This window comes from Corynebacterium alimapuense, assembly GCF_003716585.1.
GTDB lineage: Bacteria > Actinomycetota > Actinomycetes > Mycobacteriales > Mycobacteriaceae > Corynebacterium > Corynebacterium alimapuense.
The window spans coordinates 115,344-230,686 of sequence record NZ_PTJO01000003.1 but is presented as its reverse complement, the minus strand read 5'-3'; the positions used below and the strand labels follow the sequence as shown (position 1 = coordinate 230,686).

95 protein-coding genes and 1 pseudogene (2 of these 96 cut by a window edge) are annotated in these 115,343 nt (G+C 57.8%); 67 read left to right on the top strand and 29 right to left on the bottom strand.

What is annotated here, in order from left to right; translation table 11 throughout:
* From secD to C5L39_RS02455, 6 genes are all read left to right on the top strand, one after another.
* On the top strand, positions 1 to 761 hold the 3' end of the coding sequence (gene secD, locus C5L39_RS02480; RefSeq protein ID WP_165857956.1) for a protein translocase subunit SecD. The gene continues 1,135 nt to the left of window position 1, outside the view; 761 of the gene's 1,896 nt are visible here — the last part of the coding sequence; its start codon lies off the left edge, out of view; its stop codon occupies positions 759 to 761.
* On the top strand, positions 762 to 1,913 hold the full coding sequence (gene secF / locus C5L39_RS02475; protein ID WP_123047306.1) for a protein translocase subunit SecF: 1,152 nt from the start codon (positions 762 to 764) through the stop codon (positions 1,911 to 1,913).
* A 113-nt stretch (positions 1,914 to 2,026) separates the two neighbouring features.
* Positions 2,027 to 3,628 carry an ABC transporter substrate-binding protein gene (locus C5L39_RS02470; protein ID WP_123047787.1) on the top strand — a complete coding sequence of 534 codons (1,602 nt, stop codon included), beginning with the start codon at positions 2,027 to 2,029 and terminating at the stop codon, positions 3,626 to 3,628.
* Positions 3,621 to 4,196 carry an adenine phosphoribosyltransferase gene (locus C5L39_RS02465; protein ID WP_123047305.1) on the top strand — a complete coding sequence of 192 codons (576 nt, stop codon included), beginning with the start codon at positions 3,621 to 3,623 and terminating at the stop codon, positions 4,194 to 4,196. Before C5L39_RS02470 ends, C5L39_RS02465 begins: the two co-directional genes overlap by 8 nt.
* 3 nt (positions 4,197 to 4,199) lie before the next feature.
* Positions 4,200 to 6,494, top strand: coding sequence for a RelA/SpoT family protein (locus C5L39_RS02460; protein ID WP_123047304.1), 2,295 nt, complete (start codon positions 4,200 to 4,202; stop codon positions 6,492 to 6,494).
* A 168-nt stretch (positions 6,495 to 6,662) separates the two neighbouring features.
* Positions 6,663 to 7,226 (top strand): DUF421 domain-containing protein, encoded by a 564-nt coding sequence (locus C5L39_RS02455; protein ID WP_425453843.1) that lies wholly within the window; start codon positions 6,663 to 6,665, stop codon positions 7,224 to 7,226.
* Between the two features lie 79 nt (positions 7,227 to 7,305).
* Here the strand turns inward: C5L39_RS02455 and C5L39_RS02450 are convergent, their stop codons facing one another.
* A complete protein-coding gene (locus tag C5L39_RS02450) occupies positions 7,306 to 7,617 on the bottom strand; it encodes a hypothetical protein (protein WP_123047302.1) in 312 nt (103 codons plus the stop codon).
* Between the two features lie 208 nt (positions 7,618 to 7,825).
* The gene (locus C5L39_RS02445) at positions 7,826 to 8,677 is read right to left on the bottom strand and encodes a peptidylprolyl isomerase (RefSeq protein ID WP_123047301.1); all 852 of its coding nucleotides are present in this window, start codon (positions 8,675 to 8,677) and stop codon (positions 7,826 to 7,828) included.
* A gap of 123 nt (positions 8,678 to 8,800) precedes the next feature.
* On the opposite strand from C5L39_RS02445, the gene tpx reads away from it, so the two are divergent.
* The 3 genes from tpx to hisS all read left to right on the top strand — a co-directional run bounded on the left by tpx (position 8,801) and on the right by hisS (position 11,377).
* A complete protein-coding gene (gene tpx, locus C5L39_RS02440; protein WP_123047300.1) occupies positions 8,801 to 9,298 on the top strand; it encodes a thiol peroxidase in 498 nt (165 codons plus the stop codon).
* Positions 9,299 to 9,430: 132 nt separating this feature from the next.
* Entirely contained in the window at positions 9,431 to 10,069 is a 639-nt protein-coding gene (locus tag C5L39_RS02435; RefSeq protein ID WP_123047299.1) for an MBL fold metallo-hydrolase, read from the top strand.
* A gap of 21 nt (positions 10,070 to 10,090) precedes the next feature.
* Positions 10,091 to 11,377: a histidine--tRNA ligase gene (gene hisS, locus C5L39_RS02430; protein WP_123047298.1), complete on the top strand. Its 1,287-nt coding sequence runs from the start codon at positions 10,091 to 10,093 to the stop codon at positions 11,375 to 11,377.
* A gap of 55 nt (positions 11,378 to 11,432) precedes the next feature.
* Here hisS and C5L39_RS02425 read toward each other — a convergent pair whose 3' ends face one another.
* The 4 genes from C5L39_RS02425 to C5L39_RS02415 form a co-directional block, all read right to left on the bottom strand.
* Positions 11,433 to 12,845 carry an L-serine ammonia-lyase gene (locus C5L39_RS02425; RefSeq protein ID WP_123047297.1) on the bottom strand — a complete coding sequence of 471 codons (1,413 nt, stop codon included), beginning with the start codon at positions 12,843 to 12,845 and terminating at the stop codon, positions 11,433 to 11,435.
* Between the two features lie 160 nt (positions 12,846 to 13,005).
* Positions 13,006 to 13,179: a hypothetical protein gene (locus C5L39_RS10685; protein WP_165857955.1), complete on the bottom strand. Its 174-nt coding sequence runs from the start codon at positions 13,177 to 13,179 to the stop codon at positions 13,006 to 13,008.
* Positions 13,180 to 13,306: 127 nt separating this feature from the next.
* Positions 13,307 to 14,419 (bottom strand): LLM class flavin-dependent oxidoreductase, encoded by a 1,113-nt coding sequence (locus C5L39_RS02420; RefSeq protein WP_123047296.1) that lies wholly within the window; start codon positions 14,417 to 14,419, stop codon positions 13,307 to 13,309.
* 81 nt (positions 14,420 to 14,500) lie between these two features.
* Positions 14,501 to 15,244 (bottom strand): CBS domain-containing protein, encoded by a 744-nt coding sequence (locus tag C5L39_RS02415; RefSeq protein ID WP_123047295.1) that lies wholly within the window; start codon positions 15,242 to 15,244, stop codon positions 14,501 to 14,503.
* A 265-nt stretch (positions 15,245 to 15,509) separates the two neighbouring features.
* Here C5L39_RS02415 and aspS point away from each other — a divergent pair, with 265 nt between their 5' ends.
* The 16 genes from aspS to abc-f all read left to right on the top strand — a co-directional run bounded on the left by aspS (position 15,510) and on the right by abc-f (position 33,750).
* The gene (aspS, locus tag C5L39_RS02410) at positions 15,510 to 17,348 is read left to right on the top strand and encodes an aspartate--tRNA ligase (RefSeq protein ID WP_123047294.1); all 1,839 of its coding nucleotides are present in this window, start codon (positions 15,510 to 15,512) and stop codon (positions 17,346 to 17,348) included.
* A gap of 29 nt (positions 17,349 to 17,377) precedes the next feature.
* Positions 17,378 to 18,601 carry a phosphotransferase family protein gene (locus C5L39_RS02405; RefSeq protein WP_123047786.1) on the top strand — a complete coding sequence of 408 codons (1,224 nt, stop codon included), beginning with the start codon at positions 17,378 to 17,380 and terminating at the stop codon, positions 18,599 to 18,601.
* A 44-nt stretch (positions 18,602 to 18,645) separates the two neighbouring features.
* On the top strand, positions 18,646 to 19,968 hold the full coding sequence (locus C5L39_RS02400) for a replication-associated recombination protein A (RefSeq protein WP_245974885.1): 1,323 nt from the start codon (positions 18,646 to 18,648) through the stop codon (positions 19,966 to 19,968).
* Positions 19,969 to 20,038: 70 nt separating this feature from the next.
* Entirely contained in the window at positions 20,039 to 22,708 is a 2,670-nt protein-coding gene (gene alaS, locus C5L39_RS02395; RefSeq protein ID WP_123047293.1) for an alanine--tRNA ligase, read from the top strand.
* Between the two features lie 144 nt (positions 22,709 to 22,852).
* Positions 22,853 to 23,374, top strand: a complete 522-nt coding sequence (gene ruvX / locus C5L39_RS02390) for a Holliday junction resolvase RuvX (protein ID WP_123047292.1) — start codon at positions 22,853 to 22,855, stop codon at positions 23,372 to 23,374.
* Positions 23,371 to 24,579: an endolytic transglycosylase MltG gene (gene mltG / locus C5L39_RS02385; RefSeq protein ID WP_123047291.1), complete on the top strand. Its 1,209-nt coding sequence runs from the start codon at positions 23,371 to 23,373 to the stop codon at positions 24,577 to 24,579. The genes ruvX and mltG overlap by 4 nt, the downstream gene beginning before the upstream one ends.
* Positions 24,576 to 25,448 carry a shikimate dehydrogenase gene (locus C5L39_RS02380; RefSeq protein WP_123047290.1) on the top strand — a complete coding sequence of 291 codons (873 nt, stop codon included), beginning with the start codon at positions 24,576 to 24,578 and terminating at the stop codon, positions 25,446 to 25,448. Before mltG ends, C5L39_RS02380 begins: the two co-directional genes overlap by 4 nt.
* Positions 25,449 to 25,458: 10 nt before the next feature.
* Positions 25,459 to 25,875, top strand: a complete 417-nt coding sequence (locus tag C5L39_RS02375; RefSeq protein WP_123047289.1) for a prepilin peptidase — start codon at positions 25,459 to 25,461, stop codon at positions 25,873 to 25,875.
* A gap of 70 nt (positions 25,876 to 25,945) precedes the next feature.
* Complete coding sequence (gene aroC, locus C5L39_RS02370; protein WP_123047288.1) at positions 25,946 to 27,157, top strand: chorismate synthase; 1,212 nt, start codon at positions 25,946 to 25,948, stop codon at positions 27,155 to 27,157.
* Positions 27,157 to 27,708, top strand: a complete 552-nt coding sequence (locus C5L39_RS02365; RefSeq protein ID WP_123047287.1) for a shikimate kinase — start codon at positions 27,157 to 27,159, stop codon at positions 27,706 to 27,708. Before aroC ends, C5L39_RS02365 begins: the two co-directional genes overlap by 1 nt.
* Before the next feature lie 9 nt (positions 27,709 to 27,717).
* The gene (aroB, locus tag C5L39_RS02360; protein WP_425453842.1) at positions 27,718 to 28,812 is read left to right on the top strand and encodes a 3-dehydroquinate synthase; all 1,095 of its coding nucleotides are present in this window, start codon (positions 27,718 to 27,720) and stop codon (positions 28,810 to 28,812) included.
* A 2-nt stretch (positions 28,813 to 28,814) separates the two neighbouring features.
* A complete protein-coding gene (aroQ, locus tag C5L39_RS02355; protein WP_123047286.1) occupies positions 28,815 to 29,252 on the top strand; it encodes a type II 3-dehydroquinate dehydratase in 438 nt (145 codons plus the stop codon).
* 343 nt (positions 29,253 to 29,595) lie between these two features.
* Positions 29,596 to 30,687, top strand: coding sequence for an aminopeptidase P family protein (locus tag C5L39_RS02350; RefSeq protein ID WP_123047285.1), 1,092 nt, complete (start codon positions 29,596 to 29,598; stop codon positions 30,685 to 30,687).
* A 51-nt stretch (positions 30,688 to 30,738) separates the two neighbouring features.
* Positions 30,739 to 31,302 carry an elongation factor P gene (gene efp, locus C5L39_RS02345; protein WP_123047284.1) on the top strand — a complete coding sequence of 188 codons (564 nt, stop codon included), beginning with the start codon at positions 30,739 to 30,741 and terminating at the stop codon, positions 31,300 to 31,302.
* A 25-nt stretch (positions 31,303 to 31,327) separates the two neighbouring features.
* The gene (gene nusB / locus C5L39_RS02340; protein WP_123047283.1) at positions 31,328 to 31,921 is read left to right on the top strand and encodes a transcription antitermination factor NusB; all 594 of its coding nucleotides are present in this window, start codon (positions 31,328 to 31,330) and stop codon (positions 31,919 to 31,921) included.
* Between the two features lie 167 nt (positions 31,922 to 32,088).
* Positions 32,089 to 33,750 (top strand): ribosomal protection-like ABC-F family protein, encoded by a 1,662-nt coding sequence (gene abc-f / locus C5L39_RS02335; protein ID WP_123047282.1) that lies wholly within the window; start codon positions 32,089 to 32,091, stop codon positions 33,748 to 33,750.
* Between the two features lie 18 nt (positions 33,751 to 33,768).
* On the opposite strand, the gene C5L39_RS02330 is transcribed toward abc-f, so the two are convergent.
* The gene (locus tag C5L39_RS02330; protein WP_123047281.1) at positions 33,769 to 34,260 is read right to left on the bottom strand and encodes a YbjN domain-containing protein; all 492 of its coding nucleotides are present in this window, start codon (positions 34,258 to 34,260) and stop codon (positions 33,769 to 33,771) included.
* Positions 34,250 to 34,756, bottom strand: a complete 507-nt coding sequence (locus tag C5L39_RS02325; RefSeq protein ID WP_245974850.1) for a YbjN domain-containing protein — start codon at positions 34,754 to 34,756, stop codon at positions 34,250 to 34,252. The genes C5L39_RS02330 and C5L39_RS02325 overlap by 11 nt, the downstream gene beginning before the upstream one ends.
* 1,029 nt (positions 34,757 to 35,785) lie before the next feature.
* Here C5L39_RS02325 and C5L39_RS02320 point away from each other — a divergent pair.
* On the top strand, positions 35,786 to 41,167 hold the full coding sequence (locus tag C5L39_RS02320; protein WP_126268717.1) for an AAA domain-containing protein: 5,382 nt from the start codon (positions 35,786 to 35,788) through the stop codon (positions 41,165 to 41,167).
* Between the two features lie 315 nt (positions 41,168 to 41,482).
* A pseudogene (locus tag C5L39_RS02310) lies at positions 41,483 to 42,311 on the top strand (IS256 family transposase); the annotation flags it as partial.
* Between the two features lie 580 nt (positions 42,312 to 42,891).
* Here the strand turns inward: C5L39_RS02310 and C5L39_RS02305 are convergent.
* The 5 genes from C5L39_RS02305 to C5L39_RS02285 all read right to left on the bottom strand — a co-directional run bounded on the left by C5L39_RS02305 (position 42,892) and on the right by C5L39_RS02285 (position 50,834).
* Positions 42,892 to 45,018, bottom strand: coding sequence for a DEAD/DEAH box helicase (locus C5L39_RS02305; RefSeq protein WP_197714706.1), 2,127 nt, complete (start codon positions 45,016 to 45,018; stop codon positions 42,892 to 42,894).
* Positions 45,015 to 46,301: a BREX system ATP-binding protein BrxD gene (gene brxD, locus C5L39_RS02300; protein ID WP_123047278.1), complete on the bottom strand. Its 1,287-nt coding sequence runs from the start codon at positions 46,299 to 46,301 to the stop codon at positions 45,015 to 45,017. The genes C5L39_RS02305 and brxD overlap by 4 nt, the downstream gene beginning before the upstream one ends.
* A gap of 4 nt (positions 46,302 to 46,305) precedes the next feature.
* Positions 46,306 to 48,990, bottom strand: a complete 2,685-nt coding sequence (pglZ, locus tag C5L39_RS02295) for a BREX-2 system phosphatase PglZ (protein ID WP_245974883.1) — start codon at positions 48,988 to 48,990, stop codon at positions 46,306 to 46,308.
* Positions 48,879 to 50,360: a protein kinase domain-containing protein gene (locus C5L39_RS02290; protein WP_123047276.1), complete on the bottom strand. Its 1,482-nt coding sequence runs from the start codon at positions 50,358 to 50,360 to the stop codon at positions 48,879 to 48,881. The genes pglZ and C5L39_RS02290 overlap by 112 nt, the downstream gene beginning before the upstream one ends.
* A gap of 276 nt (positions 50,361 to 50,636) precedes the next feature.
* On the bottom strand, positions 50,637 to 50,834 hold the full coding sequence (locus tag C5L39_RS02285) for a hypothetical protein (RefSeq protein WP_123047275.1): 198 nt from the start codon (positions 50,832 to 50,834) through the stop codon (positions 50,637 to 50,639).
* Between the two features lie 503 nt (positions 50,835 to 51,337).
* On the opposite strand from C5L39_RS02285, the gene C5L39_RS02280 reads away from it, so the two are divergent.
* Positions 51,338 to 52,069, top strand: a complete 732-nt coding sequence (locus tag C5L39_RS02280) for a CBS domain-containing protein (protein WP_123047274.1) — start codon at positions 51,338 to 51,340, stop codon at positions 52,067 to 52,069.
* A gap of 822 nt (positions 52,070 to 52,891) precedes the next feature.
* Here the strand turns inward: C5L39_RS02280 and C5L39_RS02275 are convergent.
* Complete coding sequence (locus C5L39_RS02275; protein WP_123047782.1) at positions 52,892 to 54,268, bottom strand: TIGR01777 family oxidoreductase; 1,377 nt, start codon at positions 54,266 to 54,268, stop codon at positions 52,892 to 52,894.
* A gap of 147 nt (positions 54,269 to 54,415) precedes the next feature.
* On the opposite strand from C5L39_RS02275, the gene pyrR reads away from it, so the two are divergent.
* The 12 genes from pyrR (at position 54,416) to C5L39_RS02215 (ending at position 68,979) form a co-directional block, all read left to right on the top strand.
* A complete protein-coding gene (gene pyrR / locus C5L39_RS02270) occupies positions 54,416 to 55,003 on the top strand; it encodes a bifunctional pyr operon transcriptional regulator/uracil phosphoribosyltransferase PyrR (RefSeq protein ID WP_123047273.1) in 588 nt (195 codons plus the stop codon).
* A complete protein-coding gene (locus tag C5L39_RS02265; RefSeq protein ID WP_123047272.1) occupies positions 55,000 to 55,962 on the top strand; it encodes an aspartate carbamoyltransferase catalytic subunit in 963 nt (320 codons plus the stop codon). The genes pyrR and C5L39_RS02265 overlap by 4 nt, the downstream gene beginning before the upstream one ends.
* Positions 55,959 to 57,314, top strand: coding sequence for a dihydroorotase (locus tag C5L39_RS02260; protein ID WP_123047271.1), 1,356 nt, complete (start codon positions 55,959 to 55,961; stop codon positions 57,312 to 57,314). The genes C5L39_RS02265 and C5L39_RS02260 overlap by 4 nt, the downstream gene beginning before the upstream one ends.
* A gap of 38 nt (positions 57,315 to 57,352) precedes the next feature.
* Positions 57,353 to 58,540, top strand: a complete 1,188-nt coding sequence (carA, locus tag C5L39_RS02255) for a glutamine-hydrolyzing carbamoyl-phosphate synthase small subunit (RefSeq protein ID WP_123047270.1) — start codon at positions 57,353 to 57,355, stop codon at positions 58,538 to 58,540.
* Positions 58,541 to 58,566: 26 nt separating this feature from the next.
* Positions 58,567 to 61,908 carry a carbamoyl-phosphate synthase large subunit gene (gene carB / locus C5L39_RS02250; protein ID WP_123047269.1) on the top strand — a complete coding sequence of 1,114 codons (3,342 nt, stop codon included), beginning with the start codon at positions 58,567 to 58,569 and terminating at the stop codon, positions 61,906 to 61,908.
* Between the two features lie 2 nt (positions 61,909 to 61,910).
* Positions 61,911 to 62,735, top strand: coding sequence for an orotidine-5'-phosphate decarboxylase (pyrF, locus tag C5L39_RS02245; protein ID WP_123047268.1), 825 nt, complete (start codon positions 61,911 to 61,913; stop codon positions 62,733 to 62,735).
* Positions 62,736 to 62,946: 211 nt separating this feature from the next.
* On the top strand, positions 62,947 to 63,270 hold the full coding sequence (gene mihF, locus C5L39_RS02240; RefSeq protein WP_123047267.1) for an integration host factor, actinobacterial type: 324 nt from the start codon (positions 62,947 to 62,949) through the stop codon (positions 63,268 to 63,270).
* 3 nt (positions 63,271 to 63,273) lie between these two features.
* The gene (gene gmk, locus C5L39_RS02235) at positions 63,274 to 63,855 is read left to right on the top strand and encodes a guanylate kinase (RefSeq protein WP_123047266.1); all 582 of its coding nucleotides are present in this window, start codon (positions 63,274 to 63,276) and stop codon (positions 63,853 to 63,855) included.
* An 80-nt stretch (positions 63,856 to 63,935) separates the two neighbouring features.
* The gene (gene rpoZ / locus C5L39_RS02230) at positions 63,936 to 64,220 is read left to right on the top strand and encodes a DNA-directed RNA polymerase subunit omega (RefSeq protein ID WP_123047265.1); all 285 of its coding nucleotides are present in this window, start codon (positions 63,936 to 63,938) and stop codon (positions 64,218 to 64,220) included.
* 145 nt (positions 64,221 to 64,365) lie between these two features.
* Positions 64,366 to 65,619 carry a bifunctional phosphopantothenoylcysteine decarboxylase/phosphopantothenate--cysteine ligase CoaBC gene (gene coaBC, locus C5L39_RS02225; RefSeq protein ID WP_123047264.1) on the top strand — a complete coding sequence of 418 codons (1,254 nt, stop codon included), beginning with the start codon at positions 64,366 to 64,368 and terminating at the stop codon, positions 65,617 to 65,619.
* A 121-nt stretch (positions 65,620 to 65,740) separates the two neighbouring features.
* Positions 65,741 to 66,943 carry a methionine adenosyltransferase gene (gene metK / locus C5L39_RS02220; protein ID WP_123047781.1) on the top strand — a complete coding sequence of 401 codons (1,203 nt, stop codon included), beginning with the start codon at positions 65,741 to 65,743 and terminating at the stop codon, positions 66,941 to 66,943.
* Between the two features lie 11 nt (positions 66,944 to 66,954).
* Positions 66,955 to 68,979 (top strand): primosomal protein N', encoded by a 2,025-nt coding sequence (locus C5L39_RS02215; RefSeq protein ID WP_123047263.1) that lies wholly within the window; start codon positions 66,955 to 66,957, stop codon positions 68,977 to 68,979.
* A gap of 488 nt (positions 68,980 to 69,467) precedes the next feature.
* Here C5L39_RS02215 and C5L39_RS10920 read toward each other — a convergent pair whose 3' ends face one another.
* Positions 69,468 to 69,599: a hypothetical protein gene (locus C5L39_RS10920; RefSeq protein WP_281270218.1), complete on the bottom strand. Its 132-nt coding sequence runs from the start codon at positions 69,597 to 69,599 to the stop codon at positions 69,468 to 69,470.
* Between the two features lie 310 nt (positions 69,600 to 69,909).
* Here C5L39_RS10920 and def point away from each other — a divergent pair, with 310 nt between their 5' ends.
* The 3 genes from def to C5L39_RS02200 are packed head-to-tail and all read left to right on the top strand — an operon-like array spanning position 69,910 to position 72,901.
* Complete coding sequence (gene def / locus C5L39_RS02210; RefSeq protein WP_206750001.1) at positions 69,910 to 70,425, top strand: peptide deformylase; 516 nt, start codon at positions 69,910 to 69,912, stop codon at positions 70,423 to 70,425.
* An 11-nt stretch (positions 70,426 to 70,436) separates the two neighbouring features.
* On the top strand, positions 70,437 to 71,396 hold the full coding sequence (gene fmt, locus C5L39_RS02205) for a methionyl-tRNA formyltransferase (RefSeq protein WP_123047261.1): 960 nt from the start codon (positions 70,437 to 70,439) through the stop codon (positions 71,394 to 71,396).
* Complete coding sequence (locus C5L39_RS02200; protein WP_123047260.1) at positions 71,393 to 72,901, top strand: RsmB/NOP family class I SAM-dependent RNA methyltransferase; 1,509 nt, start codon at positions 71,393 to 71,395, stop codon at positions 72,899 to 72,901. Before fmt ends, C5L39_RS02200 begins: the two co-directional genes overlap by 4 nt.
* 46 nt (positions 72,902 to 72,947) lie before the next feature.
* Here the strand turns inward: C5L39_RS02200 and C5L39_RS02195 are convergent, their stop codons facing one another.
* Positions 72,948 to 73,718: an enoyl-CoA hydratase gene (locus C5L39_RS02195; RefSeq protein WP_123047259.1), complete on the bottom strand. Its 771-nt coding sequence runs from the start codon at positions 73,716 to 73,718 to the stop codon at positions 72,948 to 72,950.
* A 218-nt stretch (positions 73,719 to 73,936) separates the two neighbouring features.
* On the opposite strand from C5L39_RS02195, the gene rpe reads away from it, so the two are divergent.
* The 15 genes from rpe (at position 73,937) to secG (ending at position 90,320) form a co-directional block, all read left to right on the top strand.
* Positions 73,937 to 74,593: a ribulose-phosphate 3-epimerase gene (rpe, locus tag C5L39_RS02190; protein WP_123047780.1), complete on the top strand. Its 657-nt coding sequence runs from the start codon at positions 73,937 to 73,939 to the stop codon at positions 74,591 to 74,593.
* 2 nt (positions 74,594 to 74,595) lie between these two features.
* The gene (gene ribD, locus C5L39_RS02185; protein ID WP_123047258.1) at positions 74,596 to 75,591 is read left to right on the top strand and encodes a bifunctional diaminohydroxyphosphoribosylaminopyrimidine deaminase/5-amino-6-(5-phosphoribosylamino)uracil reductase RibD; all 996 of its coding nucleotides are present in this window, start codon (positions 74,596 to 74,598) and stop codon (positions 75,589 to 75,591) included.
* An 8-nt stretch (positions 75,592 to 75,599) separates the two neighbouring features.
* A complete protein-coding gene (locus C5L39_RS02180) occupies positions 75,600 to 76,220 on the top strand; it encodes a riboflavin synthase (protein WP_123047257.1) in 621 nt (206 codons plus the stop codon).
* Positions 76,195 to 77,511, top strand: a complete 1,317-nt coding sequence (locus C5L39_RS02175) for a bifunctional 3,4-dihydroxy-2-butanone-4-phosphate synthase/GTP cyclohydrolase II (RefSeq protein WP_123047256.1) — start codon at positions 76,195 to 76,197, stop codon at positions 77,509 to 77,511. Before C5L39_RS02180 ends, C5L39_RS02175 begins: the two co-directional genes overlap by 26 nt.
* Entirely contained in the window at positions 77,508 to 77,990 is a 483-nt protein-coding gene (ribH, locus tag C5L39_RS02170) for a 6,7-dimethyl-8-ribityllumazine synthase (RefSeq protein WP_123047255.1), read from the top strand. Before C5L39_RS02175 ends, ribH begins: the two co-directional genes overlap by 4 nt.
* Positions 77,991 to 78,025: 35 nt before the next feature.
* A complete protein-coding gene (locus tag C5L39_RS02165) occupies positions 78,026 to 78,574 on the top strand; it encodes a PH domain-containing protein (protein WP_123047254.1) in 549 nt (182 codons plus the stop codon).
* Positions 78,575 to 78,577: 3 nt separating this feature from the next.
* Complete coding sequence (gene uvrC, locus C5L39_RS02160; protein WP_123047253.1) at positions 78,578 to 80,653, top strand: excinuclease ABC subunit UvrC; 2,076 nt, start codon at positions 78,578 to 78,580, stop codon at positions 80,651 to 80,653.
* 47 nt (positions 80,654 to 80,700) lie between these two features.
* The gene (gene rapZ / locus C5L39_RS02155) at positions 80,701 to 81,609 is read left to right on the top strand and encodes an RNase adapter RapZ (RefSeq protein WP_245974848.1); all 909 of its coding nucleotides are present in this window, start codon (positions 80,701 to 80,703) and stop codon (positions 81,607 to 81,609) included.
* The gene (locus tag C5L39_RS02150) at positions 81,578 to 82,597 is read left to right on the top strand and encodes a gluconeogenesis factor YvcK family protein (RefSeq protein ID WP_123047251.1); all 1,020 of its coding nucleotides are present in this window, start codon (positions 81,578 to 81,580) and stop codon (positions 82,595 to 82,597) included. Before rapZ ends, C5L39_RS02150 begins: the two co-directional genes overlap by 32 nt.
* 45 nt (positions 82,598 to 82,642) lie before the next feature.
* The gene (gene whiA / locus C5L39_RS02145; protein WP_123047250.1) at positions 82,643 to 83,626 is read left to right on the top strand and encodes a DNA-binding protein WhiA; all 984 of its coding nucleotides are present in this window, start codon (positions 82,643 to 82,645) and stop codon (positions 83,624 to 83,626) included.
* Positions 83,627 to 83,985: 359 nt separating this feature from the next.
* Complete coding sequence (gene gap / locus C5L39_RS02140; protein WP_123047249.1) at positions 83,986 to 84,990, top strand: type I glyceraldehyde-3-phosphate dehydrogenase; 1,005 nt, start codon at positions 83,986 to 83,988, stop codon at positions 84,988 to 84,990.
* Between the two features lie 184 nt (positions 84,991 to 85,174).
* Positions 85,175 to 86,392, top strand: a complete 1,218-nt coding sequence (pgk, locus tag C5L39_RS02135) for a phosphoglycerate kinase (RefSeq protein WP_123047248.1) — start codon at positions 85,175 to 85,177, stop codon at positions 86,390 to 86,392.
* Between the two features lie 47 nt (positions 86,393 to 86,439).
* Positions 86,440 to 87,222: a triose-phosphate isomerase gene (gene tpiA / locus C5L39_RS02130; RefSeq protein WP_123047247.1), complete on the top strand. Its 783-nt coding sequence runs from the start codon at positions 86,440 to 86,442 to the stop codon at positions 87,220 to 87,222.
* Between the two features lie 6 nt (positions 87,223 to 87,228).
* Entirely contained in the window at positions 87,229 to 89,994 is a 2,766-nt protein-coding gene (gene ppc / locus C5L39_RS02125) for a phosphoenolpyruvate carboxylase (RefSeq protein ID WP_123047246.1), read from the top strand.
* An 89-nt stretch (positions 89,995 to 90,083) separates the two neighbouring features.
* A complete protein-coding gene (gene secG, locus C5L39_RS02120) occupies positions 90,084 to 90,320 on the top strand; it encodes a preprotein translocase subunit SecG (RefSeq protein WP_123047245.1) in 237 nt (78 codons plus the stop codon).
* 86 nt (positions 90,321 to 90,406) lie between these two features.
* Here the strand turns inward: secG and pgl are convergent, their stop codons facing one another.
* The 5 genes from pgl to tkt are packed head-to-tail and all read right to left on the bottom strand — an operon-like array spanning position 90,407 to position 96,964.
* A complete protein-coding gene (pgl, locus tag C5L39_RS02115; RefSeq protein WP_123047244.1) occupies positions 90,407 to 91,141 on the bottom strand; it encodes a 6-phosphogluconolactonase in 735 nt (244 codons plus the stop codon).
* 3 nt (positions 91,142 to 91,144) lie between these two features.
* Complete coding sequence (locus C5L39_RS02110; RefSeq protein WP_123047243.1) at positions 91,145 to 92,107, bottom strand: glucose-6-phosphate dehydrogenase assembly protein OpcA; 963 nt, start codon at positions 92,105 to 92,107, stop codon at positions 91,145 to 91,147.
* A gap of 46 nt (positions 92,108 to 92,153) precedes the next feature.
* Positions 92,154 to 93,692: a glucose-6-phosphate dehydrogenase gene (zwf, locus tag C5L39_RS02105; protein WP_123047242.1), complete on the bottom strand. Its 1,539-nt coding sequence runs from the start codon at positions 93,690 to 93,692 to the stop codon at positions 92,154 to 92,156.
* Positions 93,693 to 93,735: 43 nt separating this feature from the next.
* Positions 93,736 to 94,815: a transaldolase gene (gene tal / locus C5L39_RS02100; protein WP_123047241.1), complete on the bottom strand. Its 1,080-nt coding sequence runs from the start codon at positions 94,813 to 94,815 to the stop codon at positions 93,736 to 93,738.
* A 49-nt stretch (positions 94,816 to 94,864) separates the two neighbouring features.
* Positions 94,865 to 96,964 (bottom strand): transketolase, encoded by a 2,100-nt coding sequence (tkt, locus tag C5L39_RS02095; protein WP_123047240.1) that lies wholly within the window; start codon positions 96,962 to 96,964, stop codon positions 94,865 to 94,867.
* Positions 96,965 to 97,360: 396 nt separating this feature from the next.
* Between tkt and C5L39_RS02090 the strand changes: the two genes are divergently transcribed.
* Positions 97,361 to 98,293, top strand: a complete 933-nt coding sequence (locus C5L39_RS02090) for a heme o synthase (protein WP_165857953.1) — start codon at positions 97,361 to 97,363, stop codon at positions 98,291 to 98,293.
* A gap of 34 nt (positions 98,294 to 98,327) precedes the next feature.
* Here the strand turns inward: C5L39_RS02090 and C5L39_RS02085 are convergent, their stop codons facing one another.
* The 5 genes from C5L39_RS02085 to mptB all read right to left on the bottom strand — a co-directional run bounded on the left by C5L39_RS02085 (position 98,328) and on the right by mptB (position 103,794).
* Positions 98,328 to 99,293, bottom strand: coding sequence for a quinone oxidoreductase family protein (locus C5L39_RS02085; RefSeq protein WP_123047238.1), 966 nt, complete (start codon positions 99,291 to 99,293; stop codon positions 98,328 to 98,330).
* Between the two features lie 14 nt (positions 99,294 to 99,307).
* Complete coding sequence (locus C5L39_RS02080; protein ID WP_425453833.1) at positions 99,308 to 100,279, bottom strand: COX15/CtaA family protein; 972 nt, start codon at positions 100,277 to 100,279, stop codon at positions 99,308 to 99,310.
* 69 nt (positions 100,280 to 100,348) lie between these two features.
* Complete coding sequence (locus C5L39_RS02075; protein WP_123047236.1) at positions 100,349 to 101,131, bottom strand: ABC-2 transporter permease; 783 nt, start codon at positions 101,129 to 101,131, stop codon at positions 100,349 to 100,351.
* 5 nt (positions 101,132 to 101,136) lie between these two features.
* Positions 101,137 to 102,105, bottom strand: a complete 969-nt coding sequence (locus tag C5L39_RS02070; protein ID WP_245974846.1) for an ABC transporter ATP-binding protein — start codon at positions 102,103 to 102,105, stop codon at positions 101,137 to 101,139.
* Positions 102,106 to 102,111: 6 nt separating this feature from the next.
* Entirely contained in the window at positions 102,112 to 103,794 is a 1,683-nt protein-coding gene (gene mptB, locus C5L39_RS02065) for a polyprenol phosphomannose-dependent alpha 1,6 mannosyltransferase MptB (protein ID WP_245974845.1), read from the bottom strand.
* A gap of 221 nt (positions 103,795 to 104,015) precedes the next feature.
* Here mptB and C5L39_RS02060 point away from each other — a divergent pair, with 221 nt between their 5' ends.
* Genes C5L39_RS02060 through C5L39_RS02030 form a run of 7 tightly spaced genes read left to right on the top strand, consistent with a single transcriptional unit; the run spans position 104,016 to position 110,340 of the window.
* The gene (locus tag C5L39_RS02060; RefSeq protein WP_123047777.1) at positions 104,016 to 104,726 is read left to right on the top strand and encodes a helix-turn-helix transcriptional regulator; all 711 of its coding nucleotides are present in this window, start codon (positions 104,016 to 104,018) and stop codon (positions 104,724 to 104,726) included.
* The gene (gene sufB / locus C5L39_RS02055) at positions 104,723 to 106,168 is read left to right on the top strand and encodes a Fe-S cluster assembly protein SufB (protein ID WP_123047235.1); all 1,446 of its coding nucleotides are present in this window, start codon (positions 104,723 to 104,725) and stop codon (positions 106,166 to 106,168) included. The genes C5L39_RS02060 and sufB overlap by 4 nt, the downstream gene beginning before the upstream one ends.
* A 4-nt stretch (positions 106,169 to 106,172) precedes the next feature.
* The gene (sufD, locus tag C5L39_RS02050) at positions 106,173 to 107,369 is read left to right on the top strand and encodes a Fe-S cluster assembly protein SufD (RefSeq protein WP_123047234.1); all 1,197 of its coding nucleotides are present in this window, start codon (positions 106,173 to 106,175) and stop codon (positions 107,367 to 107,369) included.
* A gap of 54 nt (positions 107,370 to 107,423) precedes the next feature.
* On the top strand, positions 107,424 to 108,182 hold the full coding sequence (gene sufC, locus C5L39_RS02045; RefSeq protein WP_123047233.1) for a Fe-S cluster assembly ATPase SufC: 759 nt from the start codon (positions 107,424 to 107,426) through the stop codon (positions 108,180 to 108,182).
* Complete coding sequence (locus tag C5L39_RS02040; protein ID WP_123047232.1) at positions 108,179 to 109,444, top strand: cysteine desulfurase; 1,266 nt, start codon at positions 108,179 to 108,181, stop codon at positions 109,442 to 109,444. The genes sufC and C5L39_RS02040 overlap by 4 nt, the downstream gene beginning before the upstream one ends.
* The gene (gene sufU, locus C5L39_RS02035) at positions 109,445 to 109,900 is read left to right on the top strand and encodes a Fe-S cluster assembly sulfur transfer protein SufU (protein WP_123047231.1); all 456 of its coding nucleotides are present in this window, start codon (positions 109,445 to 109,447) and stop codon (positions 109,898 to 109,900) included.
* Positions 109,897 to 110,340 (top strand): metal-sulfur cluster assembly factor, encoded by a 444-nt coding sequence (locus C5L39_RS02030; RefSeq protein WP_123047230.1) that lies wholly within the window; start codon positions 109,897 to 109,899, stop codon positions 110,338 to 110,340. The genes sufU and C5L39_RS02030 overlap by 4 nt, the downstream gene beginning before the upstream one ends.
* 66 nt (positions 110,341 to 110,406) lie before the next feature.
* Here C5L39_RS02030 and C5L39_RS02025 read toward each other — a convergent pair whose 3' ends face one another.
* Entirely contained in the window at positions 110,407 to 111,015 is a 609-nt protein-coding gene (locus tag C5L39_RS02025; RefSeq protein WP_123047229.1) for a hypothetical protein, read from the bottom strand.
* Positions 111,016 to 111,072: 57 nt separating this feature from the next.
* Between C5L39_RS02025 and C5L39_RS02020 the strand changes: the two genes are divergently transcribed.
* Positions 111,073 to 112,704: an ABC-F family ATP-binding cassette domain-containing protein gene (locus C5L39_RS02020; protein ID WP_123047776.1), complete on the top strand. Its 1,632-nt coding sequence runs from the start codon at positions 111,073 to 111,075 to the stop codon at positions 112,702 to 112,704.
* A gap of 14 nt (positions 112,705 to 112,718) precedes the next feature.
* On the opposite strand, the gene C5L39_RS02015 is transcribed toward C5L39_RS02020, so the two are convergent.
* Both C5L39_RS02015 and C5L39_RS02010 read right to left on the bottom strand, forming a co-directional pair.
* Positions 112,719 to 113,456 (bottom strand): glutamine amidotransferase, encoded by a 738-nt coding sequence (locus C5L39_RS02015; RefSeq protein ID WP_123047228.1) that lies wholly within the window; start codon positions 113,454 to 113,456, stop codon positions 112,719 to 112,721.
* 10 nt (positions 113,457 to 113,466) lie between these two features.
* Positions 113,467 to 115,343, bottom strand: partial view of a cation-transporting P-type ATPase gene (locus C5L39_RS02010; RefSeq protein WP_123047227.1) — the 3' portion only. 799 nt of this gene lie beyond the right edge of the window; only the last 1,877 of its 2,676 coding nucleotides appear in the window; its start codon lies off the right edge, out of view; the stop codon is at positions 113,467 to 113,469.

The following is a 115,343-nucleotide window of genomic DNA, read 5'->3' as shown; positions in this document are numbered from 1 at the left end:
CCTTTGCCGGTGAAGACGGCGAGCCAGGTGGCACCGCCCAGTCGGTTCCTGCCTCACTCGGCGCAGCTTCGCTGCAGGCTGGCCTGATTGCCGGTCTAGTCGGACTGGTGCTGGTAGCGATCTATGTCTTCGCCTACTACCGCATCTTCGGCTTCATTTCGTTGATCACCCTGGCATCCGCAGGTTTGCTGGTCTACGGTTCCCTGATTCTGCTTGGCCGTTGGATCGGTTATTCACTGGATCTTGCAGGCGTAGCCGGCTTGATCATCGGTATTGGTACCACCGCCGACTCCTTCGTCGTGCTCTATGAGCGAGTTAAAGACGAGGTCCGAGATGGTAGAACCTTCCGTTCAGCGACCCAACGAGGTTGGGACCGAGCCAAGCGCACCATCGTCACCGGCAACATGGTCACCCTCATTGGCGCGGTAGTCATTTACTTCCTCGCCATCGGTGAAGTGAAGGGCTTTGCCTTCACACTCGGATTGACCACAGTGTTCGACCTCGTGGTGACCTTCTTGGTTACCGCGCCGCTGATGCTGCTGGCCTCCCGCCGAGCCTTCTTTGCCAAGCCTTCCGTCAACGGTATGGGCAAGGTATTTGCCCTCGCTGAGCAACAGCGCCAAGAAGCACAGGCTGCAGCGCAGGCTGAGGCTGAGGCTGAGGCTGCAGCTGCGGCGCAGGCCGAAGCCACAGCGCAGGCTGAGTCTTCTGCCGAAAGCGACAACACCGAACCTGTTTCCGAAACCACCGAGGAGAAGTAGATGAGCACCCCCACCAAATCCCGTGGCGTGTTCAGCCGCCTCTACACCGGCGAGGGCGGCGTTGATTTCATCGGCCGTTCCAAGCTTTGGTACCGGATTGCCGCAGGTCTACTGGTGATCAGTATCGCCGCCATCGGTATCCGAGGATTCGATCTCAGCATCGACTTCGAGGGCGGCACCAAGATGAATATGCCTGCCGCTGAGCTCGTGGAAGAAGAAGTCGAGCAGACCTTTATTGACGCCACTGGCGTGACACCTGAGCTCACTCAGATCGTCGGTTCCGGTAATTCTCAGACTTTGGAGATTAACTCCGAACGATTGACCACTGAGCAGACCGATGCTGCCAGGTTGGCTATTTACGAGGAATTCGAGCCGCTCGATGCTTCGGGAGAGCCTTCACCCGATGCTATCGGTGACTCCACGGTCTCTGAATCTTGGGGATCGTCGATCACCCAGCGAATGATTATCGCAATGGGCGTGTTCCTAGCCCTGGTGTTCCTCTATATCTCAGTGCGCTTAGAAAAAGAGATGGCCGCAGCCGCCATCATCGCACTAGCCGTCGATGGCATCGTCATTTCCGGAATCTATGCCTTGCTAGGACTTGAGGTATCTCCGGCCACCGTTATCGGACTGCTTACCGTCTTGTCCTTCTCGCTCTATGACACGGTCATCGTCTTCGACAAAGTCAGGGAAAACACCGCTGGCTTCCGTGATTCCAAACGCAGTACTTATGGTGAGGAAGCCAACTTGGCAGTCAACCAGACTGTCATGCGATCGATTTCGACCTCGGTCATCTCGGCACTGCCGATCATCGCATTGATGGTAGTGGCGGTAGTACTGATGGGTGTGGGTACTCTCAAGGACCTGGCATTAATCCAGCTCATTGGTGTTATTGAGGGCGTATTCTCTTCCATCTTCTTGGCTACTCCGATCTTGGTTAGCCTGATGAATCGCCGCAAGGACGTCAAAGAACACAACGAACTGGTGGCAGACTATCGCGAGGGACGTGTACCTGAGCAAGCAGAAGAGGCTGAAGGGTCTGGGGCGGCCAAACGAACCGTGGAATCCGTCACTGATTCGGGTCAACACCCGGAGGAACAGACCATTTCGCCTCAGGGCCCGGGAACAAGCTGGCGTCCTGAGCGACGCTGACTTTCAACGGCCGGGTGCAGCGTATAGTTAAATCTCTCAATAGTTGGCACATCCGGGTGAAAAGAAAGTGGGCTGCGGTGGGCGCAGGAGAAAAATTGGTTCCCTCGCGAGTGATGATGGCTCTGGCAGCAGTCGGAAGTCTGCTGGCCATAGCAGCTTGCGGTGCAGGTTCCTCCGAAGACTCATCGGAGGGCAACGCCCAGTCGACAGATCATTTCGCTTACCTGGTTGATGCCCCTTTGGTGACCACTAACACCGGTAGTAACACCGGATCGTCTACCAACGCTGAAGTTCTCGCCGGTCGGCTTTATCCAGGAGTGTTTGTTCCCGGACCCTCGGGTCAACTGATTCCTAATACCGATCTAGTTCGTACTCAAGTACTGCCCGGGACAAATCGGCAGGTTATTTATACCCTTTCTGAGGATGCTCGATACTCTGATGACGTTCCGGTCACCTGCACTGATTTTCTCTTGAACGTCGTAGCAGGCCAGAACGAAGATCTATTTGGCTCGCATATTCCGTTGACCGATCAGATTCTGCAGGTTTCCTGCGAACCCGATCAGAAGCGCTTCACGGTGACTTTTGATGAGGACGGCGGCGATCGTTGGCAGTACCTATTCGGTCCAGGAATGGTCCTTCCTGCTCATAGCATCGCGCAGAAAGCTGGAATGACTACTGCTGAACTCAATCAGGTGTTGCACAACGATGATCCGGCAGCTTTGGAAGAGATAGCGGAGATCTGGCGTACCGGCTTCGATCTGGAGAGTTTCGATCCCCAGCTACAGGTCAGTTCTGGCCCGTTTGCCATAGATTCGGTAGGGGATGCTGGTGAGGTGCATCTGGTTCCCAACGAGTATTACTTTGGAGACGCGCCAGGATTGAAAAACCTCGTCCTGTGGCCACAAGGCAGCGATCCGGAACCGCTCTTGGACGCCGGCGTACTGCACATCGCGGATGTGCAAGGAACCCAGCCTGCCTGGCTCGACCGTGATGATCCCACCAATGATCTTGTCACGGAGACCCGGGTAGGAGATCTGACAGATTCGCTCATCTTGGGCGATGCTGGCGTATTTGCTACTGCTCAGGCACGCCAAGCATTTGCTGCTTGCATCGATCAGACTGCGGTGGCGGAAGCCTCCTCGACGGCTTCTGGAGTCGAGGCTCCAGCGGTAGCCCTGAATACGCTCGCGCATAATGATCCACTTTCCACCCAGCTCAAGGATCTGACTGATCCGCATCTGGGAGTTGACCTCGAGCTGGCACAGTCTTTGACTGGTTCTACCGTTCGAATTGGATATGTTGGGACAGATCCCCGGAAGGCGGCAATGGTTGCTGAGATCACCGAGTCTTGTGCGAGCGCGGGAATCACGGTGGTTGATGCTTCTGCAGAAGCTGGCACTCGCGCTGATCTGACTCGAGTGACCTCCGGATTGTGGGGTGAGACTTCGGTTTATGAAGGTCAGCTCGATGCCGTGCTCCAAGCAATTGACCCGATGACTGAAGTCGGACAGCTCACCGCCAGTGCCGTCAAACTTGAGCAGCTGCGTGCGGTGGAGCTCCAGATGTGGGAGCAATCGCAGACCATTCCTTTGGCTGCGCAACCCCGCCGATTCGTTATTGACCGGACTGTGGGTAACGTAGTCGTGTACACGGGACTGGCCGGCATCGGCTGGAACATGGATCGCTGGCAGGTGAATAAGGATGACGATGCTTGAGAAAAACCAGAAGCGAAGCAGTTCCTACAGTAGCGCCCGAGAGGCGTTGGCAGACCGGATCCGGTTGGTACCGGATTTTCCACATGAGGGAGTCCTCTTTGAGGACTTGACCCCCATGCTTGCCGACGCCGACGCTTTCAGCATTGTAGTCTCCGAGCTTTCGGATGCCTGCCGTGACATGGGAGCTGAACTCATCGGTGGTCTGGACGCCAGAGGCTTCCTTTTCGGATCTGCTGTCGCTTTTGACCTTGGTTTGGGAATCTTGGCTATTCGCAAGCGTGGAAAGCTACCTCCGCCGGTGCACACCCAGGAGTATCAACTGGAGTACGGCACTGCGGCATTAGAGATCCCGGCTGATGGCCAAGACCTCAAGGGAATGAAGGTTGTCCTCGTTGATGACGTGCTGGCTACCGGAGGCACGCTAGTGGCCGCTCGAAAGCTCGTGGAATCCTGCGGGGGTCAGGTAGTAGGTAACGTAGTGGTACTAGAAGTACCGGAGCTTGGTGGCCGAGAAAGGCTTGCCGGTTCTCCACTGGTTGTGATCAACAAAGCCGAAGATCGGAACTAGGACATGACTCAGGATCGCCCGCGTACCCGATCGACAGTAGGCGTGCGCAGCATGTCGGCTAGATTAGCCCGAAGTCTTACCGGCACATGGGCGAAGACGAACCCAGTGCTAGATCCACTGATGTCGATCCACCGGCAGTTTCATCCCAAGGCTGATGCTGAGGTTCTCTCCCATGCCTACGACACTGCCGAGCGTCTCCACGAGGGAGTGTTTCGCAAGTCCGGTGACCCTTACATCACGCATCCGCTCGCGGTGGCTACCATCGCGGCAGAGATCGGTATGGACACCACCACATTGGTGGCAGCGTTGCTCCATGACACCGTCGAAGATACTGATTACAGCCTGGAACAGCTCACCGAAGAATTTGGTGCAGAAGTCGCTCGCCTCGTTGATGGGGTGACCAAGCTCGATAAAGTGGCACTTGGTGCGGCAGCAGAAGCTGAGACGATCCGCAAAATGATTGTCGCCATGTCGGAAGACCCCCGAGTGTTGGTGATTAAAGTCGCTGACCGGCTCCACAACATGCGGACTATGCGCTTCCTCCCACCGGAAAAGCAGGCGAAGAAAGCCCGCCAGACTCTGGAAGTTATTGCGCCGCTGGCACACCGTTTAGGCATGGCTAACGTCAAGTGGGAATTGGAAGACTTATCTTTTGCAATCCTCTATCCGAAAAAATATGACGAGATCGTCCGGCTTGTCGCCGATCGCGCACCTTCCCGTGACCGGGCTTTAAAAGAAATCATCGATCAAGTCACTGCGGCTTTAGCCGAGAACAATATTGAAGCTGAAGTCGGAGGTCGACCAAAGCACTATTGGTCGATCTATCAAAAGATGATTGTCCGAGGCCGCGATTTCGATGAGATTTTTGACCTAGTCGGAATCCGCATCCTCGTGGACAACGTCAACAATTGTTACGCTGCCATCGGCGTAGTTCACTCGATTTACTCCGCATTGCCTGGTCGCTTCAAGGACTACATCTCGTCCCCACGCTTTGGCGTGTATAAATCACTGCACACTACAGTCATGGCCAACTCCGGCCGGCCACTTGAGGTGCAGGTAAGAACCCATGAGATGCACTACAACGCCGAGTTCGGTGTGGCTGCTCACTGGCGATACAAAGAGACTAAAGGCTCGCATAAGGGTGACCGTGATGAGGTAGACCAGATGGCGTGGATGCGCCAGCTGCTCGATTGGCAGAAAGAGGCCGCCGATCCCAACGAGTTCCTGGACTCGCTGCGCTTTGACTTAACGTCCCGCCAGATTTTTGCGTTCACTCCTAAGGGCGATGTCGTCAATCTTCCAGCAGATTCCACTCCGGTCGATTTTGCCTATGCCGTCCATACTGAGGTCGGCCATCGGTGTATCGGAGCCAAGGTCAACGGCAAGCTTGTCGCATTAGAATCGACGCTCAAATCGGGTGACCGAGTTGAGGTATTTACTTCTAAAGATCAAAACGCTGGACCGTCCCGCGATTGGCAGGATTTCGTCGTCTCGCCGCGGGCAAAATCCAAGATCCGCCAGTGGTTTGCCAAAGAACGCCGCGAAGAGCATCTTGATGCCGGACGCGATGCCTTGGCAGCAGAAGTACAGCGTGGCGGATTACCGATGCACCGACTGTTTACTGCTCAGTCGATGAAGACCGTAGTCACCCAGCTGCACTATTCGGATGTTGATGCGCTTTATACTGCCATTGGTTCTGGTGGCATTTCCGCACAGCACGTAGCTAATCAACTCATGGCCATTTTTGGTGACCGCGATGACGCTGTGGATGCACTGGCAGCGCGTGGACCGATTTCAGAGTTGGTGAGTTCGAAGGCTCAGGCGCAAACAGCGGATTCGGCCTCGGGCACTGGCATTTTGGTCGAAGGCAGCCCAGATGTCATGGCCAAGATGGCTAAATGCTGCCAGCCGGTTCCTGGCGATGAGATTTTCGGCTTTGTCACCCGTGGTGGAGGAGTCTCCATCCACCGTGCCGATTGCACCAATGCAGAAAAGCTCAAGACTGAGCCTGAACGGATGGTCAATGTTGCGTGGGCTACTCAAGGACTTCAAGGAGGAGCTTTCTCTGCGACGCTCCAATTGGAAGCTCTAGATCGGCCAGGGCTATTGTTCGAGATCACCAGAGTGTTTAGTGAGCAGAAACTGTCAGTGATGTCGATGTCTTCTCATGCCTCCGATGACAATATCGCCACCATCCGCTTGAGCTTTACTGTCTCTGATACCAAGCAGCTTGGTCAGATGTTGAGCACCTTGCGCAACACCGAAGGCGTCTTCGACGTCTATCGGGTCACTACCTAATCTTCTTCCCTTAGCGCGGGTAGGGGAAAGCAGACTTGATCTACTAGGCGGCAAGCTCCACGGACACTGCCTGGCTCGAGTGGATCCAAGTTAGCTGAACTGCTGGTGCCGATTGGCGGACTCGTATTGGTTAATGACTGTTCGGTGCTGGAGAGTAGATTAATCATGATGGACATGATTATTGATGATCTAGGAATTGAACTCTGGCGAATCCCAGTAGTCGTGATCTCCGCAATCGGGATCTATCTGGGCTTCATGCTCTTGGTCAAGATTTTCGGATCTCGAGTGCTCAGTTCGATGACTGCTTCGGATGCCGTGGTAGTGATTATGTTTGGCGCCGTCGGTGGGCGAGTCATCCTCGGTCATCCACCCACGCTAGCTACTGGTTTGATCGGCTTGCTTAGCCTCATGCTGCTGGAGGCCTCCTTTGGAAGCTTCCGCCGATTCACTGGCTGGGGGCGGCAGTTGGATCGGCAACCGGTTCTGGTGGTGGCTCATGGTCACATGCTCCGTGATCAGATGCGGCATAGCCATGTGAGCCGAACCGATGTTTTTAGCGCAATGCGCCGTGCCGGGATTGGTTCCTTGGAACAGATTCAGGCGATGGTGCTAGAGCCTACTGGCACGATGTCAGTAATTCGAGAAGGTCAGTTGCTTCAAGTGGAGGCATTCCGAGGGCTTCGTGGGTGTGAAGAACTTGGGCTTGAACAGTCTGATGCGTCTGAGAGCTAAGCACGCAAAAGGCCACCTCTTCAATCGGAGGTGGCCTTTTTAGTGTCAAAAAGACGCGCGTGCTGCGCGATCTGTTTTTCTACGCAGCGTCAGTGATGAACTTCTGGTAGAAAACGAACACGGTGGTGGCAGCACCGATGACGGCAGTGAAGACGCCGATCCAGTCGCTGATGACATCCGGATCCATGTCGCTGATGGAGCTTCCGCTTTCGGTCTCGGTCTCGGTCTCGTCAGCATCTTCGGCGGAAGAGCCGGAGGAAAGCTCGGAAGACATGGAGATAACCGAGTCGGAGCTGGAGTCTTCAGCGAAGGCGGGAGCCGTGGCGCCAGCGGTGGTCAGTGCAACGGTGGTAACAACAGCCGCGAGAGCCTTACGGGAGAAGAGCTTCATGGATTTATCCTTAACAATGAGGAAGTAGCACGATTACAGGTCACAGACTAACCGTTGTCTGAGATTCTGGCAACTGATTCATAAAAGTTTCATACTAGTTTTTTTATATGTGACGCAAGTCGATCAAAGTGAAAACCCGACTATCGGGCAGTGCCGAATTAGTCGGGTTGAAGGTGTGCTCGAGGGGGTAGATTTACCCCCCTCGGAGCTAGCTTAGAGTGGCGGTTTCGATGCGAACCTCTTCAGCGGGTGCACCATCAGCAGCACCATCTTCGACGCCGGTGGCGGCGATGGCGTCGAGAATAGCCAAACCGTCCTCGTCGATCTGGCCGAAGTAAGTGTAATCAGGGGCCAGGGGAGAGTCCTGGAAGTTGAGGAAGAACTGCGAGCCATTAGTGTCTTGACCAGCATTGGCCATCGCGATCGAGCCGCGCGGGTAGATCACTGAAGAAGTGGCATCGCCATCTAGTTCATCGGTGGGGTACTCATTGGCGAATTGGAATCCGGGTCCACCTGCGCCAGTTCCACTCGGATCGCCGCACTGCAGGACATAGATGCCGGAGGTGGTCAGGCGGTGGCAGACGGTGTCGTCATAAAAGCCCTCATCGACCATGTGCTCTACGGCATTAACCGTGCAGGGGGCGGTCGAGCGATCAAGTTCCATGCCGATATCGCCCTGATTGGTGCTGAGGGTGACATCAAGGGTGCCCACAGTGGAGACGTCTTCACTCGGCGGGAGATCTATCTCGCGGGAAGCTTCGCCACTTTCCGTGTATTCACAGGTAACGGTATCGGCGAGCGCGGTTGCTCGGGCCATTGCTAGCGGTTCCATCGAAGTAGCTTCGGCAGTGGTGGTCTCAGTGGTCTCGTCGGAGGCGGTGATGTCCTCGTCGGAAGAACCAGTAGCCAGAACCCAAATGCCGCCGACGACGGCCACAATGGTCACTGCTGCTGCCAGGCCGATCTTGATGGGCCGAGCTTTCTCTTTGCGGTCGCGGGCTTTTAGCTCCCGATCGAGCTTGGCGAGAGATTCTTCGCCGCGTTGTTGATTACTAGTCACCTTAAGAAACCTTCTTGGTTGAAGTACGTGAGACAGCGCCTGGGTGTGAAGACACTTTGGCAGATCATTTGGCAGTCAGTCTAGCGCCCTGCAGCGGGAGGAGAAGATCTCTACTGTGAAGGCATGGCTAATGTGACTTTCAAGCAGAACCAAACGACCACCGTCGGCGACCTTCCTCAGGTAGGCGAGAGCCTTCCGAGCTTCTCCCTTGTGGGCACCGACCTCAGCGAGATCACCCTGGCAGATTTCGCCGGCAAGCGTGTTGTCCTCAATATCTTCCCTTCCCTTGACACCGGCGTGTGCGCGCAGTCGGTCCGAGAGTTCAACTCCCGCTCAGCTTCACTCGATAACACCGTTGTCCTTTGCGTCTCCCACGACCTGCCTTTCGCCCATGGCCGCTTCTGCGCCGCCGAGGGAATCGAGAACGTGGTCAGCGGTTCAGCTTTCCGCTCCAGCTTTGGTGAAGATTTCGGTCTGACCCTTGAGGGTTCTCCGCTCCAAGGCCTACTCGCTCGCAGCGTGATCATCGCTGATGAAAATGGCCAGGTCACCTACACCGAACTCGTCGATGAGATCACCGATTCGCCGGACGTTGATGCTGCCGTCGCCGCTTTGAGCTAGCTTTCTTTCGCTATTTTCCACCCCTGCTTCCGGGAGTAATTGCCCAGCGGGGGTGGATTCTTGGTTCAAGCGCCTAGATAGGACGAGTAGATCGTGGGCCTTTGGCCATGATCGGCGCTAGACTGCGCTGCTATGAACCTTCTCGGATTTGCTGCAGGGCCCTATCAAACTAACTGCTATCTCTTGATTAATGAGGGGTCTGCGGTCGTTATCGACCCAGGTATGCATGCTGATGAGAAGATCAGTGAGCTGTTGGCTGAACAAGAGGCAACCGTAGAAGCGATCGTGCTTACCCACGGCCACATTGATCACACCCGGGATGCCGGAACGCTCGCCCGTAGGCTCGGCGTGCCCGTCTATATCCACCCAGATGATGCCTTTATGTTGGTTGCCGGTGAGGGCGTATCACCGCAATCTCAAGTGCTTTTCGACGCCGCGTCCATGACTCAGGTCGATGACCTGCGCGAGCTTGCAGACGGGCAGAGTCTGCAGCTGGCGGGCGTCGATACGCTCATTCGACATGCGCCAGGACATTCCCCGGGCTGTGTCCTTATTATTGCCGAGGAGTTTGCCTTTACCGGGGATGTGCTGTTTCAGGGATCAATTGGCCGGACCGACCTGCCCCATTCTGACCTCGCTGCGATGAACGCAAGCCTGCGTGGACCAGTGTGGGAGATGGCGGATACCTTGCAGCTTCTTCCCGGACATGGTCCGGTGACCTCGATGCGGGCAGAGCGCAACAGCAACCCCTTTCTCCGTGACCTGGGATAGCGGAAGGTAGTCTTGGAACCCGTGAGTGAGAAGAAGGAAGCCAAGTTCAAGGCACTGTCCGCACCCAAGGGTGTCCCGGATTATGTCCCGCCGGGCTCCCCGGTATTTTTAAAGGTCCGAGAGACCTTTATCCATCAGGCGCATCTGGCGGGTTTTCAGCACATCGAGCTGCCCATCTTTGAAGATACGACCCTGTTTGCACGCGGTGTGGGCGAGTCCACCGACGTAGTGAGCAAGGAAATGTATACCTTCGCTGACCGTGGCGGACGCTCGGTCACCCTGCGCCCTGAGGGTACTGCGGGAGTTATGCGTTCGGTCATCGAACACAGCCTGGACCGCGGTCAACTGCCGGTCAAACTCAATTACGCTGGTCCTTTCTTTCGCTATGAGCGCCCCCAAGCTGGCCGCTACCGCCAGCTCCAGCAAGTAGGCGTCGAGGCCATTGGCGTCGATGACCCGGCACTCGATGCCGAGATTATCGCCTTGGCTGATCGCAGCTTCCGGGCGATTGGCCTGAGCGGATTCCGGCTCGAACTAACCAGCCTGGGCGATCACACCTGCCGACCGGAGTACCGTGCCAAGCTCCAAGAGTTTCTGTTCGCCCTCCCGCTCGATGAGGAGACCCGTCGCCGCGCGGAGCTCAATCCGCTGCGCGTGCTAGATGATAAGCGTCAGGCAGTCCAAGAAATGACCGCCGATGCGCCGCTGATGCTCGACTACCTCTCGGATGAAGCACGCAATCACTTTGAGACGGTCACTGGTCTGCTCGATGACATGTCAGTTCCCTATGTGGTCAACCCGCGCATGGTCCGTGGGCTGGATTACTACACCAAGACCTGCTTCGAATTCGTCCATGATGGACTCGGTGCCCAGTCCGGCATCGGTGGCGGTGGCCGCTATGACGGTCTGATGTCACAGCTTGGCGGCCAGGATCTCTCCGGTATTGGCTATGGCCTCGGCGTCGATCGTGCTGTGCTGGCACTGGCCGCAGAGGGCGTCGAGTTGCCGGATGTTGCCCGCCGAGTCGAGGTATTCGGCGTGGCCCTGGGCACGGAAGCGAAAAAGGCCATGGCCACGCTGATCAATGACCTTCGGGTTGCCGGTATCTCTGCCGATATGTCCTATGGCGACCGCGGGCTCAAGGGTGCTATGAAGGGGGCCGATCGAGCAGGTGCCCGGTTCGCCCTCGTGCTCGGCGAGCAAGAATTGGCAGAAGGTCAAGTCCAGATCAAGGATTTGGCTGCCCATGAGCAAACCGGAGTAGCGCTCGAGGCCGTCGTCTCCGAGCTTGGCCAGCGCCTGAGTTGAGCCGACGCTTGAGCTAAATCAGCAAGCACCCACCGTCCTGGCTGAGCTGATTGGCTCAGCAGGCGGTGATATTGACCGGCAAACCGAGCGTGACTGCCAGCCCACCCATCGAAGTCTCTTTGTACTTGGTGAGCATGTCCCGGCCGGTCTCCGCCATGGTCTGGGTGACCTCATCCAAGGTGACCCGGTTAGTGCCAGAACCCATGCATGCCAGCCGTGCAGCGTTGATCGCTTTGACTGCGCCAATGGCATTGCGTTCGATGCAGGGAATCTGTACTAATCCGCCAACTGGATCGCAGGTCAACCCGAGGTTGTGCTCCAATGCAATTTCCGCTGCATTTTCCACCTGTCGGGGATTGCCACCAATGATCTCGCAAAAGCCAGCGGCTGCCATGGCGGCCGCTGAGCCTACCTCGCCCTGACAACCGACCTCTGCGCCGGAGATAGAGGCATTTTCTTTGATAATCACTCCGACCGCACCGGCGGTGAGGAGGAATTTTCGAGCCCGTTGGGCAGTGAACTCACCGTGAAAATCACGGGCATAGTGCATGACTGCGGGGATGATGCCGGCTGCACCGTTGGTCGGAGCGGTGACGACCCGCCCGCCAGCGGCATTTTCTTCATTGACCGCCAAAGCATAGAGGTTGACCCATTCCAAGGCATCGAGTCCGGTGCCACGGCCTTCTTCACGGGTATGGGTCAGCTGGGAGTACAGATTCGGGGCACGCCTGGTGACGCTCAACCCGCCGGGGAGTATGCCCGGGGTGGCAATTCCCGCGGTGACGCAGTGGCGCATGGTGGTCCATACCTGGTCCAAATGGGCATAGACCATTTCCAGCCCGCCATCTTGGGCATGCATGACCGCCTCGTTGGCGGCCATGATCGCGGAAAAGGGCAGTTGTTCACGCGAGCAATGAGCTAAGAGCTCGCGGCCGGTGGTGAAGGGATAGACCAGCTCTACTTCGGCTCCCGCGGTAGCTGCACCTGAAGGAAGTGCACCGTGGGCGGCTCGCTGTGCCTCCAGCTCGCTGCGGGTAGCAATGAAACCGCCACCGACGGAGAAATAGTCTACTTCTGTGGCCAAGGCGTGGCCTTGGTCATCAAAGGCACTGAAGCTGAGGCAATTGGGGTGCTCAGGCATCGGGTTGTGGTTGAAGAAGAGCTCATAGCTTAGAGAGCCGCTCGGACCTTCGATGCCACCTACTGGATCAATAGCATCGCCCAAGGCTGGTGCGAGGTCAGGTGGGACGGAGGTGGGATCCCAGCCGACTAATCCGAGCAAGACCGCTCGATCAGTGCCGTGGCCCCGGCCTGTTGAGGCCAGTGAGCCGTGCAGGGCGATATGAACGTGTGCAGGAAAGCGTGCCAATCCTGCGATGAAGGCACTGGCGGCATGCATCGGGCCGACGGTGTGGGAGGAAGATGGCCCGATGCCGATGCTGAACAGGTCGACGGCGCTGATGCTCATGCACCATGACTTTAACTGACATCGAGCACTTAGCCACCGATTCTGGGGGAAAATGTGGCCTAGCCAGCAGATTTACTACCGTAGTGAGGCTCGTTTCCTAGATTGCTGAAACTAAGAATCAACCCCTCGCGTTCAGCTGAAAATACACTTTTAGGGGTAGCTAGTTCGAGGTAGATTCACCCACTGCCAGTGGATCGCTAGCGAGGATTCGATTCTCCGCAAGGGTGAGCCCGGTGGTCTCGGCGCTGAAGTCTTTCGGTGCTGCGGGGCCACGGGACGTCGACCAGCATTGTCCCTGCCAGGTTGCAGGCTTCAGCGAGAATGAGGCCTCCATCTATGCCGACTCATCGAGTCTGCGAGCGTTCACTTATGTGCAGGGAGCATCCACCACTAGTGAGCACGCGACTTAGGGGGTAAACAGCCCTACGGGCAGGAGCCTCAAACTATGCATGGACCTAGCACTAGTTTTCCTGAACCGGGTGTACCTGAAAGTGTGGGGAAGCAGGGTTTTCTCGAAGGCTGGCATGGGTCGGTGGATTATCGGGGACACCGGCTGGTCGGCTGGCGTTCATCCGGCGACGCAGCTCTGGAACGACCTGGGTGCCCAAAATCTCGATCTGATCGAGCACGACCTCGAGTGGAAGCCCAGCATGGTCAATGAGGAATAGCTGGCGTTGATAGTGACCTGCCCAGTCGAGAAAGCTCATGGTTTTCTCGATGACTTGCTCGACGGTGCCCACCGTGAGCGGAGTCTGCGCGGTGAACTCTTCGAGAGAAGGCCCGTGCCCGTAGACCGGCGCATGATCGAAGTAGGGACGGAAGGTCTTTTTGGCTGCCTGTTCGGTCTCGCCAATAAAGACTTGTCCGCCGAGGCCAACGATGGCTTGAGCTGCCCGGCCGTGGCCGTAGTGTTCGAACCGAGCACGGTAGGTGTTGACCATCTTCGCTGTGTGCTCTTTGTTCCAAAAGATATTGTTGTGGAAGAAGCCATCTCCGTAGAAGGCTGCCTGCTCAGCGATCTCTGGGGAGCGAATGGAGCCGTGCCAGACAAAGGGCGCTACGCCATCTAGGGGAGCAGGTGTTGAGGTGTATCCCTGCAACGGTGTGCGGTAGTTGCCCTGCCAATTAACTACTGGTTCCCGCCACAATCTGCGCAGCAGGTGGTAGTTCTCGATGGCTAGCGGGATGCTCTCGCGGGAGTCTTTGCCAAACCATGAATAGACCGGCCCGGTATTGCCCCGGCCCATCATCAGGTCCACCCTCCCGCCAGCAAGGTGCTGAAGGAATGCGTAGTCTTCGGCGATCTTGAGGGGATCATTGGTGGTGATCAATGTAGTCGCAGTAGAGAGCTGCAACGTGGTGGTTTGTGCAGCAATATAGGCCAGATGCGTGGTGGGTGAAGAAGGAACAAAAGGGGGATTATGGTGCTCGCCGGTGGCGAAGACATCTAAGCCGACTGCTTCAGCTTTGAGTGCAATTGCCGTCATTGCGTGGATGCGTTCGGCCTCGGTCGGGGTAGTGCCGGTGATCGGGTTGGCGGTGAGGTCACCGATGCTAAAGATTCCGAATTGCATAGTGGTAGGGCGCTCCTAGTTCGGTGGGGGCAAGCTCTAAATGACACTATAGGTGACGTGTCAACATATTTGCCTAGAGTCCTACTCTGACAGTGCCTCCATCAAGCTGGCCACATCTGAACTACCGATGATGCGAATAGGGCGTTGGTCAAGGCGTCCATGCTCCGTGATCACCCCTGCCCGTGGCACCGAACCATCCCTAGCTGGAGTGATCATCTTGTCCAAGGCTTCCTGAGCGCTCACCGAACGGGGGAGAAACAACGCCCGATCTCTGCTCTCGGCATAACTGAGGACTTCCGCGACAGAGGAGGCATCAAGATGATCATTGTCGTCTAGATCAGCCGCTACCCACCGGGCAATCGTGTTAGTGGTCAATAGCCCCACGCACCGGCCTTGGTCATAGATCGGAAACTGCGAAATCGTCGACGAGCGCATCGCCATCAGCACTGTTTTGATGCTATCGCCGGGTCTAAATATCTTTACCTGGTGCTGGCCTAGGACCGCCATTGCTAGGGGAGGGTGATAGAGGAGATCTCGGATCCGCTCAATCTCCGCGACCGCCTCGGGCAGCGGTTCAGCGATCGGGCGCATATTGGAGCTATAGCGTCCGTGGCTGATTGCATTGCGCAGTTCCGCGAACTCTTTGAGGCTGACGGCCTGGGACTCAGTCAAGAGATGTCTGCGTCCGGCTTGGTCAACCATCCAGCGGAAGCTATCGGTGCGACGCGCTTCGAGGGACTCGCGGAGGTAGCTTTCGATGTCATTGAAGGCCGCGAGAAAGGCGATGGCCCGATTGTCGGTTGGTCCGGAATCTACGTCGCTCACGCGCTCAGGCTATCGCCCTCTAGTTGGTAGCGCTGGGCGAGAATCAAGCAGCACGGACAGGCTGGCAGTAGATAAGCGATCGTCGATAAGCGAGCTGCCCGGACAGAAGTAGCAGGACACGGCGAGCGCAACAACACAGCAAGGCCACAGCCCAGGCTTATGGGGGAATCAGCGTAGGCAATTGGGCAAGGGGTAGACTCCAGCGGAAGATAGGACTGCTCTTTAAACACTGCTCCAAAGAATCTTGGAAGGACGTAGAACGAACGTGCTGCGCACTCACCTCGCGGGTGACCTCCGCAAAGAAATTGCTGGCCAGACTGTGACACTGACGGGCTGGGTGTCTCGTCGTCGAGACCACGGCGGAGTCATCTTCATTGATCTGCGAGACCGCACCGGCATCGCCCAGGTCGTTTTCCGTGAGTCCGAGGTCGCCCAACGGGCACATGACCTGCGCTCCGAATATTGCGTCCGCATCACCGGTGTCGTGGAGCCTCGCCCGGAAGGATCGGCCAACCCGAACCTGGCCTCCGGCGAGATCGAAGTTAACGTCGGAGAGCTCGAAGTTCTCAACGCTGCGGCGCCTCTGCCTTTCCAGATCGACGACTCCTCCGGCTCCGGCGAGGTCGGCGAAGAAGCTCGCCTGCGCTACCGCTACCTGGACCTGCGTCGTCAGACCCAGGGCGATGCTCTGCGCCTGCGCTCGAAGGCTAACCGGGCTGCTCGTGAGGTGCTCGATAACCATGAGTTCACCGAGATCGAGACCCCGACGCTGACCCGCTCCACCCCGGAGGGTGCTCGCGACTTCCTGGTGCCCGCGCGCCTGAAGCCTGGCTCTTTCTACGCCCTGCCGCAGTCCCCGCAGCTGTTCAAGCAGCTGCTGATGGTCGCTGGCATGGAGCGTTACTACCAGATTGCTCGTTGCTACCGCGATGAGGATTTCCGCGCCGACCGTCAGCCGGAGTTCACCCAGCTCGACGTCGAGATGAGCTTCATCGACCAGGACGACATCATTGCCCTGGGCGAGGAAATCCTCACCGCGCTGTGGAAGCTCATCGGCTACGAGATCACCACTCCGATCCCACGCATGACCTACGCCGAGGCAATGCGTCGCTTTGGTTCCGATAAGCCGGACCTGCGCTTCGACATCGAAATCACCGAGTGCACCGAGTTCTTCGCTGAGACCAGCTTCCGAGTGTTCAAAAACGAGTACGTCGGTGCCGTTGTCATGACTGGTGGAGCTTCCCAGCCGCGCCGTCAGCTCGATGCTTGGCAGGACTGGGCAAAGCAGCGCGGCGCCCGCGGTCTGGCCTACATTCTCGTCGGTGAAGACGGCGAGCTGGCTGGCCCGGTGGCTAAGAACATCACCGAAGCCGAGCGCGCTGGCATCGCCGCTCACGTCGGCGCGCAGCCGGGCGATTGCATCTTCTTCGCCGCTGGCGAAACCAAGCCTTCGCGCGCTCTGCTCGGTGCCGCTCGTGGCGAGATCGCCAACAAGCTTGACCTGATCAAGGAAGGCGACTGGGCCTTTACCTGGATCATCGACGCCCCGATGTTCGAGCCAGCCGCCGATGCGACTGCCTCCGGCGATGTGGCCTTGGGCCATTCCTCCTGGACTGCTGTCCACCACGCCTTCACCTCCCCGAAGCCGGAATGGATCGATTCTTTCGATACCAACCCCGGTGAAGCTACCGCCTACGCCTACGACATCGTCTGCAACGGCAATGAAATCGGTGGCGGCTCCATCCGTATCCACCAGCGTGACGTCCAAGAACGCGTCTTCGAGGTGATGGGTATCACCCAGGAGGAAGCTCAGGAGAAGTTCGGCTTCCTGCTCGACGCCTTCGCCTTCGGCGCCCCGCCGCACGGCGGAATCGCTTTCGGCTGGGACCGGATTGTGTCCCTGCTGGGTGGATTCGATTCCATCCGCGATGTCATTGCCTTCCCGAAGTCCGGCGGCGGAGTGGACCCGCTGACCGATGCTCCGGCACCGATCACCGCTCAGCAGCGCAAGGATTCCGGCATCGACACCAAGCCAAAGAAGGCTGAAGCTGCCAAGGCTACCAAGCTGGCTTCTACTGAATCTGCTGAATCCGCTGAGAAATAAGCATCACGAAGGCCTAGGGGACTATGACACTGCTTAGCCACGACGATATCGTCGACATCGCCGAAACGTTGCTCACCCAACGCTTCGGCGGAACCCAGCACCTGACCGAAATTCAGGAGTTGGGTGGGTCCGGTAGTTCTGTTGTCCTCCGAGCCCGCGTGAGCTCTTCGCCATTTCTCCAACAGCGTTCCGTCATTTTGAAGTTCGTCCCCGTCACCGGTGACGCGCTCGATGATGCTGCGCTGATTCGGGAAATCGCTGCTTATCAGTTCACTACCTCGCTCAGCGAGGACGTAAGACCTGGGCCGATGCTCTTGGCCCATGACGTAGATAAGCGGATCCTTGTTATCACCGATTCTGGTGATGGCGAGACCTTCGCAGATCTGCTCGATCGCAATGACCCAGAACGTCGAGTGTCCATCTTGCGCAATCTAGGCATCGCCTTGGGGCGTATGCATGCCGGAACCGCTCAGCGGGAAACAGATTTCAATGTCCTGCTCAGCCGGCTGCTGCGGGCACATCCAGAAACTGCGGAATATCAGCAGATTCGAGAGACCGCCTTGATCCAGGCGATCCAAATTGGGCAAGACTTGCTTGACTCTGCTGGTTTCGGTCTGCCCTATGAGGTCTCTCGGCTGGCAGATCAAAGTCGCGAGAATCTTCTCTCTGCTCATCATCGGGCGTTTACCCCTTTTGATCTCTCGCCCGACAACATCATCGTCGCTGAGCGAACGCATTTCCTCGACTACGAGTGGGCGGGCTTCCGCGATGTGAGCTTCGACTTGGCCTGCGTGATTGCTGGCTTTCCGCAGTTCCTTTTTGCTCATCCGATCAGCGACGAAGAAGTAGACGTGTTCATCCAGGCATGGACACGCGAGGTCGATCAGCTATGGCCTTATGTCGAAAACGAGGATCATCTGCACTTCCAGATCGTCTCGGCACTGTTGGGCTGGGCACTTTCGAGCGTGGCATTAATGCATTTCGGCTCGATGTCGGGGGCAGCGCTCAACCTGGCAACAGGCGGCGAAGACTTCGATATTGATCAGATCGACGATAGTGGTTATTTATTCCGCCGCGCGGAAGACGGCCCGTTCAAGCATGAGGAATTGATTATTCGCCGCGATATCTATGAGACCTTTGAGGCGCTAGCCCGCTACGCTGCTCGCGGTCACGGCAATGCTTGTGCATCGATATCTTCCTTTAGTCAACAGATCGCCGATCGAGTTGCCAAGCCGGGCCTACCGGTTCGCTGATCGTGGCTCAAGACGCACTATTTGGTAAACCTGCCGACGAGGGGCTGGGGGACAATGAACCCACCCGTAGTTCAGATTTCTTTCAGGTTGGCGGGCATGCCCCGCTAGCAGCGCGGATGCGTCCGCGCACTTTGGAAGAAGTCGTCGGCCAGGATCACCTGCTGGGACCTGGCCGCCCGTTGCGACGCTTGGTCGAGGGCTCTGGGGAGGCTTCCGTGATCCTCTACGGTCCGCCAGGTACTGGGAAGACCACCATTGCCTCGTTGGTCTCTAGCGCCACTGAGCAGAATTTTGTCGGGCTTTCCGCGTTGAACTCCGGGGTGAAACAGGTCCGCGAGGTCATTGATACCGCTCGGCGCGATCTCATCCGGGGCGAGCGCACCGTCCTATTTATCGATGAGGTACACCGGTTTTCGAAAACCCAGCAAGACGCACTCTTGGCTGCGGTAGAAAACCGCACGGTGCTGTTGGTCGCTGCTACCACCGAAAACCCTTCCTTTTCTGTGGTTTCTCCATTGCTCTCGCGTTCACTGTTGCTGCAGCTACAGCCGTTAAATGATGAGGCAGTGGCTTCAGTGCTCGAGCATGCACTCACCGATGAGCGTGGTCTTGGCGGCCGAGTATCTGCTCAGGAAGATGCCCTTGCGCAATTGGTCAGACTGGCCGGTGGTGATGCCCGACGCGCACTGACTTATTTGGAAGCTGCCGCAGAGGCAGTACCTGAAGGTGGGGCGATCACCATTGAGGTCGTGGAAGACAACGTCAACCGCGCGGTAGTGCGCTATGACCGCGACGGTGACCAGCACTATGACGTGGTCAGCGCCTTTATCAAGTCGATCCGCGGCTCGGATGTCGACGCCGCTCTGCACTACCTGGCGCGGATGCTCGAGGCGGGGGAGGATCCTCGGTTTATCGCCCGGCGGTTGATTATCCACGCCTCGGAGGACATCGGGCTTGCAGACCCCACGGCCCTGCAGACGACTGTTGCCGCAGCTCAAGCGGTGGCGTTGATCGGGATGCCGGAGGCTCGACTAACACTGGCTCAAGCAACCATCCACCTGGCTACCGCACCCAAGTCCAATGCAGTCATCGAAGCTATTTCGGCGGCTCAGGAGGATGTGCGGGCAGGCAAGATTGGGCATGTGCCCGCGCATCTGCGCGATGGTCATTATGAGGGTGCCAAAAAGCTCGGCAATGCTGTGGGCTACCGCTATCCCCACGACGACCCGCGCGGTGTTTTGGCCCAGCGATACCTGCCGGAAGAACTCGGTGAAGTTGAGTATTACCGGCCAGCCGGGCATGGTGCGGAGAAACGAATCGCTGACTACTTGGGTAGGTTGCGGAACATCGTGCGGGGCAAGAAATGATGGTGTTGGGCTGAGGGTAGAGTAGTACCCCGACACCGACACCGAATCTTTAGAAGCGAGGACTACTGCCGTGCAGACCCATGAGATCCGGGAGCGCTTTACCAACCACTTTCTCGCCGCTGGGCATAGCGTTGTCCCTAGTGCGTCGCTGATTCTCGAGGACCCGGACCTTCTGTTCGTCAACGCGGGCATGGTCCCGTTCAAGCCCTACTTCCTGGGCCAGCAGAATCCGCCGTTCCCCAGTGGTAAAGCCACCTCTATCCAAAAGTGCGTGCGTACCCTTGACATCGAGGAAGTGGGTGTGACCACCCGGCACAACACCTTCTTCCAGATGGCGGGCAATTTTTCCTTTGGCCAGTACTTCAAGGAAGGCGCTATTACCCACGCCTGGACTTTGTTGACTGACCCGATCGACCAAGGCGGATACGGTCTAGACCCAGAACGCCTATGGGTGACCGTCTACCTCGACGATGATGAAGCCGCTGAGATCTGGGAAACCAAGATTGGTGTGCCCACCGAGCGTATCCAGCGGTTGGGTATGGAAGATAACTACTGGTCCATGGGTGTGCCGGGACCGTGTGGTCCCTGTTCGGAGATCTATTACGACCGCGGCCCAGAACACGGTGCTGATGGTGGCCCAGCTGTTGATGACACTCGCTACATGGAGATCTGGAATCTGGTCTTTATGGGCAAAGAACGCGGCGAGGGCACTGGCAAGGACTCTTTCGAGATCGTCGGCGACCTGCCGAAGAAAAACATTGACACCGGCCTGGGCATTGAGCGCGTGGCATGTCTGTTGCAGGGAGTAGACAACGTCTACGAAACGGATTTGCTGCGCCCGGTTATCGACGCCGCCCAAGAGCTCACCGGCGCCACCTATCAGGGCGATGGCCCCGATGCCGTTCGTTTCCGAGTGATCGCCGATCACTCGCGTACTGGCATGATGCTCATCCTCGATGGAGTTACCCCGTCGAATGAAGGTCGCGGCTACATCCTGCGCCGTCTTCTGCGTCGAATCGTTCGCTCTGCTCGCTTGCTCGGTGCCACGGGGGAGACCCTGGAAAAGCTCATGAACGTCGTGATGGACACCATGACTCCCTCTTACCCGGAGATCGCCGAGAACCGCGAGCGCATTAGCCGGGTGTCTGTCGTGGAAGAACGTGCCTTCCTCAAGACCTTGGAGTCTGGCACCCATCGTTTCGACGAGGCCGCGTCGAGCATTCTGGCCAGCGGTTCCACCCACTTTTCCGGTGAAGAAGCTTTCGCGCTGCACGATACCTATGGTTTCCCGATTGACCTGACCCTGGAGATGGCTGCTGAAGCAGGCCTCGAAGTCGACCGGGCAGCTTTCGATGCCGCGATGTCGGAGCAGCGAGCTCGGGCCAAGGCCGATAACAAGGCCAAAAAACACGGCCACGCCGATGAGAGCGTCTACCGCGAGTGGGTGGACAATCATCCGACCGAGTTCATCGGCTTTAGCGAGCTTTCTGCTGATGCCAAGGTCCTCGGACTGGTCTCCCATGGCCGTTCAATCACCGAAGCCAAGGAGGGCGAGGACGTTGAGGTTATTCTCGACGTCTCTCCGCTCTACGCCGAAAGCGGCGGACAGCTCGGCGATCGCGGCCGGATCATCTCCGGCACCACGGTGCTGGAAGTCAATGATGTGCAAAAGATCGGCAAGCGTCTGTGGGTCCACAAGGCCAAGGTCGCCTCTGGCGGGTTGGATCTGGGACAGACGGTCACCGCGGAGGTCGACCCCGATTGGCGCCACGGTGCCAAGCAAGCCCACACCGGCACACACCTGATCCACGCAGCTCTGCGCCAGGTGCTCGGCCCCACGGCCGTGCAGGCCGGTTCGCTCAATCGCCCTGGCTACCTGCGCTTCGACTTCAACTACACCGAGCAGCTCACTCGTGAGCAGCTGGCCGAAATCGCGACCATCGCCAACCAAGCCGTGGATGATGACATGCCCGTCAACACCATCGAAACCAGCTTGGATGAAGCCCGCAAGCTCGGCGCGATGGCACTCTTCGGTGAGAACTACGGTTCCAAGGTCCGCGTCGTCGAAATCGGCGGCCCGTTCTCCATGGAACTTTGTGGTGGCACCCACGTGGAGCATTCTTCCCAGATCGGCCCCATTGCCATCCTCGGCGAGTCTTCCGTGGGCTCGGGAGCACGGCGTATTGAGGCTTATTCAGGTATGAACTCCTTCCGCTACTTCTCCAAGGAAGCAGCCCTGGCTGCCAACTTGGCCACCTGGTTCAAGGCTCCTACCGAGGAGCTGCCGGACCGAGTCTCTCAGCTCTCGGAGAAGCTGCGTGATGCTGCGAAGCAGATTGCGTCGTTGCGCCGCGAGCAGGTGCTGGCCAACTCCGGCAAGCTACTCGACGACGCCGAGCACGTTGGCGACTTCACGCTGCTGACCCGCCGTATTCCCGACGGAGTCACCAGCAACAACCTGCGTGCCTTGGCCTCGGATCTGCGTGGCAATCTCCACGGACGCCCCGCGGTGGTCGTGCTGGTTTCTGTCGATGGCGATGACAAGGTGCCCTTCGTGGTGAGCGCTACTAAGGAAGCCGTTGATCTTGGAGTCAACTCCGGAGACTTGGTTAAACAGCTCGCAGCCCATCTCGATGGCCGTGGTGGCGGAAAACCAGATATGGCGCAGGGCTCCGGTAGCAACATCGCTGGGCTTGATGATGCCTTTGCTTCCGTCCGTGCGGATCTCGTCAGCCGTTAACCAATGAGGTAAAGTCACGGATTGGTTACGAGACACGCCGAGATCGCTACTGATCTCCGCCCATGACTGCGGATACCTTCAATGTCACACTCGGTGAGCTTCTATAAAGTTGAAGCTCACCCCAGAGGAAAGGTCACCGCCTAGATGAAGGTCAACCCCGATTCCCCGGGTGCAGACGACCCCGGAGCCGGACGTCGCATCGGCATCGATGTCGGTACCGTTCGGATCGGGGTTGCCTCCTCCGATCGAGGAGCCACTTTGGCCACTCCAGTGGAGACTGTGCCGAGGGAAACCGGCCTAAGGGGCCACGACTTAGGTGACATTGATCGTTTGTTGGCGATCATCGCTGAGTATGACGCAGTAGAGGTCGTCGTGGGTCTGCCCCGTGACCTCAAAGGAAACGGCTCGACCAGTGTTAAACACGCCAAGGAAATCGCTTTCCGAATTCGGCGCAGGCTCACCGGCCAGAACTTAGATATTCCAGTCCGGATGGCCGATGAACGCCTCACCACGGTTGCCGCAACCGCAGCGTTGCGGGCTTCCGGCGTATCCGAGAAAGCCGGCCGCAAGGTAATTGACCAAGCAGCAGCCGTGGAGATCCTTCAATCTTGGCTTGATGCTCGCAGCATCGCTCTTGCCACTTCTTCCCAGGAGCTTGATTCATGAACGCCAAGTCCCAGAGTCACCGCCACAGCCGTAGCCGGAGCCGTTTTCGGCAGGAGCCTAAGTACGTGAAGCGCCGTCAGCGTGGCCTAGCCGTGCTCATCGCCTCGTTGGTACTGATCATCGGAGCAGTGGTCTATATCGGTGTCCAAGTTTCTGGCTCAGGTTCTAGCTCCGCTAATGACTTTGAAGGCAACGGCAACGGCGTAACTCAGATGGTTGAGGTTTCTGATGGGGCATCGGTCTCGGTGATGGGCCCAGAGTTAGAAGAACGCGGCATTATTAAAACTGATCGCGCTTTCCAGACTGCTGCGGCCAACAACCCAGACGCTGCCAGCATCCAACCCGGTATTTATCGCCTGCAGGAGGAGATGAGCGCGACTGCCGCTGTTGAAGCGCTCCTTAACCAGGACAACCGAGTGGAATTGCTCGATATTAAGGGTGGCTCCACGCTGCTAGATGTTCAGGTCATCGGTGGGCAGAACCGTCCGGGTATCTATAGCGAGATCTCGGCGGTGACGTGTACCGCAGGTTCGGACAACTGTGTCACCGCCCAAGAGCTACAGCAAGCCGGTGCCACCGCAGATCTCACTGCGTTGGGTGTGCCTGAGTGGGCAATGGAGGCGGTTGCTGCTCGCGGTGACGATGCTAAGCGCATCGAGGGATTGATCGCCCCAGGACAATATGTGGTCAACCCGGGGCTTGACGCCGAAGGAATCCTCAGCGATCTGTTGACTCGCTCAGCCACACAATTCAATGACACCGGCATCGTCGAGCGCGCTGAAGCACTGGGCCTTTCCCCCTATGAACTGCTCATTTCCGCCTCCCTGGTGGAGCGTGAGGCTCCGGCCGGCGACTTCGATAAGGTCGCTCGCGTGATCCTCAACCGCTTGGAAGAACCCATGCGCTTGGAGTTTGATTCCACCGTCAACTACGGGCTGACAGAGGTCGAGGTGGCCACCACCGATGAAGATCGCGCACAAGTGACCCCGTGGAACACCTACGCCAAAGACGGATTACCGGAAACCCCGATCGCGGCAGTATCTGTCGAGGCGATTGAAGCGATGGAAAACCCCGCAGAGGGCAATTGGCTGTTCTTTGTCACCGTTGATCAAGATGGCACCACCTTGTTCAACGACACTTTCGAAGAGCATCTCCTGGATGTAGAAACCGCCATGGAATCAGGCGTATTGGATACCAACCGATGAACAGCCACGAGATCATTAAGGCAGTAGTTTCAGAACCGGTTGCACAGACTCCGATCAATCATCGCGCGGCGGTGCTAGGTTTTCCGATCGCTCATTCGCGCTCGCCAGTGCTGCACAATGCTGGCTATCAGGCGCTAGAGATGGCCGATTGGGACTACTCCCGCATGGAGTGCACCGAGGAAGATCTTCCCGGCATCATCGGTGACGCGGATGAGAGCTACGTTGGTTTTTCGGTGACCATGCCGGCAAAGTTCGCAGCTCTGCGGTGCGCAGACGAGGTCACCGAGCGGGCCCAGTTGATTGGCTCGGCCAATACTCTTGTGCGCACCGAAGCCGGTTGGCGGGCCGATAACACCGACTGCGATGGAGTCATCGGGGCGTTAGGTGAGCTCTTGGGGCAGCGTCTTGATCAGATCAATCGAGCATTGGTCATCGGCGGGGGAGGAACCGCCAGGCCGGCGCTGTGGGCATTGGCTCAAGCAGGCATCACCGAGGTCACGGTGCTCAACCGTTCCGATCGGCGTGCGGAATTGGCGCCCCTAGTGGAGGCCTTGGGTCTAAGCGTTAACTTCATAAATTTCGGACATGATATTCGTCAGGCAGCAATTGACGCTGAGGTTATCGTCTCCACGGTGCCTTCGGCTGCGGTGGCCGGACACGAGTCGGACTTGGGGCACGCCCCCGTACTCGATGTCATCTATGAACCCTGGCCTACTCGATTGACTATTGCTGCAGCGGCCAATGGCTATCGCACCGTCGGCGGCCATGTCATGCTCGCGCATCAGGCCTTTGGCCAGTTCGAACAGTTTACTGCTCAGCCAGCTCCCAAAGAACAGATGCGCCAAGCATTGGAGCGCTCCCTGCGTTAGGCTCGCACGCATGTGGGGCAGTGCAGTGCTCGGGGGAGCAATCGTCGCCATCGCCTGTTGGGCGGTGGCGTTGACTATTTATGATGAAAAGCAACGTCGGCTGCCCGATTCCTTGACGCTGCCTGCGGCTGTGGGCGCAGGGACAGGTGCGATCCTGGTGGAACCGTGGCTGCTACTAGGCGGGCTGGCGTGGGCCGGCCTGTATCTCCTGATCGGGCTAGTTGCCGGCGGGATCGGCGGGGGAGATATCAAGCTGGCGCTGAGCCTGGGAATTGTTGCTGGCACTGGTGGTCCAGTGCTGTGGTTTGCCACAGTGCTGGGTGCGTCAATGATGACTATTGTGCGCGGATTGTTGAGCCGATCTGGGACGGTGGCGCACGGTCCATCGATGTTGGGAGCCACCGTGGCGGCTGTGGCCTTAGCTTAAAGAAGGCTCGCAAACTGCTATTAACCGAGTCCATCACCACAGTGATGGGGTGGCATGAGACAATACCGGCATGCTTCGATGGACTACTGCAGGTGAATCCCACGGTCAGGCACTTATCGCCATGCTTGAGCACATGCCCGCCGGCGTGCCGGTGACCAAGGAGGAGATTTCTCGAGAACTCGCCCGACGTCGCCTGGGCTATGGCCGTGGCGCTCGCATGAAATTTGAGGCCGATGAGTTAACGCTGCTCACCGGTATTCGCCACGGACTTACTTTGGGCAGCCCAATCGCCATCATGATTGGCAACAGTGAGTGGCCCAAGTGGACCACCATCATGTCGGCTGAGCCGGTAGATCTTAATGATGAAGAAATCGCCACCGCGATGAGCTCTGGGCGTGGGGCTAAGCTCACCCGCCCGCGCCCAGGTCACGCTGATTTCTCCGGCATGATCAAATACGACGTCGATGAAGCCCGCCCTATCCTGGAGCGCTCTTCAGCCAGAGAAACCGCCGCCCGTGTGGCAGCTGCGGCCGTGGCTCGTAGCTTCCTGCGCGAGACCCTGGGAGTAGAAGTCCTCTCTCACGTGATCGCCATCGGTGCTTCGGATAGCTACACCGGCCCTGAGCCTACTTTCGCCGACCTATCAGATATTGATGCCTCCCCGGTGCGTGCCTTCGACAAAGATGCTGAAGCCTCGATGATCAGCGAGATCGAAGCCGCTAAAAAGGCTGGCGATACTCTCGGCGGCGTCGTCGAGGTCGTCGTTGAGGGACTGCCCATCGGCTTGGGCTCGCATGTCTCCGGTGATGATCGCCTTGATTCCCAGCTGGCGGCAGCGTTGATGGGCATCCAAGCAATCAAGGGCGTTGAGATCGGTGATGGCTTTGAGGAAGCTCGCCGTCGCGGCAGCAAAGCCCATGATGAGATTGTCCGAGGTGACGATGGTGTGGAGCGGCTGAGTAACCGTGCCGGTGGTGTCGAGGGGGGTATGACCAATGGCCAGACTCTGCGGGTGCGGGCGGCCATGAAGCCGATTTCCACGGTTCCACGCGCGCTCAAGACCATTGATATGAATGATGGATCTGCGGCCACTGGCATTCACCAGCGCTCCGATGTCTGCGCAGTTCCGGCTGCAGGGGTGGTTGCTGAGGCCATGGTCACCTTGGTTCTCGCTCGTGCGGTCCTGGCCAAGTTTGGCGGCGATTCGCTGGGCGAGACTACCCGTAATATTGCTTCTTACCAGGAGTATGTCAACAGCCGCCTGCAGTTCGGAGAACAGTAGTGACTGGTTTGGAAGATCTCAATCCCTACGCCGGAACCTACCGCACCCAGCCCAAAGCAGTACTGGTGGGACCACCCGGTGCCGGAAAATCGACCATCGGCCGCAGATTAGCGCGCGCATTGGCCTTGCCCCTGGTGGACTCTGATCAGCTGATTGAGGAAGAAACTGGCACCTCTTGTGGTGAGGTGTTTCTTAGTCTGGGTGAGCCAGCTTTCCGCGAACTTGAGGCCCGGCATGTTGCTGAGGCACTAGAGATTGGTGGGGTGGTCAGCCTGGGCGGGGGAGCGGTGTTGACCGACTCAACCCGTGAACTACTCAGCCACCACGATGTCGTGTGGGTTGATGTCTCCGTTGAAGAGGGCATCCGGCGCACCGCGCATGAGACCACTCGACCGGTGCTAGCTGCTGATGACCCAGCCGAGCATTACCGCACATTGATCAAGGACCGTACCCCGCTCTATCGCGAGGTCGCAGGCTACCGAACCCGCACCGACGGGCGCACTCCCCAGCAAGTTGTCGCCGATATTCTCGGCTACCTCGACACCCTTTGAGCCAATAATCTGAAAGGACTTGTGATCGTGACCACGATCCCGGTGAACGGACCCAACCCCTACGAGGTCGTCATCGACCACGGACTTGATGCCGCGGTGGCAGCTCAAGCCAGCGCTAGCGGTGCGGCCAAGGTGCTATTGATCCATCAGCCCACGTTGGTGGCACCCGCACAGCAGCTGCGGGAGGCAGTGGAAGCCAAAGGCCTAGAGGTATTCTTGGCACCGGTGCCCGATGCTGAAGCGGGCAAGACCCTAGCGGTTGTTGGGCAGCTGTGGGATCGATTGGGCGAGCATGCTTTTAGCCGAGGTGACCTCGTCATTGGTTTGGGTGGTGGCGCGGTTACTGACTTGGCTGGTTTCGTGGCAGCCTCCTGGATGCGTGGAATTAACGTCATCCAGGTGCCCACCACGCTCTTGGCGATGGTGGACGCCGCAGTTGGTGGCAAGACCGGTATCAACACCGCTGTGGGCAAGAACCTAGTCGGTGCTTTCCACGAACCTAATGCAGTCTTTATTGACCTCGACCGGCTTAATACCCTGCCCATGGAAGAGCTCATCGCCGGATCTGCTGAGATCATCAAAACCGGATTCATCGCTGACACCGTCATTCTGGATCGCTATGAAGCAGACCCAGCAGCCTGCCTGCGCGCCGATGGTTACCTGCCAGAGCTCATTGCCCGTTCGGTCACCGTCAAGGCCTCGGTGGTGGGCCAAGATCTGAAAGAATCTGGCCTGCGCGAGATTCTCAACTACGGCCACACCTTCGGCCACGCCGTCGAGCTGCGGGAAAACTACCGCTGGCGCCACGGCAACGCGGTAGCCGTCGGAATGATGTTTATCGCTCGCTTGGCACAGGGACGTGGGCTCATCGATGCCCCTTTGGTTGATCGCCATCGCCGGATCCTGGAATCGGTGGGACTGCCCACAAGCTACCCGGCCGGGTACTTCGATGAGCTTTATGCCGCAATGACTCGGGATAAGAAAAACCGGGGCGGGCATATTCGTTTCGTAGCACTGACCGCAGCCGGTAGCACTACTCGCTTGGAAGGCCCCAGCCTCGCGGAGCTGCAGACTGCCTATGACGGTGTCTCGGAGGGGAGCTAATCATGGCTCAGACCGTATTGGTACTCAATGGTCCCAATCTCAACCGTCTGGGTAAGCGGCAGCCGGAGGTCTACGGCACCACCACCCTGGCAGATCTTGAGCAGCTGATCGAGCAGCGGGCTCAGGCCTTAGAGGTGAGCGTTCGCTGCCGGCAGTCCAACCACGAGGGCCAGTTGATCGACTGGGTCCATGAGGCCGCCGATCACGGCTGGCCGGTGATCATCAACCCCGGTGGGTTCACTCATACCTCAGTTGCGCTGCGTGATGCACTCGCAGAGGTTGCCGATGGTGCCGGCTTTATCGAGGTGCATATTTCTAATGTGCATGCTCGTGAGCCCTTTAGAGCGCACAGCTACCTCTCACCGATCGCTCTAGGAGTGATCGCTGGACTAGATATCAATGGCTATCTGCTGGCGCTGGAGCACATAGCTGGCAGTTAGGGAGGCTTTAGGGGTTTGGCTTCGTAGCTGCCAGGGGAGTGCGCAACGGGAACCCACAACGTGGACGCCTTAAGTTCTTCGATCTTCCTGCACGTGCAGGAAGACGGTTTAGCAGCGGTGAGTCTGGTCAAAATTGATCTGGTTAGCAGCGTTCCATGGGCTGCGGTTGGGTGTGATTAGGTGACATCGAACCATGTATGCGATCACTGCAGCAGTGCTGCCACATCGTCGATTCCGGGGCTCTGAAACAGGTGCCCGTAGGTAGCTCACGGCACGACTTGGGTGCTGGAAGATAGAGTTGAATCAACATAGGCTCACATACTTTCAATTCGAGGAGAATCTCATGGCATATGCGGATACTCGCTTCGCCACCCGACGTCGTGCACTCTCAGCCAAGCTGGCCGGAATGCGCATCGACGAGATGCTGATTACCAATCCCATTCACGTGCGCTTTTTCTCCGGGTTCACTGGCTCCTCCGGAGCATTGGTGCTGGCCAAGGATCTGACCGCGGAGATCGCCACCGATGGGCGCTACACCACCCAGATCGCTGAAGAAGTTCCGGATATCTCCTCCGTGATTGACCGTCCTAGCGATGAGGCACTGCTGGGGCGCATCGAAGGCCCGCGCCGTGTCGGCTTTGAAGCAGATTATCTGCCAGTCTCCCAGCTCGAGCGTCTGCAGCAGGCGTGCCAGGACGATGTCACGTTGGTTCCGGTTACCGGGATCATCGAGGAGATCCGCGAGGTCAAGGACAACACTGAGCGCATCCGTCTAGCCGAGGTAGCCGACCTAGCTTGCCGGGCATTTGAAGGATTGCTCGCTGCTGGCGAGCTGGCCATCGGCCGCACCGAGCGCGATGTCGCCGCAGACCTAGAGCACCGGATGCGTCGATTCGGAGCAGAGCGAACCAGCTTTGACACCATCGTTGCCTCGGGGCCCAACTCGGCCAAGCCGCACCACCTTGCCGGCGACCGCATCATTCGTCGTGGTGACCTAGTGGTCATCGACTTCGGTGCTCATGCCCGTGGCTTTAATTCCGACATGACCCGCACTGTGATCATGGGCGAGGCCGATGAATTCTCTCGTGAGATCTACGACATCGTCTTGCGCTCCCAGTTGGCCGGTGTGGAAGCCGCAACACCGGGCACCAAGCTGGTTGATGTGGATGCCGCCTGCCGCTCCGTGATCGAAGAAGCTGGCTATGGTGAGTTCTTCGTCCACTCCACCGGACACGGCGTGGGCTTGGAAGTCCATGAGATGCCGGCTGCTTCCCAGACCGGCAAAGGCACCCTGCGGGAGAACATGACCCTGACCATCGAACCGGGCATTTATGTCCCCGGCCGCGGCGGCGTGCGGATCGAAGACACCTTGTTGATCACGCAGGGCCCAGCCCGTATCATTACCCCGACCAGCAAGGAACTACGCGTGGTGTAGGCTGGTAAAGCTGATATTAGATAGAACACGACCGACAAGGGAGACAACTTCGTGGCAAACACGGCCGATTTTAAGAATGGTCTCGTGCTCAAGATCGATGGCAAGCTACAGCAGATCATCGAATTCCAGCACGTCAAGCCAGGTAAAGGCCCCGCTTTCGTGCGCAGCAAGCTCAAGGACGTCGTCAGTGGCAAGACCGTTGACAAGACCTGGAACGCTGGTGTGAAGGTCGAGACCGCGACCGTCGATCGCCGTGACATGACCTACCTCTACAACGATGGCTCCGCTTATGTCCTCATGGATGATAAGAACTACGAGCAGGTTGAGCTGTCTCCGGACAAGTTCGGCAAGGCCGGCGACTTCCTGCTGGAGAACATGCGCGTACAGGTCTCTTTCCACGAGGGCGAGCCGCTGTTCGCTGAGCTGCCAGTCTCGGTGGACTTGACCGTCTCCCACACTGATCCGGGCCTGCAGGGCGATCGTTCTTCCGGCGGCACCAAGCCCGCCACCCTCGAAACCGGTGCCGAGATCCAGGTGCCGCTATTCCTGGAGACCGGCAACGTGGTCAAGGTTGACACCCGTACCGGCGAGTACGTCTCGCGCGTCTCCAACTAAGACCCAGGCAGGACTTTCACTTACTGTGAGCGAGAATTCCCAACACCCGGACACCGAAGCCGCTGAGGCTACTCAGGCTAGCGCCCGTACCGAAGACAAGTACTGGCGTCGGCACGGTGCCCGCTACCGCGCGCGTCGTCGTGCCGTGGACATCCTCTTTGAGGCGGAAGCCCGCGATATCGATCCCGTTGCTGTGGTCGAGGACCGCATTTCGCTGTCTACTCAGCGCGATGCTGCAGTGGCCCCGGTTGCCGATTACACCCGCGTCATCATCGCTGGTGCGGCCGCTGAGCTTGATGGCATCGACGAGATGATTGAGCGCTTCTTAGCCACCGACTGGGAGCTTTACCGGCTTCCGGCCGTGGACCGGGCAATCTTGCGCGTCGCGGTGTGGGAGATCCTGCATAACCCCGAGGTTGACTCGGCGGTGGCTGTGGTCGAGGGCGTGGAGCTGGCTAGCCAATACGGCAATGATGTCGCCTCCCCGTATATCCATGCTGTGCTCGATGATGTTGCGCAGACTCTCGCTGCGGATAACCCGATGTCGGGTTCCTCCCTCGATGATGCTGATTCCGATGAGGATGCAGACTCACTCGAGGAGAGCACCCAGACTTCCTAGAGCGTTTGATGTTGTGAAAATACCAGCCAGCTACCGAGTAGATTCTCGGTAGCTGGCTGGTATTTTTTGTGGGTTTAGGAAGAAAACTAATCGACGCCCGCGTCTTCCCGCGTGCTGTGACCTATCTGGGATAGGTCGATCAGGGGTAGCGGTGACAGAATGAAAAAATGACTGCCACACTTCTCGCCCGCGATCTCTCCGGCGGATACGGCCACCGCACCCTGTTTGACTCACTGAACTTAAGCGTGGGCCCAGGCGATGTCGTCGGAGTCGTCGGCGCTAATGGTGCCGGCAAGTCCACGCTGTTGCGTTTGCTCGGCGGGATCGATCAGCCGCAAGCTGGCAGTGTCTCACGTTCCCCAGGCGATGCGTTCGTCGGCTGGCTGCCTCAGGAACACGAACGCGTGGTCGGTGAGAGCATCAACGACTACATTGCTCGGCGCACTGGTTGTGCTGAAGCCACCCGGGAGATGGATGAGGCCGCAGCAGCGCTCGGACAACCGGCTACCGCAGGTGCTGAAGACCCAGCCGACGTATATGCCGCAGCCCTTGATCGTTGGCTGGCTAGTGGTGCAGCCGATCTGGAAGAGCGCTTGCCGGTGGTGCTCGCGGATCTAGGCCTAGACCTTGATACGATGGATTCTAATGAGGTACTAATGACCTCGCTATCGGGTGGCCAAGCAGCGCGTGTGGGACTGGCCGCATTATTGTGCTCGCGCTTCGATATTGTCTTGCTCGATGAGCCCACCAATGACTTAGACCTAGACGGGCTAGAAAAACTAGAAGCATTCGTCCAAGGCCTAAGAGGCGGAGCAGTGCTGGTCAGCCACGACCGAGAGTTCCTCGCCAGGTGTGTTACCAGCGTGCTGGAGCTAGATCTAGCGCAAAGATCCAACCGAGTATTCGGTGGTGGCTACGATGCCTACCTGGAAGAACGCGCGACCGTGCGGCGCCACCAACGCGAACGCTATGAGGAGTTCGCTGATAAGAAGGCGGATTTGGTCACTCGAGCCAGGACGCAGCGCGAATGGTCCAGCCAAGGTGTGCGCAATGCCATGAAAAAGGCGCCTGACAACGATAAAATCAGGCGCAAAGCAGCCACTGAGTCCAGCGAAAAACAGGCACAGAAGGTCCGCCAGATGGAAAGCCGCATTGCTCGGCTTGATGAAGTAGAGGAGCCGCGCAAGGAATGGAAGCTAGAATTTTCCATCGGCGCAGCACCGCGATCTGGCACGGTGGTCTCCACGCTGAGCAACGCAGTCTTCCGCCAAGGCGATTTCACCCTGGGACCAGTATCACTACAGGTCAACGCAGGCGAGCGGATTGGAATCACCGGAGCCAATGGCGCCGGAAAATCCACCCTGCTTCGAGCTTTGCTCAATCAGCAGCAACCGGATGAAGGAACTTCCAGCCTGGGATCTGGGGTACAGATCGGGGAGATCGACCAAGCTCGATCACTATTGACTGGCGCAGAGCCGCTGGCGGATGCTTTTAGCCGCCTGAATCCTGAGCTGGCTCAGGATGAAGTCCGCACACTATTGGCTAAATTTGGGCTCACTGCTGATCACGTGACCCGCCCAGTGGAAGAACTCTCGCCAGGCGAGCGCACGAGGGCCGCCATGGCGGTACTTCAGACCAGTGGTACTAATCTCTTGGTGCTCGATGAGCCGACCAACCACCTGGATCTACCGGCGATCCAGCAGCTAGAGCAAGCCTTGGAATCTTATGAAGGGACCTTGCTGCTGGTGACCCATGACCGGCGGATGCTCACGGCAGTGCGCACCGACCGGCATTGGCAACTAACAGCAGGCAAGGTTACTGAGCTCTAGGAGACCAGGGGAGTCAGGCTAGTCAGCCTGGCCAGCGGCTTCCTGCTCAGCGAGTTCTGCTTCCACAGAAGCGCGAACACCGTCTAGCTCTTCCGCGGCAGCCTTGATGCCGTCTTGAGTAGCCAGCACCGCATCGACTGCAGCACGCAGTCCGCCGCCGAGCTGAGCATCATTGAGCCCAGCTGCGATCGGCAGGTCACGCTCAGTGCGGATGATGAGGTTTTCCGCACGGTCGACGACCGTGGCACGAGCACCAAAGCTCACGCAGTTGACCTGGTTTGCTGCCAGGTAGAAGGTAGGATCGGCGTCGCCAAGCGTCTGCTCAGTAACGGCATCGGCGCGCACAATAGCCACTGAGCCAAGCACCGCGAAGGTCACCAACACTCCATTGAGGTTGGCAGTAGCAACTTCATTGTCCTCGTGAGTATCCAGATCGACGCCGAAACCACTCATGGTCTCAACGATGCGGGCAATGGTCACGGGTGAAAGATCTGCTGGATTATTGCTCATTGGTGGGCTCCTCCCAGGTGACCTGCTCAGGTAGTTGTTTCTCCACCCATTCATAGGCGCGGAGAACACCATCGAGCGAGGACATGATGAATGCGCCGATCTGATTACGGCTGAGGCCCTCGACGACATAAGTCTGACGATGGGCACTGACGGTCAGATGGCCCTGGCCGGCAGCGGACTCAAAGAATCGCAATGTCGGCATGTACTGAGTTTGGTTCCACTCATTGACCAAGCCAAGCAGCTTCGGTGCCTCAGATTTAGGCACCTCGCCGCGCCACATGGACTCACAGACCAAGCTGGGGCCGTCAACGGTGAAGGCAATGGCGGCATTGATGAAACCGGTACGGACCACGGTGACCGGCTGGTCACCATCGGTTACGGGCGCAGATTCCAAGCGGTACTGCAGGCCCTCGGATTCCAGCAGTTCAGCGACCCGTTCATGGGTCACCGGTGCCACCGGGGTGTCGGGGATCGGGGACTTCGGAGGTGTAGTCACCCAAACCACCCTAGTTGGGCAGAGGAATGCGTGGGTTGACAGGTGGTGGGGTGTGTCGGTGGGGAAGGCCAGCGTGCAAAGCCGGTGGCTCATCTTTATCCAAATGCTGGATTTGGCAAGCGGGCATGGAGTGTTAGGTGATTAGGCGAGTTTCAGATACCCCGGCGCCATAGAGTCAGGACGCAGGATTAGGTATGGGGACGGTCTTGTTTGTAGCTCCCTACTTCTTAAAGCTGTTTAGTCTCCGCACCCGGTGTTCGCTGAGGGTGGCAGTTAGAGCATGTGTGAACTTGAGCCCGGGTTTAAGATCAGCTATTCGTAGACATTCTTGCTGCTAGGGGCATCATATTTTTGGCAAAAATAGTGCTCTAGCGATGACTGAACAACGATAATCAGCCACGTGCGTCAGCAGCACTTTCGGATGTGACAATAAGGGGCTCTTCCGGAAAAAGAGTGCGTACCTCGGCCCGATAGCAGCAACCTATCTTGGGCACCTCACTACAAGATGTAGAGGTCCTGGTTCGGTCAGATGGAAGCTTCGCAACTCTCATTGTGTGACCTGTCAGGATCTCTATATGTTATGGCGCCCCGGGTCCTATCTCGCGGTCCGCTACGCACTCCGAATCGTGAAGAGCCGTGTAAGACACGCCGGTCTCACTCACCGGACTTTCGCAACACGACCTAGTCCCTGAAGAGGAAATCATGAGGAGCGATGGAACGGATGAACGGAGCGAGGTTTAAGATGACTCATAGTGTGGTCCAGTGGAGCACCGTCAATCGGTGAACAACCGGCAAGTCGAACTTTCGTGGGAGTCTTCATCACGTGTGTAGGTTTCTGACCTCGGTTGACGTCCGCTGCAAACAGGAACGTATACAGCAGCTTGTTCAGAAGGATGGTGTCGGGTCTCAGCCTCCACGGGGGATGATCGCGTCAGCATCTGCAGGAAGAACCATCCCGGAGACTTAACAGTGCAATCTAAGGCAGAAAAAGCTTCGCGCCTCTTTCAATTCCTCTCAGAGGTTCAGAAGTTGAAGGAGAAGCAAACCCTCTCGGTTCAGGGGTATTCGAAAGAGGGCGCGGTCTTCTGGCTGGCTGAGCTCCGTGAGTATTCGGAAAGCTGCGGGGGACAGCTGCGATTCGGCTCCACGATGTCTGCTGTGCTGACAGAATCTCGTGTTGACAGCTCGGAAGGAGACACGGACCTCGTTATCGAACTCCCTCGCCCCCACTACGTCGACTTTCCAGAATTGGACAAGGCTTTGGAAGGAAGATTGTCCAACGATGGTCTGGACCCATTCAGGCGACCTGAAGTGATGGACAAAGATGGAGCAACTTCGGACAGTGTCGGAGCAGAAGAAGAGGTATCTGAGTCGGATCCCATTGCCTGGCTGGAGCAGTGGGAGAAGTGGGCGGAGAACGAACGCTATCGGCAGCTCTACGAGAAAATGTTCGACCTGCAGACCAAGGCGAATCAGCAGGCAGACGAGTTTGAGCTGATTCTGGGACTGGGGAGCCTCTATTGGGCCGTCCCCGACGGGGAGACCATTGATCGACCGTTGTTCACCGTCGACCTCGCCGTAACCATGGACAAGCATTCCGGTCAGATCGACATACGACTCAACGGAGACGTTGTCACCCCTGAACTCGAGGTCGTGCCCCCAGAGAAGATGACCGATGCCCGGTTCATTGTTGACGTCAAGGCGGAGGTTGAGGCACTTAACGGAGATATCCTGTCCCCTGACACTTTCCGGGAACTCGGCCAGCTGACAGCCAACAGCCTGAGTACCAATGCCGTCTACGAAGACAATATCGCCAGGCCCAGTCGCGCTTTGTATCCACGTATTTGTTGGGCACCCTGCATCATTCTTCGACGTCGGCGCCGGACTGGACTGGCGGTAAGTTTCGCGCGGATCGCTGAGGAGATTCTGGAGACGGGCCGGATCCCTGCCGGTCTTGCTGCGCTCATTGACGTCAATGACATCTCTCAGGTTAAGCAAAGCGCGGAAGCGGGCGCAATGTACGTCAACGACGACGACATCTTCAGCCCACTGCCGTTGAATGACCGTCAGAAAGCCGTAATCGAGCGAGTCGACCGGAACGCTCAGACGATCGTGCAGGGCCCGCCTGGAACCGGTAAGACTCACATGGCTGCGGCTCTGCTCTCGCATCTCCTAGCTCAGGGTAAGAGGGTTCTCGTGACAGCAGAGACCGATCGGGCGCTCTACGAACTTCGGGATAAAATGCCGGCGGAGATTCAGAAACTCGCTGTCTCTGTGATCGGCACGGGTAGCTCGAACATGGCGGACGACCTCCGCGTCACCATCGACACTATTGCACGTCGCTCATCCGATTTTGACGACGCCGAATCCCGCTCACGTATTGGACAGCTCACCGCTGAGCTGGAGACATTGGGTGAGCAGCGGGTACGTTCCGTTCGGGAGTGGACTGCGCGGATAGGGGAGGAGAACTCGCCGGTTGCGTCCGCTGGATATGAGATGCCAGTGGCCCGAGCGATCGAAAAATGGTTGAGTGAGTCCGATCAGAATGACTGGATCAAGGCCATCGAGATCCGCGATCTCCATGCACCTTTCCCGCTGACTGCTGAGGAAACGAATCGATGGCTGGAGCTGTTGGAGGATCCTCGGTTTGAAGAACACGAATCTTTGAGCAATGCAGACACCATCAATCTGGATGCGATCAAATCTGCAGCTGCCTTCGAGGCCTTGTGCGTACGACTGAAGAAGGCTGCAGAGGACTTCCGTCTAGCTGCGTCACATCTCGACCCTGATGCTCTCCATTCATGGAAATCGTTGTCCTCCAATGATCAGACCCTTGTCATGGTTTCCTTAGAACAAGCGCTGAAGCTGGAATCATCGGTGGAAAAGGAAAGCCATCCTTGGTCAGCGGAACTCCGTGCCGCTGCCAATGGTTATGATGTCTCGGCAAAAAGAACTCAGCTGGAAAACCTGCAGCTGAAGTTAAGAGAATCCGAGCTCCAAGCAGGTGCTCTCGGAGGGCTGAAAAGGCTGACGGTCAGTGATGGTGCTTTGGAGGATTACATCCCGATCGCGCGGAGCCTCGAGGCTTACCTGACGGGCGGCGGAGAGGTTCCCACTCGGCCGGATGGTTCGGTGAAGCCTCCCATGTTCGGCAAACGTATTATTCGGGAAGCCATGCCGTTTTTCACTGCCGTGAGAATCGACGGTCTGGCCGCCACGACCCTTCCTCAAGTGCAGAAGTTTTTGGCGTTCGTCGAGGTTACCTGGGTCCTACAAGATCTCTACCGCAGCTGGCCACACTTCGTCCCCGGGGATGTAAGTGATCCGGTGGGAGAAATGACTGCGTGCAGAACAACGCTGCGTGAGTTCGAGAATTCGCTGGAGCGCCACGCAGAACTGAATGCTCTTATCGCGGCCCTGCAAGGTTTAGGAATCAATGCTCGCCGGGGAGCCCTGGAAGAGGATCTCCAGTCGGTTAAGCAACTTGATCGAGTGTGTCAGTACGAGAAGTCTTTGCATGATGAGCGGATTCGTTTCGACTCAATAGAGAGGAATATTCGTATTCTCCAGTCGGAAGGACATGGATTGCAGTGGCTGGAGACGCTGACCATTGCAGTTGAGCAGAGAGATCCCGCTCTTTACGCGGAAGCCCTCGACAAGGCTCAAGAGGCCTATGGTCTTGCATCTGCAGCTCGTGAATTCGCCCCCTTGTCGCATGCCGTCCTGTCCTGGTCAGAAGAGCTGTATGACCGGGTCCGTGAAGATCCACACGATGGAGAGTGGCATGAAAGACTGCGGCGTGCTGAGCCGGCTCGCCAGTGGCTGGCTGCTGGACAGCTGCTCGAGAAGAGGGGAGACACTGGTCTGAACCGACTTCAGGAAGACATCTCACGCATCGAGAAGAGGATCACCGCGACTGTCACTGATCTGGCGGCTGAGCGTGCATGGGCGTACGCAGTCGGTTCTTCCCGCATCGATCCGGCCATGCGCTCCAATCTCGTCGCATACACACAGGCGGTGGGGCGACTGGGTAAGGGGACGGGCAAGTATGCAGATTTCCATCGACGAGATGTGCGTCGGCACCTGGACAGCTGTCGAGCAGCTGTGCCCGTCTGGATCATGCCACTCTTCCGGGTGATCGACCAGTTCAAGCTGGAAGAGAACATGTTCGATGTCATTATCGTCGACGAGGCATCCCAGGCGGGAGTGGATGCGATTTTCCTCCAGTATCTCGCGCCTCGGATCGTTGTAATCGGAGATCAAAAGCAGGTGTCCCCGTCGGGGGTGGGGGTCGACCGAAAGCCGATTATTCACCTGGCACACCAGTACCTTTACGACTTTGACAAAATCGATTCCTGGACCGACCCCACACGATCTCTGTTTGATGACGCGGAGATGCGCTACGGCGAGAGAATCGTCCTCCGCGAACACCGGCGATGTGTGCCCGAGATCATCGAGTTCTCAAACAAGATCGCCTACCGGCCGAACTCGATTGAACTCATTCCGGTCCGGGAGGTGTTTTCGGGGAGACTGGCTCCCTTCAAAGTCACTCGTACCCCGCACGCAGCCCAGCCGGTCACCAAGAAGAAGGTCATCAACATTGATGAAGCTGATGTGTTGATTGAGCGACTCATTCAAGGCCTGGAGGATCCCGCGTATGAGGGAAAGACAATGGGAGTCATCTCATTGTTAAGCACTTCGGGACAGGCTGAGTACCTGAAGAACCGGCTCCTGGAGAAGCTGTCCCCCGAGGTATGGGAGCAACGTGATCTTAAGGTGGGCTCTCCGGCGGAGTTCCAGGGTGCGGAACGCGATGTAATATTCCTGTCGATGGTTTCTATGGTGCCTATTGATGGGGCACAGCGCCTATCCGTGATAGCGACAGACATGTATATCCAGCGTTACAACGTTGCAGTCAGCCGAGCGAAGGACCAGGTATGGCTGTTCCATTCTGCGGGAGTTGAAAACCTCGATGGCAGGGACATCCGGGCCCAGCTTCTCCAGCACGCTTACGATGTGGCTACCGCTGCGCCGGAAGTGAAGTCTTCTTCGTTGGTTTCTGACGATGTCAGGGTGGAGCTGTTTGACTCCCTGTTCGAACAGCGGGTCTACAACGGCATTGTGGCGAAAGGCTACTTTGTCGTCCCGCAGTTCGATGCCTACGGATACCGCCTGGACCTGGTAGTGGAAGGCGCCAACGGACGTCTTGCCATTGAATGCGACGGTGACTACTGGCACGGAGAATCCCAGGCACGTGCAGATCGAGCAAGGCAGCGGGAGCTGGAGCGGCTCGGCTGGCGTTTCGTCCGCATCTTTGAGTCCGATTTCTACCTGGATAAGCAGGAACAGCTGCAGCGGGTGTTTGATGCTCTGGAGGAAAGGGGCATCCGCCCTTACTCTCTGGAGCAGGCTGGAGCTGAATCGCTGTCGAACATCGAGATCGTTGACTCACGGGCGGACATCGACACCACCATCGACTTCCATGCTGAACTGCCTGAGTCCCAAGAATATGGGCATGAGCAGTTAGATCTTCCGGCTATACGTGTCCGAGCTCGCGACAGTGAGACCTCAGTAGCCACCGAGGAAGATTCAGACGATTACGATGCTGATTTTATCGAAGTGTACGAAGAATCGTCACGAGTTGATATCTGGGACGGGCGCGGGGAGCAGGGAGAGCTACTCAAGACTGACACGATTGTCCCACTTACTCGCGAAAGGGATCTGTTTTCAGTTGCCCCCGAGGTTTCAGTTGAAACCGGAAAAGATAGCACTCAACCCGCCAATGAAGAATCCTCTGTCGATGAAACCGAAAAGGTAAGCGCCGCACTACCGCACACGTCGGCGACGACAGGATGGTCTCCTGCAACGATCAACGGTGAAGTCCAGGGCTACCAGTTCGAAGACCGTTATCAGATGTTCAGAGGTTCGTGTGTTTCTGTTCACAGCGCCTCGGATGAGCAGATCATCGAGGGACTGCTTGAGATCCTTACAATCGAGGGGCCCATGCTGGGGCATGTACTCATATCTCGATACGTCAAGGCTGGCGGGGATCATCGGGTGACCCGCCCAGTCAAGAAGACGTTGAACAGTGTGATAAGTCGATTAGTCAGCCGGAGAATGATCAGGTTCGATAACCCCACGGATGTGGCCGGCAACGTCGGCAAGACTTTTCACCTACCTAAACAACCCAGCGTGATCGTGCGAACCCGAGGGGAACGTGATCTAGCGGACATCCCCTACGGGGAGCTACGCGCTGTCATGGGTCATGTCGTGTCGCAGTCGGGTCTTGACGATTCAGAGGTGGTGATGCGTGAGACGCTGAAGGCATTCGACCTGATCAAGCTCACTGGCAATGCTAAGAACCTGCTTGACGTGCCTTTTCAGAAGATCCGTGAAGAATCCTTTAACTAGGTGTCGGTGCCGCCTCCTCAAAGATAGGAGGCGGCACCTGGGTGTTCGGGCGTCGGATGCAGACCTACTCCGTCGCCTGACGCACAGCCAGCACGGGTGACGTTCGTTAGCGTGGTGTATCTGTATCTGTATCTGTATCTGTATCTGTATCTGTATCTGTATCTGTAGCTGCCGGTGACGACCCCAGGGAAGACGTGGGCGACCATCCAAGTCACCTTTCGAATCAACTCCTGCATCTCCTCGAAAGGGACACCACGATGACCGCTGACCCCATTATATCGACCCGACCTGCTGTCTCAAGCCCCACCGGAACTGATGAGAAAGATGCTCCAAGGCTTCATCACCAGATCCTGTCCACCCCGGCCGACCAGATCTGCGGCGCCGAATACGCCACCACCTCCGAGTCCCGCACCAACGTCCGCAACGGCTATCGCCACCGCGACCTCGACTCTCGGGTCGGCACCATAGATGTCGCAGTGCCGGAACTGCGTACCAGTTCCTTCTCCCCCGACTGGCTGCTGGGGCGCCGCACAGGTGCCGAACGAGCTCTGGCCGCAGTGATCGCCACTGCTATCTTAAAGGCGTGTCGACCCGCCGGATGAACGACCTGGTCGCGAGTCTGGGGATCAATAATCTCTCGAAGCCCTAAGTATCAGAGATGGCCAAGGACCTCGACGGCATGGTCGAGGACTTCCACACCCGACCGCTGGATACCGGCCCCTACCTCTACGTCTCCTGTGATGCGTTGACCATGAAGGTCCGCGAAGGCGGACGGGTGGTCAAGACCTCAGTGCTGTTGGTCACCGGCGTCAACGCCGAAGGCTCCCGCGAGTTACTCGGCATGCAGGTCGCCACTTCGGAGTTGGTGGCCTCCTGGACCGGTTTCTTCCGAGATCTGAAGGTCCGGGGTCTGGATGCTGCATCGGTGTGGGCACAGGCCCGCTATGTCGTGGCGTTCTGTGAGCAGAAGTCTCCGCACGTCGCCGATGCCCCAGAGGAGGCTCTAGATGAGCTGCTGGCGTTCACCCACGCCCCGAAGGCGGTGTGGACGAAGGTGTGGTCGAACAACCCCACCGAGCGGATCAACTGGGAGATCCACCGGCGCACCGACGTCGTCGCGATCTTCCCCAACCGCGACGCACTCCGAAACGTGAAGTTCCGGTTTGCGTTCCTAGGATATTCAGCTGGTCTCTGTGCGCTGGAAATTGCTAGGCACTGGAGGACTCGATTTTCTATAGCAATGTTCCATGGATCTGTGAGGTTACTTGATATAATTATTTTTCAACTTAAGTTCTTTAAGCATGAAGGAAATTATTATGGAATCAGATAGAACGCGCACCTGTTCTTGGTGTGGAGAATCTGGACATGACAAGCGGTCCTGTGACGTGAGGTACAACTCGGGCGCTTGTAGTGTTTGTAGCTATCACGGTCATGATAAAAGGAACTGCCCAGAACGATAAGCACCTTCTCAAATACCTGACCATGGGTGGTAGGTATGAATACCAGGAAAGTAGTGTGGAACGCTGAGATCTTGCTATTTCAGTGCTCTGAGTATTGGTAATTTCTGGTCATTTTGGAGATTCTCCTTGTAGGGGAGATCTGTCGATGGCACAACTCTAAGAAGAGCTCACATCAGATGGCAGCGGATGCTCTGAGATCTATTTCAGCAGGCTCCAGTGGTTCTAGTCCCACAGTTTAGGCAGCATGAGCATGGATTCCATGTTTTAGGGCGTGACTAGCCGTGTTTCTAATACTTGCATTGCCCACTGCGCCGGCAGTGCTTGCGAGAATTTCAATTCGTCGAGGGCATCTTCGTTAACTTCCGGTAGTGGTCGTTGTCCTGAGGGAAGATTATTGGCTAAACGGATTCGTTCGCGTAGCTCTGACTCAGGGACACCATAGTGGACAAAGATGCGGTCATGTCTAATTCGTTGACGCTGTGGAGCGAGTTCTTCTCCCAGTTGGGAGCTAAGATCTGCCACCAATTGCTGGTTGGCCACAGTTCCTGCCCAAGTCCATAGATGACCATAGGCAGTATCGCTAGTAGCAGGAAGATAGTGGAAACCATGAGTAGGAGTCAGCTCGGCGTATTCATCTCTCAGATGGCCGAGTAAATCGGCAGCTCGCCGAGTCATGACTACACCTGCGGGATCTTCTCCGAGTAGTACTTTGAGCATCCCAGATGTGACCTCGGCGCCGAAGCCTCGCGAGACAGATCCCCATCGTGTGATCGCACCAGTGTCTGCTCTTTCCACCACTAAGCGGCGCCTGCGCCAGTCAACGGAGACAACTTTCCAGTACCTGCCAGCTAGCGACATTGTCATAGGTGCAGCGGGGCCGGGTGAACCGGAATTTGAAGCCGAGAGCATGGTTCGAAGCTCGACGGTACCTATGTCGTAGCGCCCATCCGTGACAGTGAACACCGGTGGGGTGGTGAATGCAGAAAGCAGTTCCATGAAATGTCTATGTCCAAAAGCTCTTTCGGCCTCGATGCCGATGAAAGCTTGTCCACCGTCAGTCTCTAACATTCCGGAAGATATTAGATGGTTGAGTATTTCCTCCGGATCGATTCCGAGGACGTCTCTAGACATCAAGGGAGTAGATTCCCACAGCCGATGCCAAGTCCCCAGATTGATGGTGCCGTCGCTGAGCGCTGCAGCTAGAAACTGTTGGGCAGCTAGATGCCGGGGTAACGGTGGGGCAGTGACCTCTTCAACAAAGCCGCGGGACCAAGCTTGCAGGAGTCCAAGGGTATGAATGAGTCCATCTTCGTCATCGATAGTGATCAACAAGCAGTTTCGAGAGGAACCGGAGCGTCGTCCGGTGCGGCCAAGACGTTGTAAAAACGATGAAACAGTGCCAGGGGTGCCGATCTGTATCACTCGATCTAGATCGCCGACATCGATGCCCAATTCTAGAGTGGAGGTGGCCACGATAATACAGTCGCGGTCGTTGGCGAAAGCGTCCTCTGCACGCCGACGCTCGTCAGCAGATAACGAGGAATGAGACAAATATACCCGAACTCCGCGCTCATGGAGAGCAGTGCCGAGTTCTTCCGCCATACGGCGAGAATCCACAAAGGCAAGTCGTTTCTCCCCTTGATGAAGTTTTGAGATCAACAGGGAGGCAGAAGAAATGCTGCCAACATAATCAACAGTGATCTCGGCCTGAACCAGCGATCCTGGAGTCACTTCGGGGGATAATACGCGACCAGGACGATCCGCCCTGCCGCCTTGGAGCCAAGACAGTAGCGCTTGTGGATTTCCCACGGTCGCCGACATTCCGATTCGTTGCAACTGATGGCCGGTAAACGATTCCACACGGGATAACACCGCTGATAGATGCCATCCGCGATCATCGCCGGCGAAGGCGTGTACCTCATCAATGATGACTGTGTTTATGCTACCTAGAAAGCTCGCAGCGTCGACTCCTCGGCTGACCATAATAGCTTCCAAAGATTCTGGTGTGGTCAGCAGAATATCGGGAGGGTCAGCGATAATCCGTCGGCGGGCAGATTGCCCGATGTCGCCGTGCCAGACCGCTACGCGGCGGCCGAGCCAGGCAGCATATTCGGCCAAACGGGGTTCTAGGTTGTTTAGTAGTGCTTTTATAGGGCAGAGATATAGTACAGAAACACCAGACCATTCTTCAGTAGTCATCCGAGAGAGGATCGGGAAAGCTGCGGCCTCTGTTTTCCCACCGGCCGTCGGTGCTAACAGGATTGCGTCTTCTCCGGAAATCAACGGAGCGACAGCTTGTTCCTGGAGAGGACGCAGACCCGGCCACCTCAAAGTGGAGACAATGTGGTGAATAATTACCGGGTGAAGGGCGTTGATGCCGAGGTTAGTCACAACTCGATGTCATCCGGATTGGTCACTACGTTGTGTGCAGCGGCGCGTTCATTCTCAGACATGGTTGATTCAGGGATTGAGACGCTGTAGTCGGTTCGCGGATCGAAGGAAGGGTGAAGGTCTATCCGATCGAGGACATCGATGAGGGTCCGCAAGAATTGCCGTGGAGCAACTCCCACCTGACCACCAAGCACACCTGCGACAGTGTCTGCAAGATCGGCTACGAAGGCATCATCGGCGGCCGTCAGGATTCGATCTCCAGTTGAAGAACCACCAGCGTAGAGATCACGAACTTTGAGACCTACCTCGATGAGTCGATCTTTGGTGAAGCCTTGTAGACGGATCTGCGGTAAACGAGGGTTGTCCCATCGGGGGTCACCGGAGAAATCGACTCTCAATCGGGAATCTAACGGAGGAAGGCGACGCACGCCTTGGTTTCCTTCGAAGAAAGCCGTGGTGCCGGTAATGAGAAGGTAGAGGCCAGGATAGTGGCCAGCATCGATCTCGTCGATCCACTGACGAAGTGCGTTGAGTGCTTTTTCTCGAGAATCTGCACGCATCCTCTGCAAGGTTTCTACTTCATCGAGAACCAAGACTAAACCAGCATGCCCCGAACCACGCAAAATTTCCACCAGCCCTCGGAGAAACCCCATAGCGGTGTAGTGGTCGAGCTCGCTTTTGACTCCAGCCCGGCGTTTGATGGATGCAGCGACGGACGGTTGTCCGCCAAGCCACGCCGCTAGCCCATCAGCGGTCGTGACGTCTTCTTCGAGGATGGAGTTACGGTAAGCGCGTAACGCCAGCGGAAACACAGGTGCGGTCGCAGCAACGGCAGCCAGCCGTTGCTCGACTATTGAGTCAGCGACCTCATCGGAACCATGCGAATCTTTCTCTACCTGGTAGAGCCAGGTATCAAGAATCATGCGGAACCCGCCAGTTCCAAATGCTGTGGTGTGTATGCTTTCCGTGGCTCGTCGGTAGACAGTCTCTAGTTTGTGTAGCGGGGTTTCTAGCTCTGAGATTTGAACTTCAGCTACCGCGAAGTTTCGTGCCAAAGCGTGTTGCTGAACCCAACGAGAAGCAAAGGTCTTGCCAGATCCGTATTCGCCCCGGATTGCTTTGAAAACTGCAGCTCCACCAGCGACTTTATCTAATTCTTCTACAATGACTGGTTTGAGTTGATCGAGGCCAACTGCTAACTGGTCGAGCCCTGAAGCCGGCACGGTGCCCCGACGCAAAGCGTCGATGATCGCAGTGCGGCGGGCGGGAGAAACCTCGGTCATAGCGTCAGACATCCTTCACATCGAACTGTTCTGCCAGGAGGTTTCGGTTGAGTACAAGGTCCGAATCCTGCTGTTCGAGTACCTGAACCCCGTCTATATTCAGGATACGCAGCAGCGTAGAAATGACGCCACGCAACTGGATGGGACCGAGCTGCCAGGTCTCTCGGAGAGTAGAAATTGGAAGGCGTCCGCTGTTGGTGGCGATCTTGCGAATTAGTTCTGCAATCTGCTTTCGAGAGCGACCATCCACTGGGAAGGATGTGGTCTGTGCCCGGAAAAGAGTGTTGCGCTCTAGGTCTGGAAGTAGTTCACTCCGGAGGGTATCAATATCCGGTGTATCAAAGAGCGCTGGGGATTCATCGACTGGTTTCTTTCTTTTCTTGACGGGCGTGGGAGTGACTGGCCGCTCGTTGTCCTGGCGGCGATTCCACCATTCGGGATAGCGAGTGTCTGAACTGCCTGTAGTGAGCGGAAAATTGGAAAGACGATTCGCTAATGTGCTTACCGAGTTGGTCAAGATAGTCACTGGCGTGGCAACTTCAGAAAGACTGAGTCCACCGTGATATCCAGCCTTGCGTGAGGTATAACGGATACCTTCATCGACGGCCAAGATGGCCTCACCGGAAGCACTGAGCACTCGGGAGCCGGAGATCAATGTCTCACCCTCTTGCGGCGGGGAAAGTGGTTCACGCCATCGTGCAGTGCCTGTGCCTCCAGGAGTGGGGGAAGTATCGTGTCGTTCGAGCACATGCCCATGATCCGAAACAAAGAGCACCGTTCGGCCTACGGCTGCAGCAGATTGCAACAGAGGGTGCAGGTGGGTGATGTCTTGAACATCCCAAACTCGCTCGATGGGGTCAGATTTGTCTAAGGCATCGTCGATGGTGTTAAGAACTGCCACGACCAGCTTATTGCGTTCCGTGTCTTCGACCTGAACACGGATACTGTCCACTATTCCTGCATCTAAGTCTGCTTTGTGTTGCAGGCTCCATCCAGTTGACTGGTTTTTTAGATGAGCGGAAGCCCATGCTTCTAGTCCGGCGCGCTCGGAGGCTTGTCCGCCGGTGTTGAGCTTTCCGGAAATCAAACTAGTGCGGGCGAAAGTAGTAACGCTTGGTAAGACGCTGAGAGCAGTGGAGAGTTCTTCTTCGTCAGGGATCGCTTCTTGCCAGTCTTCGTTGGGATTGGAGAGGATGTTATCCACTAGGATGTTTGCGGCAGGGATGCTCATGCCGTCAAGCACGATCATGAGTACTGGTCGGGGGTTGGAGGGATCCTCGAGAAGGGGAGCTACGACACGGTCGAGAACATCTTCTGCCAGGAGAACGCTACCGGCGGTGTGCCTCTCGGCGGCAGTGTTCGCCGCTACAGCCGCAAACTCACGGTCGAGGGTGTTGCGTCGGGGACGAACCTCGTCGAGCACTCGGTGGGATAGTCGTGCCAGCTCTGAAGTCGATTGATTGCCCCAAGCTCGGTTGATACAAACATCTAGCCAGCTGATGTCACGGCGGTAGTACTTCAACCAATCCGATAGCGTGCTCGGAGTTGATACAGCAGGAGTACGCAACCAATTGATCATTCGTATTAGTGCCATAGCGACAGCAATATCCGGGTGCTTTGTACTGCTAGAGGCGTGGGACTGAACTGAAGCCAAGGCGTCTGCGATGCCAATTTCTTGGGGGTCTGCATACCAAGCAGAAAGTGCTTCCGTGAGCTTGGCAATCCGAGCACTGAGTGCCCCTCTGCATACCTGGGAGCGATAGAGCAAATTCCGGGCACCAAGTTTGGACTCAGCGGTAATGAACTCTTCAGCTCGGCCGGCGGCCAATTTACGCCATTCATCGAACTGAGCAGTTGAGCGTTGATTAGAGGAAAATACTGAAATAGAGGCATTCGCCCAGGCTTCTAGCTCTAGGTCGGAGGGAGGGCCAGTGCCGGTGGTGATTCGGAAAGCAGCTTCGGCACCTGCACGAGCAGCGTTATCGATACCGGGTCCTGGTCTGACAACTTCGGCTACCAGACCCCAGGCCGCCAGATCCCGTGGACCGTGAGCGTTGAGATAGCGCACCAGTGCGCCTGACCCTTCACCTAACCGAGTCCGTAGCCACTCCACTGCGCTTTCTCTCACCTCGGGCGAGACGGAGTTAACGAAATCAGCCCATCTAGATACTGATGCAGGATCAAGCGACCATGCGATGACCGAGGACATATTAGGCGTTGTTGGCAAGCCAACCCCGACAGTGAGCAGCTGATGGTGCAGGTGCGCGGCAGTAAGCACACCTGTTGAAGCAGGGGTGAGGTCGACAGGATCGCCGTCGCAACGGGCGAGATACTCTACGACGCCAGCGATATCGCGACGGTTGCGAATGATGCCACGTCGTTGAGTACTAGCAGAGAATAGTTCCCGGAGAGCATCAGCAGGAATAGGGATGTTAACCCGATGGAAGGGCGTGAGGTGGGCAAGAATGTCATCGGGGAGGTCAGCGTCGAGCAAAGGAGTGACCAAAACCGTGAAATCGACACCTTGCATAGGGAAACTGATGGCCTGACGAATTACCAATGGAGTAGGAGCATCGATTACGGCAACTCTGGCACCTGCAACTTCAAGGATTGAGGGACCTTCCCAACTAGTAGGGTCGTAGAGAGCGAGTACACCAGTGGTGAAGTTCTTTTCTCGTACATGGGCGATAGCGCTGGCAGTTCCTCGACCAAAGTGACAAATAGATTGCGATGTTCGTGCCCACTGAGTTCTCTATTTAGCCTGCGTAGGGTTTCTGCTTCAGCCGCGAGAGTGGAGGCTTTATCCGGGGTAATACCCATCTTGAGTACATGTGTTTTAGCAGGTTCATCGTTGATATTAGAGACTGAGATACCACGGGCGGTTGAGCCGGAACCGAGAACCTTGATCACCTCGAGCCGGTCATCAATGAGCCCGCCGATGGGAGTGTGAAGCGGATCGTCTTGTATTAAAGGACGTCGATCTTGAGCAAGTTCTCGAAGTTTCCCGGCAAACAGCTCCACCGGTGTGGGAGTGACCCTTGGAGGATTAGCAGGTAGCACCGCCTTGCGGCGACACATCGGGCTAGCGGAAGTGACCTTGGTGATCAACTCCCGTAATAGCGGTTCCACCTGAACACCAGTGGTACCCAGATCTAGCCCACCGTGCTCTTTGAGCAGAGTGATCAGATCAGCACGGGTATTCGCCGGTTGCAGCCCACCGGAGAGAATGAAAAAGGCTAGTGCGCCGAGAGAAAATAGATCCGCAAGCTGACCGTCACTGTCTGCCAAATAGCCTTCTGGAGGCAGAAAACTCACGCCCACGTCGAAGGAAGCAGTCGTGCTCATCGGCTGGAGAACTGTTCCTAGCAGGGTTTCAGATGCCTTCGTAGCATTCACCTGAACTGCCTGAGCCCAACCCGTAACTTTGACCTCAACTCGAGGTTCGGTTCCCTGTAAAGCAGCGACATTGAGCAGGATTGCTTCAGGGGTTAACTGTCGGTGGATGACATTATTGCGATGAGCGTAGGCAACCGCATCTGCGATTTGCAGGATGATTTCCACCTGTTGGGCAGCAGTTAGCTTTAATCTAGGAAGAAGTAGGTCAAGATACTCAAAACCTGAATGCTCTGGATAGACCAAGGCTTGTAGATCATATTTGTCGACCCTCTCGAGGCTCTTCGGCGAGTCAATCCCGGGATGCGCAAGTGAGGACAGGAGCTTGTATTCGCGGGTTACAGCTTTTTCCGCACGGCGAGCGTCTGCTTCTGTCGCGTCAGCAAAGATGGGGCGAAGCTTGATCAGTGCTTTCTCATCATGGTCAATGTGCTTAGCTGCCCAGACCACTAGATCGTTCGCGTCGTCGATCTTGTGCGTCAGTTCCCATGAGCCAGCACGTTGCCGACGGTTGATTACTCCAGAGATTTTCTCAATGGCCAAGGTCAACATGACCCGGCCGAATTCTTCATCAATCTCGTTATAAGCAGGTGCCTCAAGGATTCGTTCAGTAATTCCAGGCAGATGCGCTTCCTTTGCCAGACTGTCCAGAGTGAAGACATTCATCTGTCCATCGGCATTGAGCTGAGAGCGAAAGCATTCGCTGTGTAGCAGTACACCTTCCTTGATTATCGGCGGCGTGAGATATTCCGGAGGAATAGGAAAATCAGCTGTAGCTTTGATTTCCCACAATGCGGTTTGCAGCTTGCTAGCCAGACGCTGTGCCTTGCGTCTAGTAGCCAGAGTGGGCGATTTACGGTTTGAGATGCTCCTATTTTTTCCAGTGAGCCTCCAATTGTGCTCGTCGCCACTTAAGATCCCGCTCCAGCATTTTAGCTCCAATTAGTGGAGCCGACCACGCCCGAGAACCAGCGCGTCAACCTCATTCCAGGTTCCTTGTGAATCTTGGAACTCGAAGTTCGTCCATAACCGGTAGGGGGCAGCATCGGGAATCAGCCCTCCCAGAGCATCCAAGCCAGCGCGTTCATGATCGTACTCGGAGCGAGAAATCTCCACCCACCTTGGGGAATCCTTGCGCATGTCTAGCTTCCATCCTCTCCGCTGCGGCATCCCTGAAAGTAGGGCCCTACCTAGGGTGGTAAACCCTCAGACATTCCATACTAATGAGGGGGATTGCAATATGCGCAGGGGGTCTATCTCAGCCGCTATAGAATCCTGGGACAGGAGAGGTCAGTCAAGAATCGAACCTCGGTCTATTTGCTAGTGATGTGGATGGAGACAGTGGTCTAGTTGATAGAAAGAGGCAAGAAACGGTGTCTGTCTTCTGGCCTCTAGATAGGTGGGTGTCACGGTTGAGGTGACTAAAGTTAAGGCGAGCTCTTTTAGCTTGGCAGCGGAGGGCAGTACTCTTTATGGAACAGAACTCTCTTCGATGTCTAGATACTGTCGTGCTTTGTTGGGTGTGTGCTCTTGGTTGGAGGCGAGACTTCTCGGGGTGTCAGTCACCAGATGCACGGGGGTGTAGCCACCTAGAATGGTGACAGATAGCGTTGCTTTAGCAGGGAAAATACTATGCTGAGAAAATGGCTACTGATTCTGACTACGCTGACCGCTTCCTCAATGCTGCTGAAGCGATGAAAGCATCCCTTGAAAAGAAGTATGGAAGAAAATTCTCGGGGTTGGGGCAAGCGCGTAATCATGCACTCGAAAATAATAATCCAATAATCCGTAATCACCAGGAATCACTTAAAATACTCGTAGATCTGCGTAATGTTATGCAGCACTCTCATGTCCTTAGCGGCGTAAAATTGGCCACTCCTCGTTTAGATGCGGTCAACGCGATGGAAGAAATTGCGGAGAAGGTTCAGAATCCGCCAAAGATTCACGATTATATGATCAAGGATCCTGCTGTATTAGCCCCGACGGATTCACTTGCTGATGCTGCAGAATTAGTCATTAAAGAGGGATTTTCGCAAATCCCGATTTACGACGAAGGAAAATACCAGGCTCTGTTCACAACTAATGCACTCGCCCGATGGCTCAGTGATGCAGTCCACCGTGAACAGGGGCACCTCATTGAGGAAGCTGTGACGGTCTCGGCAGTGCTCCAGTTTGGAGAGGACTACGATCAGCCCAAGTTCGTCAAGCCGGGGGAGTCCGCTAATAAGGTCTGTGATTTTCTATCGAGTGAGAGCCTTCGCTCGACTGTATTGGTAACTGTTGACGGCACCTCAACCGGAAAGCTCCAAGGTATCGTGACGAGGTTCGACGTTCCGCAGATCCTTCGGAAGATCACCACGGCTTTTCCTGCCTAGTCTTATGGCGATCGTACTTTGGGAAGGCTATTTTATTCGGTTTCTTGATGCCTAGGCGATAGCTCTTTTGATGATGATGTGAGGAAATGTCCAATAAATATCATCGCATTATTGATTACGATCAGTGTCTCTACGACCTAGCGTAGGCGGCGGAGTCGACGAGACTATTCGTGTATCTCTAATCAGCGCCTAGGTGCGTCTCTTAAACGATTACATAACCCGCATGAGTAGTCGGGGAATCACGAAGGCATTCATCTGCCGCATGTGGGCATCCAAAAGCGAATGAGTCGCAGTCGGCGGACCAGTACGAATAATTCACCTCATCGCCCTGGCTCTGGGTGCAAGATGCGTTAAAACTTGAGGTCGAAATCGTCAGGCGATTCGAAATGCGAGTGGAAGGCTGTGCCGTACTGCCAGCACTTTAGCGCGTTGAAGGTAAGTCTGCTGGCTTCTAGTGCAATGGACAGCACTGCTTAACTCATGACGCTGCAGTTCGTGGGTTTTCAGTTGGCTTTTCATTGTTGCCCGCTAAAAATACCTAGGCCAGCATTCCGATTTCGGATATGGACCACGAAGAGACCCCTCGTAGTTCTTTGCCTCTTAGGATGGCGAGGGTCTGGTTGCAGGTGCTGCAAATATGACGCTGTCGAAGTTGCACACAATTCTAATCAACAGGTGATCACAGGGAGCTAAACCAGCTATTCTGTGGGCCAATAGCCTGGACTGACTGCCCGGTAAATAGCCATCACCAGCGGCAACTAAACCAGCCGCTTAACCACATCAACGCAGCAGACCCCCAACCACCTCCACCACACCTCAACCTCACTCCACCTCATCACCTTCTGCCACGACCCCTGGCTCACAGAGCTCTTCGCCACCTAGTTCATGGGCTAAAGCCTCAGCGAGGGTGGGGTAGCGGAAGGTGTGGGCGGCGTCGATAAGCTTTTGCGGAATGACGCGCTGATCGGCCAGCGCGAGTTCCTTGGCGCCTTCTTTGCCCAGCAGGATGGCTGGTCCCAGGGTAGGGATGGGGATGATTGCTGGGCGGTGGAGCTGGCTGCTGAGCGCAGAGGTCAACTCGCGGTTGAGCACGGGGTTGGGTGCGGTGGCGTTGATGGATCCGGATAGTTCGGGATCAAGCGCGCTGCGGACGATGATGTCGGTCAGATCATCGAGGGCGATCCAGGAAAACCAGAAGTTGCCATCGCCGAAGCTGCCGCCTAGTCCGGTGGAAAACAGTGCCTTGAGTAGGGGGAGTAGTCCGCCGCCGCCGGAGATGACTGCGCCGGTGCGGATACGTACGACTCGTTTTCCAGCCTTGGCAGCCGGGGTGGTGGCTTCTTCCCAATCGGAAACCACATCAGCGAGGAAGCCTTCGCCGCGATCAGCGCTCTCGTCCAATTCTTCTTCGCCACGATCAGCACCGTAGTAGCCCACCGCTGAGGCAGAGATCATGGTGGACACATCGGGGCTATTGGACACCAATTCCGCCAAGCGGCGGGTGGGCTCGATGCGTGAGTCACGGATGGCCTGTTTATGGCTGTTATTAAAGCGACCATAGATCGGTTCGCCGGCTAGATGAATAAGGACATCAACGCCGGCTAGTAGTTCTGGATCTGGGCTGACGAGATCCCATTCGCGCTGGCCGGGCTTGGGGTTGCCACGAACCAGTTGGATGACCTTATGCCCGGAGGTAGTCAGCTGCGCGCTAAGTGCACGGCCCACCAACCCACGGGAACCGGTGATGGCCACCGTCAGGGGAGTCTCTGGCTGCAGGTGGCTGATGCGCTCTAAGAAGCTGAGGTCATTGATCAGCTGGTGTTGGCGGTAGGCAAACATCGACTTCAGTGCGGCCCCGGGGACTCGGGTATTGACGGTGTCGGTGACCAACGTCCCGTCTGCATGGTCGGCAAATTCATGGACGTGTCGCCAATTAGCCAGCATCTTGATGGGCGCAGACGTACACACGTCGGTAAAGAGGTAGCCACGGCGATAATTAGAAAGGTCATGGCGTGCGATCCACTTTAATCCGGCGGGCATAGCCAGGATCGTGGTTCCATTCGCCAGGCTTTCAGCCTGGGACACCGGGGTGATCGGGGCAAACGGCGGGGTCAGGCGGGCCAGGGCACCTTGACGGCTATGCCAATCCCAGACCTGTGACCTAGTGGCGGGGACGACGTGCTTGGCGCTAAGACTCACGGGTTCGATCCCTTTCGTCGTTGAGATACGCACCCGGTTCAGGGTGCGTGGTGCTAAGATCAGCAGCAGTCTTACAAGCATAGACATCATTCGCCATAGACAGGCATCCTTTAAGTACCGCACAGAGAGGCGGGGAAGGAGGTCACGATGAGTGAAAGCAATGTCCCTGCCACGTCTGTCGAGCTACTTGGCTCCGACGACGTTGCACGCACAGTCGCACGCATCGCGCACCAGATCATCGAGAAGACCGCGTTGGATTCCGCCGACGCGCTGCCGGTTTTGCTCTTGGGCATCCCTTCGGGGGGAGTGCCCTTGGCTGAACGTCTGGCCGCAAAGATCGAGGAATTTTCCGGCGTGGCTGTGCCCGTCGGCGCCCTTGATATCACCCTCTACCGTGATGATTTGGGCTCGAAGCCTCATCGCGCGTTGAAACCCACCACGATTCCCACCGCGGGAATTGATGGTCGCACGGTCGTCTTAGTAGATGACGTGCTCTTTTCCGGTCGCACCATTCGCGCAGCCTTGGATGCCCTGCGCGATATTGGCCGTCCGGAGAACATCCAATTGGCGGTCCTGGTTGACCGGGGTCATCGTCAGCTGCCCATCCGGGCCGATTATGTGGGCAAGAATCTGCCCACCTCACGCTGGGAGGATGTCAGCGTCCTACTCCGGGATATTGATGGCCGTGACGCGGTTGTTTTGTCCCACCCTGAGCACCGGGAGAACAATCGATGAAGCATTTGCTGTCCATCGCGGACTTGAGCCGCGATCAGATCATCGGCTTGATGGATGAGGCCGATCGTTTTCGGGAAGCGCTCGAAGGCCGAGAGATCAAGAAGCTGCCTACCTTGCGCGGCCGGACGATTTACTCGCTGTTTTATGAAAACTCCACCCGCACCCGCTCTTCTTTTGAAACCGCGGGCAAGTGGATGAGCGCCGATGTCATTAACCTTTCGGCGTCGTCTTCTTCGGTGAAAAAGGGTGAATCACTCAAAGACACCGCGATGACCTTGGCCTCAATCGGGGCGGATGCGATCATCATGCGCCACCCATCTTCGGGTGCCGCACAACTGGTAGCCGATTGGGTTGCTCCTAATGGGGTGGGCCCGAGCGTGATTAACGCAGGCGATGGCTCTCATCAGCACCCCACCCAAGCACTATTGGATGCGGTGACCATGCGTCAGCGCATCGGCGATGTCAAGGGTCGCAAGGTCCTCATCGTCGGCGACGTACTGCACTCGCGCGTTGTGCGCTCGAATGTTGATCTGCTCGCTGCGCTAGGCGCCGAGGTGGTCTTGGTTGCTCCGCCGACCTTGTTGCCGGCTGGCGTGGCCAATTGGCCAGTGCGCACTGCCTTGGACTTCGATGCTGAGATCCCGGATGCCGACGTCGTGATGATGTTGCGCGTCCAGACTGAGCGGATGCAGGGCGGGTTTTTCCCCTCCCACCGCGAATACGCGACTTTCTATGGTCTGTCCAAGCAGCGCGCGGCAAAGATGAAACCCGGGGCAATCATCATGCACCCGGGCCCGATGCTGCGCGGCATGGAGATCAATTACGCGGTCGCCGATTATGACAACGCTGCTGTCCTTCAACAGGTCAACAACGGAGTTCACCTGCGCATGGCAGTTTTGTTCACCCTCCTCGTCGGCGAGAATTCCGCCGATCACCAGCCCGTCAAGGAGCACGCATGACCCACACCGATTTTCCGGCAACCGGCCCGCTAGCACCTCCGGCCAAAGGCACCCTCAAGCTTGTCGACGTTCGCCTTTACGGCGAAGGCGAGCCCGTCACCGTCCTGATCGAAGATGGCGTGATCACCTCCGTGGACGCTGACCGAGACACCGAGACTGACCACACGGTCGCGGGGCACGGCGAGGTCCTGCTGCCCGGCCTGGTTGATATTCATGTTCACCTGCGCGAGCCCGGCCGAGAAGACACCGAGACCATCGTCTCCGGTTCCCAGGCTGCCGCCAAGGGTGGATTCACAGCAGTGTTCACCATGGCTAACACCAGCCCGGTCACTGATCAGCCGGTGATTGCTGAATCCGTCTGGTTCAAGAGCCAATACGCCGGTATTTGCGATGTGCACCCCGTCGGCTCGATCACCAAAGGACTGGCGGGCAAAGAGCTCACTGAGTTCGGCATGATGGCCAGCTCCCAGGCTAAGGTTCGGATGTTCTCCGATGACGGCAAGTGCGTGGATAATCCGATGATCATGCGCCGAGCATTGGAATACGCCAAAGGCCAGGACGTGCTGCTGGCTCAGCACTCAGAAGAGCCCCGTTTGACCGAAGGCGCGGTCGCTCATGAGGGCGAGACCGCAGCCAAGTTGGGTCTGCGCGGTTGGCCGCGTGCTGCCGAAGAGTCCATCGTGGCCCGCGATGCACTGCTGGCCCGTGACTACGGCAACCGAGTGCATGTCTGCCATGCCTCGACTACCGGCACCGTCGAGCTGGTTAAGTGGGCCAAGGGCCAAGGCATCCCGATGACTGCTGAGGCCACCCCGCACCATTTGCTGCTGACCGATGAAAAGCTCAACTCCTATGACGGTGTCTATCGGGTCAACCCGCCGCTGCGCGAGGAGCACGACACTCTGGCACTACGTGAGGCACTACTCGAGGGAATCATCGACTGTGTGGCCACTGACCACGCCCCGCATGGTTCGGAGGAAAAGTGCTGCGAGTTTGAGCACGCCCGTCCCGGCATGCTGGGTCTGGAGACTTCTCTAGCGATCATCGCGGAGATCTTCGTACGCTCCGGCCGTGCTGATTGGCGCTGGGTGGCCAAGGTGATGAGTGAACGCCCCGCTGAGATCGTGCGCTTGCCCGGTCATGGTCGGCCGATTGCGGTCGGCGAGCCGGCGAACCTGACGCTTATTGATCCAGGTTCTTCCTGGACTGCACGCGGAGGGGAGATGGCCTCGAAGTCGGAAAATAATCCCTATGAGGGCATGGAATTTGCCACCCGGGTGACCACCACTGTCCTGCGCGGTCGGTTGACCTGTGTGAACGGCATTCCTGCTGAGCCGTTCGAGGCAGCGTAGACTTTCGTATAAGATACAGAGACCTGAATAATATGAATATGTATTCTTCCCGCACTAATCCTGTGAAAGGTGACGCCTTGACGTCCTCCACCCGCCCGAACCGGGTCCCCGCAGTTCTCGTCCTCGCGGACGGTCGTGTATTCCGCGGCTATAGCTTCGGAGCAGCCCGCACCACTTTCGGTGAGGCCGTGTTCACCACCGCCATGACCGGCTACCAGGAGACCATGACTGACCCCTCCTACCACCGGCAGATCGTCGTGGCTACCGCCCCGCAGATCGGTAATACCGGCTGGAACGATGAGGACAGCGAATCCTATGATGAGCGCATCTGGGTCGCCGGCCTAGTCATCCGTGACCTGGCCCACCGCGTATCTAACTGGCGCGCGCAGCGCACCCTGACCGCCGAGATGGAAGCCCAGGATGTCGTGGGCATCCAGGGCGTCGATACGCGTGCATTGGTTCGCCACCTGCGCGACCACGGTGCTATGGGCGCCGGAATCTTTATCGGCGACCAAGCCACCGCTCCGGTGGAAAAACTCGTCGCCGAGGTAGCAGCGCAGCCGTCGATGGCAGGCGCGGATCTCTCCGCTGAGGTCTCCACCGATGTGGTCTATGAGGTACCGGCTCAAGGCGAGCAGAAATACACCATCGTCGCCTATGACTTGGGTATTAAATCCGCCACCCCGAATAACTTTGCCAAGCGCGGCATCCGCAGCATCGTCGTTCCGGCGAACACTCCCTTCGAGGAGTTGGCGCAGTACCACCCAGACGGGGTGTTTTTCTCCAACGGTCCTGGTGACCCGGCGACCGCCGACAAAATGGTGGAGGTGGCCCGCAAGGTCATCGAAGCCAAGATCCCACTGTTTGGTATTTGCTTCGGCAACCAGATCTTGGGCCGCGCACTGGGCCTTGGCACCTTCAAGCTCAAGTTCGGTCACCGCGGTATCAACGTTCCAGTAATCAACAAGGTCACCGGAAAGATCGATATCACCTCTCAGAATCACGGCTTCGCACTTGAGACCCCGGCAGGGGAGAGCTTCGAGACCGATTTCGGCCCGGCTCGAGTGACCCACGTGTGCCTCAACGATCAGACGGTTGAGGGAGTTGCCCTCGATAACGGCATGGCCTTCTCCGTGCAGTACCATCCGGAATCCGCCGCCGGCCCCCACGACGCTAGCCCGCTGTTCGACCAGTTCATCGCCTTGATGGACGAGTCCGCGAAGTAAAGAACCAGGAAGGTACTGAAAAAACTATGCCTAAGCGCAACGACATCAACCACGTCCTGGTCATCGGATCCGGTCCCATCGTCATCGGCCAGGCCTGCGAGTTTGACTACTCCGGCACCCAGGCCTGCCGTGTTCTCAAAGAAGAGGGCCTGCGGGTCAGCCTCATCAACTCCAACCCGGCCACCATCATGACCGACCCGGAGTTTGCCGACCACACCTACGTCGAGCCGATCCAGCCGGAATACATCGAGAAGATCTTCGAAAAGGAGATCGAGCAGGGCCACCCGATCGACGCTGTACTGGCTACCTTGGGCGGACAGACCGCACTCAACGCTGCCATCCAGCTCGATCGCCTGGGCATCCTGGATAAGTTTGGAGTCGAGCTCATCGGCGCTGACATCGATGCCATTGAGCGCGGCGAGGATCGCCAGAAGTTCAAAGACATCGTTGCCTCCGTCGGTGGCGAATCCGCTCGCTCTAACGTCTGCCACAACATGGACGAGGTCCGCGCGACCGTCGAAGAGCTCGGTTGGCCGGTAGTCGTGCGCCCTTCCTTCACCATGGGTGGACTGGGCTCCGGCTTGGCTTATAACGACGAAGACCTCAACCGCATCGCCGGCGGTGGCCTCGCAGCCTCCCCGGAGGCCAACGTCCTGATCGAGGAGTCCATCCTCGGCTGGAAGGAATTTGAGCTCGAGCTCATGCGTGATGGTGATGACAACGTCGTGGTCATCGCCTCCATCGAAAACGTTGACGCCATGGGCGTGCACACCGGTGACTCGGTGACCATCGCCCCGGCGCTGACCCTAACTGACCGCGAGTTCCAGAAACTGCGCGACCTTGGTATCGCGATCATCCGTGCAGTAGGTGTGGACACCGGTGGCTGCAACATCCAGTTCGCCATCAACCCCGTCGATGGCCGGTTGATCACCATCGAGATGAACCCGCGCGTGTCGCGTTCCTCCGCACTGGCTTCGAAGGCCACTGGATTCCCGATTGCCAAGATCGCCGCCAAGCTGGCGATTGGCTACACCTTGGATGAGATCACCAACGACATCACCGGCGTCACCCCGGCCGCGTTCGAGCCGACCTTGGACTACGTCATCGTCAAGGCCCCGCGCTTTGCCTTCGAGAAGTTCCCCGGCGCCGACGACACCCTGACCACCACGATGAAGTCCGTCGGTGAGGCCATGGGTATTGGCCGTAACTACATCTCCGGGCTCAACAAGGTCATGCGCTCGCTCGAGCAAAAGCAGGCTGGTTTCTGGACTAAGCCCGATGAGTTCTTCGCTGGCGAGCGTGCCGGCGACCTCGAGGCGGTCCTGGCTGACCTTAAGCGTCCCACTGAGGGCCGCATGTACGACGTCGAGCTCGCTCTGCGTCTAGGTGCAAGCATCGAGCAAGCTTATGAAGCTTCCTCCATTGACCCTTGGTTCCTGGCTGAGCTCAAAGAGCTCGTCGATTTCCGCCAGATTCTGCAGGATGCTCCTGTGCTCGACGAAGATCTGCTGCGTGAGGCCAAGTACCTGGGCCTGTCCGACGCACAGATCGCGGCTCTGCGCCCAGAGTTCGCCGGAGAGACCGGTGTACGTCGTCTGCGCTGGTCGCTGGGTATTCGCCCGGTGTTCAAGACCGTGGATACCTGTGCCGCCGAGTTCGAAGCGAAGACTCCGTACCACTACTCCGCTTATGAGCTAGACCCTGATGCCGAGTCCGAGGTCGCACCGCAGACCGAAAAAGACAAGGTCATCATTCTCGGCTCCGGCCCTAACCGCATTGGCCAGGGCATCGAGTTCGACTACTCCTGTGTTCACGCCGCACTCGAGCTGTCCCGAGTGGGCTACGAGACCATCATGGTCAACTGCAACCCGGAGACCGTCTCCACTGACTATGACACCGCCGATCGTCTCTACTTTGAGCCGCTGACCTTCGAAGATGTCATGGAGGTCTACCACGCAGAGGCCACCTCCGGCACCGTGGCTGGCGTGATCGTTCAGCTCGGCGGTCAGACTCCGCTGGGTCTGGCTCAGCAGCTGGCTGATGCAGGTGTTCCGGTCGTGGGTACTTCTCCCGAGGCCATCAACCTGGCCGAGGACCGCGGCGAGTTCGGCGAGGTCCTGCGCCTGGCTGAGCTGCCTGCTCCGGCCTTTGGTACGGCTATTTCCTTCGAGCAGGCCCGCGATGTGGCCAATGAGATCGGCTACCCGGTCTTGGTGCGTCCTTCCTATGTTCTGGGTGGACGCGGCATGGAAATCGTCTACGACGAGGCCGCATTGCTCGACTACATTGAGCGCTCCACTGAGCTCAACCCGGAGCACCCAGTCCTGGTTGACCGCTTCCTCGACTCCGCCATCGAGATCGACGTTGACGCCCTGTGCGACGGCGATGATGTCTACCTAGCCGGAGTCATGGAGCATATCGAGGAAGCCGGCATTCACTCCGGCGACTCGGCCTGTGCCTTGCCGCCAATGACGCTTGGTGCGGAAGATATCGAGCAGGTCCGCCGTTCTACCGCGGCACTGGCTCACGGTATCGGTGTCAAGGGTTTGATGAACGTTCAGTTCGCACTCAAGGACGATATTCTCTACGTCATTGAGGCCAACCCGCGCGCCTCGCGTACGGTGCCATTCGTCTCCAAGGCCACTGGTGTGCACCTGGCCAAGGCTGCTTCTCGGATCATGCTCGGCGCTAGCCTGGATGAGCTCAAGGCTGAAGGAATGATCCCCACGGCTTATGACGGTGGCTCGCTGCCGTTGGATCATGCCATCGCGGTCAAGGAAGCAGTCTTGCCTTTCAACCGGTTCCGCCGCCCAGATGGATCCATGCTGGATACCCTGTTGAGCCCGGAGATGAAATCCACCGGTGAAGTCATGGGCCTATCGGACAACTTTGGTGCCGCCTACGCCAAGGCCGAGGCCGCTGCTTTCGGCGAGCTTCCGACCTCTGGCAACGTGTTCGTCTCCGTGGCTAACCGCGACAAGCGCACCCTGATTTTCCCGATCCAGCGCCTCTCGAGCTTGGGCTTTACCATCTTCGCCACTGCCGGAACCGCCGCGATGTTGCGCCGCAATGGCATTGATTGTGAGACCGTCCAAAAGGCCTCCGATGTCCGCGAAGGCGCTGAAGGTGACTCGATCGTCGACCTGATCTTAGGCCGCAAGATCGACTTGATCCTCAACACCCCAGCCGGTTCCGCCGGTGCGCGCCATGATGGCTATGACATCCGCGCAGCCGCCGTGAGCGTTGGCGTGGCACTAGTGACCACCGTTCAGGGTGTCACTGCGGCAGTCCAGGGCATTGAGGCCATGCGCAAGGGCAACCTTGAGGTCCGCGCTTTGCAGGAACTCGATCACTCGGTGGGGCAGTAATAGTGACGTTCGGCCAACAGCTTCTCGACGCCGCCGCTGACCGCGGACGCCTCTGCGTCGGCATCGATCCGCATGCCTCCCTGCTTAAAGCCTGGGGGCTCAGCGATGATGTCGCCGGGTTGGCCGAGTTTAGCCAACGGTGTGTGGAGGCTTTCGCCGACACCGCCGCATTGGTTAAGCCACAGGTTGCCTTCTACGAGCGATTCGGTTCCGCTGGATTCAAGGTGTTGGAAGATACCCTTGCCCAGCTACGCGAGGCAGGTTGCCTCACGGTGGCCGATGCTAAGCGTGGCGATATCGGCTCCACCATGGCCGGCTACGCCCAAGCTTGGCTGGGGGATGATTCCCCCCTTCGGGCTGATGCGGTGACGGTGTCGCCCTATCTAGGTGTGGGGGCGTTGGCTCCCGTATTCGAACTGGCCGAGGCTACTGGTCGGGGAGTGTTCGTGTTGGCTGCTACCTCAAATCCAGAGGCGGTGGTGTTGCAAAACCACCTGGCGCAGGACGGTCGTAGCATCTCCCAGCAAGTAGTCGATGAGTGCGCGGCACTCAATGCCGGGCATGAGGGTGCAGGCAATATTGGTGTGGTCGTGGGAGCGACCTTGTCGTCGGCTCCAGATCTTTCTGCGCTCAATGGCCCGGTGCTGATGCCCGGTGTCGGAGCCCAGGGTGGTTCGGCCGCCGATGTCGACCGAATTGCCTCAGGCGTGGAGCAATTAGCCTTCCCGAATATCTCTCGGGCAGTGCTCTCTGCGGGGCCGGTAGTGGCCGATTTACGGGAGGCAACCCTGGTTGCTGCCCGTGAATTCCCAGGTCGCAGCCTGTGAGCTGATCGGGATCTGTCCTGGTACTTTAGAAATTGCGGGCCGTTGACGTGCTAAAACGGCCCGCTCAATAGGACTGAACTGGCACCGGTGCTAAACTGGTCCAAGTTCAGCAGGCTTAGGTGGTTAAACACATGAGTAGACTGCTGAAATCGGCTGTAAGATTTGGCTGAATTATCCGAATTATCCCCCCCATCTGAACCGGAGGAACCCCGTGGCCCTTCCCAAGTTGACCGACGAGCAGCGCAAGGATGCCCTCGCTAAGGCTGCTGAAGCCCGCAAGACCCGTGCAGAGCTCAAGGAAAAGCTCAAGCGCGGTGGCACCAACCTCAAGGAGGTCTTGGAGCAGGCTCAGACCGATGAGATCATCGGCAAGACCAAGGTCTCGGCCCTGTTGGAAGCCCTTCCCAAGGTCGGCAAGGTCAAGGCTAAGGAGATCATGGAGGAGCTCGAGATCGCCCAGACTCGTCGTCTGCGTGGCCTCGGCGACCGTCAGCGTCGCGCCCTCCTGGAGCGCTTCGGCTTCACCGAGGACTAGAACATGCCCGGCAAAAACTCAACGGGTCGGCTAGTTGTACTGGCTGGCCCCTCCGCCGTAGGCAAGTCCACTGTGGTCCATCGCCTACGCGCTGATGTCGAGCAGCTCTACTTCAGTGTCTCCATGACTACTCGCACGGCACGCCCGGGCGAGGAAGATGGCACTGATTATTTCTTTGTCTCCGTCGAACAGTTCCAGGACAATATTGATCATGGGCGGATGCTCGAATGGGCAGAAATCCACGGTGGCCTGCAACGTTCTGGTACTCCGGCCGCGCCGGTTCAGGAAGCCCTCGCGCAGGGTCGCCCGGTACTAGTCGAGGTTGACCTCGAAGGCGCTCGAAATGTGAAGAAGTCAATGCCAGAGGCAGAGACCGTCTTCTTGGCGCCCCCGTCCTGGGAGGTGCTCGTTGAGCGTTTGACCGGACGCGGGACTGAGACGCAAGAAGTGATCAAACGCCGATTGGAAACCGCTCGCAAGGAGCTGGCTAGCCAAGCAGAGTTTGATCACGTGGTGGTCAATGACAACGTCGATGACGCGGTCAGCGCCATTAGTGCTATCCTGCATGGCACTTCCCTGAAATAAGGTCCCAGGGGCGCGGTCAACTAGTTGGCCTGCGCAGCAACAAGGACCAGAGAATTTTCAACCCACATGAAAAGGTGCAAGTGACCAACGTGAGCAACGAGCAGTCCGCAGCTGTCTTCGATCCGCCGGAGGGCATTACTGCCCCGCCCATCGACCAGCTGTTGGATCGGGTTTCGTCCAAGTACGCCCTGGTGATCTTCGCTGCCAAGCGGGCCCGCCAGATCAATAGCTACTACCAGCAGCACGACGATGGCGTCTTTGAGTTCATCGGCCCGCTGGTGACCCCGGAACCGGGTGAGAAGCCGCTGTCAATCGCATTGCGCGAAATCGACGCTGGCCTGCTCGACCACGAGGAAGGCAACTAGCCTCTCCGCGGCCCATGGCCCACACCCCTTTAGCCCGTGCTTGTCCCACTATGGACATGCGGGCTAAAGGGGTGTTTTCCGTACCTGGCAGTAGAGTCGGGGATCGGGTAGACGTCTTAGAAATTTGCAACCAGGGGAGTTGAGCATGACCAAGCAGCAGCAGTCGCCGCGAAGGATCATCGTTGGAGTATCAGGTGGAATTGCCGCCTATAAGGCGTGCCATCTGGTCCGAGATCTCAAGGAAGCTGGCGATGACGTCCGCGTGGTGCCCACTTCCAATGCGCTCAACTTTGTTGGTGCCGCTACCTTCGAGGCACTCAGTGGGCATCCGGTGGCTACCTCGGTCTATGAAGCAGTCGATCAGGTCCAGCATGTTCGCTTAGGCCAGGAAGCTGATGCGATAGTTATCGCCCCGGCTACCGCTGATCTTATGGCTCGGCTGGTGGCTGGTCGAGCTGATGACCTACTCACTGCCACCGTATTGGTGGCCACCTGTCCGGTGATTGTCGCCCCGGCGATGCATACCGAGATGTGGCTGAATGCGGCAACGCAAGCGAACGTCGATACGCTGCGCAGCCGGGGAATAATCGTGCTGGAGCCAGCCCACGGTCGGCTGACTGGTACTGATACTGGGCCTGGCCGGTTGCCGGAAGCAGGACAGATCGCGCAGCTAGTGCGCGTAGCGCTCGCAGGTCACCGCTTGCCGCATGATTGGGCAGGCCGCACAGTGTTAATCACCGCAGGCGGCACACAGGAGAATCTGGATCCAGTGCGTTTCTTAGGCAATCGTTCTTCTGGGCGCCAAGGATTCGCCTTGGCGGAGATCGCCGCGCACAGGGGTGCGCAGGTGACCATTATCGCGGGAGATACGGAAGATCTTCCGGTGCCCTCCGGTGCGGTAGTAGAGAAGGTGACCTCGGCGCGGGAGATGGCCGCGAGCGTCGATAAGCATGCTGGATCGGCCGATGTGATCATCATGGCCGCGGCAGTGGCGGACTTTCGGCCCAAAGCCCAGGCCGGCGCGAAGTTAAAGAAGGGTGCCGATGATAGCGCCCTTGCCAGCATTGAGCTGGTAGAAAACCCGGATATTTTGGCCACGACGGTCCAGCGACGCAGCGCCGGTGAGCTAGCTGCGTCAACGTTGATTATCGGGTTTGCCGCCGAGACCGGCGATGAGCGGCTTAGTGCGCTAGAGCATGCGCAGGCGAAGTTGGCACGTAAGGGCTGTGACTTATTGATGTGCAACGAAGTCGGCACGGGCAAGGTCTTTGGGCAGTCGCATAATCAAGGTTGGCTATTGGCTGCTGATGGTCGCGTGACGGAGATTCCAGAGGGTTCCAAGCATGCGGTGGCAGCCGAGATCTTGGCTGCAGTAGATGATTTAGCCTCGCTAGATTGACGTTCGTAGACAGCTTGGTCTATATTGGGCGGAGACCTGATTCGGATGTCCAACATTCAACGAAAGAAGCACTCCCTTGGCTGAAGATGCCGCCACCACGACCGTCGCGTTTGACCGCCCCGTGCCGGTCCGCCTATTTACCAGCGAGTCGGTGACCGAAGGCCACCCTGACAAAATCTGCGACGCCATCTCCGATGCGATCCTCGACCAGATTCTCACTGTCGATCCCGGCGCCCGCGTCGCCGTAGAAACTATGGTCACCACCGGCCAGGTCCATGTGGCCGGCGAGGTGCGCACCAGCGGCTACGTCGAGATCCCGCGGCTGGTGCGTCAGACCTTGCGCGATATTGGCTTCATCTCCTCTGATGTTGGCTTCGACGGCACTACTTGTGGCGTCAATATCGCCATTGGTGAGCAGTCCACCGAGATCGGTGAGGGCGTGGATACCTCCCATGAGGTTCGCTCCGGCGGCTCTATTGATGACGATGACCTAGCCGGCGCCGGCGATCAGGGACTCATGTTTGGCTACGCCTCGAATGAAACCGAGGAATACATGCCGTTGCCGATCGCGATTGCGCACCGGCTTTCCCGCCGGCTGAGCCAGGTGCGCAAGGAAAACATCGTGCCCAACCTGCGGCCCGATGGCAAGACCCAGGTCACCTTCGCTTATGACGCTGATGATCGCCCGGTGCGCTTGGATACCATTGTCATCTCCACTCAGCACAGCCCCGAGGTCACCCAGGAATGGTTGGCCGCCGAGCTGCGCAAACACGTGGTGGATTGGGTCGTCGCCGATGCCAAAATCAGCGACATGGTTGATGAAGATTTGACCCTGCTGATTAATCCTTCCGGCTCTTTCGTCCTCGGCGGACCGATGGGCGATGCTGGGCTGACCGGCCGCAAGATTATCGTGGACACCTATGGCGGCATGGCCCGCCACGGCGGCGGTGCCTTCTCCGGCAAGGATCCCTCAAAGGTTGATCGCTCGGCTGCCTACGCCATGCGTTGGGTGGCTAAGAATATCGTCGCCGCCAAACTGGCAGCCCGCGCAGAAGTTCAGGTGGCCTATGCCATCGGTCGCGCCAAGCCCGTCGGTTTGTATGTGGAGACCTTCGGCACGGCTGCGGAGGGGCTCAGTGATGAGGCCATCCAAGGCGCCGTGGAGCGCGTCTTTGATCTGCGCCCGGCCGCAATCATCCGGGATCTGGACCTGTTGCGGCCGATCTACCGGCAGACGGCAGCCTATGGCCACTTCGGCCGCCTCGACTTGGATCTTCCTTGGGAACGCCTAGACCGTATCGACGCCCTCAAGGCCGCCCTGTAGAATTCCTGTCCATGTCTCCAGCCCGCGTCCCCGCCACTGATCGGCCGGTGGCGCGGGTCTTGCCATTATTGGGCCTGCCGCATCTCGACCGGCCCTTCGACTACCTCATTGATGCTGAGCAAGATGAATACGCTGCCTCCGGCGTGCGCGTGCGGATCCGATTTTCCGGCCGGCTGGTCGATGCGGTCATCCTCGAAAGAACCGAGCGTTCTTCCCACGATGGGAACTTAAAGTATCTCGAGCGGGTGATCTCCCCGGATGTGGTCTATCCCGAATCTACCGCCCGGCTTATCGACGCCCTCGCCGCCCGCTATGGCGGCACCCGCTCCGATATCATCCGAGCTGCCGTGCCTTCGCGGCACGCCAAAGCAGAAGAATCTGCCACCGATACTCCCTGGGAAAAACTTGGACCAGTAACTGAGCCCGACCTTTCTGGGTGGTCGGCCTATCAATTCGGCGAGTCCTTTGTAGACGCCGTGGTTGGTGGAGCTTCAGCGCGGGCTGCCTGGCAGATCGCCCCCGGAGATAACTGGGCCCAAGCACTAGCTGGGCTGGCGGTAAAGGTGGTCAAAGACGGCGGGGGAGCACTATTGGTGGTCCCAGACCAGCGAGATGTGGATGCACTGGAATTCGCACTCCGCGAGCTGGTCTCGGCGAAACAAGTCACGACGCTGACTTCTGGGCTGGGACCACAAGCCCGCTACCGGCGCTTTCTCTCCATCCTGCACGGCCAAGGGCGATTGGTGGTGGGTACTCGTTCTGCGGCCTTTGCCCCAGTGGCTGATTTGCGGTTGGCCGTCATCCTGCATGATGGCGATGACAACTTGGTGGATCCGCGGGCTCCCTATATCCACGCCCGAGAGGTCTTGACTACGCGTAGCGCGCTGGAAGGCTGCTCGCTCATCCTGGCCGGGCACACCCGCACCGCAGAATCGCAGCTGCTGGTGGAATCTGGGTGGGCACACGATTTAGTGGCCCCGAGAGAAACCCTGCGCACTAGAATGCCGATGATCCGGGCTGCCGCGGACTCTGAGTTTGAACTGGTTCGTGATCCTCGGGCCGGTTCCGCACGGCTGCCAATGGTGGCTTTCGAAGCGTTGCGGCGTGCGCTTGATCGCGATGAGCCAGCCCTGATTCAGGTCCCGCGAAAGGGCTATGTGCCGACGCTGGCCTGTGGCAACTGCCGCGCTCCAGCACGCTGTCGGCAGTGCAATGGTCCGGTCGGGCTGCCCTCTCACGGTGCGCATCAAGGCGGGGTTCCCACCTGCCGCTGGTGTGGGCGGCCCGATGCCCACTACCGCTGTGGAGAATGCGGCTCAGTCAAGCTGCGCGCAGTGGTCTTAGGTACTGAAAGGACCGCGGAGGAGCTGGGCCGGGCCTTTTCCCAGACCCGAGTCATTTCTTCTGGCGGCAACCGGATCGTGGCAGACGTGGAGAATTCAGCTGCGTTAGTCGTGGCGACACCAGGTGCTGAACCCAGAGTGCTCGGTGGCGCTTATGGGGCGGCCCTGCTGCTTGATACTTGGGCGCTGTTGGGGCGCCAAGATTTGCGGGCCACCGAAGAAGCCTTGGACAAGTGGGCATCAGTGGCCACGTTGGTCTCCCCACACAGCAAAGGTGGGGAAGTAGTAGTCGTTGCTGACCCTGGCCTGCCGGTGGTTCAATCGCTCATTCGTTGGGACATGGTCGGCGCTGCTGCCTTAGAGCTTGCTCAACGCCGGGAAGTGGGCTTCCCGCCGGCAGTACATATGGCGGCAATTGATGGCGCCAATTCCTCCCTCGACATGTTCCTCTCACTGGTAGAGCTGCCCGACAACGCTGAAGTGCTCGGGCCTGTCGACCTGCCCCCCGGGGTCAGCCTGCCCGGAGAATATGATGAGCGCAGATTCGGTCCCGCCCAGCGGATCTTGCTGCGCACTCCGCCAGGTCCTCGTTCCGGACTGGGCTCCGCGCTGCGCGCAGCAGCTATTGCGCGTGCCGGACACAAGGACAATCTGCCTTTGCGGATTCAGGTGGACCCGATTCAGATCGGGTGATCGAAGTTCTCGGTTGAGGGCCAGTTGAGTTTTATTGGGACTACATCCGTTAGCTGCACCTACTGAATCGCGAGACAACTAAAAAAGATCATTCTTGCATAACTGCAACCGTACTAACTATAGGATTTATAATTTGTCTACTTTCTGCTATTTATAGCGTTCGGAAAGGCAAAACTCGCGAGGTTTTTTAAAATCCTTAGTGGCGCTTTTTTCACTATTCCAGTAGTCGCCCTTGCAATCTATGCTTCTAGGCATTCAAGTATTGACATATCTACTACGTCCTTAGCGTTGGTCTGCGCGTATACATTCATTCTTTCCCTATTTGTACAATTTATTGCCAAGAAAAAATGATGATTTTCCGCAATCAATGAGATAAATGTATGGGCCTTGGATTGTCTTTACCCGTTTCCTACCTAAAAAAAGGAAGCGAGATGCTGGTTTCAATGTGTCCACCACCAGGGGGTCAGCCCCGAGGCCAACCAGCACGGTTATTGGACATGGAAGGCCCCCTTCCAGATTGTGCGGAAGACCTGAATGATTGCGATATCTGCCACGTGGTGGCTTGTGTAGTCGGTGGTGGCATTAATATCGAAAAACTGAGCATTCTGGGCAGAGCTCATCACCGCAATAGTAGTGGCCACCGTGATCGTTCCGGAAGGCTCGGAAACCTAGATAGGGACCCACTATCTGGGAGAGGGGGTTGGATGCTGTCTGATGGAGGTTGCCTCCAGCTCAGTGATTTACCGCTCCAGAACTAGTCTGTTGGGGTGAAAATCTGAGCGAGACTAGGTGGGAAAGCTGCCGGTGCATCGCCGCCAAACAGCGAACAATTGGCGCATTTGGGCGGTAGCCCGTGACCGGGGCAGGAGTATCTGACCGGGGCAGTAGACTTGTGCTCAACCTCAAACGATGAAGGAGTCCGCACGCCCCATGACTGTCCGTGAAATCCGCCTATTCGGCGACCCCGTCCTCACTACCAGGTCTGACGAGATCACCGTATTCGACGACGCTTTATCCATCCTCGTCGAGGACATGCTCGAAACCATGGACGAGGCTGGGGGCGTAGGCCTGGCGGCTAACCAGATCGGAATCACCCGACGGGTGTTTGTCTATGACTGCAGCCACGTCGAAGACGGACTCCGCGGCCACATCATCAATCCGGTGTGGGAAGAGATTGAAGAAACCACCCAGAGTGGCCCCGAAGGATGTTTGTCTATCCCGGATGTCACCGAAGAGACCGTCCGTTTTGAAACGGTCCGCGTGAGTGGTCGAGATTGCAAGGGGAACCCGATCTCGATGGTTGCCTCCGGACTGATGTCTCGCTGCATCCAGCATGAAAGTGACCATTTGGATGGCGTGCTCTTTCTCAAACGCCTCGATCCGCAGCGCCGCAAGGCCGTCATGGCCGGTATTCGCACCGCCGACTGGTTCAATAACCCCAGCTAGGAGCCTTCATTATGCGTTTGATCTTTGCCGGTACTCCGGAACCCGCAGTCGTAGCACTGCGTAGACTCATCGATAGTGAACACGAGATCCTTGCCGTGATCACTCGGCCCGACGCCCGACGCGGGCGGGGGCGAACGCTCCACCCCTCACCTGTTTCTGCTCTCGCGCAGGAACACGGCATCGAAGTCCTCACCCCGAGCACCCTCAAAGCTGGGACCGAGGATGGGGAAGCTCTTCGTGCGCGGCTCATAGAGCTGGCGCCGGAAGCTATCCCGGTGGTGGCTTATGGCAACTTGGTCCCGCCAGACTTATTGGATGCGCCCACCCACGGTTGGGTCAATCTACATTTCTCGCTCTTGCCGGCTTGGCGCGGTGCGGCACCAGTGCAGGCCTCAATCAAAGCCGGGGACGATATCACCGGAGCTTCCGCTTTCCGCATTGAAGAGGGACTAGACACCGGCCCAGTGCTGGGCACTGTCACTGAGACCATCCGTCCGAGTGACACCGCTGATGATCTTTTGACTCGCTTGGCCTATTCCGGGGCAGACCTACTCGTGGCCACGATGGATGGTCTTGAGTCCGGAGAACTGATGGCTCAGCCGCAGACCGGGGAAGCCAGTTACGCGCACAAGATCTCTACCGAGGATGCTCGCGTGGACTGGAACACTCCGGCTTTTGCCGTAGATCGGCATATTCGTGCTCATACTCCAGGCCCGGGTGCGTGGACGATGCTCGGTGATGACCGGATTAAGATCGGTCCGGCCACTATGGTCGACGGAGCATCCGAAGAACTCGTGGAGCTTGACCCCGGCCAACTATTGGTTGATCGGAAGCATGTCCTCGTTGGAACCGGCGCCGGTGTTATTTCACTCGGCAGCGTACAACCCCCAGGTAAGAAGATGATGGCTGCTACTGACTGGGCCCGCGGCAACGCGAGCCTGCAGAGCGGCGAGAAAGTGAGCTTTTCATGAGTGGCGGATTTAGGTCTCGGAGTAAGAAAGGTAGCGACGAGGCAGCCAAGGCCAACAGCCAGCGGCCTTCATCCCCGAAGCGCTCCGCTAGTGGACAGCCACCGCGGAAGGCCTCATCGGCACCGACGCAGCAGCGCAAAGAAAGCGCTCCCAGTTTTGACGCGCCTGGCTTGGATAAACCACGCGTCCTTGCCTACGAGATTCTTACTCGAGTCCGCAAAGATGATGCCTATGCCAACTTGATTCTGCCCAAGGCACTACGCCAGCGGAAGATCATCGAACGAGATGCTGCCTTTACTACCGAAATTACCTACGGCACCTTGCGCACCGTGGGAGTGCTCGATGCCGTGATCGGCAAGTGCTCGTCTCGTCCGGTGAAAAAGATCGCCCCGGAGGTGCTTGATGCCTTGCGTCTAGGCGCTTACCAGCTGCTCTACACCAGGGTTGAGCCACACGCTGCGGTCGATACCACTGTCCGGCTCGTCGAAGCCAGCGGCAATGAAAAGGCCAAGGGCTTTGCCAACGCCATCATGCGCACTATTTCCCGCACTAAGCCGGAGCAGTGGATTGAGCAGCTGACCCCAGATGGTGAAATCGCCGCCGCGGCATTCCGCAACGCTCATCCGCTCTGGATCGCGGAATCCTTCTCCCGAGTATTGGGCCTGGGAGATCTTGAAGAAGCATTGGCCGCGGACTCCGATCGACCCACTGTCCACTTGGTTGCTCGCCCAGGTGAGCTCTCTGCTGAAGAACTGGCATTGATTACCGGGGGAGAAGAAGGCCCATGGTCTCCCTATGCAGTGCGCCTTCCCTCCGGTGACCCAGGTGATTTGGAACCGGTCCAGCAGGGATTGGCCTCAGTCCAGGATGAAGGCTCCCAGCTGGTGGCCCGTTCCGTGGTCGAGGCCCCAGTGGAAGGCACAGACAATGGCCGTTGGCTCGACTTGTGTGCTGGCCCCGGTGGAAAGGCAGCCCTCATTGGTGCGCTAGCCGGGATCGATGGGGCGCATCTCGACGCCGTCGAATCCTCGAAGCACCGCGCAAAGCTGGTAGAAAACAGCACTCGTGGGCTGCCGGTGACCGTTCGCGTTGCCGATGGTCGCGATCCGGGACTGGATGCAGGATACGATCGCGTCCTAGTTGATGCACCTTGTTCTGGTCTTGGCTCACTGCGTCGTCGGCCAGAAGCTCGGTGGCGCAAGGAAGAATCAGATATTGAAGGTCTCAACCCGCTCCAATTTGAGTTATTGACCAGCGCTTTGAATCTAGTGCGCCCTGGTGGCGTCGTGGTCTATGCCACGTGCTCGCCGGATGTGCGCGAAACCCGGATGATCGTGGACAAAGCAGTGACCGAGCTAGGTGCTGTCGAGATTGATGCCCACGAGCTGGTTGCCCCGATGACCGAGGTTGGCCACCACAAGAGCGTGCAGATGTGGCCTCATCGCCACGGCACTGACGCCATGTTCTTTGCGGTGCTGCGCAAGGCTGAGTCCCAGCAGGCTTGACCCTGCGGCTGGACTGGCTGGCTGGCTGATCCAGCTTTCGAGGCGATCAGCGGCCAGTGAACCGCGGGGAGCGCTTCTCTGCTCGGGCGGCTCGGGATTCTTCGACGTCTTCGGAATGCCAAGCCGCCGCGGAAACCTCAGCTCGGGAAGCCTGGTCAAAGGGGCGGTGCGAGGTACGAGCGAATTCATATTTAAGGTGCCGCATCGTCAACGGCGCCTTGGCTGCGATGAGCTCTGCCAGTGCTAGGCCATCAGCGAACTCGCCTGCCGAGACGGCAAATCCCGAGGACACCGCCTCTTCTGAGCTTAGCGATGCGCCAGTAAAGAGCATCGTGCGAGCCAGCGCACCACCCACCAGGTTTTCTAAAGTCGCGATGGTGACCTCATCGAGAGCGATTGCCACATCCCCAATCGGAACTCGGAATAGCGCAGAATCCGATACCACTCGCAGATCGCAGGCCATTGCTAGTTGAGTACCTGCACCGATGGCTGGCCCATTGATCCACGCGACCACTGGGATGGGCAAAGTCTGGATGGTGCCCAGCATCTCTAAGAGTTTTCCGTAGAAGCCACCGGCGTAGACCCCACCACTAAGGTCCGCTCCAGAGGAAAACACCGTACCTGCGCCCTGCAATAGAACCACTCGAGCACCGTCGGTGACCGCTGTCAGCATGGATTGCTCAATGGCTTCGCACATGGGGATATTAAGACAGTTGCGATTGACATGGCGATTGAGTGTCAACGATCTAATCTGTCCATCGGCTCGGTCTTCAGCCAGTACTAAGGGTTGATCAGCAGGTGCGGTGGTGCCAGACATGATGAGAGTGCTCTTTTCTCGAGGTAGTTTTGGTGACCTTAACTAGTTTTCTGGTCTAGCCTAACGCCTAACACACGAAAGTAGACCCAGGTTGTGCAGTATATTCTGCGCTTACCGAGGACCACGCTGATCGGCTTTCTGTACTTGCTACTAGCCAGCTCTTTTCTAGTGGCAATTGACCATCGGAACACCCCATGCTGCCGGGTACACTCAAATACATGGCTACCCCGATTCTTTCACCTTCGATTCTTGCTGCCGATTTCTCCCGACTTGGCGAGCAGGTCCGCGCTGTCGCCAATGCTGACTGGATTCACGTGGACATCATGGACGGACATTTCGTCCCGAATCTCTCCTTCGGACCGGATATCACCAAAACCGTGGATAAGGTCACAGATCAGGTGCTTGATGTGCACTTGATGATTGAGAACCCAGAGCAGTGGGTCGATTCCTATATTGATGCTGGCGCGGATTGCGTAATCTTCCACGTCGAGGCCACTGAGGACCATGTCGCCTTGGCTAAGCATCTTCGTAATAAAGGTGTGCGTGCTGGTTTCTCCCTCAAGCCTGGCACCCCGATTGAGCCCTACCTGGCGGATCTTGCCCACTTTGATCTCGTCTTGGTCATGAGCGTTGAGCCGGGCTTTGGCGGGCAGTCTTTCATGCCGGATCAGCTGGAGAAAGTTCGTATCTTGCGTGAGGCCATTGATACCAACGGGTTGGATATCCTGATCGAAATTGACGGCGGTATCTCTGAGAAGACCATCGAGTCTGCGGCACAGGCTGGTTGTGACGCTTTCGTCGCCGGTTCTGCGGTCTATGGCAAGCCCGATCCGGCTGCCGCCGTGGAGGAACTTCGCCGCCTAGCTAGCGTCTAACTATGGATGATCGCATCGGCCAAGCTCTGGCAGCAGCAATAGCCGCCGGGGACCAGGTGCGTGGCACCACTAGCCCGAATCCTCCGGTGGGTGCTGCGATTATCTCTGCGGCCGGGGAGCTGGTCGGAGTGGGTGGTACTCAGCCTGCCGGTGGCGCACATGCAGAGATCATGGCGCTGGCGGCAGCCGGTGAACGAACCAGGGGAGGCGTCGCCGTCGTCACGCTGGAGCCCTGTAACCATCGTGGCCGCACCGGTCCCTGTTCACATGCCTTGGTTGAGGCTGGGATTCGGCAAGTGCACTATGTTCACTCCGATCCCAACGCACAGGCGGCCGGTGGTGCTGAGTACTTGCGTGATCACGGTGTCGAGGTTGTCCAACTGTCGACCACCGTGCCCGCATTAAAGTCGTGGTTGAGCGCATTGCGCCTAGGCCGGCCGCATGTGACATTAAAGTTTGCACAGACTCTCGACGGATTTACCGCTGCTTCTGACGGCAGCAGTCAGTGGATTACTGGAGAACACTCACGACGAGACGTGCACCGAGATCGGTTGCACCGGGACGCGATCATTATCGGCACTGGGACCGCTCTGGCAGATAATCCTTCGTTGACCGCCAGGCTCGATGAGGCGACTCCCCCTGAGCGTCAGCCGCGGCGAGTCGTCATTGGGACCAGGGATCTAAGCGGATATGCCGAGAATCTGCACCGGCTCGGTTTTGAACAATATCCGGAAATTTCTGTGGCGATGGCGGCGTTGTGGGATAAAGGTGACCGAGACATTTTGGTCGAGGGCGGCGCCGGATTGGCTTCCGGATTCATTGAAGAAGGCGTAGTTGATACCGTGCGTGCCTACCTGGCACCGATGCTGCTTGGCGACGGCCGCGGGATACTCTCTCGGGCGGTCGGCCAAACGCTTGTCGACGCCGCTCGCTTCCATCTCGATGATGTCTCCAGGCTGGGCGAAGACGTCCTGCTCGAGTTTTCTAGAAAGGACTAATTACCACCATGTTCACCGGCCTAGTCGAGGAAATCGGCGCAGTCTCCGCGCTGGAACCACAGGGGGATGCCCTCCGATTGAGTATTGATGCCAGTACTGTTCTCAGCGATGTTGCGCTCGGAGATTCCATTGCAGTCAATGGCGTGTGCTTGACTGTGGTGGAATTTACTCCGGATTCCTTCCTAGCGGATGTCATGCAGGAATCGCTCGATCGGAGCAGTTTGGGACACTTGGTGGTGGGCTCTCCGGTCAACCTTGAGCGCGCCATGAAGGTGGGCGCCAGGCTGGGTGGCCACATCATGCAAGGGCATGTCGATGGCACTGCAGAGCTGATTTCTAGGACTTCTTCGGAGCATTGGGATGTCCTCAGGTTTAGCCTTCCAGTGGAAGTGGATCGCTATGTCGTGGAGAAGGGCTCCATTGCAGTCAATGGCACGTCCTTGACTGTTTCGGCCGTGGGGGATGGCTGGTTCGAGGTTTCCCTGATCCCGACCACCTTGGAAGAGACCACCCATGGCCAGCTGAAGCATGGTGATGTCGTCAACCTGGAAGTCGATGTATTAGCTAAGTATGTCGAGAAGATGCTCGCTGGAAGGGCCGACGATGACCAGTGGGGGGCCAAGGGCTAAGGTGACCAACGTGAGTGACGATTCCGTGGACCCCAAGGGCAGCCTCCGACTCGACAGCGTGGAGCAGGCAATCTCCGACATCGCGGCTGGTAAAGCCGTGGTCGTCGTCGACGATGAAGATCGTGAGAATGAGGGTGACCTCATCTTCGCAGCCGAGTTAGCAACCCCTGAGCTGGTGGCCTTTATGGTCCGCTACAGTTCCGGCTATATCTGCGCCCCGCTAACTAGCGCCGATTGTGATCGCCTCGATCTGCCTCCGATGGTGGCTAACAACGAAGACACCAGGCATACCGCCTACACCGTGACCGTTGATGCGGCGACTGGCTCGACCGGCATTTCTGCTACCTCCCGCTGTGAGACCATCCGCCGCTTGGCAGATCCCAGCACCGGTCGCAAAGACTTCACCCGGCCGGGACACGTTGTTCCGTTACGTGCTGTTGCCGGCGGTGTGCTGGCTCGCGATGGGCATACCGAGGCGTCCATCGATCTGACCCGCTTGGCTGGTTTGCGTCCAGCCGGAGTGCTCTGCGAGATCGTCTCCGAAGAAGATCCCACCGATATGGCCCGCGGCCCAGAGCTGCGGAGATTCGCCGATGAGCATGGCTTGAGCATGATTTCCATCGAGCAATTGATCGCCTACCGGCGACGCACTGAGCGTCAGGTTAAGCGCGTCGTCGAAACCCGTATGCCCACCTCCTTCGGCTATTTCCGGATGTATGGCTACGAGCACTCAATCCATAACAATGATTTGGTGGCGCTAGTGGTAGGTGATGTCACCAGTGCTGATGAGGTTCTTGTCCGAATCCACTCGGAGTGCCTCACCGGTGACGTATTCGGCTCCCATCGCTGCGATTGCGGTCCTCAGCTGCATGAATCTATGCGTTTGGTCCAAGAAGCTGGCCGCGGAATCATCATCTACCTCCGTGGTCACGAAGGCCGGGGAATCGGGCTCTTGTCTAAGCTCAAGGCTTATCGGCTACAAGACAGCGGTCTCGATACCGTCGATGCCAATCTAGAGCAGGGACTTCCTGCTGATTCTCGTGAATACTCCGCCGCCGGGCAGATCCTCGACGATCTGGGCGTGACCTCGCTATCATTATTGACCAATAATCCCGCCAAATGCAGTGCTTTAGCTGAACTCGGGGTTGAGGTTGTCGGGCGAGTCCCCGTTTTAGTGGAACCGAACCGGGAAAATATCCGTTATCTGCGCACCAAGCGTGACCGGATGGGGCACGACCTGCCAGCACTGGACCAATGGGATGCTGATCACCCCGAGGGAGAGCCGAAATGAGCAAAGAAGGCCTGCCTGGAATGGGGAAGTTGGACGCCTCTGGGCTCAGCGTGGCAGTAGTTACTGCTCGTTGGAACACCGAGATCTGCGAACAGATGCGTATCCGAGCGGTAGAGACTGCCAACGAATTTGGAGTCTCGACAGTCACTGAGGTCCATGTCACCGGCGCTCTAGAGCTGCCAGTGCTGGTCCAAGAGCTGGCACGTACTCATGATGCCGTCGTGGCACTAGGATGCGTCATTCGCGGTGGCACCCCCCACTTTGACTACGTGTGTGACTCAGTCACCGCAGGTCTAACTCGCATTGCTTTGGATGCTGCCACCCCCGTGGGCAATGGAGTACTCACTACCAATGACCAGCAGCAGGCCATTGACCGCGCCGGTTTTTCGGACTCGGTAGAAGATAAGGGTGCAGAGGCCATGACCGCCGCGCTCGACGCCGCCTTGACCATTAGATCGATCCGCTCAACCTGCGGTTAGAATGAGTATCACTGCCGCTAACCGCCGTGGACAACATGAAAGATAACGCCGTGGACGCCGAGAATAATTCCCGTAAGTCGCTGACTGATCAAGAGCTAGCCGTCTATAACGCGCTAGATCCCCACGCGGTGACCACCACCCAGCCATGGGAGTTTGAGGTTCGTTCCCGGTACCTGCGCAAGATCGCCTGGATTTGCGTGGTCGTGGTCATGGTTATCCACCTGTTTATGGGCGCAGTGGTGGACGTAGAGTTCACCGGTGCCGCTGTAACCACTATCGATAAGTTCGCTTTTCCTCTAGTTGGTGTGGTCATCTCGGTCTTGGCCTACCTTTCCTTCACTCGACCTCGCGTCCGCGCCAATTCCGATGGAGTGGAAGTCCGCAACATTGTCGGCACTCGCTTTTACCCCTGGACGGTCATCTATGGCCTATCCTTCCCGCAGGGCTCGCGCATGGCTCGGCTAGAGCTGCCCGAATTCGAGTACGTTCCGATGTGGGCGATCCAGGCCGGCGACGGTCAATCCGCTATTAGCGCAGTCTCTGAGTTCCGTGAGCTCGAGGCCGCCTACATGCCGCAGGACTAATCCTTGGCAGACCCAAGCACGTACCGCCCAGCACCCGGGGCCATCCCTACGGATCCGGGAGTCTATAAATTTCGGGATGAGCACCGACGAGTGATCTACGTCGGCAAAGCCAAGAATCTGCGTTCCCGGCTCTCAAATTACTTCCAGGACGTCAGCGTCCTGCATCCGCGCACTCGCCAGATGGTCTTGACTGCGGCGGCCGTCGAATGGACGGTAGTCTCCAGCGAGGTTGAGGCACTCCAGCTGGAATACACCTGGATTAAAAAGTTTGATCCACGCTTCAATGTCAAGTATCGCGATGATAAGACCTATCCGCTATTGGCAGTGTCCACGGGGGAGACTATCCCGCGGGCTTTCTTTTTCCGTGGGCCACGACGTCGTGGCGTCCGCTATTTTGGTCCCTATTCCCATGCGTGGGCCATCCGCGAGACTCTTGACCTGTTGATCCGAGTCTTTCCCATGCGGACCTGTGCCAAGGGCGTATTCAACCGGCACGAATACCTCGGACGCCCCTGTTTGCTTGGCTACATCGATAAATGTTCAGCGCCGTGCGTGGGGAGGGTCAGCCCGGAAGAGCATCGGGAGATCGTCAACGGATTCGTCTCCTTTATGGGCGGGCGCACCGATCCGGTTCAACGGCAACTGACTTCGGAGATGGAGCAGGCCGCCGAGGAGCTCGACTTTGAACGCGCGGCTCGGCTGCGCGATGATCTGGCCGCCATCACAAAGGTCATGGAACAGCAATCGGTAGTGCTAGGAGATGGAACCGACGCCGACATTATCGCCGTGTCCACCGACCAACTCGAGGCCGCCGTGCAGGTCTTCCATGTCCGTGGTGGAAGAATTCGTGGGCAGCGCGGCTGGGTAGTAGAAAAATCCGGTGACCATGCCGATTCTGCTTGGAGCGATCAAGATGGCCAAGATGAGCAGGATCCGGCGCTGCCGGCGATCATGCAGAGCTTCTTGGTCCAGTTTTACGGGGATGCCGTAGAGCGTGCCCAGCTGGAAGAGCAAGATGAGCAGGAAAAGCTGCAACGACGGGGTGTCGATAAGCTCTCCCACGAATTGACCAAGCCTGGTGCGGTTATCCCGAGGGAGATCCTGGTACAGGTATTGCCGGAGGATCTGACCCAGGTCACCGACCTGATTGCGGGCTTGCGTGGATCAGGGACTGATCTGCGAGTGCCTCAGCGCGGCGACAAGCGGGCGCTGATGGAAACGGTAGAAAAGAATGCGCGCGACGCCCTTCGCCAGCACAAACTCAAACGAGTCGGCGATCTCACTGCCCGTTCCGCAGCGCTGGCAGATATCCAAGAGGCGATAGGCCTAGAGCAAGCCCCTTTGCGCATCGAATGCACTGATATTTCCCATATCCAAGGCACCGATGTCGTGGCTTCCTTGGTGGTTTTCGAAGATGGTTTGCCCACCAAGGCCGATTATCGGCGCTACCGCATCAAGGAAGCTGCGGGAGACGGGCGCTCCGATGACGTAGGTTCCATTGCTGAAGTCACCCGTCGGCGTTTTCTGCGGCACCACCAAGACAAGCGATCGGTGCCCGATGAGCAGGTGCTGGAACAAAGTTTTAGCGATGAGAGCACAGTAGAAGAGATGAGCACCGATCATCGGCGCTTCGCCTACCCACCAAACCTTTATATCGTCGATGGTGGTGCTCCACAGGTCGCTGCGGCTCAGAAGGTGTTCGATGAGCTCGGCATTGTCGATGTCACCCTGGTGGGGTTGGCCAAGCGCCTTGAGGAGATTTGGATACCGGGGGAGGCCGATCCGTTGATTCTGCCGCGTAACTCCCAGGGGCTCTATTTGCTTCAGCAGATTCGCGATGAGGCCCACCGTTTCGCTATCACCTATCACCGCCAGCAGCGTTCCAAGCGCATGCGCGTCTCGGAACTCGACGGAATTTCCGGCCTTGGCGCTAGCCGTAGAACCGAGTTGGTGAAGCACTTCGGATCGGTGAAAAAACTTCGCCTGGCCAGCGTTGAAGAGATCGAACAGGTCGTTGGTTTTGGGCCGAAACTCGCTGCCGCGGTCTATGCCGGCTTACACAAGGAAAGCAGCGGCTAACGCGACTTAGGGGTCGGATCGGTGCCTGCCAGGATAGGATGGGCAGCATGATCGAGAACCCTGAGGGACGCGCCCCAGCCGCCCAGACCAGCTTCACCACACCTCCGGTGTTGATCACCGGCATGTCCGGAGGTGGTCTCAGCTCGGCTGCCCGGGTTCTTGAGGATAAGGGTTTTTTCGTTACCCATAACCTGCCGCCCCAGCTGATACCGGAGTTCCTTGAGCTGTGTGTCAGCGAGGATTCTCCCGTAGACAAAGTCGCTCTAGTTACCGATGTTCGCAGCCGCATGTTCCACGGCAGCTTCAAAGATATCTTGGCAGATTTGAAAGAACGCGGAATTGGCCCGACCGTTCTATTTATGGATGCCCGCGATGACGTTCTCATTCGCCGCTTTGACAGCGTTCGTCGTACCCATCCGCTTCAGGGAAGCGACACCCTTCACCTCGGAATCGATCGGGAGCGTGAGCTGACACTGGAGCTGAAGGCCAACTCGGACATCATCATTGACACCTCCAACCTGTCGGTGCATGACTTAAGGCGAGCCATCGAGGCTTCATTCGGCAATATGGCGCATAACCGGCAACATGTGACCATTGAGTCTTTTGGTTTCAAGCATGGCGCCCCCCGCGATGCCGATTTGATGATCGACGTCCGCTTCATTGCTAATCCTTATTGGGTTCCTGAGCTGCGTGGGTTCCGTGGGATCGACGCCCCAGTTTCTGACTACGTACTTTCTCGGGATGGCGTGGGGCTATTCATCGACAATTTCATCACGATGTTTGCCTCCATGCTTGAGGGTTATCAGCACGAAGGCAAGAGCTTTATTACCATCGCCGTCGGCTGCACTGGAGGTCACCATCGCTCGGTCGCCGTCTCTGAAGAGATCGGTCGCCGCCTGAATGCAGTAGGCGATACCGACGTCAATGTTATCCACCGCGATATCGACCGCAGCTGAAGAATCCACGGAGACTTCGATGAAATTTACTTCGCTGGGAGGAGGCCACGGCCTCTACCAGACACTGGTTGCTGCCAAGCTCAGTGCACCTGATTCTATTACCGCTATCGTGACCGTCGCTGATGATGGCGGATCCTCTGGCCGGATACGCCGCGAGCTGGGAATAATCCCGCCCGGAGATTTACGGATGGCACTAGCTGCCCTAGCCCAGGATGATGAGCACGGCAGCATGTGGGCACAGGCCCTCCAACACCGCTTTGGTGGTACCGGAGCCTTAGCTGGGCATGCGGTGGGGAACCTTCTTATCGCCGGATTGACCAGCGTGCTGGGCAACGAACAAGCTGCCCTGGACACGGTCGGGGAACTGACTCACTCTCAGGGGCGGGTCCTTCCCATGTGTAATCAGCCCCTAGACATTGAGGCAGATGTTTCTGGCCTAGATGATGATCCTCGCGTGATGCGACCGGTTCGCGGCCAAGTCGCCGTAGCCAGCACCCCGGGTGCAGTGCGCCGAGTCCGGTTGCTCCCTGAGCAGCCGGAGGCAAATCCAGATGCGGTCGCAGCGATTCTGGACGCCGATCTGGTCACCCTTGGTCCCGGATCCTGGTTTTCTTCGGTTATTCCACACTTGCTGGTCCCGGGGATTGTCGATGCGCTCAATTCCACCGATGCTTTGAAAGTAGTAGTGCTCAATCTCTCGGCGGAGCCAGGGGAGACCCAAGGTTTTTCTTCCGAGCGTCATTTGCACATGCTCAGCCAGCATGCCCCCTCGTTGAGAGTGGATCGGATCCTTGTCGATGGTCATATTCTGCCCAGTAGTACTGAGCGAAGGTACCTCGAAAGAGCTGCTCAATCGCTGGGTGCCGAGGTGATTTTTGATCAGGTTCGCCAGCGAAATGAGACGGGACAAGCCAGCAACCTGCATGATCCTGCACGACTTTCTGAAGCGATTTCGGCGATCTACCAGTCTGCTCGGCTGGCCGACTAAACTATCTCGGATGCAAAACTCTCAATCAGGAAGGCAGTCGAATCCGTGACATTGACCGCTAGAGTCAAGGACGAACTCGCCAGGACGGCGCCTCCCCGGCAATCGCAGCGCGCAGCAGAGACAGCTGCGCTGCTGCGCTTTGCTGGGCAGATGGAAATAATCGCTGGCCGCGTGGTCATCGAGGTTGAAGTCGATCGCGCAGATGTGGCCCGACGGTTGAGTAACTCTTTGGCCGAGCTTTATGGAGTCAAAGTACATTCCCACATCATCGGACCCGGGGGGATGAGCAAGAGCTCCCGTCATCTGCTTAGGGTCAACGAAGGCGCTGATGAAGTCTGTCGAAGGCTTGGCCTGGTGACCCGTTCTGGCCACCGAGTGGTAGGTCTGCCTCCGCAGGTCATTGGCGGTACCGTAGCGGACAACGAGGCTGCGTGGCGAGGCGCATTCATGGCTCATGGGTTGTTAACTGAGCCTGGCCGTTCCTCAGCGTTGGAGGTTGTTTGCCCCTGCCAAGAGGCAGCCTTGGCGTTGGTGGGCTGTGCCCGGCGGTTGGGAATCACTGCCAAGACCAAGGAAACTCGGGGAGCAGATCGAGTAGTTATCCGAGATGGCGATGCTATCGGTGCCTTGTTGACTCGGATGGGTGCTCAGCAAGTGCGCCTGGAATGGGAGGACAAGCGCATGCGCCGCGAAGTTCGATCCTCTGCTAACCGGTTGGCCAACTTTGATGACGCCAACTTAAGGCGTTCAGCCCGTGCAGCCATTGCCGCTGCAGCCAGGGTGGAGCGCGCTATGCATATTCTCGGCGACGATGTTCCGGAGCATCTGGCAGAGGCTGGTCAACTCCGCGTCCAGCATCGTCAGGCATCCCTGGAAGAACTCGGTCGGCTGGCCGACCCGCAGATGACCAAGGATGCGGTGGCCGGGCGAATCAGAAGATTGTTGTCGATGGCTGACAAGCGGGCGCGGGAACTAGGTATCTCGGATACTGGGGAAGCGGTCACCGAAGACCTGCTTGATGATGCGTAGATTTTAATTCAGGAACCCATTGTGCGGTATCCCACAATGGGACCTAAGAGTGACATTTGGGGGTGGGTGAGGGAGTCTGCCTACAGTTTTTGCCGACCAACTGGCCAGGATCTCCCCGTGAAGGGGCTGAATTAGCCCTGATAAGGGCCATTTCGGAACTGAGTGCGGGGATAGCAAAAAGATCTGGTCAATAACGGGCAAAGATAGACAGGAAGCAATGTTTGAGTGGTCACTGCAAGGTGGGCTGACTCTCGCTAAACTGAGTAACGAACGACCATGATCACCGTCTTAGGACAGACCGTCTTTAGACTGATCGAGATCGCTTTCGGACACGTTTACTCAAGCCCTAGGAGATTATTGTGACCACCCGCGTTGGCATCAACGGCTTCGGCCGTATCGGCCGTAACTTCTACCGCGCAGTCATGGAGCGCAGCGAGAACATCGAGATCGTCGCGGTCAATGATCTGACCGACAACAAGACCCTCTCCACTCTGCTGAAGTACGACTCCATTCTCGGCAAGATCGACCAAGACTTCGAGTACGACGAAGAATCGATCACCATCGGTGGCAAGCGCATCGCCGTTTCTGCTGAGCGCGACCCGAAGAACCTGGACTGGGCCGCCCACAACGTCGACATCGTCATTGAGTCCACCGGCTTCTTCACCAATGCTGAAGCAGCTAAGGCTCACGTCGAGGCAGGTGCCAAGAAGGTCATCATCTCGGCTCCGGCCAAGAATGAGGACGCCACCTTCGTCTACGGCGTCAACCACCAGGACTACGACCCGGAGAACCACACCGTCATCTCCGCCGCATCCTGCACCACCAACTGCTTGGCCCCGATGGCCAAGGTCTTGGACGAGAAGATTGGCATCGAGCGTGGTCTGATGACCACCATCCACGCCTACACCGGTGACCAGCGCCTGCATGACGCACCGCACTCCGATCTTCGTCGCGCCCGCGCAGCCGCAGTCAACATCGTCCCGACCTCCACTGGTGCTGCCGCTGCCGTCGCCCTCGTGCTCCCGCAGCTTAAGGGCAAGCTCGATGGCTACGCACTGCGCGTTCCGGTCATCACCGGTTCCGCCACCGACCTGACCTTCACTGCTAGCCGCGAGACCACCGTCGAAGAGGTCAACGCTTTCATCAAGGAAGCCGCCACCGGCGAGTTCGGCGAGACCCTGGCCTACACCGAAGATCCGATCGTCTCTACCGACATCGTCAAGGATCCCCATGGCTCCATCTTCGACGCTGGCCTGACCAAGGTCATCGGCGATCAGGTCAAGGTCGTTTCCTGGTACGACAACGAGTGGAGCTACACCTGCCAGCTTCTGCGCCTGACCGAGCTGGTCGCTTCTAAGCTCTAATCTCCAATCTCCAGTACTTCCCCCGATGCGTCCTTAAGATAGTAAGAGACGCCCGGCCGGGGGAGTGCCTCCCTGCAGCCCGGGGTGTGCCTCGGCACACGTCGGGCTGTAGGTCTATCCGGACTCTCTGCGGCGCGGGGCAAGCGTCGCCAGGTTTTCACCCGACAACATCAAGGATTCAGTCATGACTGTAAAGACTCTGCAGGATCTCCTCGACGAGGGCGTCGACGGCCGCCACGTGCTCGTCCGTTCCGATTTCAACGTCCCGCTCAACAGCGAGGGCGAGATCACTGATGCCGGACGCATTACCGCTTCGCTGCCGACCTTGCGCGCGCTCGTTGAAGCCGGCGCGAAGGTCATCGTCATGGCTCACCTTGGTCGTCCCAAGGGCGAAGTTAACCCCAAGTTCTCGCTCGCCCCGGTTGCTGAGGCACTGTCTGAAGCACTGGATCAGTATGTGGCACTGGCCGCCGACGTCGTCGGCGAAGATGCCCACGAGCGCGCTAACGGCCTGACCGAGGGCGATGTCCTGCTCTTGGAAAACGTCCGCTTTGATGCTCGTGAGACTTCCAAAGATGAAGCAGCACGCGGCGAGTTCGCCGACCAGCTTGTTGCCTTGGCCGCCGACAACGGCGCCTTCGTCTCTGACGGTTTCGGTGTCGTTCACCGCGCGCAGACTTCGGTCTACGACGTCGCCAAGCGACTGCCTGCCTACGCCGGAACCCTAGTCGAGAAGGAAATCTCGGTTCTGCAGAAGACCGCCACTAATCCGGCCAAGCCTTATGTCGTCATTCTTGGCGGTTCCAAGGTCTCCGACAAGCTCGGCGTGATCGAGGCACTAGCCGGCAAGGCTGACCAGATCATCATTGGTGGCGGCATGTGCTACACCTTCCTGGCAGCTCAGGGCTATAACACCCAGAAGTCTCTCCTGCAGGAAGAGATGATTGATACGTGTAAGGATCTGTTGGAGCGCTTCGGCGACAAGATCATCCTGCCTGTCGACCTCGTGGCTGCAGCAGAGTTCTCGGCCTCCGCCGAGCACAAGATTGTTGCGCTTGATTCCATTCCTGAAGGTTGGCTCTCCCCGGACATCGGACCTGAGTCGGTCACCAAGTTCGCCGAGGTCCTAGCTGCCTCCAAGACCGTGTTCTGGAACGGCCCCATGGGTGTGTTCGAAATGGAGCCCTTTGCTGCCGGTACTGCAGGGGTTGCCCAAGCCATCATCGATGCCACCGCCAACAACGGCTCTTTCTCCGTGGTCGGTGGCGGCGACTCTGCCGCATCGGTTCGAGTGCTTGGTCTCGACGAAGACGGCTTCTCCCACATCTCCACCGGTGGTGGCGCCTCCCTCGAATTCCTCGAAGGCAAGGAACTTCCGGGCGTGTCCGTTCTGGACCGCTAGGTCTCAACCACCCCGCTTGACCTCTACCAAACAAGGAAGTATTTCTCATGGCACGTACCCCGCTTATCGCAGGTAACTGGAAGATGAACCTCGACCACCACCAGGCGATCGCGACCGTCCAGAAGCTGGACTTCGCCCTGCCGAAGGATTGCTACGAGAAGGTCGACGTAGCCGTCACCGTCCCGTTCACCGATATTCGCTCCGTCCAAGCTCTCACTGTGAGCGACAAGATGAAGATCTCCTACGGCGCTCAGGATGTTTCCGAGCACGCCTCAGGTGCCTACACCGGCGAGATCTCTGCTCAGATGCTCGCGAAGCTAGGTTGCACGTGGGTAGTCGTCGGCCACTCTGAGCGTCGCCAGTACCACAATGAGACCGATGCAGTAGTCGCAGCCAAGGCCGCTGCCGTTCTCGCCGAGGGCATGAGCCCGATCGTCTGCGTGGGTGAGCCATTGGAGATCCGCGAAGCTGGCACCCACGTTGACTATGTCACCGAGCAGACCCGTAATTCCTTGGCTGGCCTCGACCCCGAGCAGCTTTCCCGCACCGTTATTGCCTATGAGCCGGTGTGGGCCATCGGTACCGGCAAGGTTGCCTCCGCTGCCGATGCCCAAGAAGTATGCGCCGCTATCCGCGTCCTGCTCCGTGAGCTCGCAGGCGATGAGGTCGCCGATGGTCTCCGTATTCTCTACGGCGGTTCTGTCAAGGATGACTCGGTCGCCGAGCTCATCGGACAGCCAGACGTCGACGGCGGTTTGGTTGGTGGTGCTTCCCTCGACGGAGAAGCCTTCGCCAAGCTCGCAGCCAACGCTGCCTCTGCGGTGGTCTAAACCACTATGACTACTCCCGATCATCTGCAAGAAGACATCCGCTATCTCGGTAGGATCCTCGGCCGGGTGGTCGCGGAGCAAGAAGGCGAAGAGGTCTTCGAGCTTGTTGAACATGCCCGACAGCTGGCCTTCGAGGTCACCCGCGGCAATGCGGACCTCGAGGTGCTGGTAGATCTCTTCCGGGACATCGAGCCGGCCAAGGCCACCCCAGTTATCCGAGCCTTCAGCCACTTTGCACTCATGGCTAATCTGGCAGAGGACATTCACGATGAGGCCAACCGAGAACGCATCCTCGACGAAGGCGGAGCCCCTCAAGACTCCACGCTGGAAGCAACCTGGTCCAAGCTCTCGGAAGCCGGAGTTTCGGCCACCCAGATTGAACATTCACTCAAGGGTGCACTTGTAGCTCCAGTTCTCACAGCACACCCCACTGAAACTCGTCGACGAACTGTCTTCGATGCTCAAAAGCACATCACTGATCTGATGCGAGATCGCCACCAGATCCTGGATGCCGAACCCAATGCACGCACCGAGGCTCGACTAGCCAAGATCGAACAAAATATCGTCCGCCGGATAACCATTCTCTGGCAGACCGCACTGATTCGAGTGGCTCGTCCGCGCATTGAAGACGAGATTGAGGTGGGCTTGCGTTACTATTCGCTCTCTCTGCTTGCAGAGATCCCGACCCTCAACCGAGTGGTGCATGATCGCCTAGAGTCGGAGTTTGGCGCTCAAGACCAGCCTCGGGCGATTGTTCGACCCGGTTCCTGGATTGGCGGAGACCACGATGGCAATCCTTTTGTTACCGCCGGAACCCTTGACTACGCTGCTCGCCGTGCAGCACAAACGGTGTTGAAGCACTACTCCGTCCAATTGCACGCGTTGGAGCATGAGCTAAGCTCCTCCGACCGGATGATCGGGGTAACCGTCGATCTCATTGAGCTCGCCGGTCGCGGTAATAATGATGTCCCCAGCCGGGTTGATGAGCCCTATCGGCGAGCAATCCATGGTGTACGTGGCCGGATTCTCGCCACTACCGCAGCTTTGCTGGGCGAGGATTTCGTCGAAGGTGCGTGGCACCGCAATCACGAGCCCTATGCCACTCCGGAGGAGTTTGACGCGGACCTAGCGATTGTTGATGCCTCACTCCGGGCTTCTCATGATGGGATCATCGCAGATGACCGTCTGACCTCGATCCGCTCAGCGATCGATAGCTTCGGTTTCCACCTTTATTCGATCGATCTGCGGCAGAACTCCGAGAGCTTCGAAAATGTCCTGACTGAGGTATTGGCTACCGCCAGGGTCCATTCGAGCTATTCCACCCTCTCAGAGCAAGAAAAGGTCGAGCTGCTAGCCAACGAGCTGCGCACCCCGCGGCCGTTGGTGCCTCGTGGGTATCGTGATTTCAGCGAGGCCACCCTGCGTGAGCTTGATTTGTTCAGCCAGGCAGCCGATAGTGTTGCCCGCTTCGGCACCGCAATGATTCCGCACCAGATCATCTCGATGGCCACGTCCGTCAGCGATATTCTCGAGCCGATGGTCTTGCTTAAGGAAGTCGGACTCATCCAAGCAAACGGCGATCATCCTACTGGCAGCGTGGACATTATCCCGTTGTTCGAGACGATCGACGACTTGGAAGCCGGCGCTGGGATTCTGCAAGAGCTATGGTCGCTGCCACTCTATCGTTCCTATCTCACCCAGCTGGGAGATATTCAAGAGGTCATGCTTGGATATTCAGACTCGAACAAGGACGGCGGATACTTCGCTGCGAACTGGGCTCTCTACGATGCTGAGACCCAGATCGTCGAAGCCGGTAGGGCAGAGAGCGTAAGACTGCGGCTATTCCACGGCCGCGGAGGCACCGTTGGTCGAGGAGGTGGACCCTCCTATGAGGCAATTCTGGCTCAGCCCCAAGGCGCCGTCGATGGTTCGGTCCGTGTGACCGAACAAGGAGAGATCATCTCCGCCAAATATGGTGCTCCGCGTGCGGCTCGACGCAACCTCGAGGCCTTGGTTTCTTCAACGCTTGAAGCCAGCTTGCTCAACGTCGACGATGTTCCGGACCGGGAGCGCGCCGTCGAAATCATGACGGAGCTGGCTCGGATCAGCCGGGAAAAGTACTCCGCATTGGTCCATGAAGATCCGGGATTTATTCCTTACTTCGTTCAGTCCACGCCTTTGCATGAGATCGGTTCCCTCAATATTGGTTCGCGACCGTCCTCGCGTAAACAAACCTCTGGTGTTGAAGACTTGCGCGCGATTCCCTGGGTGTTGGCCTGGTCGCAGTCCCGTGTCCTGCTTCCAGGATGGTTCGGGGTCGGTACGGCCTTGGAAGAGTGGATCGGAGAGGGCGAGCAGGCTGATGAACGTCGGGCAGAGCTGCGCCATCTCTACGAGACCTGGCCATTTTTCGCTTCGGTGCTCTCGAACATGGCCCAGGTGGTGAGCAAGGCTGGCATGCAGATTTCCGGCCTTTATGCACGGCTGATGGATGATCGCGAGATCGCTGACCGTATCCACGGGGTCATCGTTGATGAGTTCGAGCTGACCAAGCGGATGTTTGCTGAAGTCACTGGCAGCGGTGACTTACTCGCCGATAACCCGATGTTGGCTCGTTCGGTTCGTCGACGCTTCCCGTACCTGCTTCCATTGAATATCATCCAGCTGGAGATGCTGCGACGCCACCGTGCTGGGGACCATCGGGATGCCGTGTCCCGAGGCATTCAGCTGACGATGAATGGACTGGCCACAGCACTTCGCAACTCCGGATAGCGGCTAGGACACCGCCTGCCTGCTACCGGGTAGGTGGTGTACACTGAACCGGAGTTTCACTCTGTCGACGTATAAGGATTCCGCGCCCCATGACTCTCGCTCTTCAGATCATCCTCGTGATCACCTCAGTTTTGATGACGGTGTTCGTGCTCCTGCATAAGGGCAAGGGTGGCGGCCTATCCAGTCTCTTTGGTGGTGGCGTCCAGTCCAACCTTTCAGGTTCCACTGTGGTGGAGAAAAACCTTGACCGCTACACCGTTGTGATGGGCATCATCTGGATCACCTGCATCATTGCACTTAATTTGCTGCAGGCCTTCGGCGCCTAATCTCGCTGAAGCTCAGGCACGGCAAGACTCGAGACCGCGCTCCCGGATAGGGAGTACGCGGTCTCTTTTTCTCTGGCTATTTCTACTTAAGCGGGGAGTTCCCCAGCAGCGTCTTGGCTGAGGTAGAGGACTGTCTCGGGTGCCTGTAGTGCACCAGCAGCTGGCCAATCCGCCGGATCTGCTCCGGCTACGACTTGCGCGGCAGCCTCGGCTTTGTTGGCACCGGAGACCAATAGCCAAACCCGCTGGGCACTAGCTACCGCGGGCAGCGTCAAAGTAACTCGCTGTGCCGGAGGCTTCGGAGAGTCAGTGACCACAACCACCAGCTGCTCGGATTCTGCCACAGCTGAGGTATGGGGAAATAGGGAATTGATATGGCCCTCACCGCCCATGCCTAATAGATGCAGGTCGAAGCCCTCAGGGGCGATGTCCTGGAGAATGCTCGAGTACTCGGCGGCGGGCGCAGTCATATCTTCGCCGGTTAATCCATAGCCGTGGATATGCTCTGGTGGCAGATCTACGTGGTCGAGCAGTGCTACCCGTGCTTGGCGTTCATTGGATTCTGGGTCACTGAGGGCAACATTGCGTTCGTCGCCGAAGAACACGTGTACTCGTGACCAATCGATCTGGCCTTCGTCGAGCTCTCGGATCTTTTCTAGCAAACCAATCCCGGCGCCTCCACCTGTCAGTACGATCCGAGCAACACCATCGCGGTGGCGCCCACCACCAGGCATTTGAAGCTGGCCAAGCAGCTGCATAAGATCCGCTGCTGCCTGATCAACGAGTGTTTCTACAGTGCTGCTTCGATTGATGACGAGCATGTTTTAAGCCTTTTCCTCGATGGTATCTACGCGGTTTAGCCCACGTAAAGCATGGGCGTAGGTCAGATCGGGATCTAGATGGCGCAGTTCTTCCGCAAGACAATCGGCGTCGATACGCACGCTCATGGCGACCAAAGATTCCGGACGGCCAGTGACCTCCACCCGAACCGTGCGGTGATCGAGCACATCGATGGTCACTGGACCAGAAGCCCGGTTCAGGCTCAAAGAACGGATCGGAAACAGCCGGACGTCTTCGGCTGGTTGACATATCTCACGATTAATCCTGATCCCGAGGCAGTCGGCTAACCAACCCGCGGCGATGTCTACCGAGGGAGTATTGGCAGGTCCGGTAATGGTTACCGACTCAATCTCGTCATGGGGATGCTGATCCAGAGAAGAAGCGACGATGCCCCGCCAACCGGTGATCATCGACCAGATCATGTCCGAGTCCCCAGGGGCATAAGCCGCACGTAGCCGCTCCAAAACCTCTGCGCTGGTGCAGCCAGCCTCGCTGGCAGTGCAATGTTCAGCATTAGTAATCCTGCGCTGAGCCAGTTTTCCCAACGGGTGCTTGGACGGTTCCTTCGGTGCCGTAGTGGGCCACCAAGCAACGACCGGGGTGTCTGGTAGCAACAAAGGAGTGACTACCGATTCTAAATGGCCGGTCATCTCACCGGTGATGCGCATGATGACCATCTCGGAAGCCCCGGAATGGCCACCGACCCGAACCTCTGCGTCTAGATGGGACTCCTCATCTGCGGGCCCAGTCAGCAAAACGATGACGCGGGCGGGATGCTCATGGGAGGCATCTCTGGTGACGGAGATGATGTGATCGACGTCGTCATCGAAGGCAGCAACGACAATGAGAGTAAGAACGCGACCGGTGGTCTGCGAGTTATTCTCGCGCGCATCCAACAGACTCGCGGCGATCTTCCTGGTGGTGGTATCCGGGAGACTGATGATCATGATGGCCTTTCCGATTTGGCTAACAAGGTGATGCGGGGCGAGTCGATTAGGGTCGACGCCAAGTGCGGCCGCTACGGGTGAGCATCCGGTCGGCGCCATCTGGCCCCCACGTGCCGGAGGAGTATTCCTCGGGCTGACCTTGGACCGCCCAATATTCTAGGATCGGATCCAGGATTTTCCAGGACAGCTCAACTTCTTCATTGGTGGGAAAGAGGCTGGACTCATCGAGCAAAGCATCCAGGATCAGCCGCTCATAGGCCTCGGGGGATTCCTCGGTGAAGGCCTCGGCGTAGGAGAAGTCCATGTTCACATCGCGGACTTCCATCGTTGATCCCGGAACCTTGGAGCCGAAGCGCATGAGGACGCCTTCATCTGGCTGAACGCGGATGACCACGGCATTGTTGCCTAGCGAAGTGATTTGTCGCTCAGCGAAAGGTTGATGAGGAGCTTGCTTGAACACGATCGCGATCTCAGTGACCCGTCGGCCCAAGCGTTTACCGGTGCGCAGATAGAAAGGCACACCTGCCCAACGCCTGGTATTGACCTGCAGGGTGCAAGCGGCATAGGTCTCGGTGGTGGACTCAGGATCGAATCCTTCTTCCTCACGCAGTCCCTTGACCTGCTCGGATCCCTGCCAACCTGCGGCATATTGTCCCCGAGCGGTGGTTTTGTTCAGTGGATGGACCGGCGAGGTCGCGCGTAGGACCTTGATCTTTTCCGCCTGCAGCTCGGTGGGGTCGAAAGCGGCAGGTTCTTCCATTGCTACTAGTGCTAGCAGCTGGATGAGGTGGTTTTGGATGACGTCGCGCGCAGCGCCAATGCCGTCGTAGTAGCCAGCCCGGCCCCCCAGTCCGAAGTCCTCGGCCATGGTGATCTGGACGTGGTCGACGTAATGGCTATTCCACAGTGGATCAAAAAGCTGGTTGGCAAAACGCAGCGCCAGGATATTCTGGACAGTTTCTTTGCCCAGGTAGTGGTCGATGCGGAACACCGACTCCTCGGGAAAGACAGAGTTGACTACTTGGTTGAGTTCACGAGCAGTGGCGTGGTCGCTACCAAAGGGCTTTTCGATGATCACTCGGCGCCAAGATCGAGGGCTGGCCTCGGCCATCCCGGAGCGCTGCAATTGGTGACAGACCTGGGAGAAATAGTCGGGCGGGACCGAGAGGTATAGCGCCCAGTTTCCGGCGGTACCTCTGGTGGAATCCATCTCCTTGAGAGTTGCTGCGAGCCGGTCGAAAGCATCGTCGTCAAAGGCACCTTCGACAAAATGCATGCCTTCGGCCAGCCGCTCCCAGACATTCTCGCGGAACTTCGTGCGCGCACCCGCCTCCACGGCTGTGCGCACATAGTCCTCGAAATCACACTTGGACCAGGACCTGCGTCCGAAACCAACCAGGGTAAAACCAGCCGGCAACAAACCGCGATTGGCCAAATCATAAATGGCAGGGAGCAGTTTCTTGCGGGCTAGATCCCCAGTGACTCCGAAGATCACCATGCCGGAGGGCCCGGCGATCTGTGGGAGCCGTTTATCGTGGCTATCCCTTAATGGGTTTACCCACTCGGTGGAGGAAGTCGATGGCATATGGGCAGGTCCTTTCGAGAAAGCCTAGACAGGCAGTGTCAGGCTAGCTGAGCTGAGTTTCCATCGAGTCAAGCAGCTCGGTCCAAGAGGCCACGAACTTATCGACGCCCTCCTGCTCCAACACACTGAAAACTTCTTCGATGTCGATGCCGACGCTAGCGAGTCCTGCAAAGACTGCCTCGGCGGCAGCTTCGACGTCGGAGAGGGTATCTCCGTGCAGACCGCCCTCGGAGAGGACGGCGTCGATGGTCGACTCCGGCATGGTGTTGACGGTATCGGGGCCAGCTAGCTCAGAGACATAGAGGGTAGCGGGGTAGTCGGGGTTTTTGACCCCAGTCGAGGCCCACAGCGGACGCTGGAGATTAGCGCCTTCCGGAAGTTCGGCTGAGCCGAACTGCTTAAACAGAGCGTAGGCGCGGTGAGCGTTAGCCACCCCAGCCTTGCCCTTGAGCGCCAATGCCTCATCGGTGCCGATCTCATCGAGTCGACGGTCGATCTCGGTGTCGAGACGGGAGACGAAGAAGGAAGCCACAGAGAAGATGTTGCTGACGTCGTGGCCGTTTGCGGCGGCCTGCTGGATGCCTTCGCGGTAGGCAACCAGCACCTCACGGTAGCGGGACACAGAGAAAATCAACGTCACATTGACGGAGATGCCTTCGGCCAATGCATCGGTGATCGCGGGGATCGACTCGACGGTGGCCGGGATCTTGATCATGACGTTGGGTCGGTCGACGGTGGCCCACAGCTGGCGAGCTTGGGCGATGGTGGCCGCACGGTCAGCGGAGATGCGCGGATCTACCTCGATGGAGACACGGCCATCCTGGCCATGGGAAGAATGGTAAATCTCGGTGAAGATGTCGCAGGCATCGCGAACATCGTCAACGGACATGGCATACACTGCCTCGTCAACGCTGGCGCCTTGATCTTTGAGTTGGCTGATCTGCTTATCGTAGGCAGTGCCCTTGCTCATCGCGGAGGCGAAAATCGAGGGGTTGGTGGTCACGCCGACGATGGACTTGGTGTTGATGACTTCCTGCAGGTTGCCGGAGGTAATCCGGTCCCGGGAGAGGTCATCGAGCCAAGTAGAGGTGCCGAGCGCGGCGAGCTCGTCAATATGGGTCATGAAGTGAGTCCTTTGCGGTGGTTGCTATCGGAAAGCATAGGCGTCCGACTTAGCGGGCGGCGGCGATGCTGTCGTGGGCGGCGGCGACAACGGCTTCGGCGGTGATGCCGAATTCCTCGAACAGCTTCTGATAAGGAGCGGAGGCACCGAAGTGCTCCAAGGAGACGTTGCGGCCTTGAGTGCCAGTCCAGCGGTGCCACGGCATAGCGATGCCGGCCTCGACGGAGACGCGAGCACCCACGGCGGTGGGTAGAACCGACTCGATGTAGTCTGCGTCCTGCTCAGCGAACCACTCCATACAAGGAACGGAGACCACGCGAGTGGCAATGCCCTCGTTTTCTAGGGTCTTGGCAGCGGCAACGGCGAGCTGAACCTCAGAGCCGGTGCCCATGAGGATGACCTCTGGGGTGGCCTTGGATGATTCGACGAGGACATAGGCGCCACGGCGAACACCCTCAGCAGCCTTTTCCTTGGTTCCTTCGAGCACCGGAATATTCTGGCGAGTCAGGGCCAATCCCTTGGGAGACTCGCGGTATTCGAGCGCTGCAGCCCATGCCTGAACAGTCTCGTTGGCATCGGCCGGGCGCAGGATGGACAAGCCCGGAATGGTGCGCAGCGCAGCGAGGGTCTCTACCGGCTGGTGGGTCGGGCCATCTTCGCCCAGCCCGATGGAATCGTGAGTCCACACGTAGTAGACATCAGACTTCATCAATGCGCCGAGACGGACGGCCGGGCGCATGTAGTCAGAGAAGATCAGGAAGGTGCCGCCATAAGCGCGGGTCGGGCCGTGGAGCGCAATGCCGTTGAGGATTGAACCCATGGCATGCTCACGGATACCGAAGTGAAGGTTACGGCCGTAGGGCTCAGCAGACCAGGTATCAGTAGAAATCTCATTGGGGCCGAAAGACGGTGAACCCTTGATAACGGTGTTGTTGGAGCCAGCCAAGTCGGCTGATCCGCCCCATAGTTCCGGCATAGTGGCGCCGAGTGCCTGGAGAGCCGCCTCTGAAGCCTTACGGGTAGCGACCCCCTTCTCATCGGCATCCCAGGAAGGCAGATCGTCGGCGAAACCAGCGGGCAGCTCGCGCGCCACGAGGCGATCGAGCAACTGCTTGCGCTCGGGGTTATTGGCCGCCCAGGCGTCGAAGGATTCCTGCCAGGTGGCGTGCTTGGCTGCGCCACGCTCACACAAGCTACGAGTATGTGCCAGCACCTCATCATCAACCTGGAAGCTCTGCTCAGGATCGAAGCCTAAGACCTCCTTGGTGGCTGCGACCTCTTCTGCGCCGAGGGCAGAACCGTGAGAAGCGCCGGTGTTCTGGGCGTTGGGGGCCGGGTAGGCGATAACGGTGCGTACGCGGATGAAGGTCGGGCGGGAGGTATCGGCCTTGGCGGCGACAACAGCAGCTTCGATAGCTGCGACGTCTTCACCACCATCGATCTCGATGGTCTGCCAGCCGTAGGCGCGGTAGCGGGCCGAAACGTCTTCGGTGAACGCAATCTGGGTGTCATCTTCGATGGAGATGCGGTTGTCATCCCAGAACACGATGAGGTTGCCCAACTGCTGGGTGCCAGCGATGGAAGACGCTTCTGCAGTCACGCCCTCTTGTAGATCACCGTCAGAAGCGATGACGTAGACGAAGTGATCGAAGGGGGACTCGCCAGCCGGGGTCTCCGGATCGAAGAGGCCACGCTCGCGGCGGGCAGCCATAGCCATACCTACGGCTGAGGCCAGACCCTGGCCCAGTGGACCGGTGGTGATTTCCACACCATTGGTGTGCCCGACCTCCGGGTGCCCTGGGGTCAACGCGCCCCAGGTGCGCAGCGCCTGCAGGTCTTCGAGCTCGAGGCCGAATCCACCCAAGTAGAGCTGGATGTACTGGGTCAGGGAGCTGTGCCCACAGGAGAGCACGAAGCGGTCGCGGCCAACCCAGTTGGTGTCAGTGGGATCATGGTTGATGATCCGCTGATAGAGGGTGTAGGCCAACGGTGCCAGCGACATAGCGGTGCCCGGATGCCCGGAACCGCACTTTTGGACTGCATCGGCAGCTAGGACACGGACAGTATCCACTGCGCGGGTATCAACATCGCTCCAGTCGGTGGGGTAGCGACGCTCGGTCAGTGCCTGCAGTTCGGGCGACAAAGTCACAGGAGAATCCTTACTTTAAGGGTCGGGAATAAGTCTATTTCGGGAAACATCGGCGGCCAAGGGCACCGACAGTATTTATCATGGCCCACCTTAGTGCGGATGCTTCAACCGATGGGTGACTGCCCTAGATACCCAGTTCAAGGGTGTACCCATAATCTAGGGGGCCGTGGAAATTGGTTAAAGACGGGCACGGGGTTAGTTAAACCACCATCACGGGACGGCTGATTGCGGTAGGGGTGGGTAGGGCAGGTAGGCTGACAGGGCTTAACCCTGTGTCCCACTCGGCGCCGTGGGATGGTGGGCAACTATCCTGAAATTCAGACTCGACTTATTTTTCAGGCACCTTTTCATCGCGTCTGTGCCGTTAATACCACCCTGCTGCTGGAGGAATCTTCCTTGGAGACAATCAAGGCCTATATTGCGCTGACGAAGCCGAGGGTTATTGAGTTGCTCCTCGTGGCCACGATTCCTGTGATGCTGCAGGCAGAGCGTGGCGAGAGCAACATTTTGTTGATCCTATTAACCGTCATCGGTGGTTGGATGGGTGCGGCCGCGGCCAACACCTTCAACATGGTGGCTGATTCAGATATTGATCAGAAAATGGGGCGTACGAGGGCTAGGCCGCTGGTTCGCCACACCGTCTCAAATCTTCACGCCAGCATTTTTGCTTGGACTTTGCTGACTGTGTCGATCCTCTGGCTGGGTCTGCTGTGTGGCTCTTGGTTAGCTGCCTTTTTCATCGCGCTGACCAACTGGTTCTATATTTTCGTTTACACCAAGTGGCTCAAACGCCGGACCTGGCAGAACATTATTTGGGGCGGTGCCGCAGGATGTATGCCGGTCTTAGTGGGCTGGGCAGTCATCACCGATAATCTCCCCGAGGGAGTTCCTGCTCAATGGTGGCAGGCGATCGTGCTGTTTATGATCATCTTCTTCTGGACCCCGCCGCATACTTGGGCGCTGGCCATGAAGTACAAAGACGATTATGAGCGTGCAGGCGTGCCTATGCTCCCAGTCGTGCGGAAGCCAGTTGCGGTCACCCGTCAGATCGTTTGGTACACGTGGGCCACCGTTATTACCTCGCTATTGCTGGTGCCAGGTGCCTCATGGATCTACCTAGCCGGCGCCTTGATTGGTGGTGTCTACTTCCTCTACATGGCAATTATCTTGCACCGAGGAATAGTCAAGGGAGCTACCGTTAAGCCGCTGAAGCTGTTTATTCTCTCGAATAACTATCTCGCTTTGGTCTTTGTCTCACTCTCGATTGACGCAGTGTTGGGTTGGGAGACCATCGGGGAGATGCTGGGCTGGACTACCACGTTCTTCTGATCAATCAGTGGTGGGTAGTCCAACCCTCCGGTTTCTAGTCCTGCACGCGCAGCACGATTGATCCAGTGGTCCGACGGCCTTGGAGATCTCGGTGCGCCTGTTCAGCGTCTGCTAAGTCGTAGGCGTCAGAGACACGGAAACGTAGCGTACCGTCCACGATCGCTTGAGTTACCGCCTGAGCCCGCATCCGGAATTCGCCCTCACCTGAGGTCCACGCACCAATCGACGGCCGAGTCAAAAAGATCGAGCCATGAGTGTTGAGCAGCTGAGGATCAACCGGTTCGACGGGCCCGGAAGCCGCGCCAAAGAGACAAACGGTGCCTCGAGGGCGCACTGCCTCTAATGATTCGGCAAAGGTGTCCTTTCCGACGCCGTCATAGACCACATCGACGCCCGCGCCATTGTTCCGGCGGCGCACGATCTCTGCGAGGTTATCGGAGTAGCGGAATACCTCAGTAGCACCAGCCTCGATGGCTAGCTTTTCTTTCTCATCGCTGGAGACCACTGAAAACACCCGAACCCCCTTAGCTGCAGCCATCTGGGTAGCCAAGAGGCCAACCCCGCCAGCACCAGCAGTAATCAGGCAGGAGTCTCCCTCTTTGAGGTCATAGACCCCATAGGTGAGGTAGTGGGCGGTAATGCCCTGTAGCAGCATCGAGGCCGCTACTTCGGGGCTGACTCCCTCGGGGACTGCTACCAGCCGTTCACGGGGGACACAGACCTGTTGTGCGTAGGAACCGAACGCGTCGCACCAAGCGACAACAGTACCGACCGCAATATCCCCACGGGGATCATAGGCCACCCGGCCGGTGCCTTCTAGGCCGGGCACGAAGGGCAGCGGTGCGTGATAGACGCCTTCGCGATAGTAGGTGTCGATGAAATTGACCCCGGCCACTTGGACATTAACGAGAACTTCATCCTCGGTGGGTACGGGGGAGTCAATTTCCTGCAAGGAGAGGACCTCAGGGCCCCCAGTGTGAGTAATCTGAATTGCCTTCATGGCATCCAGGCTAGCTACATCTCAGCGCTAGCGGTGGCCTTTTCAGGTTCAGTGGAAACGCGACGGCGGCCATGAGCGTATAGGAAGGCCGAGAAAGCGACCACGACGGAAGACATTGCGATGTGTGCCGGGATGGTCCAGCGCGGGATGCCGAGATTGAATTGAATGACGCCGATGGCCCATTGGATAAGGATCATAGCGATCAAGACCCAGGCGCTGCGCTTGACTGACACAGAGGCTGAGGTCCGGTAGAGCATCCAGACAATGAGCGCAGTGGCAGCCAAATAGATGTACATGCTGGCTGCGTGGATATAGGCCATGGTTTCGATATTGACCTCAAGACGGCCATCCATACCGACGCCATCATCTCCGGCATGGACGCCGGATCCGGTAACCATGGTCCCGGTAGCCAAAACCAAAGACAGCGCCACTGCAGCGGCGACCGTCAGGGAGCGGATACGTTGTGGGAATAGTTGAGTCGGTTGACCATCATCAGGCTCAGCGATACGCATGTAGAGCAGAGCTGCGATCCAGACCAACACCATGGAAGGCAAGAAGTGGATGGCTACTACCCACCACTGCAGGTCCAACAGAACGGAGATGCCGCCGAGTACAGCCTGGAGAATGATCCCCAGGCCCGAGATCAACGCGTAGAGCTTGATCTCACGGCGGCGTCCTGCCTTGATGACGGCGATAAACACGGCCAAAGCAATGGCAGCGAGCACGAAGGTCAACAGGCGGTTGCCGAATTCGATGGCCTGATGGAGCGCAGGAGCCGCGCCCTGAACCGGAACCAGCGAACCCTCATGGCAGTTAGGCCAGGTGTTACAGCCCAAACCGGAGCCAGTTACTCGGACAATTGATCCAGTGACGGTGATCGCGCCTTGGGCCACCAAAAGGATCATCGCGAGTGTTCGTTGCAACCGGACCGAGGGAGTCCTAGTAGCGCGGGTGGAAACAGATGCAGTCTCAGTCACGGCGTCCACCCTACCCGTTCGCGCAGGATAAGCCACCATTCCAGGGCTATCTCAACTGTGGCGCGAGCCACTCATATTCTAAGAACTAAACCGGAACCAGCGAGTAGCAGCGGCAACTGCCGCAACTGACCAACCAAGCAGGACGAGAATCTCCGTCCACGGGACGATACCCTCGAACGATAGCGTTAAACCGGCAGCGAGAGCCACTGACGGGATAGCCGTGTACCAGCCAGCATCGGTAAGTCCTTGGGAGTAGACCACCCAGCCCACCAAGCCGATCAGCACCACCCAAATGAGGTTGGCCAAAGCCAAGACCACTTCGGCACCTAGCGTGCCTCCCATAAGCAGCCCGAGCGCGCTAAAGGCCGCGACTCCGGCAAGCAGTGTTATCGCACCGAGGGCAATGCCGGTGAGGTCTACGCGCCAGCCCAACGCCAGCGCAGCGCCACCCAGCAAGAAGGTCTGGAGCACTGCCATGACCGCAACTGCAATAACCTTTCCGGCAATAATGGTCTCAGCTGGCACCCCAGAGGCGCCGGTGCGTTTGAGCGCTCCGTATCGACGGTCGAAAGCTAGTGCAATGGCTTGTCCGGTAAAACCTGAGCTAGTGGTGGCAATCGCTAGCATCATCGGGAAGATCTCATCGACTCCAGTGTCTTCGCCGAGCAGCGGGATTCGACCGACGATCAGCAGCATTGCCAAGGGAATGACCACGCTGAGCAGCTGTTGCTCGCCGTGGCGAAGAAACAGAATGGTCTCCATTCGGCCTTGGGCAGCCATCATCTTGTGCCTGGGGGCACGCCGAGGAGCGGGGGCGAAGGTGCCAGGTGCGAAACGATTGTTCTCCGGGTTGGTGTGCATCTTCTTCAACTCCTCATATTCCGGCCGGTGATATCGAGGAATACTTCCTCTAGGTTTCGATGGTCGACATCAAGTCTGCGCACCAAGACCCCTTGTTCAGCTGCCGCGGCAGTTAATGCCGCCACCAGATTCGGCGTCGCTGGGGCTGCAACTCGGTAGAAGAGCGGTCGAAGGCACTCAATCTGTGGAGGCTTCGGGCAACGAGCCGCCAACTCGATGTCGGCAATCATGGTGTCGAGTGGACGATCAGTCTCAAAACTCACCCGCGCGGTGGTAGCGCCAACTGAGGTCAATTCTGCGGGAGTACCTTCAGCAAGGATGCTACCGCGATCAATAATGACGATGCGGTCAGCCAGAGCTTCTGCCTCGTCCATGAGGTGGGTGGTGAGAATGACGGTCACCCCATCACGGCGCAATGCATCGACTAGTTCCCACACCACCAATCGTGATTGGGCATCTAGTCCAGCGGTCGGTTCATCCAAAAAGATGAGCTCTGGTCGACTGATTAGCGCGAGAGCAAGGGAGAGTCGTTGTTGCTGACCACCAGACAGACGGCGATAGGTGGTTCGGCGAGCCCCGTCTAGGCCGAGGATGTCAATCAGCCAATCAGGTGAGAGCGGATTATCGTTGTAGGAAGCCGCTAGGTTGAGCATCTCCTCAACTCGGATGCCGGAGTAGGCACCGCCGCCTTGAAGCATGATCCCGATTCGACGACGAACTTGGTCGGGGTGAGTGTTCGGATCGATTCCTAGCACCCGAATGCTCCCGGAAGTGGGGCTAAGAAAGCCCTCACACATTTCGATCGTTGTCGTCTTGCCAGCTCCGTTGGGGCCCAGTAGCGCGAGGATCTCTCCGCGTCGAACATTGAGGGTCAGTCCATTGACGGCGGTGGTCTCGCCAAAGGCTTTGACCACATCGATCAGCTCCAGCACGTAACTGGAGGAATCTGTGGATCCGTCAGAAGTTGTAGACACGATTAATTAGTGTAGGCCAAGAATTCCGCGTCGCCGCAACAGCCACCAACCGCATGTCACCACAAGGAAAAATGCTACCGCCGCGCCCACATAGATAAACGCCACGGTTCCCGGGGTAAGGGATAGTCCGCGGGGAAGGACAAATAGGCTCATCGCTGAGGAATAGACAACCACACCTACCCGGAAAAGCGAGCGGTTTGCCCAGGCCGCAAGCGGGAGAATAGCCCAGAGCATGTACCAAGGGTGGACCACTGGGAAGAGGATGACCAGCACGAACGTCGATACGCCGAGGCCACCAACCGGATGGATGGTGCCCCGGAAGGTAGCAAAAAGCATGCGGACCATGAACAGGGCTGCGATGAGAATGCCTGCGGCCCTAGTGATGGATAGGATTGCTTCGGTGTGATCGCCCAGCCCCAGGATCATGCCAAACCAACCGGAAATGACGCCGATATCTGTGGTCATCGACATCCAACTGCGTATCGACACCGCTCCTCCCTGGCCGGTAACCCAACCTAGGCCGATGCCGGTGGCCACGGTGACTACCGCGATGGTGGCAACAAGGAGAGCAACTTGGACTGTCACCGCCATTGTCAGTGCCACGGCTGGGTGCCGACCACTACGCATGAAGTGGCGAGCAAGATTCATGCCAATGAAACCTAGGGCCAAAAAGCCCGTTACTTTGACCAAGCCGGCACTGGAAATCAGTGCGGCAGAGACCAGAATGAGCCACCACCCACTGCGCAGGGAATGCGGTTGCCCGTTTCGGCCTTCCAGCCTATCCACTCCACGCAACCCAAGCTCTAGGCCCACGAGCATGAGGCCAAGCAGAATCGACTCATTATGTATGCCGCCAACCAGATGCAGAATGGTCAACGGATTGAGCATGCCTAGCCACAGGGCGGCTACGGGGCTGACATGGCAGCGCTGAGCCAATCGACTGATCGCCCACCCGGCGGCGATCAGCCCGAGCAGGGAAACCAACCGGTGTGCGATCACGCCGAGAATGATGGAGTCTCCGGTGATCTGGCTGATTAACGAGGCTAAACCAAGAGCTACTGGCCCATAAGGAGAAGGCGAAGATGACCAGATAAAAGGCACCGAACGGGCGAGCGCATTTTCTGGGCCGAGCAGGTCCACCGGCCCCGCGGAATAGGGATCTAGCCCTTGGGCAACGATGGATCCTTGCGCGAGATAAGAGTAAATGTCTTGGGTAAATACCGGTGCCGTGAACAAAATTGGCAAAACCCAGGCGGCGAAAGTGCGTTTAATCAGGGACGTGCTTACTGCGGCACGTGGTCCTCTACTCATTCGATTGGTGAGGGAGGCTCCGGTGAAAGGTGCCATGAGTACCCAGGCGAACACCAGCAGTCCGACCCCCAACATAACCATCACCGAGGAGCTTTGTAGAAGCCGCGACATGAGCCAACCACCTGGGAATGATTGGTAGGGGTTGCCCACCACTGGGACGGCACCGGCTCCCAATGCTCCGAAGCCAATGAGTAAAGACCCGGTGGTTCCAGTCCATCGCAATACCTGAAAGCGAGTCAGCTCCCTGATCCCGAGGGAGGTGACTTCGCTGTCTTCCCAGTCATTGCGGTGTAGTGAAGCTGACCTAGAACCAGATGGCCCCAGCCTGGGCAGGTCTGAGGTGAGGGCGCGAAAGGGCGCCGAGCGTCTAGGGTCCACAAAGTCATCCTAGCTTTGCTGCGGTGAGTGCCCCCGCGAGCGCGGGTATTTGGTTTTGAGTGGGGTAGTAGATAGCGATTGGTTCCGGTGAATTGTGAACCAAGTTGGACAGCGGGAATGAATTAGGGAACACTTGTGTTGTCGAAAGAACAGGGCCAGTTTTGGTTCAACGACATAGGTGTTTCAACGCAGGTGCGCGAACCATGCTCGGTTTGCACACAATGAGGGAGGTGAAGGCAGTGGTTGATCAACCGCAGTCCCCGGACGGCGACACCCGCCGCCGGATCATGCTGATGCTTTTGAAACATTCTCCGAGTACCGCTTCTGATCTCGCTGAACGGCTGGGAATCTCCCCGGCTGGCATTCGTCGTCACCTTGATATTTTGGTGGCGGAAGGCAGCATCGAGGTTTCAGAACGGCGCTCACGTTCCTCCGTGACTACACATCGCGGTCGGCCAGCTAAAGCTTTTTGCCTCACTGACCAGGGACACGCTCAATTTGGGCACTCCTACGACCAGCTAGCAGGCGAGGCGTTAAATATTCTTCGGGAAACCGGGGGAGATGGCGCCGTCGCTGAAATGGCACGTAGGCGGATGGATCGGATCGTCGAGGGTGTTAGCCCAGCCGACGATGATGAGGATTCCATTCAGCGCACCGTCGGGGAGTTGGCGGATGCGTTTGATCGGCACGGGTACGCTGTCACGGTGACCCGAGCTGGGGCTGGAATCCAGATTTGTCAGCATCACTGTCCGGTGGCCAGCGTTGCCGCAGACCATCCTGAATTATGTGAAGCCGAGCATGCGAAAATCTCCTCAATGGTCGGCCGCCACGTGCAGCCCTTGGCGCTAATCGCCGACGGACACGGAATTTGTACCACCAACATTCCTCTCAAACAGATCAGTCAGACCCCAGAAGAAAGGAGCGGATCATGACCCAGGCCACACAAAATCCCGGTCTAGAGAACCCGATGAATGATGACCAGATCATTGATTCTATCGGTCCGTATAACTACGGCTGGCACGATTCCGACGACGCGGGCGCTTCTGCTCGCCGCGGCCTCAGCGAGGACGTCGTCCGAGATATCTCCGGCAAAAAGAGCGAGCCGCAGTGGATGCTTGACCAACGCCTCAAGGCGTTGAGCATCTTCGACCGCAAGCCCATGCCTACCTGGGGTGCTGATTTGTCGGGTATCCACTTCGACACGATCAAGTACTTCGTGCGTTCCACCGAGGGCCAAGCCAAGTCCTGGGAAGACCTGCCCGAGGATATCCGCAACACCTATGATCGCCTAGGCATCCCGGACGCTGAGAAGCAGCGTCTGGTCGCTGGCGTTGCCGCGCAGTACGAATCCGAGGTCGTCTACCACCAGATCCGCGAGGATCTGGAGGAAAAGGGCGTCATCTTCGTCGATACCGACTCCGCGCTCAAGGAACACGAGGAGCTCTTCAAGGAGTACTTCGGTTCGGTTATTCCAGCCGGCGACAACAAGTTCTCGGCTCTTAATACCGCAGTATGGTCCGGTGGATCTTTCATCTACGTGCCCAAGGGCGTCCACGTGGACATTCCGCTGCAGGCCTACTTCCGCATCAACACCGAAAACATGGGCCAGTTTGAGCGCACGCTGATCATCGTCGATGAAGATGCTTACGTTCACTACGTCGAGGGTTGTACCGCACCGATTTACAAGTCGGACTCCCTGCACTCCGCGGTTGTCGAGATCATCGTGAAAAAGGGCGGCCGCTGCCGCTACACCACGATCCAGAACTGGTCGAACAACGTCTACAACCTGGTAACCAAGCGTGCCAAGGCAGAAGAAGGCGCGACCATGGAATGGGTCGATGGCAATATCGGCTCCAAGGTCACCATGAAGTACCCGGCTGTCTGGATGACCGGCCCCTACGCCAAGGGTGAGGTGCTCTCAGTAGCATTCGCCGGTGAGGGTCAGTTCCAGGACACCGGCGCCAAGATGACGCACATGGCTCCGCATACTTCCTCGAACATCGTCTCCAAGTCGGTGGCTCGCGGCGGTGGACGAGCTGCCTACCGTGGCTTGGTGCAGATCAACGCGAATGCTCATCACTCAACTTCCAATGTTGAGTGTGATGCATTGTTGGTCGACAACATTTCTCGTTCGGATACGTACCCGTACAACGATATCCGCAACGACCACGTGACTCTGGGCCACGAAGCTACGGTCTCCAAGGTCTCTGAGGAGCAGTTGTTCTACCTCATGTCCCGCGGAGTCGCGCAAGAGGAAGCTATGGCGATGATCGTCCGCGGCTTCGTCGAGCCGATTGCCAAGGAACTGCCGATGGAATACGCCCTCGAGCTCAACCGTCTGATTGAACTGCAAATGGAAGGATCGGTGGGCTAGACCGATGACGACCGGAACCATCGACGGCCAGAAGGCCGTCGGCAACGCCACCCCACATAACACCAAGGGCGATCTGTTTAGCTCTTTCGACGTTGAGGACTTTGAGATCCCCAGCGGCCGCGATGAGCTATGGCGTTTCATCGCTCTGCGCCGCATCCGCGGCCTGCACAACGGCACTTTCGCGGAAGTAGTCGAACAAGATATTCAGGTTGACGTTCCTGCCGAAGCTACGGACTCGGTCAATGCTGAGACCCTGGCACCAGGAGATGCGCGCCTTGGCCGCGCTGGCGCACCCGTTGATCGGGTCGCAGCTCAGGCCTGGACTGCTATGCCTTCTGCACAGTACGTCGGTTTCTCCAGCAACTCGGTGACCACCGAGCCAGTCACCGTTACTGTTACCGGTCGTGGCGAAGGAGTCACCTCCTTCGGCGCCACCGTCATTGAGCTAGCTGCGGGCGCGGAAGCCACCGTGGCATTGAACTATCGCGGCTCAGGAACCCACGCTGACAATATTGAGATCGTCATCGGCGACAACGCCCGACTGACCTTGATCGTCGATGCCGATTGGGATGATGACGCTGTCCACCTCTCCGGGCACACCGCCAGCTTGGGCCGTGACTCAGTGCTTCGGCACAACGTTTCCACCTTCGGTGGGCAGATTGTCCGAATCGTCCCGCGAGTGAAATTCACCGCACCCGGCGGCGACGCCGAGCTCCTCGGGGTCTACTTCGCAGATGACGGCCAGTACATTGAAAACCGCCTTTTGGTCGACCACGCCGTCCCCAACTGCCGTTCCAATGTCATGTACAAAGGCGCGCTGCAGGCAGATCCGACTTCGGATAAGCCCGAAGCGCGTACGTGCTGGGTTGGAGATGTGCTCATCCGCTCTAACGCCCTGGGAACAGATACCTACGAGGTCAACCGGAACTTGGTGCTCACCGAGGGCGCTCGCGCAGACACCATTCCGAACCTGGAGATCGAGACCGGGGAAATCTCCGGTGCCGGTCACGCCGCCACCGTTGGTCGTTTCGATAACGACCACGTCTTCTACCTCATGGCCCGTGGTATTCCGGAAGATGAGGCACGTCGCCTGATCATCCACGGCTTCTTCTCCGAGGTCATCAACCGTATTCCGGTCGAGTCCATCCGTGAGGAACTTGAGCGACGCATCACTGCCGAGCTCGAATCCGTCCACGTCTGACGCACCCGAGTACCACGATCCTGAATCTTTTACCTAGAACCGAAAGAGACGTAGATGTCCACTCTCGAAATCAAGAACCTCCACGCCCAGGTGCTGCCTGCAGACGAATCCGTCGAGCCGAAGGCTATCCTCAAGGGTGTTAACCTCACCATCAATTCCGGTGAGACTCACGCCATCATGGGCCCCAACGGCTCCGGCAAGTCCACGCTTGCCTACACCATTGCCGGCCACCCGCGCTATGAAATCACCGAGGGCGAGGTCCTGCTCGACGGCGTCAACATCCTCGAACTCGACGTTGATGAGCGCGCTCGCGCTGGCATGTTCCTAGCTATGCAGTACCCGACTGAAATCCCCGGGGTTTCCTCTTCGAACTTCATGCGCACCGCCGTGAGTGCAGTTCGCGGCAAGGCTCCGAAGCTGCGCGAGTGGGTCAAGGAGCTCAACTCTGCTCGTGACAACCTCAACATCGATAAGTCCTTCGGTGAGCGCTCAGTCAACGAGGGCTTCTCCGGTGGCGAGAAGAAGCGCCACGAGGTGCTTCAGCTTGGTCTGCTCAAGCCGAAATTCGCCGTGATGGATGAGACTGACTCCGGTCTCGACGTCGATGCTTTGCGCGTGGTCTCCGAGGGAATCAACCGCTACCAGGAAGAAACCAACGGCGGCATCCTGCTGATTACTCACTACAAGCGCATCCTCAACTACATTAAGCCCGACTTCGTTCACGTGTTTTCCGACGGCCGCGTCGTCACCACCGGTGGCGCTGAGCTCGCCGATAAGCTCGAAGCCGACGGCTACGATCAGTTCGTTCGATGAGCCGGTACCTCGACTCCGACGGGGCACTCGATACTACGGCGATCCGCTCGCAGTTTCCGATCCTCTCGCGCACGGTGCGCGAAGACCACCCATTGGTCTACCTCGACTCTGGGGCTACTTCCCAGCGCCCGAGGCGGGTCTGGGAGGCGGAGGAGAACTTCGTGCTCAATACTTTCGCTCCGGTGCACCGAGGTGCCTACCAACTTGCGGAGGAAGCGACTGATCTCTACGAATCCGCTAGGGAGAAGATCGCGGCTTTCGTCGGTGCCGAGGGAGAAGAAATTGCGTTCACCAAGAACGCTACTGAGGGTCTGAACCTGTTGGCCTATACCTTGGGTGATGACCGCTCTGGGCAGCTTCAGGTCGGGGAGGGCGACACCGTCGTGGTCACCGAGCTAGAGCACCATGCCAACTTGGTTCCGTGGCAGGAATTGTGTCGGCGTACCGGGGCAACTCTCAAGTGGTACTCAGTGACTAAGGACGGAAGGATTGATCTCGATTCCCTCGAACTCGATGAATCCGTCAAGGTGGTTGCCTTTACTCATCAGTCCAATGTGACTGGTGCGGTGTCTGATGTTGCTGAATTGGTTCGACGGGCAAAGTCCGTTGGCGCTGTGACCGTACTCGATGCCTGCCAATCTGTGCCTCATATGGCCGTTGATTTCCATGCCTTGGACGTCGACTTCGCCGCTTTTTCCGGACATAAAATGTGTGGACCAACCGGTGTCGGAGTTGTCTATGGCAAAGCCGAGCACTTCAACACGTTGCCGCCGTTTCTTACTGGCGGTTCCATGATTGAAGTGGTGCGCATGGAAGGATCAACCTTTGCTCCTGCGCCCCAGCGTTTCGAAGCTGGCACTCAGATGAATAGCCAGGTCGTCGCCTTGGGAGAGGCCGTAGATTTCCTCAGTGAAATTGGCATGGATAATATCCATGCGCATGAGCAGGAACTCACTGCTTATGCATTGACTAAGCTCAATACCGTTCCCGGTTTGCGCATAGTTGGGCCAGAGAACACTGAGAATCGTGGCGGTGCAGTTTCCTTTGATGTAGCCGGCATCCACCCTCATGATCTAGGCCAGGTCCTTGACAGTCAGGGTGTATGCATCCGGGTGGGACACCATTGCGCATGGCCAGTCCACCGGGCAGCCAACGCTCAGTCCACAGCCCGGGCGAGCTTCTACCTTTACAACACGCGTGCGGAGGTCGATGCCCTAGTGGCCGCGATCAACTACGCCCGAGACTTTTTCAAGGTGAGCTAGATGAACCTGGAATCGATGTACCAGGAAGTAATCCTGGACCACTACAAAAACCCGCAGCATGCGGGTTTGCGTGAGCCCTTCGGCGCAGAGGTCCACCATGTCAACCCGTCCTGTGGCGATGAGCTGACGTTGCGGGTCCAGCTTTCGGAAGACGGTTCTACCGTCGAGGACGTGTCCTATCACGCAGAGGGCTGTTCCATTTCGCAGGCTTCTACCTCAGTGATGGCCGAGGAGCTTATCGGCCAGCCAGTAGCTGAGGCAATGAAGAAACTCGCCGAATTCGACAAGATGGTCACTTCCCGTGGCAAGGAAGTTGGCGATGAGGACTTGATCGGTGACGGAATTGCCTTCGCTGGTGTGTCTAAATACCCGGCGCGCGTGAAGTGCGCCCTGCTCGGGTGGAAGGCTTTCCAAGCCGCCACCGCCGAAGCCCTCAAAGAAAGGGAGAATAAATGACCCAGGACAATACCAACGAACAAGCCCCGGTCGTCGAAGAAGCAGCAGAGGACAAGGCCTCTTCCTCAAACTTCGACGGTGCTCGGGAGCGTCCCACCGAGCAAACTGAAGAGCAGGTCGCCCAGGCTTATGATGTCGAGGAGTACATGCGCGATGTCATTGACCCCGAACTGGGGATCAACGTCGTTGACCTTGGTTTGGTCTATGACATCTGGGTAGAAGAAGAAGCTGGCGAGAAGATTGCTGTGGTCAATATGACGCTGACCTCACCGGCCTGCCCGCTCACCGATGTCATCGAAGACCAGGCGCATTCCGCAGTAGTGGGAAGCGGTTCTGCCGATAAACTTGAGCTCAACTGGGTCTGGATGCCGCCGTGGGGCGCGCACATGATCACCGAGGACGGACGCGAGCAGATGCGCGCGCTTGGCTTCGCGGTCTAGCCCGTTTTTTTGCTTTTCGACGCCCCTCCCTGCCAGCTAAGTGCAGGGTGGGGCGTTCGTCGCTAATTAGGGGACAGCGAGGACGCAAGAGATGAAGAAGGCGGCGTTAGCCGGAGTAAAAGGAAACTGCGTTGGCTCATCAGACAAGAGCTGTCTCGGTCCGCCGTTACCTGCGCCGAATTCAGTGAGTGCATCACCGCAGATCTCCAAGGTCGGAGAGTCTTCAGATAGCAGCTCACCGACCCCTTGGCCTTGCTCCTTAGCCGGGATGGCTTGAAAGCCAAGAGCAACAAATACCAAGGCAGCTATCACGATGAAGGTCGGTAGCGAAGGCAGTCTCGGACGCCGACGTGGAGGCGTCGAGAGCACGGTGGGGGCTGAAGTAGGTGCAGTAGTGGGCGCAGAGACGCTTTCCTGCGGCCAGCGCGAGTCACTGAGCGTGTCCCGAGAGGTGGAGACGTTATCCCACATTCGGCCGGTATTAAGCGGTCTAGCGCGAACCTCCTCGAGCGCGGAGGCCGGGAGCCCAAAGTTCTGCAACGCAGCCCGCAGTGTCTTTTCATCTGGGTCCCCAGAAAACCGCAGCACTAAAGAACCATTCTGAAACTGTCCAGCTCGATACTCGACGATGTAATCCTGGGCTGGTTGGTCGGTCTCTTTGGGCAGTCTGCTCATGGGGCCCAGTGTAGGGTGCCCGCGTTCGGTTTGACCGGGTTGTTAGAGTGGTTCCTTGTGATTGTCTCCAACGACCTTGAAGTGCGCGTCGGCGCCAGGACCCTGCTCACCGCACCCGGACAGCACCTGCGCGTGCATCCGGGCGATCGGATCGGTCTGGTCGGACGCAACGGTGCCGGCAAGACCACCACTATGCGTATTTTGGCGGGGGAGACTCAGCCTTTCTCCGGCAAGATTTCCTCGGCTGGGGAGATCGGCTATCTGCCCCAAGACTCCCGTGAGGGCAACATTGAGCAGACTGCCAGAGACCGAGTACTCTCTGCGCGTGGTCTCGACGCCCTACGCAGCTCGCTAGAGCGCCAGCAGGAGATCATGGAGACTACCTCCGATGATCGCCAGCGGGACTCTGCCATCCTTAAATACTCCCGCCTGGAAGAGCAGTACTCTTCACTGGGTGGCTATGAGGCTGACTCTGAGGCTGCTCAGATTTGCGATAACCTCGGTCTTCCTGAGCGCATCCTTGATCAGCGCCTTAACACCCTCTCGGGTGGACAGCGTCGTCGCGTGGAGCTGGCTCAGATTCTGTTTGCCGCTACCAACGGTTCCGGAAAATCCCAGACCACTTTGTTGCTCGATGAGCCCACTAACCACTTGGATGCGGACTCGATCACGTGGCTGCGTGGCTTCCTGTCCAAGCATGAGGGTGGGTTGATCATGATCTCGCACGATGTTGAATTGCTCAACGCTGTGTGTAACAAGGTCTGGTTCCTCGACGCCGTCCGCGCTGAGGCCGATGTCTACAACATGAGCTTTGCCAAGTACAAGGACGCCCGCGCGCTTGATGAAGCACGCCGTCGCCGCGAGCGCTCCAATGCTGAGAAGAAGGCCTCTTCGCTCAAAAAGCAGGCTGCACACCTGGGCGCTAAGGCCACCAAGGCTGCCGCTGCCAAGCAGATGCTGGCCCGCGCTGATCGCATGATGGGCTCGCTCGATGCCGTCCGCGTCGATGATCGAGTCGCTGCTATTTCTTTCCCGGATCCGGCACCTTGTGGCAAGACTCCCTTGTTCGCCAAGGGTCTGACCAAGATGTATGGCTCGTTGGAAGTATTCGCTGGTGTGGATCTAGCGATCGACAAGGGCTCACGAGTAGTAGTGCTGGGTTACAACGGCGCAGGCAAGACGACCCTGCTCAAGCTGCTTGCAGGTGTCGAACGCACTGATGGTGAAGGCGGCTTGGTTTCTGGCCACGGCCTGAAGATCGGATACTTCGCCCAGGAGCACGACACGATCGACCCAGACAAGTCCGTGTGGCAGAACACCATTAGCGCCTGTCCTGATGCTGCGGAGCAGGAATTGCGCAGCCTATTGGGCGCGTTCATGTTCTCTGGCGAACAGCTCCAGCAGCCCGCTGGCACCCTTTCCGGTGGTGAGAAGACCCGTCTGGCTTTGGCTGCGTTGGTGTCCTCCCGCGCCAATGTCCTCCTGCTCGATGAGCCCACCAACAACCTTGACCCGATGTCGCGTGAGCAGGTCCTCGACGCCCTGCGTACCTACACAGGTGCAGTTGTCCTGGTTACTCACGACCCGGGCGCAGTCAAGGCCCTTGAGCCTGACCGCGTTATCGTGTTGCCTGATGGCGATGAGGATTTGTGGTCGGATGAGTACATGGAGATCGTCGAACTAGCCTAAAAGGCTAGGAAATATCAACGCGCATAAGTGCGCGCAAAGTTGAGCAGCACTCGATCATCTACAGTGAGATCCACTCCACGGGTGGTAGCGAGGATATCGGAGAGCTCACCGGGCTCGTAGTAGCCGGCGTCGGCGTAGATCCGCAGACGCTGGGCGAAGGCCTCGGGGGAGAGCTCTGGGTGGAACTGCGTGGCATAGATGTTTCGGAGGTAGCGAAACATCTGAATGGGACAGTGCTCACCCTGGACTAAGACCTCGGCTTCTGCAGGCAGGAGCGCGATTGCTTCCTTGTGTCCCACCATCGTCGAAAAGCGTTCCGGCAGTCCCTCAAGCATGGGGTCCTTGCGCCCCTTTTCCGTCAGACCAACTTCGATGACTCGTGGCTTCTCGCCGAAAGTGTCATCGATGTTGGCTCCAATTGCGGTGCCGACAGTACCGACTCCGTAGCACGCGCCGAACATCGGAAAGTCCTCGGCGATGACCTGATTCATCAGGCGAGCTAGGTCGGCCTCTACCCGCAATTGCAGCGGTGTTTTCCACGCATCTGAGGCGTTAAAAGGGCTACCGCCCAGCAAAATCCCGGACCACTCATCCAAATTCAGATCGTTCAAGGGCTGGGACTCGAGACGGTGTTGGATGAGACCAGTGTCATCTAGTTCCATCTTCTCGCGAAAGCTAATCAATTCGGCTGCAGCAGCCTCATCCTCCGGCCGAGTACTGATCAGGAGGAAGGGGCGAGAGGTATCTGGCATACCGAGCAGTCTACTCGCTCGTAATAGCGCTTCGTCGCCGGATGAGCTTCTCAATTTCTACCGCTGCGAAGACCAAGATGCCAGCAAAGAGCGGAACAATCCAGCCAATCCAGTTCACTGCGGTGGTGTTGAACGCGGTTTGCATGAAAGGCAGGTAGCAAAAGCCCAACTGCAGCAGCAGCATGATTCCGACGCAGGCCCATGAAACTGGGTTGGCGGTGAACAATTCACGGCGTAGGGCGGAAACGTGCGAGAAGCGAGCAGTAAATAGGTAGAAGATCTGACCAACAACGAGGGTGTTCACCGCCACCGTTCTGGCAGCATCTAAACTCACGCCACTGTCGTAGGCGTCATTGAATACCCAGATGGTGACAGCACCGATAAGTGCAGAAACGTAGAGAATCCGGATGATCGCTTCCCGATCCAGCAACGGGGCCGCCGGATCGCGGGGCGAACGTTTCATAATTCCCGGCTCAGAGGGTTCAAATGATAACGCCAACGACAAGGTAACGGCAGTAATGAGGTTGACCCACAGCACCTGCAGTGCAGTAATTGGCAAGGTCATACCGGCCAGCATGGCCACGAAGATCACTAAGCCCTGGCCACCATTAGTCGGCAACATGAACACGATGGCCTTGCGCAGATTGTCGTAGATGGTTCGGCCCATCTTCATCGCCGAGGCAATGGTGGCGAAGTTGTCATCGCCCAAGACCACATCCGCGGCCTCTTTAGTCGCCTCAGTGCCCTTGATGCCCATGGCTACGCCGACGTCCGCTTGCTTGAGTGAAGGTGCGTCGTTGACGCCGTCGCCAGTCATAGCGACGACTTCTCCGTTATCTTGCAAGGCACGCACTAACCGCAGTTTGTGCTCAGGGCTGGTACGAGCGAAGACGTCATAGTCACTGACGATCTCGCGCAATTGTTCATCGGTGGCAGCTTCCAGCTCGGCGCCGGTGATCGCTGTGGTGCCGGCCAGGCCAATTTCGCGGGCAATGGCAGCGGCGGTTGAAGCGTGATCACCGGTGATCATCCGGACACGCACACCTGCCCGCTGGACAGTAGCTACCGCCTCTGGAACTTCGTCGCGGGGAGGATCGATGATGCCATAGAGACCTAAGAACTCGAAGCCGCCAGCGTCGATATCTTCAGTGGTGATATCGGTGGTTGTTTCCGCCACCGAGCGCCGTGCCGCGGCAAGAACTCGCAGCCCTTTGGAACCTAATTGTTCGATCTGTGCTTCCCAGAAATCCCGATCCATCGGCTCGGTGGTCTCATTGGGCCCTGCTTGGAAGGAACAACGCTCCAGAAGCCGATCGGGAGCACCCTTGAGATGGATGACCAAGTCTGCAGAGAGCTGATCCAGAGTGGCCATGTACTTATGTTCAGAATCGAAGGGCACTGCTGCGATCCGATTTTCTGGATTGGTCGAGCCAGCCTTGAGGGCGAAGGTGCGGATACCGCCGTCAGTGGGTTCTCCGATCAGAGTCCAGCTGCCCTCATGCTTTTCGACGGCCGCGTCATTGGCGTGTTCAGCTACCTCCACCATGTGAGCTAGATCTGGGTGCGCGGGAGAGCTCATAGTGACGCTGCGACCGTCGATAAGAACCTCGCCCTGCGGTGCATATCCGGTGCCTGTGACCTGGTAGGTATGCGCCCGGGTAACTACGGTCCGGACAGTCATTTCGTTTCTGGTGAGCGTTCCGGTCTTATCTGTGCAGATGGTAGTGACTGAGCCGAGCGTTTCGACGGAGTTGAGGCGACGCGTGATGGCTTTACGATCAGCCATCTTTTGCACACCCAAAGCCAAGGTAATGGCCATGACTGCTGGCAGCCCCTCAGGGATGACTGCCACGCCAAAACCGATGGCGGACATGAATACTTCCTCCC

Excerpts from the sequence above, each read along its gene's own strand:
- secF (WP_123047306.1), top strand. The coding sequence starts at position 762 with ATGAGCACCCCCACCAAATCCCGTGGCGTGTTCAGCCGCCTCTACACC.
- C5L39_RS02470 (WP_123047787.1), top strand. The coding sequence starts at position 2,027 with ATGATGGCTCTGGCAGCAGTCGGAAGTCTGCTGGCCATAGCAGCTTGC.
- C5L39_RS02465 (WP_123047305.1), top strand. The coding sequence starts at position 3,621 with ATGCTTGAGAAAAACCAGAAGCGAAGCAGTTCCTACAGTAGCGCCCGA.
- C5L39_RS02460 (WP_123047304.1), top strand. The coding sequence starts at position 4,200 with ATGACTCAGGATCGCCCGCGTACCCGATCGACAGTAGGCGTGCGCAGC.
- C5L39_RS02455 (WP_425453843.1), top strand. The coding sequence starts at position 6,663 with ATGGACATGATTATTGATGATCTAGGAATTGAACTCTGGCGAATCCCA.
- C5L39_RS02450 (WP_123047302.1), bottom strand. The coding sequence starts at position 7,617 with ATGAAGCTCTTCTCCCGTAAGGCTCTCGCGGCTGTTGTTACCACCGTT.
- tpx (WP_123047300.1), top strand. The coding sequence starts at position 8,801 with ATGGCTAATGTGACTTTCAAGCAGAACCAAACGACCACCGTCGGCGAC.
- C5L39_RS02435 (WP_123047299.1), top strand. The coding sequence starts at position 9,431 with ATGAACCTTCTCGGATTTGCTGCAGGGCCCTATCAAACTAACTGCTAT.
- C5L39_RS02425 (WP_123047297.1), bottom strand. The coding sequence starts at position 12,845 with ATGAGCATCAGCGCCGTCGACCTGTTCAGCATCGGCATCGGGCCATCT.
- C5L39_RS10685 (WP_165857955.1), bottom strand. The coding sequence starts at position 13,179 with ATGGAGGCCTCATTCTCGCTGAAGCCTGCAACCTGGCAGGGACAATGC.
- C5L39_RS02420 (WP_123047296.1), bottom strand. The coding sequence starts at position 14,419 with ATGCAATTCGGAATCTTTAGCATCGGTGACCTCACCGCCAACCCGATC.
- ruvX (WP_123047292.1), top strand. The coding sequence starts at position 22,853 with ATGAAGGTCAACCCCGATTCCCCGGGTGCAGACGACCCCGGAGCCGGA.
- mltG (WP_123047291.1), top strand. The coding sequence starts at position 23,371 with ATGAACGCCAAGTCCCAGAGTCACCGCCACAGCCGTAGCCGGAGCCGT.
- C5L39_RS02380 (WP_123047290.1), top strand. The coding sequence starts at position 24,576 with ATGAACAGCCACGAGATCATTAAGGCAGTAGTTTCAGAACCGGTTGCA.
- C5L39_RS02375 (WP_123047289.1), top strand. The coding sequence starts at position 25,459 with ATGTGGGGCAGTGCAGTGCTCGGGGGAGCAATCGTCGCCATCGCCTGT.
- aroC (WP_123047288.1), top strand. The coding sequence starts at position 25,946 with ATGCTTCGATGGACTACTGCAGGTGAATCCCACGGTCAGGCACTTATC.
- aroQ (WP_123047286.1), top strand. The coding sequence starts at position 28,815 with ATGGCTCAGACCGTATTGGTACTCAATGGTCCCAATCTCAACCGTCTG.
- C5L39_RS02350 (WP_123047285.1), top strand. The coding sequence starts at position 29,596 with ATGGCATATGCGGATACTCGCTTCGCCACCCGACGTCGTGCACTCTCA.
- abc-f (WP_123047282.1), top strand. The coding sequence starts at position 32,089 with ATGACTGCCACACTTCTCGCCCGCGATCTCTCCGGCGGATACGGCCAC.
- C5L39_RS02330 (WP_123047281.1), bottom strand. The coding sequence starts at position 34,260 with ATGAGCAATAATCCAGCAGATCTTTCACCCGTGACCATTGCCCGCATC.
- brxD (WP_123047278.1), bottom strand. The coding sequence starts at position 46,301 with ATGACCGAGGTTTCTCCCGCCCGCCGCACTGCGATCATCGACGCTTTG.
- C5L39_RS02290 (WP_123047276.1), bottom strand. The coding sequence starts at position 50,360 with ATGAATGTCTTCACTCTGGACAGTCTGGCAAAGGAAGCGCATCTGCCT.
- C5L39_RS02285 (WP_123047275.1), bottom strand. The coding sequence starts at position 50,834 with ATGCGCAAGGATTCCCCAAGGTGGGTGGAGATTTCTCGCTCCGAGTAC.
- C5L39_RS02280 (WP_123047274.1), top strand. The coding sequence starts at position 51,338 with ATGGCTACTGATTCTGACTACGCTGACCGCTTCCTCAATGCTGCTGAA.
- pyrR (WP_123047273.1), top strand. The coding sequence starts at position 54,416 with ATGAGTGAAAGCAATGTCCCTGCCACGTCTGTCGAGCTACTTGGCTCC.
- C5L39_RS02265 (WP_123047272.1), top strand. The coding sequence starts at position 55,000 with ATGAAGCATTTGCTGTCCATCGCGGACTTGAGCCGCGATCAGATCATC.
- C5L39_RS02260 (WP_123047271.1), top strand. The coding sequence starts at position 55,959 with ATGACCCACACCGATTTTCCGGCAACCGGCCCGCTAGCACCTCCGGCC.
- carA (WP_123047270.1), top strand. The coding sequence starts at position 57,353 with ATGTATTCTTCCCGCACTAATCCTGTGAAAGGTGACGCCTTGACGTCC.
- carB (WP_123047269.1), top strand. The coding sequence starts at position 58,567 with ATGCCTAAGCGCAACGACATCAACCACGTCCTGGTCATCGGATCCGGT.
- gmk (WP_123047266.1), top strand. The coding sequence starts at position 63,274 with ATGCCCGGCAAAAACTCAACGGGTCGGCTAGTTGTACTGGCTGGCCCC.
- coaBC (WP_123047264.1), top strand. The coding sequence starts at position 64,366 with ATGACCAAGCAGCAGCAGTCGCCGCGAAGGATCATCGTTGGAGTATCA.
- C5L39_RS02215 (WP_123047263.1), top strand. The coding sequence starts at position 66,955 with ATGTCTCCAGCCCGCGTCCCCGCCACTGATCGGCCGGTGGCGCGGGTC.
- C5L39_RS10920 (WP_281270218.1), bottom strand. The coding sequence starts at position 69,599 with ATGAGCTCTGCCCAGAATGCTCAGTTTTTCGATATTAATGCCACCACC.
- def (WP_206750001.1), top strand. The coding sequence starts at position 69,910 with ATGACTGTCCGTGAAATCCGCCTATTCGGCGACCCCGTCCTCACTACC.
- fmt (WP_123047261.1), top strand. The coding sequence starts at position 70,437 with ATGCGTTTGATCTTTGCCGGTACTCCGGAACCCGCAGTCGTAGCACTG.
- C5L39_RS02200 (WP_123047260.1), top strand. The coding sequence starts at position 71,393 with ATGAGTGGCGGATTTAGGTCTCGGAGTAAGAAAGGTAGCGACGAGGCA.
- C5L39_RS02195 (WP_123047259.1), bottom strand. The coding sequence starts at position 73,718 with ATGTCTGGCACCACCGCACCTGCTGATCAACCCTTAGTACTGGCTGAA.
- rpe (WP_123047780.1), top strand. The coding sequence starts at position 73,937 with ATGGCTACCCCGATTCTTTCACCTTCGATTCTTGCTGCCGATTTCTCC.
- ribD (WP_123047258.1), top strand. The coding sequence starts at position 74,596 with ATGGATGATCGCATCGGCCAAGCTCTGGCAGCAGCAATAGCCGCCGGG.
- C5L39_RS02180 (WP_123047257.1), top strand. The coding sequence starts at position 75,600 with ATGTTCACCGGCCTAGTCGAGGAAATCGGCGCAGTCTCCGCGCTGGAA.
- C5L39_RS02175 (WP_123047256.1), top strand. The coding sequence starts at position 76,195 with ATGACCAGTGGGGGGCCAAGGGCTAAGGTGACCAACGTGAGTGACGAT.
- ribH (WP_123047255.1), top strand. The coding sequence starts at position 77,508 with ATGAGCAAAGAAGGCCTGCCTGGAATGGGGAAGTTGGACGCCTCTGGG.
- C5L39_RS02165 (WP_123047254.1), top strand. The coding sequence starts at position 78,026 with ATGAAAGATAACGCCGTGGACGCCGAGAATAATTCCCGTAAGTCGCTG.
- rapZ (WP_245974848.1), top strand. The coding sequence starts at position 80,701 with ATGATCGAGAACCCTGAGGGACGCGCCCCAGCCGCCCAGACCAGCTTC.
- C5L39_RS02150 (WP_123047251.1), top strand. The coding sequence starts at position 81,578 with ATGTTATCCACCGCGATATCGACCGCAGCTGAAGAATCCACGGAGACT.
- pgk (WP_123047248.1), top strand. The coding sequence starts at position 85,175 with ATGACTGTAAAGACTCTGCAGGATCTCCTCGACGAGGGCGTCGACGGC.
- tpiA (WP_123047247.1), top strand. The coding sequence starts at position 86,440 with ATGGCACGTACCCCGCTTATCGCAGGTAACTGGAAGATGAACCTCGAC.
- ppc (WP_123047246.1), top strand. The coding sequence starts at position 87,229 with ATGACTACTCCCGATCATCTGCAAGAAGACATCCGCTATCTCGGTAGG.
- secG (WP_123047245.1), top strand. The coding sequence starts at position 90,084 with ATGACTCTCGCTCTTCAGATCATCCTCGTGATCACCTCAGTTTTGATG.
- pgl (WP_123047244.1), bottom strand. The coding sequence starts at position 91,141 with ATGCTCGTCATCAATCGAAGCAGCACTGTAGAAACACTCGTTGATCAG.
- C5L39_RS02110 (WP_123047243.1), bottom strand. The coding sequence starts at position 92,107 with ATGATCATCAGTCTCCCGGATACCACCACCAGGAAGATCGCCGCGAGT.
- zwf (WP_123047242.1), bottom strand. The coding sequence starts at position 93,692 with ATGCCATCGACTTCCTCCACCGAGTGGGTAAACCCATTAAGGGATAGC.
- tal (WP_123047241.1), bottom strand. The coding sequence starts at position 94,815 with ATGACCCATATTGACGAGCTCGCCGCGCTCGGCACCTCTACTTGGCTC.
- C5L39_RS02085 (WP_123047238.1), bottom strand. The coding sequence starts at position 99,293 with ATGAAGGCAATTCAGATTACTCACACTGGGGGCCCTGAGGTCCTCTCC.
- C5L39_RS02075 (WP_123047236.1), bottom strand. The coding sequence starts at position 101,131 with ATGCACACCAACCCGGAGAACAATCGTTTCGCACCTGGCACCTTCGCC.
- C5L39_RS02060 (WP_123047777.1), top strand. The coding sequence starts at position 104,016 with ATGAGGGAGGTGAAGGCAGTGGTTGATCAACCGCAGTCCCCGGACGGC.
- sufB (WP_123047235.1), top strand. The coding sequence starts at position 104,723 with ATGACCCAGGCCACACAAAATCCCGGTCTAGAGAACCCGATGAATGAT.
- sufD (WP_123047234.1), top strand. The coding sequence starts at position 106,173 with ATGACGACCGGAACCATCGACGGCCAGAAGGCCGTCGGCAACGCCACC.
- sufC (WP_123047233.1), top strand. The coding sequence starts at position 107,424 with ATGTCCACTCTCGAAATCAAGAACCTCCACGCCCAGGTGCTGCCTGCA.
- C5L39_RS02040 (WP_123047232.1), top strand. The coding sequence starts at position 108,179 with ATGAGCCGGTACCTCGACTCCGACGGGGCACTCGATACTACGGCGATC.
- sufU (WP_123047231.1), top strand. The coding sequence starts at position 109,445 with ATGAACCTGGAATCGATGTACCAGGAAGTAATCCTGGACCACTACAAA.
- C5L39_RS02030 (WP_123047230.1), top strand. The coding sequence starts at position 109,897 with ATGACCCAGGACAATACCAACGAACAAGCCCCGGTCGTCGAAGAAGCA.
- C5L39_RS02025 (WP_123047229.1), bottom strand. The coding sequence starts at position 111,015 with ATGAGCAGACTGCCCAAAGAGACCGACCAACCAGCCCAGGATTACATC.
- C5L39_RS02015 (WP_123047228.1), bottom strand. The coding sequence starts at position 113,456 with ATGCCAGATACCTCTCGCCCCTTCCTCCTGATCAGTACTCGGCCGGAG.